At 60.9% G+C, this 115343-nt stretch carries 104 protein-coding genes and 1 pseudogene (1 of these 105 cut by a window edge); 31 read left to right on the top strand and 74 right to left on the bottom strand.

From position 1 onward, the window contains the following. Together HMPREF3104_RS10690 and dxr are read right to left on the bottom strand one after the other, a co-directional pair. Positions 1 to 840, bottom strand: the 5' portion of a protein-coding gene (locus HMPREF3104_RS10690) for a M50 family metallopeptidase (protein ID WP_070495826.1). It extends 369 nt beyond the left edge of the window; only the first 840 of its 1209 coding nucleotides appear in the window; the start codon lies at positions 838 to 840; its stop codon lies off the left edge, out of view. Continuing rightward, positions 841 to 2037 (bottom strand): 1-deoxy-D-xylulose-5-phosphate reductoisomerase, encoded by a 1197-nt coding sequence (dxr, locus tag HMPREF3104_RS10685; protein WP_070495824.1) that lies wholly within the window; start codon positions 2035 to 2037, stop codon positions 841 to 843. 150 nt (positions 2038 to 2187) lie between these two features. Here dxr and HMPREF3104_RS10680 point away from each other — a divergent pair, with 150 nt between their 5' ends. Then, on the top strand, positions 2188 to 2613 hold the full coding sequence (locus tag HMPREF3104_RS10680) for a DUF2631 domain-containing protein (protein ID WP_070495821.1): 426 nt from the start codon (positions 2188 to 2190) through the stop codon (positions 2611 to 2613). Positions 2614 to 2686: 73 nt separating this feature from the next. Here HMPREF3104_RS10680 and rlmN read toward each other — a convergent pair whose 3' ends face one another. The 3 genes from rlmN to frr form a co-directional block, all read right to left on the bottom strand. Continuing rightward, a complete protein-coding gene (gene rlmN, locus HMPREF3104_RS10675; RefSeq protein WP_101734432.1) occupies positions 2687 to 3790 on the bottom strand; it encodes a dual-specificity RNA methyltransferase RlmN in 1104 nt (367 codons plus the stop codon). An 81-nt stretch (positions 3791 to 3871) separates the two neighbouring features. Then, positions 3872 to 4777: a phosphatidate cytidylyltransferase gene (locus HMPREF3104_RS10670; RefSeq protein ID WP_052203818.1), complete on the bottom strand. Its 906-nt coding sequence runs from the start codon at positions 4775 to 4777 to the stop codon at positions 3872 to 3874. A gap of 13 nt (positions 4778 to 4790) precedes the next feature. After that, a complete protein-coding gene (gene frr / locus HMPREF3104_RS10665; RefSeq protein WP_070495819.1) occupies positions 4791 to 5348 on the bottom strand; it encodes a ribosome recycling factor in 558 nt (185 codons plus the stop codon). A gap of 84 nt (positions 5349 to 5432) precedes the next feature. Between frr and HMPREF3104_RS10660 the strand changes: the two genes are divergently transcribed. After that, complete coding sequence (locus HMPREF3104_RS10660; RefSeq protein ID WP_070495817.1) at positions 5433 to 6500, top strand: amidase family protein; 1068 nt, start codon at positions 5433 to 5435, stop codon at positions 6498 to 6500. Here the strand turns inward: HMPREF3104_RS10660 and pyrH are convergent. Continuing rightward, positions 6489 to 7172 carry a UMP kinase gene (gene pyrH, locus HMPREF3104_RS10655; RefSeq protein WP_052206331.1) on the bottom strand — a complete coding sequence of 228 codons (684 nt, stop codon included), beginning with the start codon at positions 7170 to 7172 and terminating at the stop codon, positions 6489 to 6491. The two genes, HMPREF3104_RS10660 and pyrH, sit on opposite strands and share 12 nt — an antisense overlap. 120 nt (positions 7173 to 7292) lie before the next feature. Here pyrH and HMPREF3104_RS10650 point away from each other — a divergent pair, with 120 nt between their 5' ends. Then, complete coding sequence (locus HMPREF3104_RS10650; protein ID WP_070495815.1) at positions 7293 to 7712, top strand: hypothetical protein; 420 nt, start codon at positions 7293 to 7295, stop codon at positions 7710 to 7712. A gap of 179 nt (positions 7713 to 7891) precedes the next feature. Here the strand turns inward: HMPREF3104_RS10650 and tsf are convergent, their stop codons facing one another. Next, positions 7892 to 8710 (bottom strand): translation elongation factor Ts, encoded by an 819-nt coding sequence (gene tsf / locus HMPREF3104_RS10645; RefSeq protein ID WP_052203809.1) that lies wholly within the window; start codon positions 8708 to 8710, stop codon positions 7892 to 7894. A 210-nt stretch (positions 8711 to 8920) separates the two neighbouring features. Further along, positions 8921 to 9838, bottom strand: coding sequence for a 30S ribosomal protein S2 (rpsB, locus tag HMPREF3104_RS10640; protein WP_070495813.1), 918 nt, complete (start codon positions 9836 to 9838; stop codon positions 8921 to 8923). A gap of 310 nt (positions 9839 to 10148) precedes the next feature. Here rpsB and HMPREF3104_RS10635 point away from each other — a divergent pair, with 310 nt between their 5' ends. Continuing rightward, positions 10149 to 10721, top strand: a complete 573-nt coding sequence (locus tag HMPREF3104_RS10635) for a M23 family metallopeptidase (RefSeq protein WP_083279084.1) — start codon at positions 10149 to 10151, stop codon at positions 10719 to 10721. Here HMPREF3104_RS10635 and HMPREF3104_RS10630 read toward each other — a convergent pair. The 12 genes from HMPREF3104_RS10630 to rpsP form a co-directional block, all read right to left on the bottom strand. Then, positions 10718 to 11656: a tyrosine recombinase XerC gene (locus HMPREF3104_RS10630; protein ID WP_070495811.1), complete on the bottom strand. Its 939-nt coding sequence runs from the start codon at positions 11654 to 11656 to the stop codon at positions 10718 to 10720. The two genes, HMPREF3104_RS10635 and HMPREF3104_RS10630, sit on opposite strands and share 4 nt — an antisense overlap. Before the next feature lie 30 nt (positions 11657 to 11686). Next, positions 11687 to 12844, bottom strand: a complete 1158-nt coding sequence (locus tag HMPREF3104_RS10625) for a DNA-processing protein DprA (protein ID WP_070495809.1) — start codon at positions 12842 to 12844, stop codon at positions 11687 to 11689. After that, positions 12841 to 14403 (bottom strand): YifB family Mg chelatase-like AAA ATPase, encoded by a 1563-nt coding sequence (locus HMPREF3104_RS10620; protein ID WP_070495807.1) that lies wholly within the window; start codon positions 14401 to 14403, stop codon positions 12841 to 12843. The genes HMPREF3104_RS10625 and HMPREF3104_RS10620 overlap by 4 nt, the downstream gene beginning before the upstream one ends. After that, positions 14390 to 14848 (bottom strand): YraN family protein, encoded by a 459-nt coding sequence (locus tag HMPREF3104_RS10615; RefSeq protein ID WP_083279082.1) that lies wholly within the window; start codon positions 14846 to 14848, stop codon positions 14390 to 14392. The genes HMPREF3104_RS10620 and HMPREF3104_RS10615 overlap by 14 nt, the downstream gene beginning before the upstream one ends. A gap of 105 nt (positions 14849 to 14953) precedes the next feature. Beyond that, entirely contained in the window at positions 14954 to 15262 is a 309-nt protein-coding gene (locus HMPREF3104_RS10610; protein ID WP_052203799.1) for a DUF2469 domain-containing protein, read from the bottom strand. Next, entirely contained in the window at positions 15263 to 15907 is a 645-nt protein-coding gene (locus tag HMPREF3104_RS10605; protein WP_070496041.1) for a ribonuclease HII, read from the bottom strand. It abuts the gene before it with no gap. Between the two features lie 4 nt (positions 15908 to 15911). Continuing rightward, positions 15912 to 16736 (bottom strand): signal peptidase I, encoded by an 825-nt coding sequence (lepB, locus tag HMPREF3104_RS10600; protein ID WP_083279081.1) that lies wholly within the window; start codon positions 16734 to 16736, stop codon positions 15912 to 15914. 248 nt (positions 16737 to 16984) lie between these two features. Beyond that, positions 16985 to 17332 (bottom strand): 50S ribosomal protein L19, encoded by a 348-nt coding sequence (rplS, locus tag HMPREF3104_RS10595; RefSeq protein WP_052203798.1) that lies wholly within the window; start codon positions 17330 to 17332, stop codon positions 16985 to 16987. 104 nt (positions 17333 to 17436) lie between these two features. Next, the gene (locus HMPREF3104_RS10590) at positions 17437 to 19761 is read right to left on the bottom strand and encodes a Tex family protein (RefSeq protein WP_070495805.1); all 2325 of its coding nucleotides are present in this window, start codon (positions 19759 to 19761) and stop codon (positions 17437 to 17439) included. A gap of 101 nt (positions 19762 to 19862) precedes the next feature. Then, the gene (gene trmD / locus HMPREF3104_RS10585; protein WP_052203795.1) at positions 19863 to 21038 is read right to left on the bottom strand and encodes a tRNA (guanosine(37)-N1)-methyltransferase TrmD; all 1176 of its coding nucleotides are present in this window, start codon (positions 21036 to 21038) and stop codon (positions 19863 to 19865) included. Continuing rightward, a complete protein-coding gene (gene rimM / locus HMPREF3104_RS10580; protein ID WP_083279079.1) occupies positions 21031 to 21531 on the bottom strand; it encodes a ribosome maturation factor RimM in 501 nt (166 codons plus the stop codon). The genes trmD and rimM overlap by 8 nt, the downstream gene beginning before the upstream one ends. A gap of 900 nt (positions 21532 to 22431) precedes the next feature. Continuing rightward, positions 22432 to 22944 (bottom strand): 30S ribosomal protein S16, encoded by a 513-nt coding sequence (gene rpsP, locus HMPREF3104_RS10575; protein WP_070495802.1) that lies wholly within the window; start codon positions 22942 to 22944, stop codon positions 22432 to 22434. Positions 22945 to 23183: 239 nt separating this feature from the next. Here rpsP and HMPREF3104_RS10570 point away from each other — a divergent pair, with 239 nt between their 5' ends. Further along, complete coding sequence (locus HMPREF3104_RS10570) at positions 23184 to 25331, top strand: acyltransferase family protein (RefSeq protein WP_070495800.1); 2148 nt, start codon at positions 23184 to 23186, stop codon at positions 25329 to 25331. A 35-nt stretch (positions 25332 to 25366) separates the two neighbouring features. Here HMPREF3104_RS10570 and ffh read toward each other — a convergent pair whose 3' ends face one another. From ffh to smc, 4 genes are all read right to left on the bottom strand, one after another. Next, entirely contained in the window at positions 25367 to 27013 is a 1647-nt protein-coding gene (ffh, locus tag HMPREF3104_RS10565) for a signal recognition particle protein (RefSeq protein WP_070495799.1), read from the bottom strand. Positions 27014 to 27114: 101 nt separating this feature from the next. Beyond that, positions 27115 to 28767, bottom strand: a complete 1653-nt coding sequence (ftsY, locus tag HMPREF3104_RS10560; RefSeq protein WP_083279078.1) for a signal recognition particle-docking protein FtsY — start codon at positions 28765 to 28767, stop codon at positions 27115 to 27117. Between the two features lie 47 nt (positions 28768 to 28814). Then, entirely contained in the window at positions 28815 to 29174 is a 360-nt protein-coding gene (locus tag HMPREF3104_RS10555; protein WP_141738231.1) for a hypothetical protein, read from the bottom strand. 18 nt (positions 29175 to 29192) lie between these two features. Then, entirely contained in the window at positions 29193 to 32630 is a 3438-nt protein-coding gene (smc, locus tag HMPREF3104_RS10550; RefSeq protein WP_070495798.1) for a chromosome segregation protein SMC, read from the bottom strand. Positions 32631 to 32740: 110 nt separating this feature from the next. Between smc and HMPREF3104_RS12980 the strand changes: the two genes are divergently transcribed. Both HMPREF3104_RS12980 and HMPREF3104_RS10545 read left to right on the top strand, forming a co-directional pair. Next, a complete protein-coding gene (locus HMPREF3104_RS12980) occupies positions 32741 to 33013 on the top strand; it encodes a type II toxin-antitoxin system RelE/ParE family toxin (protein ID WP_141738230.1) in 273 nt (90 codons plus the stop codon). 162 nt (positions 33014 to 33175) lie between these two features. Beyond that, on the top strand, positions 33176 to 33523 hold the full coding sequence (locus HMPREF3104_RS10545) for a helix-turn-helix domain-containing protein (RefSeq protein WP_052203780.1): 348 nt from the start codon (positions 33176 to 33178) through the stop codon (positions 33521 to 33523). A 21-nt stretch (positions 33524 to 33544) separates the two neighbouring features. Here the strand turns inward: HMPREF3104_RS10545 and HMPREF3104_RS10540 are convergent, their stop codons facing one another. From HMPREF3104_RS10540 to gdhA, 8 genes are all read right to left on the bottom strand, one after another. Continuing rightward, positions 33545 to 34048: a flavin reductase family protein gene (locus HMPREF3104_RS10540; protein WP_052203779.1), complete on the bottom strand. Its 504-nt coding sequence runs from the start codon at positions 34046 to 34048 to the stop codon at positions 33545 to 33547. Next, positions 34048 to 34332: an acylphosphatase gene (locus tag HMPREF3104_RS10535; protein WP_070495796.1), complete on the bottom strand. Its 285-nt coding sequence runs from the start codon at positions 34330 to 34332 to the stop codon at positions 34048 to 34050. The genes HMPREF3104_RS10540 and HMPREF3104_RS10535 overlap by 1 nt, the downstream gene beginning before the upstream one ends. After that, on the bottom strand, positions 34325 to 35833 hold the full coding sequence (locus HMPREF3104_RS10530) for an alanine/glycine:cation symporter family protein (protein WP_070495794.1): 1509 nt from the start codon (positions 35831 to 35833) through the stop codon (positions 34325 to 34327). Before HMPREF3104_RS10530 ends, HMPREF3104_RS10535 begins: the two co-directional genes overlap by 8 nt. 22 nt (positions 35834 to 35855) lie before the next feature. After that, positions 35856 to 36692: a bifunctional DNA-formamidopyrimidine glycosylase/DNA-(apurinic or apyrimidinic site) lyase gene (gene mutM / locus HMPREF3104_RS10525; protein ID WP_070495792.1), complete on the bottom strand. Its 837-nt coding sequence runs from the start codon at positions 36690 to 36692 to the stop codon at positions 35856 to 35858. 1 nt (position 36693) lies between these two features. Then, positions 36694 to 37446: a ribonuclease III gene (rnc, locus tag HMPREF3104_RS10520; RefSeq protein WP_070495790.1), complete on the bottom strand. Its 753-nt coding sequence runs from the start codon at positions 37444 to 37446 to the stop codon at positions 36694 to 36696. Further along, entirely contained in the window at positions 37443 to 37979 is a 537-nt protein-coding gene (locus HMPREF3104_RS10515) for a YceD family protein (protein WP_070495788.1), read from the bottom strand. The genes rnc and HMPREF3104_RS10515 overlap by 4 nt, the downstream gene beginning before the upstream one ends. Positions 37980 to 37992: 13 nt before the next feature. Beyond that, positions 37993 to 38763, bottom strand: a complete 771-nt coding sequence (locus HMPREF3104_RS10510) for a DivIVA domain-containing protein (RefSeq protein ID WP_070495786.1) — start codon at positions 38761 to 38763, stop codon at positions 37993 to 37995. Positions 38764 to 38842: 79 nt separating this feature from the next. Next, complete coding sequence (gene gdhA, locus HMPREF3104_RS10505) at positions 38843 to 40189, bottom strand: NADP-specific glutamate dehydrogenase (RefSeq protein WP_070495785.1); 1347 nt, start codon at positions 40187 to 40189, stop codon at positions 38843 to 38845. A gap of 161 nt (positions 40190 to 40350) precedes the next feature. Here gdhA and HMPREF3104_RS10500 point away from each other — a divergent pair, with 161 nt between their 5' ends. Next, positions 40351 to 41523 carry a glycerate kinase family protein gene (locus tag HMPREF3104_RS10500; RefSeq protein ID WP_070495783.1) on the top strand — a complete coding sequence of 391 codons (1173 nt, stop codon included), beginning with the start codon at positions 40351 to 40353 and terminating at the stop codon, positions 41521 to 41523. Here HMPREF3104_RS10500 and HMPREF3104_RS10495 read toward each other — a convergent pair. Next, positions 41493 to 41891 carry a hypothetical protein gene (locus HMPREF3104_RS10495; RefSeq protein WP_070496037.1) on the bottom strand — a complete coding sequence of 133 codons (399 nt, stop codon included), beginning with the start codon at positions 41889 to 41891 and terminating at the stop codon, positions 41493 to 41495. The genes HMPREF3104_RS10500 and HMPREF3104_RS10495 overlap by 31 nt on opposite strands. Before the next feature lie 33 nt (positions 41892 to 41924). Between HMPREF3104_RS10495 and HMPREF3104_RS10490 the strand changes: the two genes are divergently transcribed. From HMPREF3104_RS10490 to HMPREF3104_RS10470, 5 genes are all read left to right on the top strand, one after another. Next, a complete protein-coding gene (locus HMPREF3104_RS10490) occupies positions 41925 to 43259 on the top strand; it encodes a DUF4921 family protein (protein ID WP_070495781.1) in 1335 nt (444 codons plus the stop codon). 3 nt (positions 43260 to 43262) lie between these two features. After that, complete coding sequence (locus HMPREF3104_RS10485) at positions 43263 to 44489, top strand: amidohydrolase (protein ID WP_070495780.1); 1227 nt, start codon at positions 43263 to 43265, stop codon at positions 44487 to 44489. A 33-nt stretch (positions 44490 to 44522) separates the two neighbouring features. After that, positions 44523 to 46928, top strand: coding sequence for a glycogen/starch/alpha-glucan phosphorylase (locus HMPREF3104_RS10480; RefSeq protein ID WP_070496036.1), 2406 nt, complete (start codon positions 44523 to 44525; stop codon positions 46926 to 46928). 105 nt (positions 46929 to 47033) lie between these two features. After that, the gene (locus HMPREF3104_RS10475) at positions 47034 to 48905 is read left to right on the top strand and encodes a chorismate-binding protein (protein ID WP_070495778.1); all 1872 of its coding nucleotides are present in this window, start codon (positions 47034 to 47036) and stop codon (positions 48903 to 48905) included. Continuing rightward, entirely contained in the window at positions 48898 to 49632 is a 735-nt protein-coding gene (locus HMPREF3104_RS10470) for an aminotransferase class IV (RefSeq protein WP_070495776.1), read from the top strand. The genes HMPREF3104_RS10475 and HMPREF3104_RS10470 overlap by 8 nt, the downstream gene beginning before the upstream one ends. Here the strand turns inward: HMPREF3104_RS10470 and HMPREF3104_RS10465 are convergent. The 17 genes from HMPREF3104_RS10465 to hisD form a co-directional block, all read right to left on the bottom strand. Then, positions 49629 to 51617, bottom strand: coding sequence for a TRAP transporter permease (locus HMPREF3104_RS10465; RefSeq protein ID WP_052203747.1), 1989 nt, complete (start codon positions 51615 to 51617; stop codon positions 49629 to 49631). The genes HMPREF3104_RS10470 and HMPREF3104_RS10465 overlap by 4 nt on opposite strands. A 23-nt stretch (positions 51618 to 51640) precedes the next feature. Next, complete coding sequence (locus HMPREF3104_RS10460; RefSeq protein WP_052203745.1) at positions 51641 to 52132, bottom strand: DUF1850 domain-containing protein; 492 nt, start codon at positions 52130 to 52132, stop codon at positions 51641 to 51643. A 16-nt stretch (positions 52133 to 52148) separates the two neighbouring features. After that, positions 52149 to 53144, bottom strand: a complete 996-nt coding sequence (locus HMPREF3104_RS10455) for a TAXI family TRAP transporter solute-binding subunit (RefSeq protein WP_070495774.1) — start codon at positions 53142 to 53144, stop codon at positions 52149 to 52151. Between the two features lie 92 nt (positions 53145 to 53236). Next, positions 53237 to 55660, bottom strand: coding sequence for an excinuclease ABC subunit UvrA (locus HMPREF3104_RS10450; protein WP_070495772.1), 2424 nt, complete (start codon positions 55658 to 55660; stop codon positions 53237 to 53239). A gap of 18 nt (positions 55661 to 55678) precedes the next feature. After that, a complete protein-coding gene (gene pyk, locus HMPREF3104_RS10445; RefSeq protein ID WP_070495770.1) occupies positions 55679 to 57103 on the bottom strand; it encodes a pyruvate kinase in 1425 nt (474 codons plus the stop codon). Between the two features lie 14 nt (positions 57104 to 57117). Continuing rightward, positions 57118 to 57999 carry a prolipoprotein diacylglyceryl transferase gene (gene lgt, locus HMPREF3104_RS10440; RefSeq protein WP_070496034.1) on the bottom strand — a complete coding sequence of 294 codons (882 nt, stop codon included), beginning with the start codon at positions 57997 to 57999 and terminating at the stop codon, positions 57118 to 57120. Between the two features lie 10 nt (positions 58000 to 58009). After that, positions 58010 to 58825, bottom strand: coding sequence for an indole-3-glycerol phosphate synthase TrpC (locus HMPREF3104_RS10435; RefSeq protein WP_052206324.1), 816 nt, complete (start codon positions 58823 to 58825; stop codon positions 58010 to 58012). A gap of 19 nt (positions 58826 to 58844) precedes the next feature. Continuing rightward, complete coding sequence (locus tag HMPREF3104_RS10430; protein WP_070495768.1) at positions 58845 to 59489, bottom strand: TIGR02234 family membrane protein; 645 nt, start codon at positions 59487 to 59489, stop codon at positions 58845 to 58847. Continuing rightward, on the bottom strand, positions 59489 to 59866 hold the full coding sequence (hisI, locus tag HMPREF3104_RS10425) for a phosphoribosyl-AMP cyclohydrolase (RefSeq protein WP_052203734.1): 378 nt from the start codon (positions 59864 to 59866) through the stop codon (positions 59489 to 59491). The genes HMPREF3104_RS10430 and hisI overlap by 1 nt, the downstream gene beginning before the upstream one ends. Then, on the bottom strand, positions 59867 to 60646 hold the full coding sequence (hisF, locus tag HMPREF3104_RS10420; protein WP_070495766.1) for an imidazole glycerol phosphate synthase subunit HisF: 780 nt from the start codon (positions 60644 to 60646) through the stop codon (positions 59867 to 59869). A gap of 25 nt (positions 60647 to 60671) precedes the next feature. Next, a complete protein-coding gene (locus HMPREF3104_RS10415) occupies positions 60672 to 61475 on the bottom strand; it encodes an inositol monophosphatase family protein (protein WP_246816423.1) in 804 nt (267 codons plus the stop codon). Positions 61476 to 61477: 2 nt separating this feature from the next. Beyond that, positions 61478 to 62215 carry a bifunctional 1-(5-phosphoribosyl)-5-((5-phosphoribosylamino)methylideneamino)imidazole-4-carboxamide isomerase/phosphoribosylanthranilate isomerase PriA gene (gene priA, locus HMPREF3104_RS10410; RefSeq protein WP_070495764.1) on the bottom strand — a complete coding sequence of 246 codons (738 nt, stop codon included), beginning with the start codon at positions 62213 to 62215 and terminating at the stop codon, positions 61478 to 61480. A 10-nt stretch (positions 62216 to 62225) separates the two neighbouring features. Next, the gene (hisH, locus tag HMPREF3104_RS10405) at positions 62226 to 62873 is read right to left on the bottom strand and encodes an imidazole glycerol phosphate synthase subunit HisH (protein ID WP_052203728.1); all 648 of its coding nucleotides are present in this window, start codon (positions 62871 to 62873) and stop codon (positions 62226 to 62228) included. A 35-nt stretch (positions 62874 to 62908) separates the two neighbouring features. Continuing rightward, the gene (locus tag HMPREF3104_RS10400; protein ID WP_246816422.1) at positions 62909 to 64132 is read right to left on the bottom strand and encodes an MFS transporter; all 1224 of its coding nucleotides are present in this window, start codon (positions 64130 to 64132) and stop codon (positions 62909 to 62911) included. Positions 64133 to 64295: 163 nt separating this feature from the next. Beyond that, positions 64296 to 64916, bottom strand: coding sequence for an imidazoleglycerol-phosphate dehydratase HisB (gene hisB / locus HMPREF3104_RS10395; protein ID WP_070495762.1), 621 nt, complete (start codon positions 64914 to 64916; stop codon positions 64296 to 64298). Beyond that, positions 64909 to 65997 (bottom strand): histidinol-phosphate transaminase, encoded by a 1089-nt coding sequence (locus HMPREF3104_RS10390; RefSeq protein ID WP_070495760.1) that lies wholly within the window; start codon positions 65995 to 65997, stop codon positions 64909 to 64911. Before HMPREF3104_RS10390 ends, hisB begins: the two co-directional genes overlap by 8 nt. Before the next feature lie 5 nt (positions 65998 to 66002). After that, the gene (gene hisD, locus HMPREF3104_RS10385; RefSeq protein WP_070495759.1) at positions 66003 to 67310 is read right to left on the bottom strand and encodes a histidinol dehydrogenase; all 1308 of its coding nucleotides are present in this window, start codon (positions 67308 to 67310) and stop codon (positions 66003 to 66005) included. Between the two features lie 50 nt (positions 67311 to 67360). Between hisD and HMPREF3104_RS10380 the strand changes: the two genes are divergently transcribed. Beyond that, positions 67361 to 68275 carry a YbjN domain-containing protein gene (locus HMPREF3104_RS10380; RefSeq protein WP_083279077.1) on the top strand — a complete coding sequence of 305 codons (915 nt, stop codon included), beginning with the start codon at positions 67361 to 67363 and terminating at the stop codon, positions 68273 to 68275. 102 nt (positions 68276 to 68377) lie between these two features. Here HMPREF3104_RS10380 and HMPREF3104_RS10375 read toward each other — a convergent pair whose 3' ends face one another. Together HMPREF3104_RS10375 and HMPREF3104_RS10370 are read right to left on the bottom strand one after the other, a co-directional pair. After that, complete coding sequence (locus tag HMPREF3104_RS10375) at positions 68378 to 68896, bottom strand: hypothetical protein (RefSeq protein ID WP_141738229.1); 519 nt, start codon at positions 68894 to 68896, stop codon at positions 68378 to 68380. Beyond that, a complete protein-coding gene (locus tag HMPREF3104_RS10370) occupies positions 68875 to 69603 on the bottom strand; it encodes a nuclear transport factor 2 family protein (protein ID WP_141738228.1) in 729 nt (242 codons plus the stop codon). Before HMPREF3104_RS10370 ends, HMPREF3104_RS10375 begins: the two co-directional genes overlap by 22 nt. Before the next feature lie 136 nt (positions 69604 to 69739). Between HMPREF3104_RS10370 and HMPREF3104_RS10365 the strand changes: the two genes are divergently transcribed. From HMPREF3104_RS10365 to HMPREF3104_RS10340, 6 genes are read left to right on the top strand one after another with little or no spacing between them, the layout of a single operon-like run. Then, positions 69740 to 70288, top strand: coding sequence for a TetR family transcriptional regulator (locus HMPREF3104_RS10365; protein WP_070495752.1), 549 nt, complete (start codon positions 69740 to 69742; stop codon positions 70286 to 70288). Between the two features lie 9 nt (positions 70289 to 70297). Next, a complete protein-coding gene (gene glgX / locus HMPREF3104_RS10360; RefSeq protein WP_052203712.1) occupies positions 70298 to 72475 on the top strand; it encodes a glycogen debranching protein GlgX in 2178 nt (725 codons plus the stop codon). A 7-nt stretch (positions 72476 to 72482) separates the two neighbouring features. After that, positions 72483 to 73856 carry a 3'-5' exonuclease gene (locus tag HMPREF3104_RS10355; RefSeq protein WP_070495750.1) on the top strand — a complete coding sequence of 458 codons (1374 nt, stop codon included), beginning with the start codon at positions 72483 to 72485 and terminating at the stop codon, positions 73854 to 73856. A gap of 56 nt (positions 73857 to 73912) precedes the next feature. Then, complete coding sequence (locus tag HMPREF3104_RS10350) at positions 73913 to 74518, top strand: hypothetical protein (protein WP_141738227.1); 606 nt, start codon at positions 73913 to 73915, stop codon at positions 74516 to 74518. Positions 74519 to 74550: 32 nt separating this feature from the next. Further along, entirely contained in the window at positions 74551 to 77052 is a 2502-nt protein-coding gene (treY, locus tag HMPREF3104_RS10345; protein WP_070495749.1) for a malto-oligosyltrehalose synthase, read from the top strand. Between the two features lie 2 nt (positions 77053 to 77054). Beyond that, a complete protein-coding gene (locus tag HMPREF3104_RS10340) occupies positions 77055 to 78065 on the top strand; it encodes a GTP pyrophosphokinase (RefSeq protein ID WP_070495748.1) in 1011 nt (336 codons plus the stop codon). Between the two features lie 9 nt (positions 78066 to 78074). Here the strand turns inward: HMPREF3104_RS10340 and HMPREF3104_RS10335 are convergent, their stop codons facing one another. From HMPREF3104_RS10335 to HMPREF3104_RS10325, 3 genes are read right to left on the bottom strand one after another with little or no spacing between them, the layout of a single operon-like run. Then, positions 78075 to 78458 (bottom strand): RNA-binding S4 domain-containing protein, encoded by a 384-nt coding sequence (locus HMPREF3104_RS10335; protein WP_052203702.1) that lies wholly within the window; start codon positions 78456 to 78458, stop codon positions 78075 to 78077. Positions 78459 to 78461: 3 nt separating this feature from the next. Further along, complete coding sequence (locus HMPREF3104_RS10330) at positions 78462 to 78695, bottom strand: hypothetical protein (RefSeq protein WP_052203701.1); 234 nt, start codon at positions 78693 to 78695, stop codon at positions 78462 to 78464. A 17-nt stretch (positions 78696 to 78712) separates the two neighbouring features. Then, entirely contained in the window at positions 78713 to 79348 is a 636-nt protein-coding gene (locus tag HMPREF3104_RS10325) for an IMPACT family protein (RefSeq protein WP_070495747.1), read from the bottom strand. Between the two features lie 28 nt (positions 79349 to 79376). Between HMPREF3104_RS10325 and treZ the strand changes: the two genes are divergently transcribed. Beyond that, positions 79377 to 81098, top strand: coding sequence for a malto-oligosyltrehalose trehalohydrolase (gene treZ, locus HMPREF3104_RS10320; protein WP_141738226.1), 1722 nt, complete (start codon positions 79377 to 79379; stop codon positions 81096 to 81098). Positions 81099 to 81109: 11 nt separating this feature from the next. On the opposite strand, the gene ilvA is transcribed toward treZ, so the two are convergent. Then, positions 81110 to 82384: a threonine ammonia-lyase IlvA gene (gene ilvA / locus HMPREF3104_RS10315; RefSeq protein ID WP_052203695.1), complete on the bottom strand. Its 1275-nt coding sequence runs from the start codon at positions 82382 to 82384 to the stop codon at positions 81110 to 81112. 114 nt (positions 82385 to 82498) lie between these two features. Here ilvA and HMPREF3104_RS10310 point away from each other — a divergent pair, with 114 nt between their 5' ends. The 3 genes from HMPREF3104_RS10310 to HMPREF3104_RS10300 all read left to right on the top strand — a co-directional run bounded on the left by HMPREF3104_RS10310 (position 82499) and on the right by HMPREF3104_RS10300 (position 85358). Continuing rightward, positions 82499 to 84346, top strand: a complete 1848-nt coding sequence (locus HMPREF3104_RS10310) for a choice-of-anchor I family protein (RefSeq protein WP_210386502.1) — start codon at positions 82499 to 82501, stop codon at positions 84344 to 84346. Positions 84347 to 84466: 120 nt separating this feature from the next. Further along, positions 84467 to 84859 (top strand): hypothetical protein, encoded by a 393-nt coding sequence (locus HMPREF3104_RS10305; RefSeq protein ID WP_070495746.1) that lies wholly within the window; start codon positions 84467 to 84469, stop codon positions 84857 to 84859. A gap of 31 nt (positions 84860 to 84890) precedes the next feature. Continuing rightward, the gene (locus tag HMPREF3104_RS10300; RefSeq protein ID WP_070495745.1) at positions 84891 to 85358 is read left to right on the top strand and encodes a hypothetical protein; all 468 of its coding nucleotides are present in this window, start codon (positions 84891 to 84893) and stop codon (positions 85356 to 85358) included. Between the two features lie 76 nt (positions 85359 to 85434). Here the strand turns inward: HMPREF3104_RS10300 and HMPREF3104_RS10295 are convergent, their stop codons facing one another. The 8 genes from HMPREF3104_RS10295 to lspA all read right to left on the bottom strand — a co-directional run bounded on the left by HMPREF3104_RS10295 (position 85435) and on the right by lspA (position 96030). Continuing rightward, positions 85435 to 86640: a cobalamin-independent methionine synthase II family protein gene (locus HMPREF3104_RS10295; RefSeq protein WP_070495743.1), complete on the bottom strand. Its 1206-nt coding sequence runs from the start codon at positions 86638 to 86640 to the stop codon at positions 85435 to 85437. Between the two features lie 135 nt (positions 86641 to 86775). After that, on the bottom strand, positions 86776 to 90336 hold the full coding sequence (dnaE, locus tag HMPREF3104_RS10290) for a DNA polymerase III subunit alpha (RefSeq protein WP_070496024.1): 3561 nt from the start codon (positions 90334 to 90336) through the stop codon (positions 86776 to 86778). 33 nt (positions 90337 to 90369) lie between these two features. Then, the gene (locus HMPREF3104_RS10285) at positions 90370 to 91635 is read right to left on the bottom strand and encodes an ABC transporter permease (RefSeq protein ID WP_246816421.1); all 1266 of its coding nucleotides are present in this window, start codon (positions 91633 to 91635) and stop codon (positions 90370 to 90372) included. A 9-nt stretch (positions 91636 to 91644) separates the two neighbouring features. Beyond that, a complete protein-coding gene (locus HMPREF3104_RS10280) occupies positions 91645 to 92340 on the bottom strand; it encodes an ABC transporter ATP-binding protein (protein ID WP_070496022.1) in 696 nt (231 codons plus the stop codon). A gap of 155 nt (positions 92341 to 92495) precedes the next feature. Beyond that, on the bottom strand, positions 92496 to 94082 hold the full coding sequence (locus HMPREF3104_RS10275; RefSeq protein ID WP_070495741.1) for an efflux RND transporter periplasmic adaptor subunit: 1587 nt from the start codon (positions 94080 to 94082) through the stop codon (positions 92496 to 92498). Positions 94083 to 94122: 40 nt separating this feature from the next. Beyond that, on the bottom strand, positions 94123 to 94638 hold the full coding sequence (locus HMPREF3104_RS10270) for a hypothetical protein (protein ID WP_083279076.1): 516 nt from the start codon (positions 94636 to 94638) through the stop codon (positions 94123 to 94125). Next, a complete protein-coding gene (locus HMPREF3104_RS10265; RefSeq protein WP_070495739.1) occupies positions 94610 to 95539 on the bottom strand; it encodes an RluA family pseudouridine synthase in 930 nt (309 codons plus the stop codon). The genes HMPREF3104_RS10270 and HMPREF3104_RS10265 overlap by 29 nt, the downstream gene beginning before the upstream one ends. Further along, positions 95536 to 96030 (bottom strand): signal peptidase II, encoded by a 495-nt coding sequence (gene lspA, locus HMPREF3104_RS10260; RefSeq protein WP_083279074.1) that lies wholly within the window; start codon positions 96028 to 96030, stop codon positions 95536 to 95538. The genes HMPREF3104_RS10265 and lspA overlap by 4 nt, the downstream gene beginning before the upstream one ends. A gap of 54 nt (positions 96031 to 96084) precedes the next feature. On the opposite strand from lspA, the gene HMPREF3104_RS10255 reads away from it, so the two are divergent. The 3 genes from HMPREF3104_RS10255 (at position 96085) to HMPREF3104_RS10245 (ending at position 99923) form a co-directional block, all read left to right on the top strand. Then, positions 96085 to 97035: a DUF6263 family protein gene (locus tag HMPREF3104_RS10255; RefSeq protein ID WP_083279073.1), complete on the top strand. Its 951-nt coding sequence runs from the start codon at positions 96085 to 96087 to the stop codon at positions 97033 to 97035. Between the two features lie 9 nt (positions 97036 to 97044). After that, on the top strand, positions 97045 to 98742 hold the full coding sequence (locus HMPREF3104_RS10250) for an ABC-F family ATP-binding cassette domain-containing protein (protein ID WP_070495738.1): 1698 nt from the start codon (positions 97045 to 97047) through the stop codon (positions 98740 to 98742). 62 nt (positions 98743 to 98804) lie between these two features. After that, complete coding sequence (locus tag HMPREF3104_RS10245; RefSeq protein WP_070495736.1) at positions 98805 to 99923, top strand: chymotrypsin family serine protease; 1119 nt, start codon at positions 98805 to 98807, stop codon at positions 99921 to 99923. On the opposite strand, the gene HMPREF3104_RS10240 is transcribed toward HMPREF3104_RS10245, so the two are convergent. Beyond that, on the bottom strand, positions 99920 to 100477 hold the full coding sequence (locus HMPREF3104_RS10240) for a WKL family lipoprotein (protein WP_052206320.1): 558 nt from the start codon (positions 100475 to 100477) through the stop codon (positions 99920 to 99922). The two genes, HMPREF3104_RS10245 and HMPREF3104_RS10240, sit on opposite strands and share 4 nt — an antisense overlap. Before the next feature lie 43 nt (positions 100478 to 100520). On the opposite strand from HMPREF3104_RS10240, the gene HMPREF3104_RS10235 reads away from it, so the two are divergent. Beyond that, positions 100521 to 101414: an asparaginase domain-containing protein gene (locus HMPREF3104_RS10235; RefSeq protein WP_070495734.1), complete on the top strand. Its 894-nt coding sequence runs from the start codon at positions 100521 to 100523 to the stop codon at positions 101412 to 101414. A gap of 11 nt (positions 101415 to 101425) precedes the next feature. On the opposite strand, the gene HMPREF3104_RS10230 is transcribed toward HMPREF3104_RS10235, so the two are convergent. Further along, positions 101426 to 102808 (bottom strand): DNA polymerase IV, encoded by a 1383-nt coding sequence (locus HMPREF3104_RS10230; protein WP_070495732.1) that lies wholly within the window; start codon positions 102806 to 102808, stop codon positions 101426 to 101428. A 64-nt stretch (positions 102809 to 102872) separates the two neighbouring features. Here HMPREF3104_RS10230 and HMPREF3104_RS10225 point away from each other — a divergent pair, with 64 nt between their 5' ends. Further along, positions 102873 to 103343 carry a carboxymuconolactone decarboxylase family protein gene (locus HMPREF3104_RS10225; RefSeq protein WP_070495730.1) on the top strand — a complete coding sequence of 157 codons (471 nt, stop codon included), beginning with the start codon at positions 102873 to 102875 and terminating at the stop codon, positions 103341 to 103343. Positions 103344 to 103383: 40 nt separating this feature from the next. On the opposite strand, the gene HMPREF3104_RS10220 is transcribed toward HMPREF3104_RS10225, so the two are convergent. The 8 genes from HMPREF3104_RS10220 to ftsZ form a co-directional block, all read right to left on the bottom strand. Continuing rightward, entirely contained in the window at positions 103384 to 104640 is a 1257-nt protein-coding gene (locus HMPREF3104_RS10220; protein ID WP_070495728.1) for an HNH endonuclease signature motif containing protein, read from the bottom strand. A 56-nt stretch (positions 104641 to 104696) separates the two neighbouring features. Next, positions 104697 to 107879, bottom strand: coding sequence for an isoleucine--tRNA ligase (ileS, locus tag HMPREF3104_RS10215; protein WP_070495726.1), 3183 nt, complete (start codon positions 107877 to 107879; stop codon positions 104697 to 104699). 231 nt (positions 107880 to 108110) lie between these two features. Then, complete coding sequence (locus HMPREF3104_RS10210; protein WP_070495725.1) at positions 108111 to 109082, bottom strand: DivIVA domain-containing protein; 972 nt, start codon at positions 109080 to 109082, stop codon at positions 108111 to 108113. Between the two features lie 60 nt (positions 109083 to 109142). Beyond that, the gene (locus HMPREF3104_RS10205) at positions 109143 to 109454 is read right to left on the bottom strand and encodes a YggT family protein (protein WP_219619651.1); all 312 of its coding nucleotides are present in this window, start codon (positions 109452 to 109454) and stop codon (positions 109143 to 109145) included. Between the two features lie 14 nt (positions 109455 to 109468). Then, complete coding sequence (locus HMPREF3104_RS10200) at positions 109469 to 109924, bottom strand: cell division protein SepF (protein ID WP_070495723.1); 456 nt, start codon at positions 109922 to 109924, stop codon at positions 109469 to 109471. A 46-nt stretch (positions 109925 to 109970) separates the two neighbouring features. Further along, positions 109971 to 110666, bottom strand: coding sequence for a YggS family pyridoxal phosphate-dependent enzyme (locus HMPREF3104_RS10195; RefSeq protein WP_070495721.1), 696 nt, complete (start codon positions 110664 to 110666; stop codon positions 109971 to 109973). Between the two features lie 3 nt (positions 110667 to 110669). Beyond that, on the bottom strand, positions 110670 to 111395 hold the full coding sequence (gene pgeF / locus HMPREF3104_RS10190) for a peptidoglycan editing factor PgeF (protein ID WP_070495719.1): 726 nt from the start codon (positions 111393 to 111395) through the stop codon (positions 110670 to 110672). Positions 111396 to 111404: 9 nt separating this feature from the next. Continuing rightward, on the bottom strand, positions 111405 to 112631 hold the full coding sequence (gene ftsZ, locus HMPREF3104_RS10185; RefSeq protein WP_070495717.1) for a cell division protein FtsZ: 1227 nt from the start codon (positions 112629 to 112631) through the stop codon (positions 111405 to 111407). A 283-nt stretch (positions 112632 to 112914) separates the two neighbouring features. Here ftsZ and HMPREF3104_RS10180 point away from each other — a divergent pair, with 283 nt between their 5' ends. After that, on the top strand, positions 112915 to 113580 hold the full coding sequence (locus tag HMPREF3104_RS10180; protein ID WP_070495715.1) for a DUF3558 domain-containing protein: 666 nt from the start codon (positions 112915 to 112917) through the stop codon (positions 113578 to 113580). Positions 113581 to 113845: 265 nt separating this feature from the next. Next, positions 113846 to 115343, top strand: a pseudogene (locus HMPREF3104_RS10175) (hypothetical protein); the annotation flags it as partial.

Genomic DNA, 115343 nt, shown 5'->3' with positions numbered 1-115343 from the left:
CACAACACCCGGGATCTTGCCCGGAAACGCAATCAAACCATCAACGGTGGCGCCCAACATCTCACCGGTGAACTTCGCGGTAGCCGGGACTGCCTCAACCGGTCCGAAGCGCTTCATCGCATCCGGCACCGGTGCCAGGCCCACACCGATTGCGCCAGCTTCTACCTCCTGGCCAGTCTGCGGGTTTAAGCGCTTGACCGCCTGGACCTCCACTGCGAAGTCCTTGTGCTCACCATTTCGCTCAACTGTGACGTCCACGGTCTCACCTGGGCGAGTCATCACGTAATCACGCAACTGCGTAAACGCTGTGATCGCTTCACCGTCTACCGCAACCAACGCATCGCCTGAGCGCAACCCCGCCTCGTACGCAGGGCCGCGCCCAGTACACGGCGCAAGCGTTTGCTCATCCACCTGATCGGATGTACACGTCAGCTCACCCACCCTTGGTGTGCGGTCCGCGTACGGGTTAGGAATCCCCGACATCGTGGCCACCATGTAGATGATCACCACGCCGATCAGCAGGTTCATCACAATCCCGCCAATCATGACGATTACCCGCTGCCACCACGGCTTATTCACCATGGCGTGCGGCGCTTCATCCTCCGTCACCGGATCCAGCGCCGTCATGCCCGCGATGTCACAAAAGCCACCAAACGGCAGTGCAGCAATGCCGTACTCAGTGTGCCCGCGTTTTGTCGACCACACCGTCGGGCCAAACCCAATGAAATACCGGCGCACCCGCATGCCAAAGGCACGCGCCGTAAACATGTGCCCCGCCTCATGCAGCGCAATCGACACCGCAATACCCAGCGCGAACAGCACTATGCCAAGCGCGCCCACCTACTTAGCCACCTTCGCGCCAGCGGCGATTGTTGCAATCACCTCGGCAGCCAAACTGCGCGCACGCGCGTCCGCCTCCAAAACGGCTTCGACGGTGGTTGGGGGTTGGGGGTGGTTGCCGTCGGCGTCGAAAAGCGAAAGCACCTGCGCCACCACATCAACAATGTGCGGAAACGCGATGCGTCCGGCGAAGAACGCATCCACCGCCACCTCATTCGCCGCGTTGTACACCGCCGGGTACGGCTCGCCGCGCTTCACCGACTCGCGTGCAAGCTCCACCGCCGGGAACGCCTCGGCATCCAAGGGTTCGAAGGTCCACGTGTGCGCCTGGGCGAAATCGAGTGCGGGCTGAGCTTTTGCTACACGACGCGGCCACGCCAACGCATGCGCAATCGGCATCTTCATCGACGGCGGGGAGGCCTGCGCGATCGATGCACCATCCACAAACGTCACCATGGAGTGGATGACGGACTGGGGGTGCACGGTGACATCAATAATGTCCGGATCGATCCCGAACAACATCGCCGCCTCAATCAGCTCCAGGCCTTTGTTGACCATGGTTGCTGAGTTGATCGTGTTCATCGTGCCCATGGACCACGTCGGGTGTGTCACAGCCTCCTGCGGGGTCACCCCCATCATCTGCTCACGCGTGCGGCCACGGAAGGGCCCACCAGAAGCCGTGAGTACGAAACGAGCAACATCCTCCGGGTGGCCTGCTCGCAGGCACTGCGCCATCGCCGAGTGCTCCGAATCCACCGGCACCAGCTGTCCCTCGCGTGACTTGTCCAGCACCAGCGAGCCACCGGCAACGAGAGATTCCTTGTTAGCCAACGCCAACACCGCGCCGGTCTCCAGCGCCGCAAGCGTTGAGCTCAGCCCCGCCGCGCCCACAAGCGCGTTGAGCACCACGTCTGCTTCGTGCTTCTTAATAAGTTCGCGTGCAGCTTCCTTGCCCGAGATCACTTCCCCGCCAAGCGCCTCACTGACCTGTTGCGCAGCGTCCTCTCGCTGCACGGCAACCTGATCGGGCTTCAGGCCATGCGTACGTGCCTGGTCAATGATCGCCTGCGGTTGACTTCCCGCAGCCGCGATACCCGCGACTACGAAATCAGCAGGGTTAGCCTCAATAACCTCAAGCGCCTGCGTACCAATAGAGCCTGTTGAACCCAGAATCAGAATGCGTCTCACACCCGCCATTGTTCCAGTCTGCTCCACAAGCGGTAAAACTTTCGGACGTTTAGGGGGTATTCACTCGCAAACTGGCAAGCCCATGTGAAAGAATGGTGCCAATACTGTTGCAAATAGTTCCAATTGTTTTCCAATTGTTCAGCACGAAGGAGTTTGGCTGTGGCCAACCACGCTCTCGACAACGCACCTCAGGTGTACAACGGCGTATCTGAGGCAGATGTCCCATCCGCCCGCTTTGGCTGGAGCGAAGCCGGCAACGGCATCATCCAGGTCGCAGGCTGGATTTCCGTCATCGCCCTGGTTGGGTTCAACTTTGGTAACCACGAGGGTCACGTAGAGACCATCTGGCTTGTCACCCTCGCAGTGGTCATCGCACTTGGTTTGATTCTTCTGGCAACCCAGCCGAAGCTGAACCAGGTACGCACCGTCACCGCGCACAACAAGCCGGTTGGCCACCAGGAGCCGGACTGGGCATACGACCAGAAGACGCTCTCCGGTGTCTACGCCGATCTTGGTGAGCGTGAGCTGCGCGCCCTCAACATCGACCCGGCTCGCGTTGCACACCTGCGTGCACCGCAGAACTAGTTCCCAGCACTAGTACGAAGCTAGATATAAAAAAACCCGGCCTTACGTGGCCGGGTTTTGTCGTTGCTGGTGCTTAACCCGCCTTCTCGTCTGCTGCCAACTGGCCACAGGCCGCGGCAATCTCCTGGCCCTTGGTGTCGCGCACCGTACACGTCACGCCCTGGGCAATCACGCGGCGCACAAACTCTTCTTGGCGGTCCTTCGGGGACGCATCCCACTTCGATCCCGGCGTCGGGTTCAACGGAATCAAATTCACGTGCACCTTGGGGCCGAGTGCCTTGTGCAGCTTCTGCCCCAACATGTCAGCGCGGAAGTTGTGGTCATTGATGTCACGGATCAGCGCGTACTCGATGGACACGCGGCGACCCGACTTATCGGCGTAGTAACGCGCGGCGTCCAACACCTCGGACACAGGCCAGCGGTTGTTCATCGGCACCAACTCATCGCGCAGCTCATCATCCGGCGTGTGCAGGGAGACGGCGAGGGTGCAGGACAACCCTTCGTCTGCAAGCATGCGGATCTGCGGCGCCAACCCCACCGTGGATACCGTGACGTTGCGCTGCGAAATACCAAAGCCCTCAGGCGACGGCTGCGTGATCTGACGTACCGCAGACACCACACGCTTGTAGTTGGCCAGCGGCTCCCCCATCCCCATAAACACAATGTTGGACAGGCGCGAGCCTTCCTCCTGCATCATTGCTGCCGCAACGCGCACCTGATCCACAATTTCTGCGGTAGACAGGTTACGGTCCAACCCACCCTGGCCCGTGGCACAGAACGGGCAGGCCATGCCGCAGCCCGCCTGGGAAGAAATACACAGCGTGGCGCGGTCCGGGTAGCGCATGAGGACGGACTCCAGCAGGATGCCGTCGTGCAGGCGCCACAGTGTTTTCGTGGTGTCCCCGTTGTCGGTTTCCACCTTGCGCACTGGGGTTAGCAGCGTTGGAAACAGCGCGTCTTTCACCGCCTGGCGCTGCGCTTCCGGCAGGTCCGTCATAGTCAACGGATCAGCTTCGAACTTGCCGTAGTAGTGGCGCGCGATCTGATCGGCGCGGAACTTGGGCAGGCCAAGCTCCTTCAGCGCATCAATGCGCTCTTCTTTATTCAGGTCCGCGAAGTGCTTCGGCGGCATGCCGCGCTTGGGCGCCAGCAGGTTGATCTGGGGAACATCGCTCATAATGCGCCCCATTGTTGCACGTCAAGCCAACATCAGGCGAATTAGAGCGATTCCTTGCGCAGAACTCCTTGCCCAGAAAAGCTAGAACGGGTTGAGCAGTACCGCAGCGTTGAGCAAAGCGTAGGTGGCGCACGCGGCTGGCAGCATGCCGTCCAAACGGTCCATCAGGCCACCGTGGCCGGGCAGCAGGTTGGACATGTCTTTAATGCCAAGCTCACGCTTGAACTGGCTTTCCACCAAGTCACCCATGGTTGCGCACACCACCAGGGCCGCACCCATGACAAGACCCAGCCACCACGGGCCGTGGATCAAGAAATGCACAACTAGCAAGCCAGTGATCATGCCGAAGACCATGGAGCCGGCAAAGCCTTCCCAGCTCTTGTTCGGGCTGACCGCCGGGGCCATCGGGTGGGTGCCAAACATCACGCCGGCGGCGTAGCCACCAACGTCAGACGCCACCACGCACAACATGAACGCGATGATGAAGCGGGATCCCGGAATGCCGCCCTCATCAATCAACGAGATCATCGCAGCGAAAGAACCAAACAGCGGGATCCACGTCAGCACAAAAATGCCAACGGAAGTATCGCGCAGGTAGTTTTCCGGGTTGGCGCTGCGGCTCAAGCGCCCTGTGGCATCAGTGCTAGGCCCACTGGTGTGGAAAAACAGGCGCCAGAACATCAAAAACAGCACAGAGATGGCAAACGCCGCCACAAGGCCGCCACTGGCGTAGAACGCCGAGGACCACAGCATGATCTGGCCCAAAATGATCAGCAGCGTGCGCGGCTGCTGGTAGCCCGCCTCACGCAGCCGCGTAAGCACCTCCCACATGGCGAAGGCAACAGCCACCGCCACCAGTGGGTACCACGCCATAGGGCCAACCAACACCGCTGCAATGACCACCGCGCCCAGGATCACGCCTGTGGTGATCGCAGCGCCCAGGTTGCGCCCCGCCTTATTCTTCGGCTTGGGGGCGTGGATGTGCATAGACACTTGAGGTTTAGACCTCCATCAACTCGGTTTCCTTCTTGGAAACCAAATCATCAATCTGTGCAACGTAGCCCTGGGTGGTCTTGTCCAGCGCCTTCTCAGCGGTCTGCACGTCGTCCTCGCCCGCGTCGCCGTCCTTCTGAATCTTCTTCAGTGCTTCCATGCCCGTACGGCGCACGTTACGGATGGCTACCTTGCCCTCCTCGCCCTTCTGCTTAGCCTGCTTCACCAGGTCCTTACGGCGCTCCTCCGTCAGCTGCGGGATGGTCACGCGGATCACGTGGCCGTCATCCGTCGGATTGACGCCCAGGTCGGAGTTACGGATCGCGTCCTCAATCTCGCGCATAGTGGACGGGTCGAACGGCTTGATGATGAGCATGCGCGGCTCCGGCACCGAAACCGTTGCCATCTGGTTGATCGGCGTCGGCGCGCCGTAGAAGTCCGCCATAACGCCGTTGAACATGGCCGGGTTCGCACGTCCGGTGCGGATGGAAGCCAGCTCGCCGCGGGTGTGCTCCACCGAAGCGGTCATTTTCTCTTCGGCGTTTAGCAGCACGTCATCAATCATGGGTCAGTTCCTACCTTCATCGTCGTTTGAAAAACGTAACGCCCCCAAATCTACCAGCGCACCCCCGGCCTACACTTGCACACCATGCACCACCCAGCGTTTGCGTCCATCGCCAACACCCCAATCCGTGGCACCCACGGCGCTCGATTGGACGGATGGTCCATCCCCATCAAGTCATCCACCCCGGTTGTGGGGCTTCCTACTATCGACGGCTCACCGCACCGCACCTCCACCCCAACCGACCACGACCCGTTTGTTGCTTGGCTGTTGCGCCAGGGTGCGAGCGTGCCGGCAACCACACTGAGCTCAGAGTTGGGCGCAACGTGCTACGCGGAGCGTCCCGATATGCCCGTGTTGGAATCTCCGGCGTATCCCGGCTGCACCCCCGGTGGGTCTTCTACGGGTGCAGGTGTGGCGGTGGCGCTGGGTTTAAGCCGGGCAGCGCACGGCACGGATGCGGGTGGTTCGATTCGCGTTCCCGCCGCGGCATGCAACGTGGTCGGCTTCAAACTGGGTGGCAAATCGCTGTCGGCGCACGGGATGCTGACCACCACGGTGCAAGACCAGATGGAGATCTTCGGGTGGACGCCTCCCCCGCCACGGCGCTTACGCATCGGTGTGCTGACCCGCGGCGTCTTCGCTGACCCGCAGGTGCAATCCTGGCGTTTGGATGCCGTGGATGAGGCCGCAGGTGTGCTCGACCGCTACCACGAAGTGGTGGCAATTGATCCGTACCCCGAGTCACGCGAAACCTACAGGCATTTCGGCACCATCATTAAGTCCTCATTCACCAACGCCGAGCCACTAGACAGCGACTACATTAGCTGGCTGCACGAGGAAGCACTTGCCCTAAGCCCTGAAGCCCGCGCCAACGCCTCCACCCATGTAGGCGTATTGCCGGAGCTGCTCGCACGCACTTGGGACGTAGACGTCGTGCTCTGCCCCACCCTTGCATTCGACCCGCCAAAACTCGGCACGTTTTCCGACATGAGCCCTGAAGACAGCTTCGAAGCCCAAACCGGCTGGTCCCCCTGGTGCTCGGTGTTCAACATGCTCAAAACCCCCGCGATCGCCTTGGGGCCCGTCCACTTGGGCGCCCTCAACGTCACGGGGGCTGAGCTGCTTGAGCTCGCGGCGTTATTACGCGACTAGCGTGCCTACCTGCTCACCGGCAACCGCACGTGCAATGTTGCCTTCCTGCAGCAGGTTGAACACCAGGATCGGCATGTTGTTGTCCATGCACAGGCTAAACGCCGTAGCGTCTGCAACCTTCAGACCCTGCTCAATGACCTCGCGCGGGGTGATCTCAGAAAACAACTGCGCGTTCGGGTTCTCCCGCGGATCAGCGTCATACACACCATCCACAGCCTTGGCCATCAGCAGCACCTCGCAGCCGATCTCCAGCGCGCGCTGTGCTGCAGTGGTGTCCGTGGAGAAGTACGGCATACCCATACCAGCGCCGAAGATGACCACGCGGCCCTTCTCCAGGTGGCGGGATGCACGCAGCGGCAGGTACGGCTCAGCCACCTGCGCCATGTTGATGGCAGTCTGCACACGGCAGTCCACGCCCTCCTGCTGCAAGAAGTCCTGCAACGCCAGGCAGTTCATCACCGTGCCCAGCATGCCCATGTAGTCCGAACGTGCACGGTCCATGCCACGCTGCTGCAGCTGCGCGCCGCGGAAGAAGTTACCGCCACCAATCACAACCGCAACCTCAGTGCCACCACGGGCAACCTCTGCAATCTGCTTGGCCACACTTTCAACCACGTCAGGGTCAATACCAACCTTGCCGCCGCCGAACATTTCACCACCCAGCTTCAGCATCACTCGCTTGTAGCCTGTGCGCACAGGTGCCGTGGCTTCGGTCACGTTTGTCAACTCCTTTGAAAAGGGGGTCAGATACACTCGGCGACAATCTTACGCTGCCAGATCAAAAGGACCCAGATGCGCGCCAAACTCACCGCTACCGCACTCTCCTGTTTGCTGCTAACAGCCTGCGGCACACATGATTACCAACACGCGCTGCAGGACGCACTGTCAAAACACGGGGGTGACGCTTCTGTCACGCTGCACATCAGCGACGTTTATCCCAACGCAACGCAAGTCCTCCTTGTTTGCCCGTACGCGGGCCAGACGGCAAATGACATGCTTGGCCGTCACGTGTTTCGCAACTATGAGGACGCCAACGACGCCACCAATTGGGTGCTCGTCCAAAAACCCAACGGCAAAGTGTCAAAAATTGCCATGGAACGATCCCAGGTTGACCTGTGTGCAGGCGACGCCGAGGCAGTGTTAGCGCTGAACCCGGATGGACAGCTGGTGTTTGAGGCCCGGGATGGGGTGTGGGCGCTGAGACGTCGATAAGCAAAAAGCCCCAAGCGAGCCTAGGACGCTTACGGCTGCAGCAATTCCCAAATTGCTGCATTCCAGACCCCATACCCCCAGGTGGCGACATCATCTCCCCGGATTGCCTCATTGCGCAACGCCCCCACACAAGCAAAAAGCCCCAGGCGAACCTGGGGCACATGCTGGAATGTTAAGGCTTAAGCCTGGCCAACCTCGAAGCGAACGAAGTCGGTGATCTCAATGCCAGCCTCATCAGCGATCTGCTTGACGGTCTTCTTGGAGTCAACCAGGGACGGCTGATCCAGCAGGACAACGTCCTTGAAGAAGCCACCCATGCGGCCCTCAACGATCTTGGCAATAGCAGCCTCCGGCTTGCCCTCGTTGCGGGTGATCTCCTCCTGAACCGCACGCTCCTTCTCAATCACGTCAGCCGGGACGGACTCCTGGTTGAGGTAACGAGCCTTCATAGCAGCGATCTGCAGCGCAACCTGGTGAGCAGCCTCAGCGTTGTCACCGGTGTAAGCAACCAGCACACCAACAGCCGGCGGCAGGTCCGCAGCCTTCTGGTGCAGGTACTTCGCAACGTTGTCACCCTCAACGGTGGCAGCGCGGCGCAGCTCCAGCTTCTCGCCGATCTTGGCGGACATGCGCTCGAGCACCTCGTGCGCGGTCTCACCGTTGACGTCAGCCTTAGCCAGCTCCTCCTGGGAGTTAGCCTTCACCGCAGCGGCAGCCTCAGCGATCTGATCAGCCAGGTCCTTGAACTCCTGGTTCTTAGCCACGAAGTCGGTCTCAGAGTTGATCTCAACGATGGTGTTGCCGGAAACAGCAACCAGGCCCTCGAGAGCGTTGCGCTCAGCGCGCTTGCCCACGTCCTTCGCACCCTTGATGCGCAGGGCCTCAACGGCCTTCTCAAAGTCGCCGCCAGCCTCTTCCAGGGCCTTCTTGCAGTCCAGCATGCCGGAGCCAGTGGTCTCACGAAGCTTCTTTACGTCTGCAGCAGTGTAGTTCGCCATGTGGCGATTCCTCCTCTAAATCGGGGAAAGGTGTTTAACGTTAGAAAGATTAGCCGAACTGTGTTTGTTCGGCAGCGAAGGGTCCGGAGGGGCAAGGCGCGCGCCGCACCCAACCGGAATTGACACCCGTCACTTACGCACGAAATCCCCGCGCACAATGCGTACGCGGGGATCCCTCATGCGGCACACGCGGTGTGCGTCACGGCAAATTTATGCCTTGTCAGCTTCAGCCTGCTCAGCAGCGCGGACAGCTGCCGGCTGCTCAACCTCTGCAACTTCCTGCGGAGCAGCGGTCTCTGCGGCAACAGCGGCCTTAGCGGCATCAGCTGCGGAAACCTCGTCAGATGCAGCAGCCTGTGCGGCAGCCTCAGCAGCCTCAGCCTGCATCTTCGCATCGGTGTCGCCTGCAGCATCACGTGCGGCAGCCAGCTGGCGCTCCTCGCGCTGCTTCTTGCCCTCGATGACAGCCTCGCCCACAACGTGGGTGAGCAGCTTCACAGCGCCGATAGCGTCGTCGTTGCCCGGGATCGGGAAGTCAACCTCGTCCGGATCGCAGTTGGTGTCCAGGATGGCAACAACCGGGATGCGCAGCTTCTTCGCCTCGGAGATGGCGATGTGCTCCTTGTTGGTGTCCACAATCCACAGTGCGGACGGAGCCTTGGTCATCTCGGAGATGCCGCCGAGGACGCGCTCCAGCTTGGTGCGCTCACGGTTAAGCATCAGGACTTCCTTCTTGCCGCGGCCTGCGTAGCCGTTCTCGGCTGCGTCCATTGCCTGCAGTTCCTTCATGCGGGCAATACGCTTGGACACGGTCTGGAAGTTGGTGAGCATGCCACCGAGCCAACGGTGGGTGACGTACGGCATGCCAACGCGCTCAGCCTCTTCGCGGATCGGCTCCTGCGCCTGCTTCTTGGTGCCAACGAACAGGATGGTGCCGCCGTGTGCGACGGTCTCCTTCACAAACTCGTAAGCCTCATCGATGTAGGTCAGCGACTGCTGCAGATCGATGATGTAGATGCCGTTGCGGTCGGTGAAGATGAAGCGACGCATCTTCGGGTTCCAGCGACGAGTCTGGTGGCCAAAGTGCACACCAGCGTCGAGGAGTTCGCGCATGGTTACAACTGCCATGGGAATGATCTCCTTCGGAGAAAAGTAGTTTCGGTTTACGTACGTGGTCAGCGTTGTGCGGGTTTTTATCCCGCACCCTGGCACCGGACTAGCCCTGCACCCCTTGACGAGGGACCGTTGCTGAGCTGGCCTTATTCGGCGCGCGAAGTCAATCTTGTTACAGACTGCCCGCATAACAATACTCACGTGCTGCGCAATTACCTAATTGAGCTGCAGCATCCGGTGGCATCGACCCCCTCGCCGAGTGCCCCGTCCATAAAGTCTTAAGAAACCACTAGCGCGCCCGGCAGTTTTGTGGTGAGGTATCTGCATGGGGATTACGGGGATTTCTTTCAAGCTTTCTGGTCACATTTCTACGCGTGCAACACTCACCGCATGGGCGGTCGCACTCGCTTGCATATGCAGCCAGCCGTATGCCACAGCCTGGGTGGATCCGACAACCGGCAAGGACTACGCCACCCGCGTGACACGTCCGGCGGATATTCCGAAGCGCAATTGGCTGCCCGGCCACCGCGGTGTTGACCTGTACTTGCAGCCCGGCGCGCCGGTGTTGGCGGCGGAGGCTGGCACGGTGGCGTTTGTGGGCAGTGTGGCGGGCACACCGATCGTGTCGGTGGATCATGCGCCGTCGGCGAGGTTTCCGGAGGGGATTCGCACGACGTATCAGCCGGTGCGTGCCAGTGTTGCGGTTGGTGATGAGGTTGCTGAGGGCCAACTCATTGGGGTTTTGGCGCGTGCAACGAGCCGCTTTGCCGGTGAGCACGATGGGTTGCATTGGGGTGCGAAGACGGGGCCGGATACCTACATTGATCCGTTGACGTTGTTGGAGCCGCCGAAGATTCGGCTTAAGCCGGTGGAGCGCACAGCACGGGTTAGGCGTTAGGCGCGTGGGTGGGCTTGGTCGTAGACGTTTTTGAGCCGCTGTGCGGATACGTGTGTGTAGATCTGGGTGGTTTGCAGGCTGGCGTGCCCGAGGAGTTCTTGCACCACGCGTAGGTCTGCCCCGCCTTCAAGCAGGTGTGTGGCAGCGGAGTGGCGTAGGGAGTGCGGCGTGATGTCACTTGCACCTGCGTTGTCTGCGGCGCGTTCCACCACGCGACGTACCTGCCGCTGGTCGATGCGTTTGCCTCGGCTGCCCACGAACAAGGCGTCGCCGGCATCCTCATGTGCTAGTTCGGCGCGCCCGTGGTTGAGCCAGTCACGCACTGCCCGGCTTGCTTGTTCCCCGAACGGCACCATGCGTTGCTTGTTGCCCTTGCCTGTGACTTTGGCCAGGCCCTTATTTAGGTCCACATCGCCTACGTCCAGCCCGGTGAGCTCGCCGACACGCATGCCGGTGGCATAGAGCAGCTCCAGCATCGCCGCATCTCTCAGCGCTTCAGGGGCTTTTTGCTTATCGACGCCCCCGCCATCGCCCCCAACGCCCTCCCCCCGATCCTGCTGTTCCACCTGTTCCACCTGTTCCAGCATGGTCGCTGCTGTCTCTGCGCGCAGTACAGCCGGCAGCGGGCGTGTGATCTTCGGCGTGACCAGGCGCGCCGCCACATCCGTGTCGATGTGGCCTTGTTTATACGCCCATGTGGAGAACGCCCGTACGGCTGCAGTGCGCCGGGCCAGGGTGGAGCGGGCTTTGCCTTGCGCGACGGCGTCCGCAAGCCACAAGCGCAGATTGTCCAGCGTGAACTGCGCAAACGTGTCAATCCGGCCCTGCAGCAGCGCTAAGTCTGCGCGGTAGCCGCGGACGGTGTTTGCGGAGCGGCCCTGCACAAGCGTGGCGTATTCCGCGAAATCCTCTACCGCGGCTTGGAGTTGACTCATGTAACGGCAGTGTAGTCGCTTAGTGCCTCGTCACTTCTTGTCAAGCTCAACCCGGCGCCACAGGCGGCGTTCCCTGCGAACAAGGTTGCGGCTTTCCAGCTCCATGAGCAGGTGCACCGTCAGCCCCACCGCCATGCCGGCTACTTCGGCCACTTGCTCGGCGGTTCTCGCACCAACGGACGGCAACGGCAGCGAGTCATAGACCTGCAACTCATTGCGCGACAGGCGCTGGATGGGTGTTGGCTCATAGAGATCGTCCAACTTCAGCTGCATGTCTTCTTCACCAACCGTGCTGAGCAGCTCATGGATGTGGTCGGCGCTTAAGACCATGGTGGCTTGCTCCTTCGCAATGGCCAGGTTGGTGCCTAGGCAGGCTTTCTCCATGATGGAGCCCGGCACTGCCATCGCCTGCCGGTTAAAGGTGTGAAGCCAGTTCAAGGTGTTTAATGCCCCGGAGCGATAGCCCGCCTCCACCACCACGCTGCCTTGCGACAACGCTGCGATCAGCCGGTTTCGCGTCAGGAACCGATGCCTATCAGGGGTAACACCCGGTGGGTATTCGCTGATCATGGCGCCGCCCTGGCTGGTCACGCGCTGAAACAGGCGCTCGTTTGGCCGCGGGTAGGTCACCCCGGCGCCAAAGGCCGTAATCACCACGGTTGGCGTCGCATTCGCAAGGGCCGTGTCATGCGCCACCGTATCCACGCCTGCGGCCCCGCCAGAGACAATCGTGTACTGGTGTTTCGCAAGACCGGCTACCAGGTTCGCGGTTGCCTTTTGTCCCTCGTGGCTCGGCGCGCGCGTACCAACCACACCAACGGACTGCGCAAACAACGCTGGCAGGTTCTGCTGCCCTTTCACCCACAACGCGTGCGGCGGGCACGCGCCTTTCTCAAGCGCCGTCAGCGTGTCAAAGCTTGCTGAAATCGCCGCGCTTGGCCAGTTCGGCGAATCGGGCGTGATCAGGCTAAAGCCGAGATCCGCAGCCTTGGCCAGGTCCTCTTCGGGTACTGCCCGCGCGTACCTGGCTTCCGTGGCGCCTGCCAAGCCTCCTAGCCAGCTCGCCCGTGTGCGCACACCGTTGGCAATTTCATCGGCGTCCCGCCCGGCGCGCAACAGGGCCTGGAGGTGCTGGTTGGGCCCCTCAATTACGCGTGAGAGGTACGCCCATGAGGTCAACGCGCTCATGCCGCCACCTCCTCACGCTGGGTCTTGCGCAGCGCCACCGCCCGGTAGATGTGGTCGATGTGTGGGCACGGCTCGTGTTCAAGATCGGCCATGGTCCAGGCGAGCTTGAGCACCCGATCCACGCCTCGTTGGGTCAGCTCGTCGTTCCTGAGCATGTGTTCAATCGTTGCTGCGGAGGATTCATCTGGCGGGAAATGTCGGCGGATCACGGTAGCGTCCATCGCCGCGTTAGTCGTGGCCTGATAGCCCGCCTTGGTCCAGCGGTGCGCTGCACGTTCACGTGCTTCCATCACCCGCGCCAGGATTGCGGACGACGGCTCCGCCCCTTCCGGACTCAACACCGCCGACTGCGCAGTTGTGGTCAAGAAAATGTCCAACCTGTCCCGCAACGGCCCTGAGATATTGGACAGGTGGTTCCTGCGTTGCAGCGGCGTGCACCCACATTTTTGAATATCCATCCCGCAAGGGCACGGGTTGGCAGCCAGGATCAGCTGGAAATCCGCCGGATACTCCACGTTTCGGCGCTCACGCCTGTGCACCACCTTGCGTTTTTCCAGCGGGATGCGCAGCGAATCCAGCACGTGCGCCGAAATCTCCGACGCCTCATCCAAAAACAGCACCCCGTTGTGCGCCTGGCTCACCGCCCCCGGCGCCGGCACGCCCGATCCCCCACCGATGAGCCCAAATCTGCTTATCGACGGATGCGGTGCCACAAACGGCCGCCTCCCCACAATCTCCCCGCGACTGACCCCTGCCGCCGAATGCAGAGCCGTGGTCTCAATCTGCTCATCAATACTCAACGGCGGCAGAATCGATGGCAGCCGCTCCGCCAGCATCGACTTGCCTGAACCCGGCGGGCCAACCATCAGTATGTGGTGCCCGCCAGCAGCGGCGATCTCCATCGCTTCGCGCTCCAGAAGCTGACCCGCCACATCCGCAAAATCCGGCACGTGGGTGGTCTGTGGGTCAGCTGGCGCTGACGCTGCAGCGCGATCGGCAGCGTCGATAGCGGTGTCTAAGAACTCCTCCGCGCACAGCCAACGCCACACCTGCGTGAGGTTGTCCGCCACCAACACATGCTTGCGTTTGAGCAGCGCCGCCTCTCGCGCATTGGCACGCGGCACCACCACAACGTCGAAGTCATTGCCGGTACCTTCCGCACGCGAGCGCTGCGCGTGCAGCAACATCGGCAAGATGCCCTCCACCCGACGCAGCGTGCCGTCGAGCGCAAGCTCGCCCATAAACACCGTGCGCGCCAGCACCGGATGCAGCTCCGGCTCTCCACTTGCCGCAACCCCAAGCGCAATCGGCAAATCAAAATGGCTGCCCGCTTTACGCAGGTGCGCTGGTGACAGCGACACCATGATCTTTGAGCGTGGCCACGGCAACCCAGAATTCGCAATAGCCGTACGGATACGGTCACGCGACTCACGCACCGCCGCATCCCCCAGGCCCACCATGTACATCCCGGGCAGGCCCGGCCCCACGTTGGCCTCCACCGTCACCATGTGCGCACGAAGACCCTCCACGGTAGCCGTCAGCGTTCTAGCAAGCGCCATCATCAACCCCCTCGAAGCGGCACACCACATAGGAGTTGCCGTTGAAAAGGACCTCGCAGACGTCGAAACGCACCTGCGAACCACCGCCATTCGGGGAACGATCCAGCCACTCGGCTGCGCACCTGCGCATCGTGGCCAGCTTTTTGGCAGTCACCGCCTCCGCCCCGCCGTACTCACCGCTACGCCGAGACTTCACCTCCAAAAACACAATCGTGCCGTCAGGCGCACGCAACACCGCGTCCAACTCCCCAGCACGACACCGCACCCGCTTGTTGTACAGCGAGTACCCATACTGCTCATATAGGCCAACCGCCACATTCTCACCGGCGACACCCAGCGCGTAACGGTCGGCCACCTCGCTATCCGGGTGCCCCGTCACCTGCGTAGTCTCACCACGCAACGTCAACGGAAAATGCGAAAGCGTGGCGGATCGATGGTTAGACATAAACGTCCCCCCTTATGGTTTCAGTTCTGAAGTAGGTATTCACACGAAGCAACGCGAAACGTTGCCCCTACCCACTTAGACTGACCAAACCCCCCTTCGGTTCCCTTAACGGTCCGGGAACGTCAAATCCGGCTTATCCAGCTCCTCAATATTGACATCCTTATACGTAATCACACGCACATAACGCACAAACCGCACCGCACGGTACATATCCCACACCCAGCAGTCAGACATACGCACCTCGTAGTAGACATCATTGCCCTCAGTGTGCGGGATCAGCTGCACGGCATTCGCAAGGTAAAAACGACGCTCCGTCTCCACCACATACGAAAACTGGCTCGCCACATCGCGGTACTCACGGTACAGCGACAGCTCCACCTCGGACTCATAATTGTCCAGCTCTTCGGCGCTCATCTACCGCACAACCCCTTTGTAAAACTCATCGGCTTCACGGACGTTGGCATAACTATAACGGTGCTGCGCACTCGCACCGTGGCGGCGCACCGCAGCCATATGCGCCGCAGTTGAATACCCCTTATGGCCAGCCAAGCCGTACTCCGGAAACTGCTCCGCCATCTCCACAATCAACGCGTCCCGAGACACCTTCGCCAACACACTCGCCGCCGCAATACACCTCGCCGCAGCATCCCCTCCCACCACCGGCAACTGCGGCACGCCAAGGCCCGGGATACGAAACCCGTCCATCAGCACATATTTGGGCGCAGGATCAAGGCCTGCCACCGCACGGCGAGCCCCATCCAAGTTCGCCGCCTGAATACCTCGACGGTCAATGTCCGCCGCCGGCACGTGCACGATGGAAAAGGCGGTGGCGGAGTTAACGATGGCGTCGAAAAGCATCCGGCGCCTACGCTCCGTCAACTTCTTCGAATCATCCAACCCCTCAAGCTCAGGCAACGGACGCGTCGGCAACATACACGCCGCAATAGTCACCGGGCCGAAACACGCACCGCGCCCCGCCTCATCAACACCAGCGACCGGGCCGAACCCAACCTTGTCCAGCGCCACCTCATAGGTGCGCAACTGCTTCAGGCGGCGCACCACACTAACGCTGGATATCCGGGTCGTCCACACCACCCAGACGACTCAACGGGAAGACCACCGCAGACACCTTGCCACGGAAGTTCTCCCGCGGAATCGTCCCCTGCAGCTCATCACCCATATGCGCACGCGAATCCAGCGAATTCGTCCGGTTATCACCCATCATGAAGTAATGGCCCTCAGGCACCGTCAGCGGGCCGAAAAAATCACCACCGCAAGCTTCCGAACCCGTCGTAGTGTCCACCGGATACGTCGGCGGATTAAGCACATACGACTGATCAATCGGCGAACCATCCACCATCACCGCCGGATCCCCCGCCTGGCAGCTCACCGTCTGACCACCCTCAGCAATAATACGCTTCACCAGAGTGTTCTCATCCTTGGGCACCAGACCGACCCAGCTGCCAACCTCCTGCATACCGCGGATGAACGTGTTGTTGGAACGATTCGACACAAACCCGGTATTCCAACTGTCAGTGCCCTTAAACACCACCACATCCCCCGGCTCCGGGTCACTGAAGTAGTAGCTGACTTTCTGCACCAAAATGCGATCACCCGAACCGCTCTCACCGTGCAACGTCGGCTCCATCGACGCCGACGGAATCACATACAAACGCCCCAAAAACGTCTGAATGACAAACATCAATGACAACGTCAAGATCACAACCGCGGGGATCTCGATGTACCACGGGGTCTGCTTGGGCGCTTGGGTTTCTTCTTGGGTGGTTTCTTGGGTGGTTTCTTGGGTGGTTTCCGCCTGCGCTGGCTCCCCCGGCCAGTGGGTTTCATGCTCGGTGCGGACCGGATCATTCGGTGTAGTCACCCGCATCACCCTACACGCTGTCTGGCGTTTTTCGGATGTCGCTGAAAATGATCGCGAAATCTTTCAGCGTCCTGCGGTTTTCAAGTCACATCCGTAACAAATCAATTTGTTTGCAATGAGGCGCATGTGACTGGTGGGGTTAACGCAGGTCAGCATCCCAAACACCCCAGCACCCCACCAAACGAAAAACACCCCGCCGCCAACCAACGTTGACAACGGGGTGCAAGGAAAGGGGCCAGTAAGGGCCCTGCTGCCTAGCGGCGCTCCTTGATGCGGGCAGCCTTGCCACGCAGGTCGCGCATGTAGTACAGCTTCGCGCGGCGAACCTTGCCGCGGCGAACGACCTCGATCTTCTCAATGTTCGGGGAGTGAACCGGGAAGGTACGCTCAACGCCGATGCCGAAGGAAATCTTGCGGACGGTGAAGGTCTCGCGGATGCCGCCACCCTGGCGACGCACCACAAAACCGGTGAAGACCTGGGTACGGGTTACGTTGCCCTCGATAACCTTGACGTGCACGTCAAGGGTGTCGCCGGGGCGGAAGTTCGGGATGTCGTCGCGCAGCTGACCTGCGTCGACCAGATCGATGATGCCGTTGCTCATGGCAGCATTCCTTTACTTTTACGGACAGAGGAACCTAGCGGCCACGAAGGCTCGACCGGTTCGTATCGTGTACAACAACTCGAAACATGTTACATATCGCCCGGTCAGTTACCAAATCCGGCACGCTTGAGGGCATCGGCCATCGAACCGCCTTGAGCTCCCTTTGCTTGTCGACGCCCACGTCCCCCTCCCCGACCGCCCTGACCACCCCGACCGCCCCTGCCAGAGTTCTTGCCTGCCTGCTGGCGCGGTTGCTTGCCGGGTTTGGCGGTGGAGGGGTTAGCGGGGTCGTCGTTAAGCCGAAGCGAAAGGCCGATGCGGTTGCGAGCAACGTCTACATCCATGACCTTGACTTTGACTACCTGGCCAGAGCGGACAACGTCGTGCGGGTCGGAAACGAAGCGGTCGCTCATCGCGGAGACGTGCACGAGGCCGTCTTGGTGAACGCCGACATCCACAAACGCGCCGAAGGCAGCGACGTTGGTCACGGTGCCCTCTAGGATCATGCCGGGTTTGAGGTCTTTGACTTCGTTGACGCCTTCTTTGAAGGTGGCGGTCTTGAACTCCGGGCGTGGGTCGCGGCCGGGTTTGTCCAGCTCGGCGATGATGTCGGTCACCGTTGGTACGCCGAAGGTGTCATCAGCAAAGTCCGCCGGGGCAAGCTTGGTCAGCACTGCGGTGTTGCCAATCAGCTGGGTGGTGTCCAGGCCGGTTGCAGACGCGATGCGCTCAACCACCGGGTAGGCCTCCGGGTGCACGGCGGAGGCGTCCAGAGGGTCCGTCCCGCCTTGGATGCGCAGGAAGCCCGCAGCCTGCTCAAACGCCTTCGGCCCCAGACGTGGCACCTTGCCCAGCTCCTTGCGGGTGGTGAAGCTGCCGTGCTCGTCGCGGTAGGCCACGATGTTCTTCGCCACCGTGTTAGACAAGCCCGCCACACGCTCAAGCAGCGGCACCGAGGCTGTGTTGACGTCCACGCCGACGGAGTTCACCGCATCCTCCACCACCGCGTCCAGCATTTGGGCCAGGGCGGTCTGGTTCACGTCGTGCTGGTACTGGCCAACGCCGATGGACTTCGGATCCACCTTCACCAGTTCCGCCAGCGGGTCCTGCAAGCGGCGCCCGATGGAGACCGCGGAGCGCAGCGAGACGTCCATCTCCGGGAACTCCTCTGCTGCGATCTCGCTTGCGGAGTAGACAGAGGCGCCAGACTCACTGACCACCACAGGCGTTGGGCGTGTGCCGCCGGCCTTGGCAATCATGTCCGCCACCTCGCCGGCAAGTTTCTCCGACTCACGCGAGGCGGTGCCGTTGCCCACGGCGATCAGCTCCACACCGTGCTCTGCAGCCAGGGAGGCGAGCTCTGCGCGCGAAGCATCCCAACGGTTCTGCGGCTGGTGCGGGTAGACAATCGTGGTTGCCAGTACCTTGCCGGTGCCGTCCACAACCGCGCACTTCACGCCGTTGCGGTACCCCGGGTCCAGCGCCAAGGTGACGCGCTGGCCGGCAGGAGCCGCCAGCAGTACGTCACGCAGGTTCGTCTTGAACACCTCCAGTGCGCCCTCTTCGGCTTTTTCTTTGAGACGCATACGCGCATCCACATTCGCCGAAATCTGCAACTTGGTGCGCCACCCCCAACGCACGGCCTTGGCCAACCACTCGGAGTCCTCCACCGGCAGGTTGAAACGCTGCGCGATCATGCCCTCGTAGACGGACTCATCGCCGGGGTCGAGATCCAGGGTGAGCACGCCTTCGTTCTCCCCGCGCAACAGCGCCAGAATTCGGTGGCTAGGCAGCTTGGCAAAGTCTTCAGAAAAGTCGAAGTAGTCCGCAAACTTCGCGCCTTCCTGTTCTTTGCCTTCCACAACAGTTGCGCGCATGGTGCCCTCGGCGTAGACGCGGTCACGCACCGCACCTACCAGGTCAGCGTCGGTGGCGAAGCGGTCCACCAAGATCGCACGTGCGCCGTCAAGCGCGGACTTTGCATCCGGGAAGCCTTCGCAGAGGAACCCTTCGGAGGCGGTTTCGGGGTTGGTCGTTGGGGCGTCGATAAGTAATTGTGCAAGCGGCTCAAGCCCTGCCTCGCGCGCGATGTCCGCTTTGGTCTTGCGGCGCTTCTTGTACGGCAGGTAGAGGTCCTCCACGCGCGCCTTCGTATCGGCCGCAAGGATGTCGCGCTTGAGCTCATCGGTCAGCTTGCCCTGCTCATCAATACTGGCCAGCACTGCCTCTTTGCGCTCGGCCAACTCCACCAGGTACGTGTTGCGTTCCTCGATGTGGCGCAACTGCGCATCATCCAAACCACCGGTGGCTTCCTTGCGGTAGCGCGAAATAAACGGAACCGTGTTGCCCTCTGCCAAAAGGCGAAGCGCCGCCTCCACTTGGGAGGGGCGCACGTGAATTTCTGTCGCGATTGTTGCTGCGATAGTCATTCGCCGAAGTTTAGCGTGACCCCTTTTACAGCAACGCCTGGGCCAGAAGGGAGCCCACAACACACGAGGTGAACACTGTGCTCGAACACTGCGGTCGTGATTTATACCACGCGCGTCGAGCCGTACCAGTCCGCTCCCCTGGGCAGCGCTGCTACCACAGCTTTGGTCGCCTCCACCGGCTCAAGCGCCGTGCGCCCACGAACCGTCAGTTTCACCAACGGCTCCAGACACGGCCTGCCCTCACGGCGCTCATACTCGGTCTCCAGCATGGACGGCCCGAAGCACACATCCGTACCTCGCTCCACAGCCTTAATGGATTCCACCCGGTAGCCTGCCTTCTTCAGCGCTCGGCGCATGTGCTTTTCAACGCCACGCCGCCACCCCAACACATCCAACTCCGTCACCACGTCCTGGGCGTAAAGCATGAAACGATCTTCATCGCTCAACCGCGCAGTCTCAAGCAATTCCGGGCGTACCGCACTCGTGCGTTTCAGCGACTGCTCGCGGCGCCACTGCTCCACCTTGGCGTGATCGCCTGAAGTCAACACCGCCGGCGCTTCAATGCCACGCCACACCCGCGGTTTGGTGTAGCTAGGCCCTTCCAACAAGCCGTCAGAAAAGCTGTCATCTTCATGGCTTTCGGTATTGCCCAGCACGCCGGGGATCAGGCGGGTGACCGCCTCTGCAATCACCAACACGGCCACTTCCCCGCCGATAAGTACGTAATCCCCAATAGACACTTCGCGTACGCGGTAGCGCTTCGCTGCGTCTTCAAACACGCGCTGATCAATGCCCTCATAGCGCCCGCAGGCAAACACGATATGTTTTTCGCGCGACCAGGCCTGTGCGTCCGCCTGGGTAAACGGTGTGCCGGCAGGGGTGGGAACCAAGAGCAACGGCTTCGTCGCGTCCTCTTCCGAGGCGTCTTCGGCCTTTGCGTATGGACGCGGCGCTACCTCCGCCACGTCATCATGGCGAAGCTTGTCATTTCGGTGTTGGACCGCCGTCTCCAAGTCAGCACCGACGCGGCCCTGCGCAACGCTGTCGAGTGCGGGCCCCCACACCTGCGGCTTCATCACCATGCCGGGGCCACCACCAAGTGGCGGCGAATCTACAGACTTGTGGTTTCCCGTAGCCCAGTCACGTAGATCGTGCACGCCAACAGTCAAAATCCCCTGCTCAATCGCCTTGCCCAACAGTGCATGGCGCAAAGGTTCGAGATACTCGGGGAAAATCGTGATGACGTCTAAACGCAGCTTGTGATCCTGATTAGACATCAAGCAAGCCCTCGGGCGGGGTGATCTCCAGATACCCCTCATCCAGGTCGATCACTGGCACGAACTCCATCACAAACGGCACGAGCACTTCCTTGCCTTTGTAATCAATCTCCAGAATCTTGCGATTCGGCGCATCCATCACGCCGGTAACTTCTCCGACCTCGTTGCCACCGTGTCGTACCTTCAAACCGATGAGCTCATGGTTGTAATACTCATCAGAGTCCTCGTCGCGCTCAAGCGGCTCGGCGAAAAACTTCATACCCCGCAAGCTATCTGCCACAGTACGGTCGGGGACCTCCTCGAAACTGACCAAGAGGCGCTGCTGATGCGGACGCACCGTCTTCACCGTCAGCTGTATTTCTTTGCCTGTCTGCCGGCCCGTGAGCACTTCCCCAACCACAATGTGGTCCTCGGATTCGTCTGCCAGCAACTCAACGGCAACCTCGCCACGAACCCCGTGGGATTTCACCACCCTGCCGATAAGCATTTCCATGGGGGATAAGGCTACCAGCGATAGATGCGGCTACTACCCCAGCCTGCGTCCAACTTCCAGGATGTCCCCTTGACCAACTATCTGAGGGAACTCTCTCGCGGCCCCGTCCTCTCCCACCATCATTTCGCCTACTGGGCGAATGAGCGGTTCATACCCCCTTGGTTCCAATGGTGGGCAAGATTACACTTGCCATTAAATTAGTCAATGCAATCCCCCCACCAGCTCGCAGCTGTCACATCCGACTATCGCGGAGAAGCTGATAAGTGAAGTACCCATTCAACAACTTCACTGTCTACACAAACGCTAGATCGGCATACGGGAACGGAGAATAAATTATGTCTAACAAGCTAGTTTTCGCCGCTATCTTCATCGGCGTTTTCGTTCTAACCGGCTTCCTTCTAGTTACGCTAATAGCTCTAGCCACAGCGAATGTAGGAGTTGTCGAATTCCTAATCGTCGCTACCGTATCAGGAGTTGTTGCATTTATCTCGGCTCGACACGGTAGAAATGTCAAGGCGAGAAGAGATACGCGCGATTAGTGAAGTAATAATGGCACTGTCCATGAGCCGAATTATCTTTCCAGGTTCCCGCAACTGACTAGTTCGAGGCCTGGGGGCAATTGGAAATGCGCGGCGGTTTTTCTCCAACTGCGAGCTACACCGTGGGAAACTCCCGCTGCGGTGGGTTAAAGGCCTTGCCGAATCGCAGCGCATCAGCGCCGACACTTCCGCATCGTCCCAGCCACAGTCATCCGCGCGGGAGCACGCAGCCGATGACGCGGACTTGGTCTCCGCCGTGCTGGCCGCGCGGGCGTTCGGGATAGCGTGCGGGAAGCCTTAGAAAAGCAGGAAAGCCCGCACACCACATGGGTGCACGGGCTCTTAGTGTGGAGAGATAGTTCTACTCCGCGCTCTCCTCAGCCGGAGCCTCTTCAGCGGACTCCTCAGCCTCAGCCTCAGCCTCAGCAGCCTCAGCGGCGGCGGCAGCCTCGGCCTCAGCAGCAGCCTTTGCCTCTGCGTCTTCCTTAGCCTTCTTGCGCTTCTCGGTGATGGCCTCAGCGGTCGGGCCGTTGTTGGCCTCCTCGAGAGCCTTGTTGAACAGGTCAAGCTTGGACGGCTTCTCCTCAGCAACCTTCAGGGAGCCTTCTGCACCCTCAAGGCCCTTGAACTTCTGCCAGTCACCGGTGACCTTCAGCAGCTGCAGAACCGGCTCGGTCGGCTGTGCGCCAACGCCCAGCCAGTACTGTGCACGCTCAGAGTCGATGCGGATGAGCGACGGCTCTTCCTTCGGGTGGTAGATGCCGATGTTCTCGATGTAACGGCCATCGCGGCGGGTACGTGCATCAGCGATAACAACACGGTACTGCGGGTTACGGATCTTACCCATACGCTGCAGCTTGATCTTTACAGCCATGATTCTTCCTTCAAGGTCACTGGGCAGTGCAGGCACTCGCCGCTTTTCGACGAGCCGGTTCAGCCCCTGGTTTTCCCTGCGCGTGACTGGCCGGGCGGACGTATCCGGATCACGGCTCTGACGCAGGACTTGAAAGATTGTAATAGCAGCACACCCACAATCCCAAACTGCACGTCACCCACACGCCACCCGCGGGTTGGTTTCCGTTCACCTCGCGTGACCGAGGTAGTGTTGCAGAAATGACCATACAAGGGCCAAACCGGGATACTACCAATCCCGGTACCTCCGGATCGCGCGCGTACCGCGTTGACCTCGACGGCCTGCGTGGCTACGCAATTGCCCTTGTTGTTCTCTTCCACGTTTTTGTTGGCAAGGTCTCCGGCGGCGTGGACGTCTTTTTGTTCCTGTCCGGGTACTTCTTCTTGGGTGGGCAGTTGCGTTACGCGCTGCGCCCCAACCCGAACCTGAACCCGTGGTGGCCATTCTGGCGCACAGTGCGAAGGCTTGTCCCGGCGCTGGTGGTGGTGCTACTTGCGTCCCTTGCGGGTGTGCTGCTGCTTGCACCGGAGCTGATGGGCGATGAACTTGCCGCCCAATTCACCGCCTCCCTGCTCTACTACCAAAACTGGCAGCTCACAGCGCAAGATGCGGCATACGCTGCCGCCAGTGACACTACGTCTCCCCTGCAGCATCTGTGGTCCATGTCTGTGCAGGGCCAGTTCTATATCTTCGGCATCCTTTTCGGGCCCCTGCTGGCATGGCTGGCTACAAAGACACAGTTCAACCGCGAGGCAGGACAGCGAGTAGCCATCATCGTGCTGGCTGTGGTCACCATCGCATCTTTTGCGTACGCCAGCCGCTACGGTCTTTTCGGCACGCCCGCGAACTACTACTCCACGTTCTCCCGTGCGTGGGAGCTCTCCTTAGGGGCACTCCTGTCTTTTGTGCCAGCCCGCTACTTCATCCCAGCACCCGCAAACACCTATACCGCAGGTCTTGGCGTAGTCCTGATCACCATTACGGGGCTGGTCATTCCCAGCTCGCTTGCGTTCCCTGGCCCGCTGGCGTTGCTGCCGCTGGCCGGTGCCGCACTAATCATTGTGAGCGGCAACGCCAACCCGGTGTCCAACGTGCTTGCTTCAAAGCCGATGACGTGGCTGGGCAACATCGCCTACTCGCTGTATCTCTGGCACTGGCCACTGTTGATCATTGTGACTGCCTCCGGCGGCTTTGATAGCCCGCCGCCGCTGGTTGGCGTGGCTGTCATTGTGGCTTCGCTTGCGTTGGCACACGTCACGCACGCACTGTTGGAGGCGCCGCTTCGTCAGCATCGCAAGCGTCCATTAGCAGGCGAGCACCCTGTGGCGGATGCCCGCAAGACGCTTCGCACCCCCGCCGGCGCTGGGCGCGCTGCCGGTGGTGTGCTGATCGCCGCGCTGTTCGTCGGGGCGCTGACCGTGCAGCCACTGTGGAACGCACGCGTGGATATGGAAGACCGACCGTTGGATCCCACCAGGTACCCGGGAGCGCTTGCGATCACGGGTGTGGACGTGCCCAGCATCGCCGCGAAGCCAGATCCGTCCCTGGTTGCCGGTATCTATCCGCCGATTGGCCACCAGGACTGCATGATCTTCCTGCCGGCACCTGCCGACGAAATGCCAGGACCGGACTGCGTCTGGGGTGACACCGAGGCAGACGTCACCGTTGTCATGACGGGCGGCTCACACATCGAGCCATTCGTCATCCCACTGGACATCCTGGGCAAGGAACACGGGTTCAGGGTTGTGCCTTACGTGCGCCAGGAATGCCCGCTGGTGATTGGCGGCGAGGATCGCTTAGACATCGTCTCTGAGGTCTGCGCCGAGTGGGGCGAACATGCCTTCGCGGAGATCGTGGCGCTGGACCCGGATCTTGTGATTTCCAACTCCACCCGCCCCGGCGGTCGTGCCGGTGCCGTGGATACGGCAGCAGATACCGTGCCGGACGCCTACGCCAACCTCTGGTACAACCTCGCGCAGAACGAGATCCCGTTTCTGGGGCTGCGCGATAATCCCTGGTTCTTCGACCAGTTTGGCAACCCCATGGACCCGAACTTCTGCATCGTCGCAGGCGGCACCGAGGCCGATTGCTCAATGCCTACGCGTGAGGTCTACCCAGAGCCCGACCCGGCCGCAGGCTATCTAGACGGCACGGATCACCTCTATAGCGTGGATACGTCTATCTGGTACTGCAACGAAACCACCTGCCCACCACAGATTGGCAACGTCTACATCTACCGCGACCAAAACCACATCTCGAACGCCTACGCGCGTTCACTGACCCCCCTGTTGTGGGAGGAGATGGCGCCAATCTTCGACGCCCTCAACCTCCCCCACTCCGGAAACTAGCCCGGGCAGTTAGCCCGCCCGGGCAGCTCAGGCAGTTAGAAGAACTTCCCCTTGCCCATACGCTTCATCGCTTCGTTGAAGTCAAGGTTGTTCAGGTCCATACCCTGCATCCCAGCCGGAAGCTGCTTCTGCAGTGCCTCAAGCTCCTTCGGGTCCGGCATACCGCCGCCCATACCCGGCATACCCGGGAAGCCGCCTGGCATGCCGCCGCCCATGCCCGGGAATCCACCCGGCATGCCGCCACCGGAACGCTTCACCGGCTTGCGCTTGCCATTTTTCCCCTTGCGGCCCTTCGGCTTCTTCTTCGTGGCGGAACGGCCACCCATTCCCGGTGCGCCTGGGAAGCCAAACTGACCGGCCATACGGCCCATCATCTTCTTCGCTTCAAAAAAGCGCTCTACAAGCTGATTCACGTCAGCGACGGTGACGCCGGAACCGGCGGCAATACGCTTCCGCCTTGAAGCATTAAGGATCTTCGGATCCTGACGCTCCTGCGGGGTCATGCCGCGGATGATGGCCTGGATGCGATCCAGCTGCTTCTCATCCACCATGTCCGCCATCTGGTTCATCTGCTTGCCGCCCGGCATCATCTTCAGCAGGTTGCCAATCGGGCCCATGCGGCGGATCATCAAAAGCTGATCCAGGAAGTCCTCCAGCGTCAGCTCACCGGAGGCAAGCTTGGTCGCCGCAGCTTCTGCATCCTTCTCGTTGTAGGTCTGCTCTGCCTGCTCAATCAGGGAAAGCAGGTCGCCCATGCCAAGGATTCGGCTGGACATGCGGTCCGGGTGGAAGACATCGAAGTCATCGAGCTTTTCGCCTGTCGACGCAAACAGGATCGGCTTACCCGTCACCTCACGGATAGACAGCGCAGCACCACCACGGGCGTCACCATCAAGCTTGGTCAGCACCACGCCAGTGAAGTCCACGCCGGCGGCAAACGCCTCGGCGGTGGACACCGCGTCCTGACCAATCATCGCGTCAATGACAAACAGAACCTCATCCGGGTTCACCGCATTACGAATGTTGCGGGCCTGGGTCATCAGCTCTTCATCAATACCGAGGCGACCCGCGGTATCGATGATGACCACGTCATTCTTATTCTGACGTGCGTACTCCACACCCTGGGTAGCTACTGCCACCGGGTCACCATGGGAGGTGCCCATCTCGTGTGCATACGAGTCGGTGGAGGTACCCGGGTCCGGCGCGAAGGTAGGCACGCCTGCGCGCTCACCGACAATCTGCAGCTGCTGCACCGCGCCCGGGCGCTGCAGATCACACGCCACCAACAGCGGGGTGTGCCCCTGCTTGGACAGGTGCTTTGCCAGCTTTCCGGCGAGTGTGGTCTTACCAGCACCCTGCAGACCTGCAAGCATGATCACAGTCGGCGGGTTCTTCGCCAACTGCAGACGGCGAGTTTCGCCGCCGAGGATGTTCGTCAGCTCCTCATCAACAATCTTGATTACCTGCTGTGCAGGGTTCAGCGCCGCGGATACGTCTGCGCCGAGTGCACGTTCCTTGACGCGCTTAATAAAGGTCTTGACCACAGGCAGCGAGACATCCGCCTCCAGCAGCGCGATGCGAATCTCGCGCGCGGTGGCGTTGATGTCATCCTCGGTGAGCTTTCCTTTCCCGCGCAGGCCACCAAGGGCCGATTGCAAGCGATCGGACAATGACTCAAACACGTCGCGTACTCCTGTGAACTAATCGCGGATACGTAAAAATAACTCCAACCAGCCTAGCGCCTGCGCACGTTGAGGCCGAAACCCGTCTGTTGGCCGAGCAACTAACCCAAAAGCGCGTCGACGAAGCTTTCCACCTCAAACGGCGCCAAATCATCAGCGCCCTCGCCCAGGCCGACCAGCTTCACCGGCACACCGAGCTCCTCCTGTACCTGGAAGACGATGCCGCCCTTGGCGGTGCCATCCAGCTTGGTCAGCACCACACCGGTGATGTCTACAACCTCACGGAACACGCGCGCCTGCGCGATACCGTTTTGGCCAACCGTGGCATCCAGCACCAGCAGTACCTCGTCCACGTTGGACTTCTTCTCTACTACGCGCTTGACCTTGCCCAGCTGATCCATCAGACCAGTTGCGGTGTGCAGGCGTCCTGCGGTGTCCACCACCACAACGTCTGCGCCCTGGTCCACGCCCGTAGCCACAGCGTCGAAGGCAACGGAAGCCGGGTCCGCCCCCTCCTTGCCGCGCACGGTGGATGCACCAACACGGCGACCCCAGGTCTCAAGCTGGTCTGCTGCCGCCGCACGGAACGTATCTGCCGCGCCAAGGACCACGGTGTGACCCATGGACACCAGCACACGCGCAAGCTTGCCGGTGGTGGTGGTCTTGCCTGTGCCGTTAACACCAACAACCAGGATCACGGCCGGCTTGCCCTCATTCGGCATGGCCTTAATCGAACGATCCATATCTGGACGCGCTGCCTCGATCAGGGTCTCGCGCAGCATCGCGCGGGCCTCAGCCTCGCTGGAGACACCGCGCTGTGCAATCTTCTCACGCAGCGAGTCCACGACCTTCATAGTCAGCTGCGCACCAAGATCCGCCATGATGAGCGTGTCTTCGATTTCCTCCCACGCGTCTTCATCCAAATCACCCGCGGTCAGAATGCCCAGCAGGCCCTGACCAATCGCGTTCTGGGAGCGCGACAGGCGCCCACGCAGTTTGCCAATTCGGCCAGCCGCCGGCTCAATCTGCTCAATCTGCGCCTCAGCAGCCGGCGCCGGGGTGACTACTGCATCCTCGGACACCTCGACATCCTCAGCCGCCAGGGCCTCCTCCGCACTGTCAGCCGCAACCGCCGCGGCAGCCGCAGCTTCAGCAGCGAGAGCCTCATGCTTTTCGACGTCCACCGGCTCCGGTTCCACAACCGGTTCTTCCTCAACTACCGGCTCCGGTTCCACGACCGGCTCAGGTTCGGAAACTGGCTCGGGCGCGACAACCGCCTGAGACTCCGGCTCCGGGAAGGGCTTCGGCTCTTCCTGCTCAACCGCAGCCTGTGCATCAACTACAGCCTCTTCTGGCTGATTAACCTGCTCGACCTGTTCAGCCTGCTTCTCCTGCTCGGCGGCGAGCTGCTCTTCTAGGTGCGACGCAAGGCCCGACGCTTGGGGTTCTACCGGGGGTTCTACCGGCGCCACTGGCTCGGCAGGGGCAGCAGGCGCAGCTGCGGGCTCGCGCCGTACTGGCTCCGGCTGCTTCGGTGCGGCGTCGGCCTGCGCGAAGTTAAACCCGCCCTTGGCCTGGTAGTTGCCAGACTTCTCCTCGCGGGTGAGCTGCTTCGGCTCGGCAGATTCCACCTGCTTTTCAAAGGAGACGGTCTTCGCCTTCTTGCGCTGCTTTCCGGCAATGATGATGCCCAGAATGATCAGCAGTAGTACGACTACGCCAACGACTACCCACAGAACTGTCATGTTTGTCATGCACTCTATAGTGCCAGCCTTGGCCACACCCCTGCCAAGGCTGGGGGTTATTGTTTTACTAAGAGGGTTTCTCCGTGATCCCCAAGACGGATATCGCCTCCTGCAATCTGTTCAAAAGGAACAGCCGCTTCTGCGTTACCGGCAGAAAATACAAGCGCCCCGTCCTTCACCGAACATGTCTGCACCATCGCGTCCTGGGTGTCGGGCATGGTCTCAGCGCTCAGCTCGCAATTCTCACCGTCGATAGTCAACGTAGTTATCATCGACGAGGGGTCGTTAGCGGCTGGGTTTGTCTCGGCCTGAACATAGGTGCCATCAAGTGCACCGGCAGATGCGCAGGCAGTAAGCAACACGGACAGGGCCGAACCAGCAACCATAAGCTTTATCCATCGAAAGTTTGAATCCATAGTTGGCAATAGTAGCGGCTACTTCGGCGTGGGCTGCATGCGCTGGGAGATGACGCGGGTAACACCGTCGCCACGCATGGTCACGCCATAGAGCACGTTCGCCACATCCATGGTGGGCTTTTGGTGCGTGATCACAATCAGCTGGGAATCCTCACGCAGTTCTTCGAGCAGGGCGATGAGACGGCGTAGGTTGACGTCGTCAAGGGCGGCCTCAACCTCATCGAGCACATAAAACGGGCTGGGGCGTGCGCGGAAGATAGCAACCAGAAACGCCAGTGCCGTCAAGGACTTCTCCCCGCCGGAGAGCAACGATAGGCGCTTGACCTTCTTCCCCGGTGGGCGCGCCTCAATCTCAAGGCCCGTAGTGAGCATGTCGGTGGGATCAGTCAGGATCAGGCGCGCTTCGCCACCCGGGAACAGCGTGGCAAACACGCGCGGGAACTCCGCCTCCACATCGCGCCAGGCGTCGGTGAACAGGGTGAGGATCTGCGCATCAACGTCCTCAATCACGCCCTCAAGGTCCTTGCGTGCCTGGATCACGTCCGACAGCTGCGTGGACAAGAACCCGTAGCGCTCTTCCAGTGCCTTGAACTCCTCCAGGGCCAGTGGGTTGACCTTGCCCAGCGCGCGAAGGTCCTTCTCCGCCTGGCGCAAACGCTGCTGCTCAGCATCCAGGTCAAAGTTGTCGTCTGGCGTGTAGCCCGCAACTAAGTCATCCACGGCGATGCCTAGCGAGGAGGTGGCTTGAGCCTCCGCTTCGTCCATACGCACCTGTGCCTGCGAGCGGGCAATCTCAGCCGCATGCGCCGATTCCTGGGCACGGGTTGCAGTTTGACGCGCTGCTGCGACTGCGTTTTTCGCCTCCTGCTGGCGTGCGCGAAGTGCGCTGACGTGAGCACCACGCTCGTCGCGTTGGGACGCTGCGCGGATAAGCGCTGCGTCGATACGCACAACAAGCTCCTCCGACATGGCTGCCACCGCACGGGCCAGCTCAGCCTCAGTCTGCCTGCGCTTTTGCGCCTCATCGTGGCGTGCTTTCGCCTGACGCTCATGCTCCGCCTGCTTGCGCAGTGCGGCAGAACGCCCCGCGTTCGCCTCCGCAGCCTGGCGCGCCGAGCGAAACGCCATGGTGGCCTCCATCTCAGCGGCTTTGACCTGGGTGAGTTTTGCCTGGGCTCGGTCACGCTCCGCCGTTGATGGTTCCTCAGTCTCCGGCTCCTCAACGCGGCTGAGGCGATCCCGCGTTTCCTCCAACGCCTGCTGCTGCTTACGGGCACGCAGCTCTGCCTCGTTGACGCGGCCTGCGGCCTTCGCGTGCGTCTCCTCGCTCGCGCTCGCCTGCTGCTGCAAACGAGACAGGTCGCGGCGCCACGAGGCGACCTGCGTGTCGTGCTCATTCAGCGCCGCTTTCGCCGCAGCCGCAGCGACGCGTGCGTCCTCCGCCGCAAGGGTTGCACCCTCCAAGGTGCCAGCGAGCTGTGCCAGGTTCTCACTCGCGGTTTCCAGCTCTTTCTGCGCAGCGTCAATCTGGGCGGTGACCTCAACCGTGGTGGTTTGTGCGCTGCCAGCGGCTACCCAGCCCTCGCCAACCAGCACGCCGTCAGGGGTAACTGCCCGCAGGCGCGGATCCGCATCCACAATCTCGCGTGCCTGCTCCACATTGTCCGCCAGCGCAACATCCACCAACAGACGCGTCACCGGTCCTTGTACCTCAGGAGTCAGAACCACGTGATCGAGCAACCAGTCCACCTGAACGTCCGTCTCCAAACGCCAGGACTGGCCACCAACAGCATCAATGATGATCCCGCGCGAGGCGCCACCCAAAGCCTCAATCGCACCCGGAGTCACCTCACCCACAAGAGCCTCTGCCGCCGCACCGAGGGCCGCGGCAAGCGCAACGTCATAGCCAGACTCCGCACTGACCTGCACCGCCAAGGGACCAAAGCCTTCAAGCACCTCGGCTGCTGGCGACTTCGGTGCTTGCTCATTAAGCGCCGCAATACGCGCCTCCAGCGCAAACACCGCGCGCTCACGCTCACGGCGCGCATCCTGCAACTGCGCCAACCTGGATTCGGCAGACTGGGCCTCAGCGCGAGCACGCTCATACGCCGCGTCCAACGGCCCACGCTCAGACTCAATGACCTGCAACCGCTGGGCTACCTCTGCCGCCTCATCTTGTGCGGCTCTCGCACGCGCGCGAGTTTCAGTGAGCGTTTCTTCTAAACGACGCACCTCATCTTCCGCCGACTCCACCGCCTGCACCAAGGATTCTTCCTGCGCTAGCAGGCGCACCACGCCTTCCCTACGGTCCGCGATCGCACGCAAGCGCGCCAAGTGCTCGCGCTCAGCGGCGTCAAACTCCTCCTGGGCCTCTTCGACCAGCTCGTGGACCTCAGCTAGACGCTCCGCAGCCTCCTCCGCTGCCTCAAGCGTCTCCGCCTCACGCTGGTCCGCAGCCTTCGCCCGGGCTTCAAGTTCCTCAGGATCCTGCCCCGCGTACGGCACCGGCATCGAGGCGCTTCGGGTGCGCTCTGCTGCAATACGCCCTGTGGCATTGGCTCGTTCCGCCAGCGTGGACAGGCTGAACCAAGTGCGCTGGGCAGCCTCGGCAGCAGGCTGGGCGTCCGCCTGCTCCGCCTCGATCGTCTCTTGGATGGCTACGGCTTCCTCTAGCGCTTCTGCAGCTGCCTCCGCGCCAGCTTTGCGGAGTTCCGCTTCCTCCACCGCCTGGTTATAGGCGGTGCGAAGGGTGACGATTTGGTGGCCGGCGATGCGCAGGCGTGCGTCGCGAAGCGTAGATTGCACCGTCGCCGCACGCTTGGCAGCCTCTGCCTGACGGGCCAAGGGCTTTAACTGCTTGCCCAACTCTTCCGTCAAGTCCGTCAGACGGTCCAAGTTGGCCTGCATGCCGTTGAGCTTGCGCTGCGCCTTTTCCTTCCTGCGACGGTGCTTGAGCACACCAGCGGCTTCTTCAATGAAAGCGCGGCGCTCCTCAGGGCGCGACTCCAGGATTTCCGCAAGCTTGCCCTGGCCCACAATGATGTGCATCTCGCGGCCAATACCGGAGTCGCTCAACAGCTCCTGCACGTCCATCAGACGCGCTTTCGCCCCGTTGATCTCATATTCGCTGGCGCCATCGCGGAACATTCGCCGCGTAATCGCCACCTCGGTGAAATCAATCGGCAGGCGCTTGTCACTGTTATCAAACGTCAGCGTGACTTCCGCTCGCCCCAAAGGCTTGCGCTCACCCGCGCCCGCGAAGATCACGTCCTGCATCTTTCCGCCGCGCAGATTCTTCGCGCCTTGCTCCCCCATCACCCAGGCAAGCGCGTCCACCACATTGGACTTGCCCGAACCATTCGGGCCCACCACGGCACAAATGCCAGGCTCAAACTTCATTGTGGTCGCTGAAGCGAAGGACTTAAAGCCCTTCAGCGTCAGCGATTTCAAATGCATTCTGTGGATTTTACAGGCAGGCCACCACTCGCACTCTCATGCGGACCCTGTGCACCGAATCTGCCGCCGATCCGCTAAACTCCATATCCAATTCAGGGGGTTTCACGTAGATGGCGGGGGGATTTATGTATAGAAACCAGATTCGATGGTACGCACCAGGGGGAGAAAGCGATCCTGTAAGCAAGCGTGAATTCAAAGCCTTGTCCAAAGAGGGCCAGGGTGCGCTAGGCGCCAAGCTCAAGCGCTTAGCCAAGGCAGAAATCGGTGTACAAGATCTGCGACACATTCGCGGCGAACTCTATGAAGTCAGAGTCCAGGTTGGAGGCAACCATTACCGGGCGATGCTTATTCAGGACTCTCCAGTGCACTACATCATCCTGTGATGCTTTTTCAAAAACCAAAGAAAGACACCTAAGACCGAACTCCAGAAGGCTGAGCAGCGACTTAAAAACTGGCGGAATAGAAACTAATCACGGTCAGATATCGGCCCACGCCGATCATTACTGTAATATCGGCTATGACAGATACGCTGCAAGGGGGCGACTATGAACACCACTCAATACCGCGATTCCAACTCCGAAGAATTCGACTTCGAGGAATTATTCACTGACCCAGACATCACTGAGGCAGCGGAAGACGCAGAAACTCGGATGCGCCTTGCTGACGCATTGCGAGCTGGCAGAAAACAAGCCGGCATGTCCCAGCGCGACGTCGCCGAAGTTATGGGAACAACCCAGTCAGCTATCTCTGACCTGGAGCGCGGCGAAACTGACCCGCAGCTGTCAACGCTGCAGCGCTATGCCCGAGCTACCGGCGCACATCTAAAGGTCTTCCTAAGCTTTGCACAAGCCACTCCAGCAAACACCGCCACCCAGCACAACCAACAGGCCTAAAACCCGTAGCCAAGCAGTCGGTTACGGCTCGACCGCCTGGGCGCGCACGTCTCCCGGCTCGATGGTGCCGTGCGTGCCAAACTCACGCTGCCAGTACAGCAGCGGCTGGTTGGAGTTCACTTCAGCGTTTTCCACGTCCACCACAACCAGCACGTGATCCCCGACCGCGATCAGTTGGTTAACGGTACCTGCGACCCAGGTGTGGTTGCAGGGAAGCTTCGGCGCGGCGTCCACAACCGAAAAGCTCACACCTTCAAACCTGTCCACGCTCTTGTCCGCAAAGCGGCGAGCCAGATCGCCCTGTTCCGTGGACAGGACGTTGATGCCAATCGGTGCACCCACCGTCAGCTGCTGCAACAGTGAAGAGCGTTGATCCAGGCTCACCAGCACCATCGGCGGATCCAGCGACAGCGACATAAACGCGCTCACCGTCGTACCATGCGGTGCCTCTTCGGTTCCGGTGGTCACAATGGTCACCGCCGCCGCAAGCTGGCTCATCGCATCTTTGAACTGTTGTGCTTCCATCAACGCTCCTCGAATCCGGTGGCCCCCTTCGGCTCACTGTACTGAGCCTGTACCCCATCCACGCGGCCCGGCCGGTTCGCCGAACTCGGTTGTTCCTCTAGCAGGGCTTTTAGCTTATCGACGCCCACCGCATCCCCCTCAGCCACAACCTCCACACGTCCGTCCACAAGATTCTTGGCGTAGCCAGCTAGGCCGAGCTCCAGCGCACGCGAGCGCGTCCACCAGCGAAAACCCACGCCTTGGACATGTCCGCGGACGTGGGCCGTCATGCGGGTCTTAGGCATCCTTGCCTTCCTTGCGCAAGGCAACGCGGTCCTCGGCGCTACGGCGGGTCACCGGGTCGGACCCATCCCAAAACTCAACATTTTTGATCTCCGGCAGCATGTCACGGTGGAATACCGGGTCCACACCCTTGGAGCGCTGCTCGTTGAAGTTCTTCAGCAGCTTGATGGCCACACCACCCAGCGGGATGATCGCGATGATGTTAAACAGCGCGAGCAGACCTGCCATGGTGTCGCCCAGCGCCCACACCAGCGGCACAGAGCCAAACGCACCGAAGATGACAAAGCCGATGACCACGAGACGAAACACCGTCATCGCAGTCTTGGAGGAGGTGAGGTACTCCAGGTTTGCCTGCGCAAGGTAGTAGTTTCCAATCACGGAGCTAAACGCCAGGAAGAACAGAATGAACGTGATAGCGTGCGCGCCCCACGCGCCCACGGAGTCGGCGAGTGCGGACTGTGTCAGTGCAGCACCCTGGATATCGTCCATGCCGTAGTCCACGGCTGGGCCGAGCAGCACCACAAAAGCGGTAATGGAGCAGACCAGCAGGGTGTCAAAGTACACACCGAGGGTCTGCACCAAGCCCTGCTTTACCGGGTGGGACACGGTTGCCGTTGCCGCAGCGTTCGGCGCCGACCCCATACCGGCCTCGTTAGAGAACAAACCACGGCGCATACCCTGCGTAAACGCCAACCACACGCCAGCACCAGCAACCTGGCGGATACCCAGCGCGTGGCCCACGATCATGGCAAACATGTCGGGGATCTCAGTAATGTTGACCACAAGCACCCAAACACCCATCAAGATGTAGGCACCAGCCATGAACGGCACGATGACCTGCGTCCACGACGCAATACGGGTGACACCGCCGAAAATCACCAACGCGGTCAAGACTGCGATCACGGCAGCAACGATTGCCTTTAGCTGCATCGAGTCACTGTTCAAGGAACCGCCGACAGCCTCCACGATGGAGTTGGTCTGAATCGCGTTGTAGACAAAGCCGTAGGTAAAGGCCAAGAAGACGGAGAACAACACAGCCAGTGGGCGCCAACCAAGCCCTCGCGTCATGTAATACGCCGGGCCACCGTGGTAGTTGCCGTCTGCATCCTTGGTCTTCCACAGCTGCGCCAGAGTCGACTCCACAAACGCGGTCGCGCCACCAAGCAACGCCAGCATCCACATCCAGAACACCGCACCTGGGCCACCGATCGAGATAGCCAGCGCCACACCTGCGATGTTGCCGGTGCCTACACGCGAGGCAGCAGAAATAGTGAATGCCTTGAACGCGGACAGGCCGCCGTATTCCTCATCCAGGTCACGACCTTCACGGTCTTTCCCCTTCGGGGTTTCTGCAACAGCCTTCAGCATTGCCGGGAACAGGCGGAACTGCACAAACAACGTGCGCAGACCGAAGTACACACCGGCCGCAACAAGGAACCATGGCACCAGGCTCCAGATGAAGCCGTTAAGTGTGCCGTCTACAAAAGAAAAGGCGGAATCCATAGGCGGCAGTTTAGCGAGTGATCTAGAGCACTTGGCAACTTGGGCAGAAAAAACTCGAGCGTTGCCCCACCATTACCCGCTCAATTGGGGTGCCGCAGCGCGCACACAGCTCACCTGCGCGCCCATAGGCGTGAAGGGACTGCAGGAAGTTTCCGGACTCACCGTTGACGTTCACGTACAAGGCGTCAAAGCTGGTCCCACCTCTGGCAAGCGACTGCGCCATCACATCACGCGAGGCTTCAAGCACGGCTTCTGCGTCACGCTGGCGCATGGTGCGCGCAGTGCGCCACGGTTTGATCCGTGCCGCCCACATCGCCTCATCGGCATAGATGGACCCGATGCCGCTGACCACTTCCTGGTTGAGCAGCACCGACTTCACAGGTGAATTCTTCCGCCGCACGTTGCGCGCCGCCTCACGCAGATCAAACGCGGGGTCAAACGGATCCGGCGCAACATGCAGCGCTGGGCGCGGAATTCCTTCAACTAGCTCGGCGTACTGCCAGAACCCAAACGTGCGCTGATCCACAAACGCAAGCTCCAAGGGCTCCTGGCCGGGAGCAAGCAGCTCTGCCCGGATGCGTACGTGCGGGCTTTGGGTAAACCCAGGAGCACCCACAAGCATTTGTCCACTCATGCGCAGGTGGGTGAGTAACGCGCGGCCGTTGTTAAGCAGAAGCCACAAAAATTTCCCTCGCCTGCCGGTGCCGGAAATGCTCAGCCCCGGCAAGACCTGGGTGAGATCCACAGTGTTGCCGCGCACCGCACGCGGGTGCAGCACTTCAACAGCACCAAACGTGCGGCCAACTGCAAGCTCATCTAAACCGCGGCGAACAACCTCAACCTCGGGCAGCTCTGGCACGCTACACCTCAAACACGTGGTCGCGCAGGTAGCGCACCGCCTTGTGTGCAGCCTCTTGTTCAGCCAGCTTCTTGTTCGGGCCCTTGCCAGTGCCGCGAACCTCACCGTCTATACGAACCTCAGCTGTAAACACTTGGTTGTGCTCCGGGCCGTGCGCTACCGCTGAATACTCAGCTACCGGCAGCTTCAACTCCGCCAGACGCACCTGCAGATCAGTCTTCCAATCATGGTGACGGCTCGTTGCCGTGGCGGTGCGCAGCTTCGAATCAAACAAACGCAGCACCACATCACGCGCCGGCTCAAAGCCATGCTCCAAGTACAGCGCGCCAAAGAGTGCCTCGGTGGTATCGGCCAGGATGGACTCCTTCTGCCTACCACCGGTGACCTCTTCGCCCTTGCCAATAATCACATGCGGGCCAAGGTTGATCTCACGAGCTACATCCGCAAGGCCGTAGCGCGACACAATCGCCGCACGCATCGGGGAAAGCTCAGACTCCGGACGGGTCGGGTACAGCTCAAAAAGCTTGGTGGCCACAGACAGGCCGAGAACCGCATCACCCAAAAACTCCAAACGCTCATTGTTTGGCAAGTGATCATTTTCATTAGCAAACGAACGGTGCGTCAGCGCCAACTTCAGCGCCTCATCTGACAGCGGCAAGCCAAGCGCCTCGATCAGTGGGGTGTGATCCACCGCATCATAGGCCAGCTGCCACGCTTCCTCACCACTTACCCGCTTCTTGCGAGACCGGCTCACAGGAACTTCTCCAAACCAGCCCAGCGTGGATCCACTCGCTCCTGCTCCTCGCCCGAAACACCATCCGGTGCAGGGACATCAGAGTCGTGGTCGCACTCCGGCTCACACGTCGGGTTAAACGGCCAGCTCAACCCGGCCTCATCGATAAAGGCCTGCTCCAGATCGACGTTGTCGTCCACAACAGACTTGATTTCATTGCCAGAGCCCGTGTCTTCATCCACCTCTGCGTCTCCAGTAATGAACGCATCGCTGGTAGAAAACACCTGCTCAATCCGGATGCTTTCCGTCGGGTTCAGCGTTTTCAAGCAACGCACGCACTGCCCTGTCAAGGTTGCGGTAGCGGTGGCATCAACCATCACGCCCGAGCCGAGCGGAATTACCGTGGCCTCCACCGTGACGGTTTCCCCTTCGGGGATAGCAATCATTTCCGGACCAATACGCGACGGCGACGGCCCAGTCTGGGTCACCGTAACCGGCATGCCGTCGCCATACAGGGCGTCAGCAACATTAATGATGAAGGGATTTTCAGACATAACGCCTTACACACTAGTTGGTGCGCGGGCGACGCGTCCTCTCACGCGCTGGGTAACGCTCAGGCTGCTCGTGACCAGCATCAACTCGCTGCGCACCAGACACTCCAGCGCCGCGACGCAATGCGGAACGATCCGAGCTGACCGTTCGCAGTACCGAAGACAGGGACTCTTCAAACTCCGCCAACTTCGCATCCACGTAGCTGTCGCACTCAGAGCGCAGGCGGGACGATTCCACGTTGGCCTGCTCCACTAGGCGGCGTGCCTCTTCATCTGCACGCTGCATGACCTCGGATTCTGAGACCAGACGCTGCTGCTGGGCGAGGCCTTCATCAACGCTGCGCTGGTATTCCTGGTTACCGGACTCAACCAAGCGATCGGCTTCCTCGCGCGCACGGCCGACGGTGGTATCCGCCTCCTCACGAGCCCGCCCTACCAGCGCGTTAGCGTCATTTTCCGCGTTGGACACCAGCATAGTGGCCTGCTCCTGCGCATCAGCCAGCATGGAGTCATACTTTGCATGCGCATCGTCTACAAGCCTGCGCGCCTCATCTTCTGCCCCGTATACCAGGTCATCAGCGCGCTCTTGAGCGCCGCGCAGGATCTCGTCCTGCTTGTCCAGTACGTCCTGAGCATCATCTAGCTCTTCTGGAAGCGCGTTACGCAAATCATCCAGAAGTGCCAGCATCTCGTTGCGCGGCACCATGCAGTTCGACGTCATGGGCACGCCGTAGGCTTGCTCCACCGTTTGGACAAGTTCATCGAGAGCTTCAAAAACGCGGTACATGCCTCAAACACTACGGCGCAAACGGAGCATTTTGCTTTACGACGCTCCGTTGCCCCCACAAACCGCCCTAGATCAGACGCTAGATCACGCCCTGCGCCAACATGGCGTCAGCCACCTTGGTAAAGCCCGCAATGTTGGCGCCCACAACGTAGTCGCCCTCACGGCCATATTCAGCAGCGGTGTTCTTTGTCACCTTGAAAATGTTGGACATGATCTTGTGCAGGCGCTCATCCGTGTAATCGAAGCTCCAGGAATCGCGCGATGCGTTCTGCTGCATCTCCAGTGCGGAGGTAGCCACACCACCGGCGTTGGCTGCCTTGCCCGGACCGAAGCTGATCTTTGCCTCACGGAAGACCTCAACGGCATCAGCGGTGGACGGCATGTTCGCACCTTCTGCCACGTAGCGCACACCGTTGGCAATCAGGGTGCGTGCGTGGTCAGCGTTCAGCTCGTTCTGCGTTGCACACGGCAGTGCCACATCTGCCTTGAGGTCCCAGATGGAACCGTCCTCGTGGTAGGTGGCACCCGTTGCGCCTTCAACGTAGGCGGAAACGCGCTCGCGGCGGCGTTCCTTGACGTCACGCAGCAGCTCAACGTCCACACCGTTCGGGGTTTCTACCCAACCGGAGGAGTCGGAAAAACCGACCACGGTTGCGCCCAGCTCCTGGGCCTTGGCAATGGCGTAGATAGCCACGTTGCCGGAGCCGGACACGATCACGCGCGCACCGTCGAGCGACTCGCCCTTAGCCTTGAGCATTTCGTTGGTGAAGTACACCGTGCCGTAGCCGGTTGCCTCCGTACGTGCCAGGGAACCGCCCCAGGTCAAGCCCTTGCCGGTGAGCACGCCGGACTCGTGCTGGTTGACCAGGCGGCGGTACTGGCCGAACAGGAAGCCGATCTCACGGCCGCCAACACCGATATCGCCTGCCGGTACGTCGCGGTACTCACCGATGTGGCGCCACAGCTCCGTCATAAAGGACTGGCAGAAACGCATGATTTCGCCCTCGGACTTACCCTTCGGGTCAAAGTCCGAGCCACCCTTGCCGCCGCCAATGGGCAGGCCGGTCAGGGAGTTTTTAAAGATCTGCTCGAAGCCCAGGAACTTAATCACGCCCAGGTTCACGCTTGGGTGGAAGCGAAGGCCACCCTTGTACGGGCCCAGTGCGGAGTTGAACTGGACGCGGAAACCGCGGTTGACGCGAATGTTGTTGTTGTCATCCATCCACGGCACGCGGAAGATGATCTGGCGCTCTGGCTCACACAGGCGCTCGATCAGGCCATAATCTGCGTAGTGCGGGTCCTTCTCCAGGACAATCTTCAACGAGTCCAGCACCTCTGCAACAGCCTGGTGGAACTCCGGTTCACCTGCGTTGCGCTTCAGCAGTTTGTCGTAATAGCCAGCTACCTCTTGATCAATTGCACTCATTTCGGGCAACCTCCATAATCTCAGTTCTCAACTTTGCAGCAGGCTCATACGGCGGCGGGTTGTACCTCAAGCCGGGATGTCTTTACACCGTGCCGCGATAAACTTTAGCCCTATATTGTTCACTCACACACATTTTTTTCATTTTTGAGGTTACAAGGAATATGAGCTTCACCACTTCTTCCCGCCCAAGCGCTCCTGTTGAGGAGGAACGCAGCGCCAGCGTTGTCATTGCTCCCGATGCGTTCAAAGGCACGGCTAGCGCGGAAGATGCCGCACAGTGGCTGGGCGAGGGTGTCCGCGAGATTATTCGGGACGCAGAGGTTTTGCTCGCCCCGATGGCAGACGGCGGTGAAGGCACTTCCACGTTGTTTGAAGGCGAACGCATTACCTTGCCCACCACGGATGCGGCTGGCCGCCTGACTGAGGCGACCTACACATATGACGCTGCAACAACTACTGCGTTTATCGATGTCGCTGCTGCTTCCGGCCTGCCGGCCGTGGCTGATTCCCCGGTGGTGATGACTGGAGATACCTATGGCACTGGCGTGCTGATTGCAGACGCCCAGACGCGCGGCGCGACCCGCATCGTGCTCGGACTGGGGGGATCGGCCACCGTTGATGGTGGCACGGGTATTTTGGTCGCCCTTGGCGCGAACCCGCTAAACGCCGCTGGATACCAGCTCTCCCCGGGTGGCGGACATCTGCGTGAAATCGCTGATCTGGATACTGCCAAGGTGAACATCCCCGCCGGCGCGGTGGAATGGGTGCTGCTGACAGACACGTCGGCACCCGCGTGTGGCGCCGACGGTGCGGCAGCCGTGTTCGGCCCGCAGAAGGGAGCTTCGCCTGCAGACGTCGCCGTGTTGGACGAAGGTCTTGCCACCCTGTGTGACGTTGCGGGTATTGACCCCAACACCCCGGGCCTTGGTGCAGCTGGTGGCGTGGGCATTGGCATTACCTGGCTGTCCACCCTGCTGCACGGCAATACCGAGCACGTGAGCATCCAGCCCGGCGCGCGCGTAGTTGCGCAAGCCAATGGTGTGGTGGATGCGTTGCAGGACGCTTCGTTGGTGATTACGGGCGAGGGCGCGTTTGATTCCCAGACCGCCACTGGCAAGGTGGTTGGCACGCTGTGCGATTTGGTGGCGGAGCACAATCCGCAAGCGGTTGTTGCCATTGCTGCGGGAGCATTTAACGCCGAAGTGCCGAAGATGGCGGGCGTAGATCCGATCGCGGTCACACTGTCAGACAGCACTGATGTGCGCGAGCAGCTGATCCAGGCTGGCCGTGAGATCGCCGTGGCTTACCTCAATATCTCCACCATCCAGGGGTAGACGGACGGCACTTCGAACTGATCTTGCTGTTCGAGTGCTGCCGGGTCATCCGGCAGTGTGGCTTTGGGCGTCAGGATGCGTGATAGCCCCATGGCAAGGCGGTTGTAGCTGTCGGCGCCTTCCGCATCGATGAGGTAGCGGTGGACCTCGGCGCCGTCCTCTTCGGCGCTTACGCCACGGTCGGTTTCGTAGGTGGCGGCAAGTTGGGTGTGCGACGCGGCGTCGATAAGCACGATGCCCTCTTCAACCACTGTGGCGGCGGTGAGCATCTCCCGGCGCACCAGGATGTCGAGTGCTCGGCTGAATGCTGCTCCGATTTCGGGGGCGTATGCGGGCGGAACGAGGACATCGAAACGAATCTTCGGCATGGAGCCAAGGCTAGCGCGAGTAGTGTGCAAGGCATGCCTTTCCCTCTCTCTTCAGCCAGATCCGCGTTGTCCACCATGGCTGACGGCACGGTGAAACAGTTCAGCCCGTTTACCGGCACGCAGGTGTGGACAGTGCCTGGGCGCGGCAACCGGCCGCTGAGTGCGCGTAAGACGGACCCGGAGCCGTTGGGTCCGAACGCGCATGTGGATACCTGTAATTTCTGCCAGGCGCGTCTGCTAGCTACCCCGCCGGAGAAGTCACGGATGGTACGCACGGCAGGTGGTTGGGAGATTCTTCGGGATCAGTTCCCGGATCAGCTGGAGACAACGCAGGCGGAGTTTCGCCGTGTGCCCAACCTCTTTGAGATCGTCTCCTATGACTACTGGGCACAAAACTATGGCTACGAAATGGCCGCGGATCGCCGCGCCCACATGGAGGCCTACCTGGCGGACCATGCAGGCCGTGAGCACGTGTACGCCATCGCTCGCACTCGCCTAGCTGCCTCCGGCATGAGCACCGACCCAACTGAGGAGGAGCTTCAGGCCATTGTTCCCGCCTACTTCGGCGGCGGCCATGACGTGATCATTGCCCGAAGGCACTTTATCGACGGCGCCAGCGATGACTCCCAACTCGCCAGCTCCGGAACCCTCACGCCTAAGGAGCACCACGCGTTTATCGCTTTTACTATCGACGCTTTGCGTAACCTCTTAGCATCCAACCCCTACAGCCCATACGTAGTGGTGTTCCAGAACTGGCTGGCCGCCGCCGGCGCAAGCTTTGAACACCTGCACAAGCAGCTGGTGGCAATCGATGAGCGCGGCGTGAACGCCGATCTGGAGATTGCGAAACTGCGCCAGAACCTGAACCTATACAACGAGGTTGGCGTGAACTTCGCCCAACAGCACAACTTGGTGATTGCGGAAAATGACTACGCCGTTGTTGTCGCCGGTATTGGCCACCGCTACCCCACCGCCAGCGTGTACTCCAAGTCCGCAACGTGCGAGCCGTGGCTGCAAAGCGACGAGGAGGTGCGTGGCTTTTCTGACCTTCTCCACGCAATCCACGCCGCAACCGGCCCGGATGTTGCCTGCAACGAGGAGTGGCACTACCGCCCAGTGGACCTAGATGTGCCCATGCCGTGGCGCGTGAATCTGAAATGGCGCCTGTCCACAGTGGCAGGTTTTGAGGGCGGGACAAAGATCTACGTCAACACGCTTTCACCCTTTGACGTGCGCGACCGGCTGGTGACCAACCTGTACCGCCTGCGTGATCAAGGCGCGATCGCGCCGGGCATCCGCATAGCCGCTGAGTGCGGGGTGGAGCGCAACGTGCTGAAATACAACCCAATGCTGAAAGGGAGTGAATAACAAGTGGCCGATTTTGCCCGCACCGTTTCCAACCTGATCCGTGAGTACCCCATAGACGCTGCCTGGCAGCGCGATGTCTACGAGTGGATGCACATGCACCCGGAACTTGCGATGCGGGAGGTGGAAACGCAGCGCCGAATAGTAGAGGAGCTCACGCGCTTCGACTGCCGCGTGATCACTCCCATCGGCGGCACCGGCATTTGCGCCGTGTTTGAAAACGGGCCGGGCAAGGTGGTGTTGCACCGCGCGGATTTTGATGCGCTTCCGGTTGTGGAGGAAACCGGCGTGCCGTACGCCTCCACCAACGGCGCAATGCACGCCTGCGGCCACGATATTCACACCACTGCGCTTTTGAGCATGTGCGACATGTTGGACCGGGCTCGGGAGCACTGGTCCGGCACGTTTGTGGCACTGTTCCAGCCGGCGGAGGAAACCGGTGAGGGCGCTGCGGCGATGGTGGCTGACGGACTGCGCGAGAAAATCCCTGCCCCTGACATCTGCTTTGCCCAGCACGTCATGCCAGGGTTGGCCGGCGAGGTGATGAGCAAACCCGGCCCACAGTTCGCCGCGTGTGACTCCATCCGCATCACCATCCCTGGCCGCAGCGCGCACGGCTCCATGCCGCACGAGTCGATCGACCCGACGTTTACCGCCGCGATGATCATCACCCGCCTGCAGGCCATCGTTGGCCGGGAGGTAAACCCGGCTGATTTCGCCGTGGTCACCGTCGCATCCATGCACGCCGGCAGCACGAACAACATCATCCCGGGCTCCGCGGAGCTGGTGCTGAACTGCCGCTTCTATTCCGACGAGGTCAAGGCCCGCGTCTACGCCGCAATTGAGCGCGTGGTGCGCGCCGAAGTGATTGCCTCCGGTATTGATGCACAGCCGACGATCTCCTATTTCGCCCATGGGGAGCTGTTGACTAATGACGCCACGGTGTTCTCCTCCATTCGCCCCCTCCTAGATGCCCACTTCGGACCGCGCTCTGTGACCGCGGACCCGAAGACCGTGTCGGAGGATTTCCCAGCGATCCCCGCCGCGTTTGATGTGCCTTACTTCTTCTGGCTGGTCGGCTGCACGCCTGAAGCAGACTTCCGCCGAGGCAACATTCCGGTCAATCACATGCCGACGTTTTTGCCGGATTACGAGCCAACAATCCGCTCCGCCACGGAGGCTGGTTTGGTCGCTGTGTTGAGCGTTCTGGGTACCGGCGCGGAGCAACGCTGAGTAAATCGTGTGACGCCGGTAGGCTTGGGAGCCATGAGCACTCAAGCGAATACGCACGCATCTCAGCCTGCGCTTCAAGATTCTCTCGCGGGCCACGTTAAGAGCTTCTCCGGCCGCGCGCCGGAGACCTCGACGGTGAAGAAGTTCTGGACTGGTCTTTCCGCCGCCGTGGTGGAGCAGATTGCAGAGAACTGGGAGGCCACGCGCGAAACCTACGCCGCAGGCCGTCAGGCCTCGTACTTCTCTGCAGAGTTTCTGCAGGGCCGCGCACTGCTGAACAACCTGACCAACCTGGGTCTTGTTGAGGAAGCCCAGGAACTGACTCGTTCCATGGGCCACGAGCTTTCAGACGTATTGGAGGCCGAGCACGACGCAGCACTTGGTAACGGTGGCCTGGGCCGTCTGGCAGCCTGCTTCCTAGATTCCGCCGTGACGCAGGACTACCCGCTGACCGGCTACGGCTTGCTGTACCGCTACGGCCTGTTCCGCCAGGAGTTCGTGGACGGCTTCCAGAAGGAACACCCGGATGCTTGGAAGGAGTCCTTCTACCCGTTCATCATCCAGCGCGGCACGCAGCAGCGTTTTGTGAAGTTTGATGACATGCAGGTTCGTGCCATCCCCTATGACATGCCGATCACCGGCTACGGCACGGACAACGTGGGTACCTTGCGGCTTTGGGACGCTGCACCGATGCACGAGTTCGACTACGACGCGTTTTCCTCCCAGCGCTTCACCGACGCAATTCTGGAGCGCGAGGCTGTCCATGACATCACGCGTGTGCTGTACCCGAACGACTCCTCCTACGCGGGCAAGCTGCTGCGCGTGCGCCAACAGTACTTCTTCTGCTCCGCGTCGCTGCAGGAGCTGGTGGACAATTACGTTGCCCACCACGGTGATGACCTGCGTGACTTCCACAAGTACAACTCGATTCAGCTCAATGACACTCACCCGGTGTTGGCTATCCCTGAGCTGATGCGCCTGCTTTTGGACGAGCACGATATGTCTTGGGAGGACGCCTGGGAGGTCACCACCAAGACGTTCGCCTACACCAACCACACGGTGCTGCAGGAAGCGCTGGAGACCTGGGAAGAGTCCATCTTCAAGCAGCTGTTCTGGCGCATCTGGGAGATTGTGCAGGAGATTGACCGCCGCTACCGCCTCGACATGGAGGAAAAGGGCATCGGCCCGGAGCTGGCACACCGCTACTCCCCGGTGCACGACGGCATGGTGCACATGGCGTGGATTGCCTGCTACGCCTCCTACTCTGTCAACGGCGTGGCTGCGATCCACACCGAAATTATTAAGCGCGACACCTTGGGCTACTGGCACGACCTGTATCCGGAGCGCTTCAACAACAAGACCAACGGCGTGACCCCGCGTCGCTGGCTGCGCATGTGCAACCCGCGCCTGTCCGCGCTGCTTGATCGACTGGCTGGTAATGATGACTGGGTAACCGACCTGTCCAAGCTCAAGGAGCTGCGCACTTACGCTGATAACCCGGAGGTGCTGCGCGAGCTTCGTGAGATCAAGGCTGCCAACAAGCAGGACTTCGCCGCATGGATCATGGACCGCCAGGGTGTTGAGATTGATCCGGATTCCGTCTTTGATACCCAGATCAAGCGTCTGCACGAGTACAAGCGTCAGCTGATGAACGCCCTGTACGTGCTGGACCTGTACTTCCGCATCAAGGAAGACGGTGAGCGTGACATTCCGAAGCGCACCTTCATCTTCGGCGCGAAGGCCGCACCGGGCTACGTGCTGGCCAAGGGCATTATCAAGCTCATCAACACCATCGGTGAGCTGGTGAACAATGACCCTGAGGTGTCCAAGATCATCCGCGTGGTGTTCGTGGAAAACTACAACGTTTCCCCCGCAGAGCGCATCATCCCGGCCTCGGATGTTTCCGAGCAGATCTCCATGGCTGGCAAGGAAGCTTCCGGTACGTCCAACATGAAGTTCATGATGAACGGCGCGCTCACGCTTGGCACCATGGACGGCGCCAACGTTGAGATTGTGGATGCGGTTGGTCAGGAAAACGCCTACATCTTCGGCGCTCTGGAAGAAGAGCTGCCGGAGCTCAAGCGCACCTACGACCCGCGCCAGGCAGCACAGGAGACCCCGGGGCTTATGCGCGTTCTGGACGCACTGACCAACGGCACGTTGGATGACCAGGGCACCGGCTTGTTCCACGATCTGAAGCAGTCGCTTCTGGATGGCTTCGGTTTCGACGACCCGGATGTTTACTACGTCCTCGGTGACTACGCCTCTTACCGCGAGACCCGCGACCGCATGGCTGCTGACTACTACGCAGACCCTGAGGATTGGGCACGCAAGTGCTGGATCAACATTTGTGAATCCGGCCGCTTCTCCTCGGACCGCACCATCCGCGACTACGCGGAGGAAGTCTGGGACATCACACCCACCCCGATTGCTAAGTAGCCGGGTTTCCTAACACGGGTTTCTGACCCCGGGCAGCACCACGGAGCACGACGCTTCCGGTGCTGTCCGGGGTTTGGTGTTTTGTGGGGGTAGCATTCCCTTGCGATGATTCTGCTGGTTGATAACTACGATTCCTACACGTTTAACCTCGCACACCTGATTGCGGAGGTAGCCGGGTTTGCGCCTGAGGTTGTGCCCGCTGGTGAGGCGCATGATCTGCCGGATCGTATCCGCGCGGGCGAGTTCAGCCATGTGGTTATCTCCCCGGGACCAGGTACTCCGAGCAAAGAGGAGGACTTCGGAGCTTCCCGGCGCGTCATCGAGGCCGCCGCGCACGCCAATGTCCCTCTGATCGGTGTCTGTTTGGGCCATCAGGGGCTGGCGCTGCTCGCCGGTTCTTCTGTGACCCGTGCGCCGGAGCCTCGTCATGGTTTCGTCTCCACGATTCACCACTCGGGCGAGGGCATTTTCAAAGGGATCCCGCAGGATTTCCAGGCGGTGCGGTACCACTCGCTGCATGTAGAAAACCCCCAGGGTGTCACTGTTCATGCGCGGAGTGAAGATGGCGTTGTGCAGGCGCTGAAGATTGACGGTCTTGAGCATTGGGGCGTGCAGTTTCACCCGGAGTCGGTGTTGTCGCAGCATGGCCACCAGCTCATGCGAAACTTCCTTGGTGGTTGGCGCTTGGTGCACAAAACGGTGCCCGGAAAGATTGACTGTCAGCGGGTGTTTCGGGCTCTTCGTAACTGCGGCACCCATAACGCCTTCTTCCTCGACTCCGCCGACCCACGCGGACGCTACAGCATCATTGGAGACGCCAAAGGTCCGCTCTCGCGCACCTTTACCTATTCCGTAGGCGACGCCGAAGGCCCGGACATCCTGGAGACCCTGGAGCGTGAACTGGCCACGCCGATTGTCAACGCCCCAGACCTCCCGTTTACCGGCGGCATGATCGGCTATCTGGGGTACGAGTGTGCGCAGCTGACCATGCCGATCACGCTGCGTCACCGCTCCCCGTACCCGGATGCGTTCTTTGTACGGCCGCAGTCCTTCATTGTGTACGACCACCAGGAGGAAACCGCGCACCTGTGTAGCCTTGAGGGCCCCGAGACGGACAGCCTCCTCAGCCGCCTCCACAGCGCGCTCACTGCTACACCGTCTGCTACACCTCCGGAACAAGCCCCAGCCAGCGTCAGTACCGGCACGTGGCGCACGGATGACTACGAAGCGCGCATCGCCCGAGCCCAGGAGCTTCTCCACGCCGGCGAGAGCTACGAGGTGTGCCTGACGGACACCATCACGGCGCACGCCGAAGGCGATATCTACGCAGATTTGCGGGCGCACAACCCGGCGCCCTACGCCGCGCATCTGTGCTTCGACGGCGTGGAGGTTTGCAGCGCGTCGCCTGAGCGTTTCCTCACCGTGCGCGGTAACACCGTTGAGGCCAAGCCGATCAAGGGCACGATCGCCGCCGACCAGGATCCGGCGGAGCTCACCAGGGACCCGAAGACGCGGGCTGAAAACCTCATGATCGTAGATTTGCTGCGCAATGACCTCTCGCGCGTGTGCACGCCCGGCACCGTCACTGTGCCAAAACTCATGCAGGTGGAAAGCTACGCCACCGTGCACCAGCTAGTTTCCACCATCACCGGTCAGTTGCAGCCGGGTGCTTCGCTTATCAGCGCCATACGTGCCACCTTCCCACCCGGCTCCATGACCGGTGCGCCGAAGCTGCGCACATGCGAGATCATCGACCAGCTGGAGGATGGCCCGCGCGGCGTCTACTCGGGCGTGTTGGGTTATATGGGATATGACGGACAGGCGGATCTCTCAGTGGTTATCCGCACTGCAGTTCGTCAAGGAAACGAACTGACGGTGGGCGCCGGCGGAGCGATTGTGCTGGATTCAGACCCGAAAGCCGAGCTGGCAGAGCGCAACCTGAAAGCCCAGGCTGTGTTGGGGGCGTGGAATGACTAGCTATCCTGCCAAGTACGCCTGGCACGGCGAGTTTATCCCCCGTGACTTCCCCGACGGCCCCATCGACGTTGCGGATTCTTGGCGGCATATCAACGGCCGCACCAACGGTCTGGACCTGCATCTCGTCCGCTTCAGCCGGAGCGCCGGCCCGCTACCGGCAGGGTTTGTCGACGCGATGCTGCCGCTGCTCTCCCACGGGGAGTTCTTCCCCCGCATCGCCCTTTCTCAGGGTCTTTTGCTTCTGGACGTCCGCGTTGCCCCACCCCCACGCCCCACCACGAACCTTACGTATGTGCAAGCTCCCGACCCACGCACCCAGCCTGAAGTCAAAGGCCCCGACTTCAGTGCGTTTCGCACCCACCGCAGCCGCTTTGGGGTTGCGGGGACGGATGATGTGGTGATCGTGGATACGCAAGGTGCTCTGCTTGAAACCACTACCGGCGCGTTGCTTTCCTTCGACGGAGATGCGCTGGTGGTGCCGGAGGGAACCAAACTTCCCAGCGTGACTCTGCATCAGATCACTACCCGTGCAAAGCAGCTTGGGAAGCGAGTGATCAGTCGGCCGTTGACGCTGGAGCACGCAACCACCCACCCCCTGTGGTTTTGTAATTCACTGCACGGAATCAGCCCGGTTGACCAACTATGCACCGAAACGACAACCACCACCCCACCGGCACACCCGGATGTGGCCGAGTGGCAGGCGTGGTGGTGGAATCAGTTCCGCTAAATATTCCTGATGGAAAGCATGTCCTGCTTCTTCGCAGCGACACACTGAATAGCAATGGCAACGACTGCAATGCCAAGGCCGATTGCGTCGGTCATCAGGTCGGGCGCCATCATCGTCAGCGCCGCCGCGGCGAACAAAACACGCACAATCGGGTTGGCGTTGACCATGAAATGGCCCTCAACGGCAACCGAAAGCAGAAGCACGCCAACGGTGCCGGTAATCGCAACCAGGATTGCCTGGCCAGCGGTGACGTCTTGCAGCAGCATCGCCGGGTTGAACACGAAGATGAACGGAATGATGTAGCCGGCAAGTGAAAGGCGCATGGACTGGAAACCAGTCTTGACCGGATCCGCACCCGACAGGCCTGCTGCGGCAAAGGATGCAAGCGCCACCGGCGGGGTGATGTTTGCAAACAGGCCGAAGTAGAACACGAACAGGTGCGCAACCAACGGCTCCACACCCAGCTGACCCAGAGCCGGTGCCGCCATGGTGGCGGTGATGATGTAGGTCGGAATGGACGGTAGGCCCATGCCGAGGATGATGCAGGCGATCATGGTCAGGATCAGAGAGAACAGCAGGTTGCCTGCACCAATGGTCACAATGGCGTTTGCCAGCTTCACGCCGAAGCCGGTGAGCGTCACCACACCCACGATCACGCCGACAGCCGCACAGGCGATGGACACAGACACGGAGGTCTTCGCGCCGTCTGCAAGTGCGTCAATCATGTCCTGGATGCTCATGCGGGTGGTCTTGCGCAGCTGCGCAACCACGGCCGTGACCAAGATGGTCAGCAGCGCGGACAGCAAGATAGTGCGGCCGGTGAAGAACAGCATGTAGATCAAAAACAGCAGCGGAATCATCAGGTGGCCGCGCTCTTTGAGCACCTCGCCAACGGCTGGCAGGTTCTCACGAGAAATACCTTTCAGGCCATCGCGGGTGGCGCGCAAGTGCACCTGGGCGATCACGCCGAGGTAGTACAACAGCGCTGGAATCAGTGCCGCGATAGCAATGTCGCGGTACGGCATGCCAAGGGTTTCCGCCATGATGAAGGCCGCCGCACCCATAATCGGCGGCAGGATCTGACCACCCACGGACGCAGAAGCCTCAACCGCACCGGCAAACACTGGCTTGTAGCCAACACGCTTCATCAGCGGAATGGTAAACGCACCGGTGGTCACAACGTTTGCCACCGCAGCACCGTTGATGGAGCCAAGGAAGCCGGAGGCAACAACCGCCACCTTTGCCGGGCCGCCACGAGACTGGCCTGCCAGCGCTAGCGCAATGTCGTTGAAGAACTGGCCCATGCCCGACTTCTGCAGCACCGCACCGAACAGGACGAACAGGAAGATGTAGGACGCAGCCACACCGATAGCGGTGCCGTAAATGCCCTCGGTGGTCAGGTAGAGGAAGTTAAACGTGGCATCCCAGCTGTACCCGCGGTGGCGGAACATGCCGGGGATCTCGCGGCCGAACACCGCATAGAGCACGAACAGCACGCCCAGGATCGGTAGCGCCCACCCAGAGATACGCCGTGCTGCCTCAAGCACAAGCAGCACCAACACTGCCGCCATGATGACGTCCCACATGGTGGCAACACCCGCGCGGCGCACAATGTCGTCATAGTTCAAGTACACATACACCGCGGTGGAGATAGACAGCAGGATCAAGATCACGTCATAGAACGGGATCTTGGTTCGAGATGCCTTCTTCACCGGCGGGTACATGGCGAACGCAAGCGCCAGGATCATGGCAACGTGTATTGAGCGGTGGATCAGTACCGGAGGGGTGCCAAAGTATGCCGTGTACATGTGGTACAGCGACACAACCACTGCGAAGATGGTCAGCCCGATAGCTAGCGGGCGGGACGTGAAGCTGCGCTGGCGTGACTCACGGTCAAACTCTTCCAGAATCGCCTGAGCATCCGGCTTCACATCAACAGTGTCAGTATTTTTCCCATCGTTGGGATTAGTGATCTTCGTTGACATGGAATTGCCTTTTCATTGAATTGTTAGCGTCGCTCAACCGTTGCCTTGAGAAACACCCGCTCCGGGAGGTCATCTGTAAGAACAAACGGGGCTCGTGCATCTGTGTATGACACGGTCAAGGTGTGGTGCGTTGCCTGGGAGTGCACCCAGGTCACTTCCTTGTATTGGTGGTGAAGATCAGCAATGTGAACCTCGCCGTTTTCAACAGTGGTGGTTCCACCGATATCCGTCGGGGCGCCTGCGCCGTAAGACTTCAAATACACATCTGTCAGCTGCAGACCATCGCGGCCAATCTCGTAACGTTCCCGCCACGGCGTTTTCTCAATGGAGTGGATCCACGCCAGTTCCATTGAGGAAACCTCAGCAACGGGAGCGTCGAACAACGTCGCCCCACTTTTCTGGTCAGAGACAACCAAGTGGGGCTCACGCAGTTGCGTCCCAAGGAAAGCGAGCGCCGCAATCACCACAACGAGTGCGGTAACTGCGGCAAAAACGCTACGCCGAAAACTGGCCACAAGCAGGACACACTACTTAGAGTGCGCCAACCTCCTCGAAGTAACGGCGCGCACCCGGGTGCAGCTCAGTTGCCAGACCATCCTCGACAGAGTCAAGGGTGATCTTCTTGGCAGCGTTGTGCGCACCCTGAATCTCATCGAGATTCTCAAACAGTGCCTTGGTGATCGCGTACACCTCATCATCGGACAGGTGCGGGGACACCAGCAGCTGGTTGGTAATGGCCGCGGTCATGACATCCTCTTCCTGGTCGTAGGTGCCACCAGGGATCGGTGCATTGTCAAAGAACGGATACTTTGCCTGCAGCGCCTCAAAGCCCGCGCCCTCGATCGGGATAACAACCACGTCAGCGGTGGTTGCCAAGTCCATCACGGAGGAGTTCGGCAAACCGGAGGTAACAAACGCAGCGTCAATCTGGCCGTTCTTCATCTGGTCGATGGAGTCTGCGTAGGACAGGAAGTCCTCGCTGATGTCCTCGTAGCTCATGCCATAGGCCTCAAGGATCATCTGGGCGTTGAGCTCCACACCGGAGTTCTTGTCGCCCACGCCAACGCGCTTCCCCTTCAGGTCCTCCACCGACTGGATGCCAGAGCCAGCGGTGGTCACAATCTGCACGTAGTTCGGGTACAGGGCGGTAATGGCCTTCAGGTCAGATGCGCCGCCCTTGCCCTCGAACGGGCCGGTGCCCTCAATTGCCTGACGGGTTGCGTCGCCCATGGCGAAGGCAACCTCAGCGTTGCCGTCCAACAGCAGCTGCACATTCTCTACCGACGCACCGGTGGCCTGCACGGACGAATCTGCGCCCAGCTCGCGGTTCAGAATCTGCGACATGGTCGCGCCGATCTGGTAGTACGGGCCGGAGGTGCCGCCGGTTGCGATGGTTACGAAGTCAACGTTGGCTTCGCCCGCTGCGTTCGAGTCTGCGGAACCGCCAGTGCTGCTGCCGGTGTCAGAGCAGCCAGTCAGAATGAGGGAAGTGGCCAGGAAGGTCGCGGCGAGAGTGCGAGTACGCATTCGAAGTTCCTTTGGTTGATGGGACAATAACAACTCGCACCGTACAGTGAGCTACGCAACATTTCACGTATTTCGCAGAATTTTTTACGCAACTACCCCATGCGCTGCGCAAGCACCCGCCCCGTCGCGGTGTCGCATAACGCAAGCTCAGCCGGCGTGCCGTCCGCAATCACTCGACCGCCTTCGGCACCCGCACCTGGGCCCATCTCAATCACGCGGTCTGCCTGCGCGATTACCGAAAGATCATGTTCAACCACGATCACGGTCTGCCCGGCATCAACAAGGCTGTTGAGCTCTGCCACCAGCAGTGCAACGTCGGCCGGGTGCAGGCCAGTTGTCGGCTCATCCAGCAGGTACACGGTGTGGCCGCGCCGCGAGTTTCGCGCGCGCTGCAGCTCGGTTGCCAGCTTGATGCGTTGCGCCTCGCCGCCGGAAAGCTCCGGCGCACCCTGACCCAAGCGGAGATATCCCAAGCCCACTGCCTGCAGCGTTTCTACTGCACGCAGGATCTTCGGCTCGTCTGCAAATACCTCGGCCGCCTCATCAACGGTCAGGTCCAGCACCTGGGCGATGGTCATCCCCTGCCAGGTCACTTCGAGGGTCTCGTCGTTGTAGCGAGCGCCGCCGCAGTCCGGGCACGTGGTGTAGGAACCCGGTAGGAACACCAACTCCACCTCGATCTTGCCCGCACCCCCGCAGGTTGGGCATTGGCCTTGCTTGACGTTGTAGGAAAACCGCGACACGCTCCATCCGCGTCGCTTGGCTTCGTCGGTGTCGGCGAAGAGTTTGCGTACTGCGTCGAAAAGACTGGTGTACGTGGCCAGCGTTGAGCGCGGCGTGCGCCCAATCGGCTTTTGGGTGATCTGCACGATTCGGTTGACAGCGTCGGTGCCTTCTTGCTTATCGACGCCCCATGTACCCTCATCCACCCCTTCCCCATCTTCATCCGTGGCCGAGTTTGCTGTGTTGGTCGCTGCGCGAAGCACACCTGCGAGCACGGTGGAGACCAGCGTGGACTTACCAGAGCCAGACACACCAGCTACCGCGGTGAATTGGCCCAAGCCGAATTCCACATCCAGGCCGTCAATGGAGCGTGCGCGGATCCCTTCCAGGGAGAGGGTGCCTTGCGGGTTACGTGGGGCGTCGTTAAGCAAAAGGCTCCTGTTAGCAAGAGCACGGGCGGTGGGGGCATCGCCGCTGTAGTCGCTGGTGGGACCGGAGTAGACCACCTCCCCGCCACGTTCACCGGCGAGCGGGCCGACATCGACCAACCAGTCGGTTTGGGCCACGAGGTTCATGTCGTGCTCTACAAGCAGCACCGAATTGCCAGCGGCAATGAAGCGGCGGCAAATGTTGAGCACCGCATCGCGCTCTGCAGGGTGTAGTCCCGCGGACGGCTCGTCCAATACATACGCCACACCGAACAGGCCGCTGCGCAGCTGCGCTGACAAACGAATGCGCTGTAGCTCGCCAGCAGACAACGTGCGTGCAGGCCGGTCCAGACTCAAGTGCGCAAGCCCCAAATCCAGCGCCGACTGCAACGCCGGCAGAATCTGCTTCAGCAGCAAATCCTCCGCCGAGCCTGCCTTCGGCGTTTGCGCATCCAACACCTCATAGACGCGGTCAAGCGGCAACGCGCCAAGCTGATCAATAGGCATCCCGGCATACGTCACCTTTAGCGCCTCAGGGTTTAGGCGCCGCCCGCCACAGGTCTCACACACGCGCGACTCCATGTAGGACAGCACGCGTTTGCGCAGCGTATCCGACTGCGTCTCCGCCAACGTGGTAGTCAGATAGGAGGCCACGGAACGCCACGTCCCCTTGTAATTTCGCTGAATCTGATCCGCGCCGCGAACCGGCTTCACGGTTACCACAGGGCGCTCATCAGTAAACAGGATCCAGTCCCTGTCCTTCTTCGACAGGTCCTGCCACGGGCTATCAAGGTCATAGCCTAGGGTTTGCAAAATGTCGTGAAAGTTCTTACCCGCCCAGGCACCGGGCCAGGCTTGAATTGCGCCAGCTTCAATCGACAGCGTTGGGTCCGGCACCATCGACGCCTCAGTCGGCTCATGCACCACACCCGTGCCCTGACACGTCGGACACATGCCCTCAGGCGTATTCGGCGAAAAGGAATCCGAATACAGGCCCTTCGGGTTATCGCCGGCGCGCGAATACAGCAAACGGATGCTGTTGGACAACGCGGAAACCGTCCCCACCGTCGAGCGCGCCCCACCGCCGGAGGTGGACTGCTCCAGCGCCACAGTTGGCGGAAGGCCCTCCACTGAACCCACCTGCGGGTCAACGGCAGAACCGATCAGACGACGCGCAAACGGCGCCACCGACTCCAGGTAACGCCGTTGCCCCTCCCCGTGGATAGTGCCAAAGGCCAGCGATGACTTCCCAGAGCCCGAAACCCCCGTTACCGCCACCAGCGTCCCGCGCGGGATGTCCACATCCACGTTGCGCAGATTGTGCAGGTGAGCGTCACGTACCTGGATGCCATCAGAAACAGTCATGGCATCCAGGGTAACTACTTAGGGGTTACGGGTGTCCTCGCCCAGCTGGTGCACGTGAATCGTATTCGTGGTGCCAGCAACCCCCGGTGGGATACCGGCCACAACCACCATGGTCTCGCCCTTCTTGTAGTCATCCAGCGCAAGCAAGATGTCATCTACCGTGCGGATCATGTCATCCGTGGAGTACACGTCCGGGCACAGGAAGGTCTCCACACCCCACGTGACCGCCAGCTGGGAACGAACCTGCTGCACAGGGGTGAACACCAGAAGCGGCAGCTCCGGGTGCAGGCGTGCCACGCGGCGAGCCGTGTCACCAGAAGTAGTAAACGTGACAATCGCGCGCGCGTTCAGGCGGCTAGCAATGTCATTTGCAGAATACGACACCACTCCACGCTTGGTGCGCGGAATGTGATTGAGCGGCGGCACCGTGCCCATGGTCTCAGCAGAACGCACGATCCTGCTCATGGTGCGCACCACATTGTGCGGGTCAACACCCACCGACGTCTCGCCGGAAAGCATCACCGCATCCGCACCATCCAGCACCGCGTTAGCCACATCGGAGGCCTCAGCACGCGTTGGGCGCGAGTTATCAATCATGGAATCCAGCATCTGCGTTGCCACGATCACCGGCTTGGCGTTCTCACGCGCAATCTGGATCACGCGCTTTTGCACCAACGGCACCTGCTCGAGCGGGATCTCCACACCAAGATCACCACGAGCCACCATCACGGCATCAAACGCCAAAATGATGGACTCCAACGCGTCAACCGCCTCTGGCTTCTCCAGCTTCGCAATCACCGGGACGCGGCGGCCAACCTCATCCATGATCTCGTGCACCAAGTCCACATCAGACGGCGAACGAACGAAGGAAAGCGCGATCATGTCCACGCCCATACGCAGCGCAAAACGCAGGTCTTCCTTGTCCTTCTCACTCAACGCCGGCACGGAGATAGCCATGCCAGGAAGAGACACACCCTTGTTGTTGGACACGGGGCCACCCTCGGTGACCTTGCACACCACATCGTTGCCATCAACTTCGAGGCAGACGAGGCCGACCTTGCCATCGTCTACAAGCAACCTGTCCCCCGGTTTCGCATCCAGCGCCAACTGCTTGTATGTGGTGGAAACCCTGTCGTGCGTGCCCACAACATCATCAACGGTGATGCGGACAATCTCACCGGTCTCCCAGTAGGTTTTGCCATCCCCCTCAAAGCGGCCCAGGCGAATCTTCGGGCCCTGCAAGTCAGCCAGGATGCCCACGGCGTGGCCAGTCTCATCCGTAGCCTCACGGACCCAGCGGTAATTCTGCTCATGGTCCGGGTAGTCGCCGTGGGAGAAGTTCAGGCGAGCGACATCCATGCCCTCTTTAACAAGGCCCACGATGGCATCTTTGCTTGCCACCGCGGGACCAAGAGTACAAACAATCTTCGTTCTTCTATCCACGCGCCTAACTCTACTCAGTTTTCACGCTCATGCGCGTTCGCGGGATCCACCTCCTGCGGGGTTTCGCGTCCACGCTGCGCACGCAGGAACAACACCAGCGCCACAATGAACAAGATCCCAGACACCCACGTGTTCACACGCTGGCCCAAGATCATCGTCGCCGCATCAGTACGCATCAGCTCAATGAAGAACCTGCCAAAGGTGTAGCCGGCAACGTAGAGCCACAGCACACGCCCGTGGCCAAGCTTGAACCTGCGATCCGCCCAGATCAACAGAGCGAAAATGAGCACGTTCCAGATCAGCTCGTACAAAAAAGTCGGGTGCACGCTTGCAATGACCTCACCCGTGGAGTGGCCATTGAGCGGCGAGTAGTTGCCCGCTTCATCTACGCGGTAGTAAATATCCAGCGCCCAGGGCACGTCTGTTTCCGCGCCGTAGAGCTCTTGGTTAAACCAATTACCCAAACGCCCAATGCCCTGGGCCAAGATCACGCCCGGGGCAAGCGCATCCGCGAGCGGCAAAAACGGCAGCTTTTTCACCCGCATCATCACCATCAGCGCCACAGCGCCCAGTGCCACCGCACCCCAAATGCCAAGGCCGCCGGCGGTGATATTGAATGCCTGCCAGGGATCCTTGCCGGGTCCGAAGTACTTATCGTAATCCGTAATCACGTGGTAGAGACGCCCGCCGATAATGCCGGCCGGGATGACAACAATCAGCGCGTCCCACACCGTGTCCGCGCTGCCCCCGCGCGCCTGGTAGCGGCGGATGCCAATAAACGTAGCCACGATGATGCCGGTCATAATGCACAGCGCATACGCACGGATAGGCACCGGGCCAAGGTGCCACACGCCCTGTGGCGGCGAAGGGATGTTAGCCAAGATCATGGTTTGCACCCCCAGCACACTACCGTCTCGGACAGGAGGGGTGTTGGCCAGCTGCGGCGAGCTTGCGCGTAGCGGCAAAAATATCGTCGCCGCTCATGATCGCCTCAGCCGCCAATACGGCATCCGCACCACTTGCAGCCGCATCCAACAGGTCACGCACAGACGTCACGCCACCCAGCGAAATCTTGATCACCTCACTGGGCAGGCCCGGCACGATCTCGGCGAACACGCCATGGCGCAGATCATTGGTGTCAAAGGTCCAGGAGTTCACCGCAATCACGCTCGCCCCCACCCGCAGCGCCAGATCCGCCTCCTGCGGGGTGCGCACCTCCGCCATCACCACCATGCCGAGTGACTCCGCGCGGTCTAGCAGCGCCGCCAGCCTGGCCTCCTCCAAAATCCCCACCTGCAGCGGCAGCACATCCGCACCGTAGCAGCGCGCCTCATGGATCTGATACGGATCCACAATCACGTCACGACACACCATTGGCAGACTCACCGCAGCCCGGGCGGCGGCCATGTCGTGCAGGGAACCATCAAAGCGCAGGCGCTCCGTCTGGCATGCGATCAGGTGCGCCCCACCGTCTTCAATAGCCTTCGACACATCAGCAATCGCCCGTCGATCAACCCTGGTCGGGCCGAAGACGGGCGAATTCAGCTTGATTTCTGCAATCACACTGCAGCCGGGCCGCAGAAGCGCGGCACGGGCATCACGCGTGGGTTCCATGTCGCGGGAGCGCGCCTTGATCTCCTTGAAGGGCACTTGGGCTTCCCGCTTTTCGACGTCACGCAGCACCCCATCCACCACCGGATTGACCACGCTCGACGCCAGCATGTGCATAAGGGTAGTGGCTCTAGCGCCCTGTGGAGAAATCGGTGGGATCAATATCCGCGTCCAGCGCGTCCCACATAACGCGGCCCGAATCGGGGCGCGCCTCCATGTCTTCTTCCAAATGTTTGCGCCGCACCGCTTCTTTTTCGTACTTGCTCAGCTTCGGCGCGTCCTGGCCTGGGCGCAGCGCAACAATGACCGCACCCACCACGGCAAGCGCCGCACCAAGCAGTGTGAGAAGCGGAAACGCTGTGGAGATGTCCGTGGCGGTGATCTTTGCCCACTCCGAGATCAGCTCCGTCTTCGACGCCGTGGTCTGCGCCGCATCCGCACCTGTGGTCAACAGTGCGTGCACACGCTCCGCGTCCGCCCCTCGCGCAAGCAGCATCACAGGTGACACCGCCGCACCGACGGCTGCGATAGCGGAGATGATCGCTGTGGTGCGTCTGCCTAAGCGTCGTAAAGCAAAAGCCCCCAAAGCGCCGACAAACAGCAACAGCGCAACGGCAGTAGTCTCCGTAGACCAATCCGCGCCACGGATCTGCGCAACACCACCGCCAGAGAGGGAATCCTCATAGGTGGCGGTAATCCATGGCACGCGCGAGAACACGGCCAACAACGTGGCACCGAGCACGATCAGGATCGCTCCAACTTTGTGCGGGGCCATCACAGCAACACATCCGCATCAAAACACGTGCGATCACCCGTATGGCACGCACCACCCGTTTGCTGCACGGTCACCAAAATCGTATCGCCATCACAATCCAGCGCCACCGACTCCACCGCCTGCACGTTGCCGGAAGTCAAGCCCTTAATCCAGTACTCCTTGCGCGAACGCGAGTAGTACGTACCGCGGCGCGTAGCCAGCGTGTGGGCCAAAGCGTGGTCATCCATCCACGCCATCATCAACACCTCGCGCGTGTCAGCCGCCTGCACAATCGCAGGCACCAAGCCATCCGCGTTGCGCTTCAGCCGCGCAGCAATGTCCGGGTCCAGCGCAAAATCTGCCGGATCGGTCAGCTCCTGAGACATCTCTTCAGACATCTAGCGCACCTCATAACCCGCATCAGCCAACGCCTTTTTCACCTCAGCGATAGACACCTCGCCGAAGTGGAAGATCGACGCTGCGAGCACCGCATCCGCACCCGCCTCCACCGCCGGCGGGAAGTGCGCGGCGCTACCCGCACCACCAGACGCGATCACCGGGATGTTCACCGCCGCGCGGACCTCGCGCAACAGCTCAAGGTCGAAGCCTTCCTTCGTGCCGTCACCATCCATCGAGTTCAGCAGGATTTCACCAACATCCAGCTTTTCGCCGGTGCGCGCCCACTCAATGGCGTCCAGCCCAGCGGAGCGAGTGCCGCCGTGCGTGGTCACCTCAAAACCGGAAGGCGTGGGCTCTTCGCCGGAATTGGCAGGGCAACGTCGCGCATCAACGGAAAGCACAATGCACTGGGAGCCAAACTCCTGCGCCAGCTCACGCAGTAGCTCCGGGCGCGCAATCGCTGCAGTGTTCACGCTGACCTTATCCGCGCCAGCGCGCAGAAGCTCGCGCACATCATCGGCACTGCGCACACCGCCACCCACGGTCAATGGGATAAAGACCTGGTCCGCGGTCCGGCGCACAACCTCAAGCATCGTGCCGCGGCCCTCTTTAGACGCAGTGACGTCCAAAAACGTCAACTCATCTGCACCCTCTTCGCCATAACGCTTGGCTAACTCCACCGGGTCGCCAGCATCTTTGAGGTTTTCAAAATTCACACCCTTGACCACGCGGCCGTTATCCACGTCCAGGCAGGGAATCACTCGCACAGCTACGGTCATGGCTGCTCCTTATTTATGTGCTTAGTTATGTGTTTGCGGATATGTGCAACATGCTACTGAGCACCGTCTCATGTGCTGACGGCGCACCAACGATCGCCCCTACACTCTCCGGCGTCCACGGCCCACCGTCCACGTCCGTAACTATCGCTCCTGCGCACCGCGCAAGCAGGACACCTGCGGCGTTGTCCCACACGTACGGGGAAAAACTCACTGCCGCCCGGTAAATACCAAGCGCCACGAAGGCCAGGTCCACGCCAACGGATCCGGAAATGCGTGGGCGCAACGGGCCATCTGCAAGCAAGCCAATCAAGGCGAGGCGAAGCGGCGCCGGGAAGCGTACCCGGTCATCGGAGCCAACCGAGCCCACGCCTACCTGTGCGGCACGCCCCTGCCCACCGGTGTCCTCCAGCGGCGGCAGTACTTCACCGTTACACACCACCGGGCCACCGGCGCAGGCAGAAACGTGCAAGCCCAAAAGCGGCATGTCCACCACTGCCACAACCGGCTGGCCTTCCAACACAAGGGAAACCAAAATCGCACAGTTCGGGTTGCCGGCGGAGTAGTTCGACGTGCCGTCTATAGGATCGAGCACCCAGCAGGCCTCCGGGGTGAACTCCCCGCCGTTTTCTTCCCCAAAGACGTTGATGCAGGTTTCCCTGCGCAGGTGTTCACGCAGCAGCGCCTCAATTGCCAAATCAGCCTCGGTAGCAAAATCGCCCTTCCCCTTGAACAGGGCAGGCGCCGCACCCCGGTGAGCCAGCAATACCTCACGCGCCTGGGCCACAGCCTCAAGCGCAACATCCAAATAGCGCTGCATATCCGCCGTCACGGCTAGCGGGCACCTACTGCAGTAAGCGCCTCACGCAGCGTAAAGCGCTTCTCATACAGCGCCTTGCCAATGATGACAGAGTCAATGCCCTCGTCTACGTAGGAGGCAATCTGCGTGACGTCTTCAATCGTTGCAATACCGCCAGAGGCCGTAACAAATGCGTCCGTGGCGGCAGAGACCTCACGCAGCAGCTCCACGTTCGGGCCTGCCAGCGTGCCGTCCTTGCTCACGTCAGTGACCACAAACCGGGTGCAGCCCGCAGCATCAAAACGCTCGAGCACCTCCCACAGGTCCCCACCGTCAGAGGTCCAACCATTGCCCTTGGTCTGCCACTGCCCGTTTTCCTCACGCACCGCAAGGTCAATGGCAACCTTGTCGCCGTAGCGCGCAATGACGGATTCCATCCACTCCGGATTCTGCAGCGCCGCCGTGCCAATGTTGACGCGCTTCGCGCCGGTTGCCAGGGCGCGCTCCAGACTTGCATCGTCCCGAATGCCGCCGGTCAGCTCCACATTGATATCCAACTGGCGGGTAATGTCCGCCATCAGCTCATGGTTGGAGCCGCGCCCAAAGGCCGCATCTAGGTCCACAAAGTGCAGCCAAGTCGCACCTTCTTCCTGCCACTGCTTCGCAGCAGAAAGGGGGTCCCCGTAGACTTTTTCAGTTCCGGCTTCCCCCTGGTCCAGGCGAACAGCCTGGCCATTAACCACATCAACAGCTGGCAGCAGAGTAAATGTCATAGCGGCTAGTCTAACTCAGCTGTTTCACCCAGTTGCGCAGTAGCGCAAGGCCCGCATCCCCAGACTTTTCCGGGTGGAACTGGGTTGCCCACAACGGGCCGTTTTCCACAGCTGCCACAAACCGGGACTGGGCGTGCTGCGCCCACGCCACCTTGGGGTATGCAATGAAGTCATCTTCTTGTAGTGGGAATTCCTGCGCGGCATACGAGTGCACGAAGTAGAAGCGCGCATCTGGGTCAATGCCAGCAAACATGGCGGTGTCCTCGGGCTGCTCCACAGTGTTCCACCCCATGTGAGGCAGCACTGGGGCCTCAAGCTTATCCACGCTGCCAGGCCACTCCCCCAGGCCTTTCGCCTCAACCCCGTGTTCCACACCTGTTTCAAACATGACCTGCATGCCAACGCAGATACCCAACACTGGGCGCGAACCTGCCAGGCGCTGGCCAACAATGCGCGGCCCACCTACCGCGTTCAGTCCCTGCATACAGGCCGCAAACGCACCAACGCCTGGTACGACAAGGCCCGTGGCCTCGACTGCCTCTTTGGGGTCGCGAGTGACGTTGACGCGTGCGCCGACGTGTTCAAGGGCACGCTGGGCGGAACGCAGGTTTCCGGCGCCATAATCTAGGAGCGCCACGGTGGGTTGGTGTGCAGACATGGGCGTTGATTTTAGCGCGTCGGCCCAACACAGCCTTAACTCTTCGGCCTTCTGCGCCTCGGTACCTGTACGGATTTGAGGCGAACCGCAAGGTTGTTCACTTCCACCACACGGTAGCGGCCCAGCTGCCTATCCAGCAGGGTCACAGCGAGGCCCACCAGGATCACCCCTGCAGCGATGCCAAACATCGGTGCAAAGCTCATGCCCACCAGCATCATGCCGTAGACGGTGGAGCCAATGCCTGTACCGCTGTCAAAGGAGATATTCCAGATGGCAGACGCTTGGGATGCCTTGGAGCGCGGCAGACGGTAGAACATCATGGTCAATGCCTCATTCTGGGCGGCACCGAAGCCAAGGCCGTAGAAGATCACCGCGAACGCCACCGTCCACACTGGCAGTCCCAGGACCAAGATCACCGCGGTCATAAACACGCCAAGTGCGGCACAAACCTGGAACGGGATGAGCACACTGCCGGGTTGGCCGGTACGGTCCGTAACTCGTCCGGCGTAGTAACGCGAGGCCATCGCCGCCAGATTGAGCAGACCCAGCATTACTCCGCCAAGAGCTGCGCCGCGGGCGGCGTCCAGATCACGCATTGCAGCTGGCAGGAAGTTTGTAATCGCGCCGTAGGCGGTGGTGATAAACATCAGCGCCAGGGCAGGCACCAGCACAAGGTGCCAGGTTGGCACGCGGATCACGTTGGGGGTGATGTGTTCTTCCACACTCGGCGGAATGGTTGGGATCAGTACTGCAGACAACAGTGCAACCAAACCAACGGAGGCCCCGATTGCAAACACACCGTTGTAGCCAACCACGTCCACCAGCCCCAGGCCCAGCGGCAGAGCTACCATTTGCGACGCCCCGACGAACAGCCCCAACGTTCCCGTCGCACGCCCAAGCAAGCGCAGTGGCACAAGCTCTGCAATAATCGCAGCCTCTGCCACAGACAGTGCGCCGAAGCCGACACCACGGATTGCACTGACTGTCAGCAACACGCCGGGCTCCATGCCCAGCATGTAACCAAACGCGGGGCCGCCAAGCAGGAAGGCGGAAACCACCATGACCACGCGGAACCCAAACTTCCGCAACAGCCATGGTGTGAAGATCTGCGTGATCACGGTAAAGAGCATGAACACGCCGGTACTCAACCCCGCCAGCGATTCCGCCCCACCAGCATCAAGTACTGCCGTGGGAACGACGGGCAGCAGCAGCGACCACGCGCCAAAGGCAGCGGCGACGGCAACCAGGACGGCTAGCATGCCTCGGGCTCGCCACACCGATGTCACACCACTTACTTCCTCTGGTGTTAACGGCCTGCGCGCCCTTGCGAAAGCGCCCATCAACGCCACTACCCCGCTCCCTTCTGGTTGCCCTTCTTGTTGTTCGCTTTTCAGTTACCTTTTTCGATCTTAGAGGTGGACTCTAAAGGGCACCCTTTGTGGAAGGGATACCGCTAATCTTCGGGTCCGCTTCGGCTGCTTGGCGGATTGCGCGGGCCACCGCCTTGTACTCGGCTTCCGTGATGTGGTGAGGGTCTCGCCCGTAGCGCACGTTTACATGCAGGGTGACGGCGGAGTTCAACGCCAGCGTTTCAAAAAAGTGGCGGTTGATCACGGTGGCGTAGTGGCCGCCGATGACCTGCCAGTCCATGTTTTCCGGCTCGCCGTTCATGACAAAGTAGGGCCTGCCGGAGAAATCCACAACCGCCTCGACCAGCGTCTCATCCATAGGAAGCAGCATCGAGCCGAAACGGCGAATGCCTGCCTTGTTCCCAATCGCCTCTGCAAGCGCGCGGCCCAGCACAATGGCGGTGTCTTCCACCGTGTGGTGCGCGTCAATGTGGGTGTCACCCTTCGCAGTCACGGTCAGATCAAACGCGCCGTGGGTGCCAAAGGCATTCAACATGTGGTCAAAAAACGGCAGACCAGTATCTACGTTGCACGTGCCCGTGCCGTCCAGGTTGATCTCTACCGTGATGTCCGACTCACTTGTCGTACGCGTTGCGCGCCCGATACGCGGCGCGTTCACTCCCCCATCAGCCATTGATAATCTCCTTCGCTGCCTGCAAAAATGCGTCATTTTCCGTGTCCAGACCAATGGTGACACGCAGCCGGTGCGGCACACCAACGTCTCGAATCAGCACCCCGCGGTCCAAGAACTGCTGCCACGCAGAAGCAGCGTTTTCAAAGTGGCCGAAGAAAACGAAGTTCGACTCGCTCGGCACCACGTCATAGCCCATAGCAAGAAGCTCCGCCTGCACTCGCTCGCGCTCACGAGCAAGCTTCTCCACTGTTGCCAACGTGTCGTCGGCATGCTTCAGCGCCACCGTCGCCGCAGCCTGGGACAGCACCGAGAGGTGGTAGGGCAAACGCACCAGCATCACGGCCTCCACAAATGCGGGGTCCGCCACGAAGTAGCCCAGACGGCCACCAGCAAAGTCGAACGCCTTGCTCATCGTGCGGCTGACTACAAGCTTCTCCGGGTACGCAGCCAGCAGCGTGCACGCAGATGGGGAAGGCGAAAACTCCGCATACGCTTCGTCCACAATCACAATCCCCGGCGCGGCCTGAATGATGCGCTCGATGGCTGCGATGTCCGTGACGTCACCGGTCGGGTTGTTTGGGGTGGTGACAAAGACAACGTCCGGCTGGTGTTCAGCGATTGCGGCAAGCGCCACATCCATGTCAATGCGGAAATCTTCACCACGAGGCACGCCGATAAATTCCGTCTGGGTGCCAGCGCACAGGATTGGGTGCATGGAGTAGCTGGGAACAAAGCCCATGGCGCTGCGGCCCGGTCCGCCGAAGGCTTGCAGAAGTTGCTGGAGCACCTCGTTGGAGCCGTTTGCTGCCCAAACGTGCTCGCGGGTAACTGCTACCCCGGTCTGCGTGGTCACGTATGCCGCTAGTGCGTCGCGCAGCACGACCGCGTCGCGCTCCGGGTAGCGGTTGAGCCCACGTGCCACCTTTTGTACCTCTGCAACCAGATCCGCAATCAGCGCATCTGATGGCGGGTAGGGGTTCTCGTTGGTGTTGAGGGCTACGGCAACATCCAGTTGCGGTGCGCCGTAGGCATGTTTGCCACGCAGCTCCTCGCGCAGCGGGAGCTTGTCTAGAGACGCCATGTGTTTTAGTCCTCCATCCTTGCGGCGATTGCTTCGCCGTGTGCGGGCAGCTGCTCGTCTTTGGCCAGCGCAATGATGTGGTGGCCAATGTCCTGCATGGCTGCCTTGTCATACTCAATCAGGTTGACTGGGCGCAGGAAGGTGTGCGTGCTCAACCCAGCGTTGAAGCGTGCAGTACCAGAGGTTGGCAGGACGTGGTTGGAGCCTGCAGCATAGTCGCCCAGCGGTACTGGCGAGTAGGGGCCGATGAAGATTGCGCCTGCGTTGGTGATGCGCTGCGCCACCTCACGTGCGTTTGCGGTGTGAATCTCCAGGTGCTCAGCGGCGTACGCGTTGGCTACGGCAATGCCCTGCTCCATGTCGCGCACCAGCACCACGCCGGATTGCTTGCCACCAAGGGCAGAGGCTGCGCGATCCGCGTTGAGGGTCTGTGCGCTGAAGCGCTCCACCTTGTCCACAACGTCTTGTGCAAAGGTTTCGGAATCCGTGATCAGCACGCTCGCGGCGTTCTCGTCGTGCTCGGCCTGCGAGATCAGGTCGAGGGCAACGTAGGTGGAGTTCGCACCAGCGTCTGCAAGCACCGCGATCTCACTCGGGCCAGCCTCGGCATCGATACCAACAACGCCGTTGACTAGACGCTTGGCCGCCGCAACAAAGATGTTGCCCGGGCCGGTAATCATGTCTACCGGCTCAAGCTCATATGCGTCATCGCCATAGGCCATCAGGGCCACCGCCTGCGCGCCGCCGACTGCCCAGACCTCGTCTACGCCCAGCAGCTTGCAGGCAGCCAGGATCGTCGGATGCGGCCAACCACCAAAGTCTGCCTGCGGCGGGGTGCACACCACCATGGACTCCGCGCCGGCTTCCTGGGCAGGGATCACGTTCATCAACACGCTGGATGGGTAGACCGCCTTGCCACCCGGCACGTACAGGCCCACACGTGCCACCGGCAGGAACGTCTCCGTCACCGTCGCACCATCTGCAAGCGTGGTGGTGTGCGCGGCAGGCTTTTGCTCCGCGTGTACCTTGCGAATGCGCCCGATCGCTTCCTTCAAGGCGGCGCGCAGCTCAGGCGTCAGACCAGCCTCGGCCGCGTCGATGACATCGGCCGGCACCCGCACGGATGTTGGGCGCACATGGTCAAACTGCTCGCCATAGGCAAGCGCGCGCTCAGCGCCTTCTTCACGAACGGCCTCAACAATCGGCGCCACCGTTGGCAGCACAGAGGCAACATCAACGCCACCGCGCGGCATGAGGCGGCGCAGCTGAGAAGTAGTTGGAGTTTGGTCCCGGAGATCGGTCACATGCAGCATTTGTCTAAGTCTATCCCTGTCAGCAGCGCCGCGGGCCTAAACTCACCCACATGGGTAGGCATAGGCGAGCGCGAGGGCGATTAGAGGACGGCCGAATTGATGAGCCGCTGGCAGAAGTCACCCTCGAACGCGTCGCCGAAGCGTTTTCCAGTCTGGGGTTGGAAGCGCTGTCTCGCCCCGATCGGGCGGTGGTCGGTCTACCCGCAGCAACAATAACGGTGTGGATCTCCTATCAGCGGCCGCAGACGCTGGTGGTTGATGCGGTAGATCGCATTCCTACAGCTTTTGAGGCTGCACCTGCCCTTTCCCGGTGGTGTAACCAGTGGAACCGCGATCAGTTGGGGCCCGTTGCGTCGTGCCGGCTCACAGATGCTGGTGATTTCCGGGTCCGCCTGCGCAGCGCGATCCCCATCCGCCACGGGCTGAGTGATTCGCAGTTACTGACCTTCCTCGCCCATTACTACGGCCAGCTGCAGTCGTTTTCCACGCAACTGCGTGCGCAGACCTTGCCCATCGGTTTTGATACCCCCTTGCCGCCGGCACTGATGCGTGCGCAGGATCACCAGGCGTTGGTCAAGGAGCCTTTGCTTATCGACGCCCCATTGCACGCCCCCGACATCTACACCGCCACCCCCACACCCGTGTTTGCCCAGCCTGTGGACTTGGTGGCGCTCAAAGAATCGCTGGAGGCGCTTGATTTTTCTTATGCGGTGACCGACGGAGTGATCGCAACCGGGGTGAACGGGGTGACATTTGCGCTGATGGTGGACGCGGGCACACACATCCGCGTGGCGTCCATGTGGGATACCGGGCTGAGTGAGGATTCTGCCTTCTTCAGCACGTGGCTTGCCTGCAACGATGTCGCCGAGCGAGCATTGGGCATCAGCGTGTACCTGTGGGCATCAGCGTGTACCTGCACGAAGATTTGGAAACGCTCCACGTGCAGGCGGAGGCATCTTTGTTAATAGAAGACGGTGTAAGTGATCAGCAGCGCGACAACTTTGTCATTACCGCGATTTTGTCCTGCCTGGGCGCAATCGATCGGGCGAGCGTGATGATTTCTGGGGCTACGCATGTTCAGTGGCCGCCAAGTACGCAATAACGCCACGCAGCCAGTAGATGATTGCCGCAACAGCCGGCGCGACAACCCACACCGCAGGCGTAGTCAGCGGCGGCGCAATACGGGTGGCATCACTGCGATGCTGCATCATGGACATCACGTCACCCACAGCGATCACCGCAAACGTCGCCGCCACGGCAACTACGATCAGCCACACCAGGTAGCCGACGCGTTTGTGCTGGTGCCACGCAAGCGTAGACAGCAATACGCCAATGACGGCGGTGATGACGCTGAGCCAGCCAACCGTGCCAAAGAAAGCGTTCGGATCACTGGCAACCTGATCAACCACCCCCGAAGCGTCAATCACCAAGGCGGGGCGCAGCAGCCCCCACGCCACCCCACCGGCAATGCCAAACCCCAGCCCGGCAAGTAACAACCCGGCGGCACTACCAATGGCTGGGGAAATACGCGGCATACTGCTGCTACTGCGGCGCTGCGGCTTGCTTAGTTCTTGCACACCTTCCACTTGCCGTCTTCCTTAGCAAAGAGCTGCACGCTCTCGTTCTCACCGGCGTTGGACTTGCTGTGCACGGTGGCGGAAGCGCGGTCACCATCGACGCGGACGTCAGAGACGGTGATTTCAGAGCGCGGAATATCAAAGGCGCCGCCCTGGGCTTCCTGCTGCTCCATGATCTGCTCAACCATCTCCAGCGTCAGACCCTGGCTTTCAAACTGCTCCATCGCAGGCTCACGAACGTCAGCGCAAGAGTTGTCCAAGATCACGCGAGTCCACTTGGCAAAGGACTCAGGGTTGCTGATCTTGGTCACAACCTCTTCCATTTCCTTGCGCTCCGCCTCGGTGCCCTCACGGCCACCTGCCAGCGGTTCAAATTCTGGTGACTCCAGCCCGTCCTCAAGCGGGTTGATCAGGGTTGGAATCGCCTGATCTTCCTGCTTGCCTTCGTCCTTCTTCTCTCCCCCGTTGTTCTTCTTCTCCGCGCTGGTGGTCGGCTTCGACTCAGACGCCTTCGACTCTCCGGCTTCGGCGGAAGGTTCTTCAGCGACAGTGTTCTCCCCCGCCTCATTGGCAGCGCCCTGCGCAGTCGCCGCAGTGGAAAGACCGCCACCAGCGGTGGTTTCAGAATCAGAGCCGCACGCGGTGAGCGTGCAGGACATTACGACTGCTGCGGCGGCCACTGCGACAGACTTCTTCGAAGCAAAGGGAAGCGTCACGGAACTAATCTCTCCTCAAATTTGGACTACATCCAGTTGAAAATACTTCGGACTATTCTAACAGCGTCAAGCTGGGCTTATTGTCCAACAGCCTTGTAAGCCCTCTGAGTCCTTTCTGTGAGTACAGTGGACAACTATGCAACTCACCGGCGCATCAATCACCGAGGCGGCGCTTGACATTCTGCGCCAATACGGGCTGGCGGATGTCACCATGCGCCGCGTTGCCACCTCTCTCGGCGTCGCCCCTGGCGCGTTGTACTGGCACATTGCCAACAAACAGGCGCTCATCGCATCCTTGGCAGAAGCGATTGTTGCCCCAGTTTTGGCCCCCGGAACGGACGATCCTGAAGCATTGTGCGCCCTACTTTATTCATGCGCGCTGGATATTCGGGACGGTGCTGAGGTTGTTGTCACTGCCCTCGGTTACCCGGATGCTTCCCTTGGCACAGCACTGACACAGCGCTTTGAAGAGGTGGTTGAGGCGAGGGTGGGCAACGTGGCGTCGATAAGCAACAAGCGCGCTGCAGCGAGCGGACTGCTGCACATGACTCTGGGGGCAGCCGCCGTGGAACAGGCAGGGGCCCAGCTTGCACAGCTAACGGGTGAGTCAGCCACACGCAGCGAGCACGATCATGCAACGGCTGTTCGACTGCTGCTCAACGGCTTGTGTACGCCGCGCGTATGATCGACCGACATGACTGAAACCATCAACCAGCCCTCCGGCACCCCCGAGACACCGGAGACCTGGCCAGGGTCCGCTTACCCGCTGGGCTCGACGTATGACGGGGCGGGCACCAACTTTGCACTTTTCTCCAGTGTTGCCACCAAGGTTGAGCTTTGTCTGATTGACCAGGACATGCAGGAAACCCGGGTCCCGCTGGAAGAGGTAGATAACCACGTCTGGCACGCCTATCTCCCCGGCGTTTCCCCGGGCCAGCGCTACGGCTACCGCGTCCACGGCCCATGGGACCCGGAAAACGGCAAACGCTGCGACCCGAACAAGCTGTTGGTCGACCCGTATGCGCGCGCGTTTGACGGGGAGTTTGACCAGCACTCCGCCCTGTTTTCCTACGACGTACACGCAGACAACCCGGGCACTGGCCGCAACGAGGAAGACTCGCTCGGCCACACCATGCTTTCTGTGGTGATCAACCCATTTTTTGATTGGGGCGATGACCGCTCCCCCAACATCCCGGATGAGGAAAGCGTGATTTATGAGTGCCATGTCAAGGGCATGACACAGCTGCACCCGGAGATTCCGGAAAACCTGCGCGGCACCTATGCCGGCATGGCACACCCGGCGATGGTGGAATACCTCACGGACCTTGGCGTAACCGCCATCGAGTTGCTGCCAGTGCACCAGTTTCTTCAGGACGATCGCTTGCGCGACCTGGGACTGCGCAACTACTGGGGCTACAACACGTTTGGCTTCTTCGCGCCTGAAAACCATTACGCCTCCTCCGACAAGCCGGGCGATGCGGTAGCTGAGTTCAAGCAGATGGTGCGTGCCTACCACGAGGCGGGCATTGAGGTGATCCTGGATGTGGTGTACAACCACACCGCTGAGGGCAACCACATGGGCCCGACCATCGCGTTTCGCGGCATTGATAATGAGGCCTACTACCGCCTGGTGGACGGGGATCGCTTCCACTACATGGACTACACCGGCACCGGTAACTCGCTGAATGTGCGCGACCCGCACTCGCTGCAGCTGATCATGGATTCGCTGCGCTACTGGGTCACTGAGATGCATGTGGACGGGTTCCGCTTTGACCTGGCTTCCACCCTGGCGCGTGAGTTTTCTGACGTGGACCGCCTAGCCACGTTTTTTGACCTTGTGCAGCAGGATCCGATTGTCAGCCAGGTCAAGCTGATCGCAGAACCCTGGGATGTGGGTGAAAACGGCTACCAGGTTGGCAACTTCCCCGCGTTGTGGAGCGAGTGGAACGGCAAATACCGCGACACTATGCGTGACTTCTGGCGCGGTGAGGCATCCACGTTGGGCGAGTTCGCTTCCCGCCTGACTGGTTCGTCTGACCTGTACCAGCACAACGGGCGCCGCCCAACGCACTCCATTAACTTCATCACCGCACACGACGGCTTCACGCTCAATGACTTGGTCAGCTACAACGAGAAGCACAACGCGGCCAACGGTGAGGACAACCGTGATGGTGAAAGCCACAACCGCTCCTGGAACTGTGGTGTTGAGGGCCCCACGGATGACCCGGAGGTGCTGCAGCTGCGTGCACAGCAGCGCCGTAATTTCCTAACCACGCTGCTGTTATCCCAAGGCACGCCGATGATTGCGCACGGCGATGAGTTCGCGCGCACTCAGAACGGCAACAACAACGTCTACTGCCAGGACAATGAGATTGCGTGGATGAACTGGGAGCTGCTGGAGGAATCCAAGGAGCTGCACGATTTCACCAAACGCCTCATTGCCATCCGTAAGGCCCACCCGGTGTTTCGCCGTCGCCGCTTCCTCAGCGGTGGCGCCTTGGGCGAGGACGTGCCGGATCGTGAGATTGCCTGGCTGACCCCGGATGGTCAGCTGATGGAGCAAAGCGACTGGGACTTCGCATTTGGCAAGGCGCTGATGGTCTACCTCAACGGTGATGCCATTACTGAGGCGGATCGTCGCGGCCGCAAGGTAAACGATGATTCGTTTGCCCTGCTGTTTAATGCCCACTTTGAGGACATTGAGTTCACGGTGCCGCCGCAGCAGTTCGGCGCCAAGTGGGAGATGTTGATTGATACCACTGAGCCGCTTGGGTATCCCGAGGAGAAAACGGTGGTTGCGGCAGGCGATACGGTAGTGGTTCCGGCGCGTGCCACGCTGGTGCTTAAACAGGTCGAATCCCCGGTGAGGTAGATACAACATGTTTGCAGTCCACGGTGCTCGGGTGACGGTAACTAACCGTGAGGTGGTAATTTCGCCGACGGTGCTTGAGGCGTCCCTGCGCGGTAACTCCGCGGATCGTGTGATCCCGCTTGCAGAGATCACTGGCATGACCGCGTTTGAAGGCGATGCGTGGTCGCCTAGCTCTTTGGAGCTTTTGCTTGGTAGCGGCGCGCTGACCCTTCACTTCTACCCCACCGAGCCTGACGGCCCGAAGGCTTTGGTTGCGCTGATTGAGGCTGCTCGTCGCGGCGAGGCGCCAGAGGCTGCGGCAGTTGATGGCGCAGCTGGCATCCCGGGCCTAAGTTTTGTGGCCCTGGATGTGGAAACCGCGAACCAGCAATGGGGTTCCATCTGCCAGATCGGCATGGTGAAGGTCATTGACGGTGAGGAAGTTGACCGCGTGTCGTGGAAGTGCTGCCCGCCCAAAGGCCTTGACACGTTTGACCCGTTCAACGTGTCCATCCACGGCATTACGGCTGAAGATGTCGCTGACTGCCCGGCTGTTGGGGACATGATGGAAGATGTCGCCGCGTTTATTGGGGAGCTTCCCATGGTGGCGCACAACGCCCAGTTTGACGCCTCGGCGCTGCGCTACGCCTGCTTGGCCTCGGATGTGCCGGTGCCGCGGGTGATGTTTGCCTGCACGCTGGCGCTTGCGCGCGCCACCAAGCTTGATGTGCAAAACCACCGCCTGCCAACCCTGGCAGAGCATTTCAACGTTGCGCTGGACAATCACCACGACGCGGCAGCTGACGCCGCCGCCTGCGCGGGCATTCTGAACGGGCTTGCCCGGGGTGCTGGATACGAGGGCAGTCTCATGGGCTTTGTCCACGGCGCTGGGTTTGCGTTGGGTTCGATTGATCAGGACCGGGTGACCCCGGTGCTCAGGGACCGCTCTGGGGCAACGAGGGCGCTTCAGGCTAAGGCTGCCGAGGAAGGTTCGATGGCCGCGGTGGTGGATGCTGTAGTTGAGCCTGAGGGCAACAACCAGAATGTGGATGATGCCCCGAAGCGTAAGCGTCGGCCTGCACCATGGGATGCGGTGGCTACCCCGGATACGATCCCGGAGCCGGATGCGAAGGCGGACCCGAACTCCCCGCTCTATGGGGAGAACGTCACCCTGACGGGCGACTTTGAGCCCTTTGACAAGGGTGAGTTGTGGGCCGGCATCGCCGCGCACGGCGGCCAGGTGGGCAAGAACGTGACCAAGAAGACCACGATCTTGGTTGCTGGCGAGTGGGCGACGATGACGTCGAAGGAAAAGCGTGCCCGTGAGCTGCAGAAAAAGGGCCAGGAGATCCAGATCTGGACGGCAGCTCAGCTGTTGGAAGCGCTTGGCTACGACGAGTAGCAAAAGTTTTTCTCGGCGTAAGGGAACCGGGGCGGGTGTTTCGCGGTCTAATACATATGCAGACAACACTTCTAGGCCACCGCTCCGTATCCCCTATCAACCACCAACTCTTTCCCCGCCTTGCCCGGCGCGACCCGCATGAGACAAGTAGCGCCAAGGCGTGGATGACGCCCGGCTTTGGCGCATCGACCGCGTTTGTGAGCCTGTCGCCTGGCCTGGTGTGCGCCTTCGAGGGGCCCAATGGTGATGTACTCACCCACCAGGAGGTCGGTGAGCTGGGTTTCAGCCCGCACCAGGCGTGGAATGCTGCGGCCCAGTCGTTGCGGGCAACGGCGATTACGGCTTCCGGTGTGCAGTTTTTCTCCCGCCCTGCGTCCGTCACGCTTGGTGCGCATGCCCCGCGCGGCGTGGAGGTCCGCGGTGATCTGCACACCGCGGCTGCCTGGTGTGCGCACCCGTTGACGTTTGGCATGTTGCACGCGCATTTTTCTTCGGTATTGAGCCCAACGCGGGATCTGGTGTTCTTCTCCCGGGATCAGCGTGAGCTGTTTGTCTTTGATGCGGACCAGTTTGATGTCGCCCGCGCCTTGGGGCACGAGGGTGTGCTGTTGTTCTCGCTCGGGTTTCCGCTGCTTGCCCGCACTCGCGTTTCGTTGGCGTAGCCGATGGGCTGTGCGGCGCTAGGGTTGTCTGCATGCGCCGGCCTATTACTTCTACGTACCGTTTGCAGCTTCGTGGTCCCCATGCGGACCCGGATGGCAGGGCGTTTGGTTTTGCCGAAGCCGCCCGTGAGGTGCCATATCTTCGTGACCTTGGGGTGTCGCACCTCTACCTGTCGCCCATTTTCACCGCGGTGCCCGACTCCAACCACAACTACGACGTGGTTGACCCCACCACGGTCAACCCGGAGCTTGGTGGCATTGAGGGGTTACGTGAACTGGCTCGCGTCGCCCACGAGAGCGGCCTGGGTCTGATCCTGGACATCGTGCCGAACCACCTGGGTGTGGAAAACCCGCGGATGAACCGGTGGTTCTGGGATGTGCTGAAGCACGGCCGGGATTCTGAGTTTGAGTGCTACTTCGACATTGATTGGCATGAGGACAACGGCGCCGGCGGCAAGATGGGCATGCCGGTTCTGGCCAAGGAGGGCGATGAGGACAAGCTTGAGCTGGTCCACCTGTCCGCCGAGGCGTTTCCCGAAGGTGCCGCGCCCGATGGCGAGGTGGTGCTGAAGTACTACGACTCCTACTTCCCCGTTATGCCAGGGAGCTTTGCTTCGCTTGACGACGATGTGTGGGACGTCTACCAGCGCCAACCCTACAAACTCATGTACTGGCGCGACGGCGTGATCTCGTACCGCCGCTTCTTTTCCGTCAACGGCCTGGCGGGTGTGCGCCAGGAGGACCCGCTGGTCTTTGAGCGAACGCACCGTTTACTTCGCCAGCTGATCGCGGAAGACCTCATCGACGGCGTGCGCGTGGACCACCCGGATGGTCTTGCAGATCCCTTTGATTACCTCACCCGCCTGCGTGATTTGATCGGCCCGGACCGCTGGCTGGTGGTGGAGAAAATCCTGGAGGTCACCGAACCGCTAGATCCCCGTCTGCAGGTGGACGGCACCACGGGTTATGACGCCATGCGTGAGCTCGACGGCGTGTTTGTGAACCAGTCCGCCGAGGACGCACTTTCCGTCTTGGCCATGCAGCACACCGGGTCCACGTGGGATGAGGCAGCCCTGCACGCCGCGGAGCCACAACTCAAGCGCAGGGTGGCCACCTACGAGCTTGCCGCAGAGGTACTCAGGCTGGCGCGCGCGATCCGCCGTGACAACTTCTCCACCGCCGGCAATGACGTCAGCGACGAGGACCTCATAGACACCGTGGTGGAACTGATGTCCGCCATCCCTGTCTACCGCGCGGACTACCGCTCCTTGTCGCGCATCCTGTCCACCGTGATCGCAGAGATGGCTGTAGCCCAGCCTGACCGCGTGGACGCACTGAACTTGATCTCTGCCGCCATGCTGGCCAGAGGTGAGGCAGAAACCCGCTTCGCCCAAGTCAGCGGCGCCGTGATGGCCAAGGGCGTGGAAGACACCTTGTACTACCGCGCAAGCCGCCTTGTAGCCCTCCAAGAGGTCGGCGGCGCACCGGGGCGTTTCGGGGTGGGCGCGGCGGAGTTCCACCTGCTGCAGCAGGAGCGCGCACACTTGTGGCCGAAGGCGATGACCTCGCTGACCACGCACGACACCAAACGCAGCGAGGACACCCGCGCCCGCATGCTGGAGATTTCGGAGGTTGACGCAGCCTTTGGCGAGCTCACCCGAAGCGTGTTTGCGCTGGTGCCCCCGCCGGATACGTTCACCGGTCATTTCTTGCTGCAGAACGTGTTGGGCATCTGGCCGGCAGACGGCAACTTCAGCGATTCCTTGCGCTCACGTCTGCATGAGTACGCACTGAAGGCGGTACGTGAGGCCGGGGTCAACACCACCTGGCTGGATCGTGAGGATGATTATGAGAGCGCCATCGTCGCCTGGATCGATGCGCTGATTGATGGTCCTGCGACTGCAGACATCGCACGCGTTGCTCGCGATCTCCACCGCGGTGGTGTGGTGGTCTCGCTTGGCCGCAAGGCGCTGCAGCTAGCAGGCGCCGGCGTGGCCGATACGTACCAGGGCCAGGAGCTCTTCGACTACTCCCTGGTTGATCCGGATAACAGGCGGTTTGTGGATTACAGCGAACGGGCGCACATACTGGCTAGCTACCGCGAAGCCCGCGCAGACGATGACTTTGATGCAGCAGCGTTTATCGGTGATGTGACCAGCCCCGAAGGTGCCGACCGCGCGAAATTGCTCACCACCACCGAAGGCCTGCACCTGCGACTGGAGTACCCGGCGCTGTTTACGGCAGGTGACCACCAGGCAGTTTTTGCAGTCGGTGAGGCCCACGATTGCCTGATCGGCCTTGCGCGTGGGGACGCCGCTGGCCCAAGTGTCATCGCCCTTGCCACCCGCACCCCGCTTGGCCTTGAGGCTCGCGGCGGCTGGGGTAATACCACGGTTCGGCTGCCTGAAGGCGAGTGGACGGATCGTTTCACCGGCAAGGTCTATACGGGCTGCACGGACGTGGCTGATCTGTTTGAAGTCTTGCCTACTGCCCTGCTGGTCTCTTCCCAGCTCACCCAGACGGGACGTGTATAGCCGTGCCTAAACAAGACAACACCATTGCCCGGCTTGGCTCCACATACGCGGAGTGGGTCAAGGCCAACCCGGAGATTGCCACCCACTTTCGCGACGCGCTGCATGAGCTCATGTCTGATGCCGGCATCACCTTTGACCGGGTGGACGTGCGGGTGAAAACGTGGCCGTCGCTCAAAGAAAAAGCCCGCAAGAAAAACGACAAGGGCGAGTTTGTCTACCCGGACCCGTGGAATGACATCAAGGACATCATCGGGGCGCGCGTGACAGTCCTGCACTCAACTGAGATCCCGGCTGTGCAGCGCCTGTTGGCCGACCAGTTTGAGGTCTTACGCAGCGTAAACAAGGCGGAGGAAACGCGCGTCTCTGGCGGCTTCGGCTACGGTTCGCACCACCTGCAGGTGCGCGTTACGGAAGCCTCGGAAGGCCTTGAGGATTACATCGGCACCGTCTTTGAGGTTCAGATCCGCACCGTGCTGCAGCACGCTTGGGCGGAGTTTGAGCATGACATTCGCTACAAGCGCGCGGCGGAGGCACGCGCGGATCCACAGGTGGACCGCGCCTTTACCCTTGCTGCGGGGCTTATTGAGCTGGCTGATCAGCAGTTTGACCAGATCGCCAGCATCTCCGGCAACCAGGAGCAATCAACACCGGCAGATGCATCCGACACCACTGCAGAACTCACCCCGGAAACCCTGCCCGGCATTCTCACGATCTACCTGGGCTCGCAGTACCCGCTCTCACGCGCCAACACGTACCGCTTCCTCAATGAGCTACTGCGCACCCACGGTATTGAGCGTGCTGACCAGCTGGCGGAGCTGCTCAACCCCGCTGACGTTGAGGCGGTCTTGCACTCCATCAAAAGCCCGTTTACCCCGGGCCAGGTGCGCATTGTGGATGACGTGTTGCTCAACCGCTTCGGTACCGAGCACATCGAGCGCACGTGGGATGCTGGCAACCGCCCGCGGGAGCGCAAGCTTCGACTCACCCGGCGTCTGGCCAAGCTGCGCAGCTAGCGGCCACAGTTAGCGGCCACGGCCAAGCAGCCTGTCGGTTTCGCGGCGTTCCTTCTTGGTTGGCCTCCCCGCGCCACGGTCGCGCTTTGGCATGGAGGCAAAAATGTCCATCGGCGGTGGCGGCGGGGACACGTCCACGTAGCATTGGCGCGCAATCGGTGCGCCAACGCGTTTTCGCACGGTGGCAGTGACGTCAAACTCCATGTAGCGGTGGTCTTTCCACACGCGCACATGATCTCCCGGCACTACTTGTGCTGCGGCTTTCACCGCCTCCCCGTTGAGTTTCACGTGCCCGGCGCGCACCGCCTCGGCTGCTTGGCTGCGGGTTTTGAAGATGCGTACGGCCCACAGCCAGACGTCGATACGCACGGCGGAGCTTGCAGGCTGAGTCACTGCTTAGTAGTGATCCTTTGTGTTAACAATCTGCTGGACCTTGTTCCAGTTCACGTAGCCGCCAACAACGGCAACGACGAAGCCGAGCACAAGCACGGTCCAGCTTCCTGCAAGCAGGCCAAGCACAATGCCGCCTGCGACACCGCCGCCGGCCCAGAGGACTGCGTTGCGGGAGTAGGTACGCACGGCTTGCTTGCGTGCTTCGATGGGGTTGTTCGGTCGTGGCTGCAGCGTCATGGCGGTGATTGTACCTCTTAGCGTTCCACCCATTGGTGCCCGCCGGAGCGCGTCGTGGCGTTGCCTTGGGTGAGTGCGGCAATGTGGGCGTCGATCACCTCGCGCTCACCTGGTTCGTAGGCCAGGGTGTAGCAGGCGAGCCTGTCGTATTCCACACCGATCACGTCCACGCCGCGCACGCGCAGCTCCGCTTCGATGCGCCCGGCATCCGCGTGCGGCAGGTCAACGGTGACCAGTTCTTTCATCGCGCGGGTAACGCGTGTGGTTTTTGCCAGCGCCTCACTCACCGCGTCGGTATAGGCGCTGACCAGGCCGCCTGTGCCAAGTTTGATGCCGCCGAAGTAGCGGATCACCACGGCTGCCACGTCCAGCATGTCGGATCCTTTAAGCACCTCCAGCATGGGTTTGCCGGCGGTACCAGAGGGCTCCCCGTCATCAGAGGAGCGCTCGATCGGCAGCGCGCCGTCCACGTGCACGATGAATGCTGAGCAGTGGTGCCTCGCGTCAGGGAACGCCTCGCGGGCACGGTGGATCAAGTCGCGCGCCTCTTCTTCGGTGGTCGCGCGGTCCACCCAGGTGATAAAACGGGAGCGTTTAATCTCCAGCTCATGGGTGACAAGCTGGGCGGCGGGGCGTTGATAGGAAGTGAGCATTGCTCTCAGACTAGTACGGTGGGTTTTTGTGACTACACCGCGATTCAACATTTGGGCACCGGTGGCGCATAGCGCCCGCATCATCATCGACGGCACGGAGCACGACATGCGTGCCACCAACGGTGGGTGGTTTACCTGCGACGAGGTCCCGTCCCCCGGCCAGCGATACGCTTTTTTGCTTTTCGACGGCACGTCCTGGTCCACACCACTGCCCGACCCGCGCACCCGCTACCAACCTGAGGGCGTCCACGGCCCTTCCGAGGTCGTTGCCACGGACTTTGCCTGGACAGATGAGGCGTGGGGCGGCATTGAGCTCAAAGACCAGGTGCTCTACGAGCTGCATGTGGGCACGTTTAGTCCCGAGGGCACGTTTGATGGCGTGATTGGGAAGCTGGATTACCTGGCTGACCTTGGCGTCAACGCGATTGAGTTGTTGCCGGTGCAGCCGTTTGCTGGTGAACGCAACTGGGGCTATGACGGCGTGGATTGGTTCGCCGTGCAGCATTCCTACGGCGGCCCGGAGGGGCTCAAGCGCCTGGTGGATGCGGCGCACGCGCGCGGCATCGCCGTGATTATGGACGTGGTATATAACCACTTCGGCCCCGAAGGCAACTACAAGGGACTTTTCGGCCCCTACACCACCGCAGGGCACACGGCTTGGGGTGATGTGGTCAACATTTCCGGCCCTGGATCGGATGAGGTGCGCGCCTACATCCTGGATGCGGTGCGTCAGTGGCTGGACGAGTTCCACGTGGACGGCCTTCGCCTGGATGCGGTCCAAGCCTACGATGACCGCCGCGCATACTCGATTATGGAGGAGATCCGCCAGGTTGCAGATGCCACCGCCGAAGCCACCGGCGTGCCCCGCACCATCATCGGCGAAACGGACCAGAATGACCCGCGCATTGTCAACGACGAGTCCCGCGGCGGCTACGGCCTTTCCGCCCAGTGGTGTGACGACGTGCACCACGCCTTCCACTCCCTGATCGCCGACGAGCGCCAGGGCTACTACTGCGACTACGGCACGATCGAAGTGCTGGCAGAGACCATGGCGAATGCGTACCGCTTCCGCGACACGTGGTCCGCCTACCGCGGCCGCACCCACGGCCGTGCCTTGGATCTGTCGCATGTTGCGCCGTGTCGCATGGTGACCTACACCACGAATCATGATCAGGTGGGTAATCGTGCGGGGGGCGATAGGCCGTCGCAAAGCGAAAGCCCTGAGCAACTCATGCTGCGGGCCGCAACGGTGCTGCTCTCCCCCTTTACCCCCATGCTGTTTATGGGTGAGGAGTTTGGTGCGCGCACGCCGTTTCCGTTCTTTGTCTCGCACACCGACCCGGAGCTGGTGCGACTGACGCGCGAGGGCCGCCGCCACGATTTCGCTCGCGAAGGCTGGAACGAGGCGGACGTGCCCGACCCGGCGGATCCGGCAACCTTCGATTCCGCCAAGCTGGACTGGGAGTTTGATGAGCAGCAGCAGAAGCTTCTTAACGCCTACCGTACCCTCATCCGCCTGCGCCACTCCCACGGGTTCAACCGCGATGACCTGCGCACGCTGGAGGTTTCCCACGATGAGGGCGGCTGGCTGTGCCTGCGCGAAGGCAACACGGCGTTTGTAGGCAACTACTCCCCCAACACAGTCACCGTGCCCGTGGGCGGCGAATTGGTGTATTCCTTCAGCAACCCGCAGGTGGGCCCAAGCGAAACCGTGCTGGGCCCGTGGGAATTCGCGCTGATTGAGGGCTAACTAGCCGGAGACTAGCCGGAGACGATGTACTCGTACTCCGGGGTACCGGGCTCGAGGCGCCGACACTCAATTGGGGACGCCGCCATGCGCTCAAGCAGCGGGTCTAAGTCACTTGCGCGGCTCAGCTCCAAGCCTGCGAGCGCGGCGCCGGTTTCGCGGTTGTTCTTCTTCAGGTACTCAAACAGCACGATGTCATCGTCCGGGCCCAGAATGTCCGTAAGGAAGGAGCGCAGCTGGCCCGGCTCCTGCGGGAAGTTCACCAGGAAGTAGTGGCGCAGGCCGCGGTGCACCAGGGAGCGCTCCATGACCTCGGCGTAGCGCAGCACGTCATTGTTGCCGCCGGAGATGATGCACACCACGGTGGATCCGGGCTGGATCTTCAGGTTTGCCAGGCCAGTCACGGCCAGCGCGCCCGCGGGTTCGGCGATGATGCCCTCGTTTTGGTACAGGGCGAGCATTTCAGTACACACCGCGCCCTCGTCCGCGATCATCAGGTGGGTACGCCCCTGGTTTTCCTCGATGACTTGGTACGGGAAGTCACCGATGCGTTTGACTGCCGCGCCGTCTACAAACGGGTCAATATCGGCCAAGGTGACTGGCTCCCCCGCCTCCATCGCGGCATGCAGCGAGGCCGCACCGCGCGGCTCCACGCCAACAATTGCGGTGCGCGGGGACATGTCCGCCAAATACGAAGTCACGCCTGCCAAAAGACCGCCGCCACCAACAGGTACGACGATGGTGTCAAGCTCGCTGCCCTGGCCTGTCAGCTGCGCAAGGATCTCCGCAGCCACCGTGCCCTGGCCCACCACGGTGTCGCGCGAGTCGAATGGCTCGATCATGGTTGCGCCGCGCGCCTCAGCGTCCTCACGCGCGGCCTGGGCTGCCTCATCAAACGTGTTACCGGTCACTACCAGCTCGATGTTGTCCCCGCCGTGGACCAGGATGCGGTCACGCTTCTGCTTCGGCGTGGGCTTAGGCACGAAAATCTTGCCCTGGATCCCCAGCGCGCGACACGCATAGGCCACGCCTTGGGCATGGTTGCCTGCCGACGCCGCGACCACCCCCGCCGCGCGGTCCTGCTCACTCAACCGGGAAATGCCGTAGTACGCACCGCGAATCTTGTAGGAGCGCACATCCTGCAAGTCCTCACGTTTGAGGTAAATGTTTGCGCCGTACTGCTCCGAAAGGCGTGGGCAGTACTGCAAGGGTGTCGGTTCAATTACCGATGAGATGCGCGCCTGCGCCGCTTGAATGTCCGCTGCGTGCACTGGCTGGAACGAAGTCATGGTGGGTAATAGTAACCCCTTGTCACTCAATGTTCAGATTGAAGCAACCTGTAAGCAACGTGGACGGGATACATCTAGGTAGGTCTTGTCCTGTTATCCCTAGAAAGTTGCCACATGTTTGCTCCTCGTACCGCACTTGCTTTGTCCACCGCCGCCGCGCTCAGCGTCGGCATGATCACCCCGGCACACGCCGTTGTTGTGGAGCAGCCGGTCTATGACCAGGACCCGAACTCCGGCGTGAAGGTGTCCACGCTCGGTTCCTACGGTGCGGGCGTGTTTGATAAGTCCGCCGCTGAGATCGTTGCCTTCCACGCAGCTAGCAAGCGCATCCTGACGGTGAACGCGACAAGCGGCAAGATCGACGTGTTGGACGCGTCTGATCTGAGCAACCCGACGAAGATCGGTGAGGTCTCCGGCGGCGAGAACACCACCATCAACTCTGTAGCCGTGCGTGCCGACGGCTTGGCCGTAGCCACCGTCGAGCCGGAGAATAAGACCGACACCGGTGAGCTGATCTTCTTCGACGCCGGCGCCGAGACGCCTGGCGAGGTCCTTGGCCGCGTCGGCGTTGGCGCCCTGCCGGACATGGTGGCCATGACGCCTGCTGGCGACTACGCGCTGGTAGCCAACGAGGGCGAGCCTGCCGAGGACTACTCCGTGGATCCGGAGGGCACGGTCTCCGTGATCGCTTTGCCGGCTGGTGTTGCCGCCGCTACGCAGGCAGACGTGCGCACCGCCGACTTCCGCGCGTTTGAGGGCACCTTGGCCGCCAAGGGCGTACACATCTTCGGCCAGGTAGGCGCGTCCACCACCGAGGCGCAGAACCTTGAGCCGGAATACATCGCGGTTGACGGGGCCAAGGCGTACGTCACGCTGCAGGAGAACAACGCCATCGCCGTAGTAGATATCGCCTCCGCCAAGGTTGAGGACGTCTGGCCGCTCGGCTACATCGACCGCCGCGAGGTGCCTTTCGACGCCTCCGATAAGGACAAAACGATCAACATCACCACCTGGCCGGTCAAGTCCATCCTGCAGCCGGATGCCATCGCCGCCTACAACGTTGGCGGCACGACCTACCTGGTACTTGCTAACGAGGGCGACGCCCGCGACTGGGACGGCTACTCCGAAGAAGCCCGCCTGAAGAACTTTGGCAAGAAGGGCATCGCCCCGATCTGCGAGGGCTACGCGGGCCTTTCCGCCGATCAGCTCAAAGAACTGCAGTCCGACGAGCAGCTGGGCCGACTGAACATGACCACCGCGTTTGGCCTGAATGAGGAGAAGGGCTGCTACGACGACCTGTACAATTTCGGCGGCCGTGGCTTCTCCATCTTTACTGCCGACGGCACTCGCGTTTTCGACTCCGGCGCCGACTTCGAGCAGATCACCGCACGCATCCTGCCAGAGAACTTTAACTCCAACCACACCGAGACCTCATTTGAAACCCGCTCTGATGACAAAGGCCCGGAGCCGGAGGGTGTGACCCTGGGTGAGATCAACGGCCGCACCTACGCCTTCATCGGCCTTGAGCGTCTTGGCGGCGTGATGGTCTACGACGTCACCGACCCGACCAAGGCGAGCTACCAGGCATACATCAACAACCGTGACTTCTCCGTCAATATGAAGGAGCTAGAGGGTGACGAGGCGGTTGCCCAGGGCCTCTCCAAGGTCGGCGACCTTGGCGCCGAAGGCCTGACCTTCGTAACTGCGAAGGACTCCCCCAACGGTGAAAACCTGTTGATTGTTGGCAACGAGGTCTCCGGCACCACCACGATCTTCCAGGTGGATTCGCTGCTGCCAACCTCTGACGCTGATCCAGCCCCTGCCCCACAGCCGGCGGGGTCAAGCAAGGGCAACGCTCTGGCTGTAGCGTTGAGCGCGATTATTGGTGGAATCTTTGTCATTAGCGGTTTGGCAGCACTGTTTCCAGGTTTGAATAACCTGCTTGGCCAGCTTGGTAGGTAGACATTTGTAAGCCAAGGCTGTGTTTTGGCTCCAAACCTGATAGATTTCTACCCGTCCGAATTGCGAGGGCTGTGAATCATGCCCCATTGCAATCAATCCATTCTTTTGAGGAGAACTGCTATGAAGCGCATTTCCACTGCTCTTGTTGCTGCCGCTGTTGCAACCGGCCTGGCTATCACCCCGGCTGTTGCCGAGGATGCTCCGGTTAAGGACGAGAACACCACCGCTCCGGCTGAGGGCGCCGAAACCCCGCGCAACGGCAAGGAGAACCCGGAGCAGCCGGGCAACGGCAAGGAGAACCCGGAGCAGCCGGGCAAGGACGACCAGACGCCGGGCAACAACAAGAAGAAGAGCGGCGTAACCACCGGTTCCGCTGTTGGCTCCGTTGTGGGCATCCTGTCCGCAATCCTGACCGCTGCGATCGTGATCTTCTCTAACCCGAAGGGCATTGACAAGGCTATTGACCTGCTCAACGCTAACTTCGGCCTGGGTCTGCAGAAGTTCGGTTTCTAATTAACTCCTCCGAAGGGTTTCAGGCACGCTGATGAATTCCCGTACCGCGCTCGCACTTATTACTGCTGCAGGGCTGGCTCTGACTGGTGTGGCTACCGCTAACGCTTCGATCAGCTCGAGCAATGGTTCTTCCGGTACCCAGACGAAGTCGACGGTGACCGCGACGACCACCGCCACCGCTACCCCGACCACCACGGTCTCGTACCCGGTCACTACGACCACGACGGTGACTGGCACGGATGGGGTTACCACTGTGGTGGAGTCTGTCATCGAGGAGCCGACGACGGTGACGTTTACGCCGCCGAAGCCGACGGATGCAAGTTCCCGTCTGATGGAGGCCAGCAGCCTGTCTGAGGAAGCTGAGGTAGCCTTCGCCGTGATCGGCGCAATTATTACCTCGCTGGGTATTCTGACCCAGGTGGCAACATTTGTACTAGCCACCAATCCGGAGTTGCTTGCCCAGGTACGCCACGCCCTTGGCGTCGTGCCTGAGGACTAGAACTAACCACAAAAAACCACCATCCCCGTTGTGTTGGGGGTGGTGGTTTTTTGGTTCTACGTAGGCGTCGATAAGCCTAGAAAAGCTCCTTGGAAGCGATGGCCGCACCCTCAACCAGGGACTCGAGCTTGGCCCAAGCGATCTGGTGGTGCAGACGGCCGCCCAGGCCGCAGTCAGAGGAGGCAACCACACGCTCCGGACCGACAACCTCAGCGAACTGGATGATACGGTCCGCAACCAGGCGGGGGTGCTCAACCGCATTCGTGCTGTGGGAGATCACACCCGGGTAGATCAGGGTGTTCTCCGGCAGCTCACGGTTTTGCCACACGCGCCACTCATGAGCGTGGCGCGGGGAAGCGCCCTCGAAGGAGTAACCGCCAACCTCAACGCGCAGGATCTCATCAACGATGTCCTCGAACGGAATGTCGGTCACGTGCGGGCCGTGCCAGGAACCCCAGCAAATGTGCAGACGGGTCTGCTCCTTCGGCAGGCCCTTGAGTGCAGCGTTGATCGCGTCCACACGGATGCGCAACCACGCAAGGTAGTCCTCCAGGCTCGGCTCCGGGTTGATCTGATCCCAAGACTCAGCCAGGTCAGGAGCATCCAACTGGACGGTAAAACCAGCGTCAGTGATCGCCTTGTACTCGTGGTGCATCGCGTCAGCACACGCCTGGACCAGCTCAGCGTCATTGCCGTAGTACTCATCCGTCAGACGTGCCGCAGAACCCGGCGACAGAGCTGCAACGAAGCCCTCCGTTGCACCGGCCTTGTCCATGGCGGCGCGCATGAGCTTGACGTCCGTCTCAACTTGGTCCTGGCCGATGTAGGTGACCGGACCGGTGAACTTCGGATTGCCCACCTTTGCACGGCCAGTGAAAATACCCGAGGTCGGATCCTCGTATGCTTCCGAGAACATCGCACGGTCACGACGATCCGGGAAACTGGTCAGCTGAATGTTACCCGGGGTGGAACGCTTGATTGCCTGGTTCGCCCAACGGTCCTCATCAGTCATGGTCAGGCCACCAAGGCGGGTGAACGAGTAGTTCCACCAGGCGCCGTAGTCCACGGCACCAGAGGTGATGTGGCCGTACTCGCCCTCATTGATGATGTCGATGCCCAGATCAACCTGCTTCTGCACCACCTGATCAATGGAGGTCTGCAGAATTTCAAAGAACTCATTGTCCTCGATGGTGCCTTCGGCGCGGCGGGCATTCGCCTCAAGCAGTTCCTGCGTGCGCGGCAACGAACCTACGTGGGTTGTCCGGATCTTGTTAGTAGCCAATGAACGCTCCTTTGCGGGTACTCAGAATTTTTAAAATTACCTGAACCAGAGCGTACGCCAGCCCGCTTGTTTATCCACCTCAGACGATGTCTTCACTGCGCGGGTCAGCATAGGTTTCCGCGCCGCGGAACACTACTACCCCAAAATGCCCGGTCCCATCGAGGCTTTCAGGTCCCCCATCAGCGATGCGGAGCGGTCCACCCGCAGGTGGTCTCCCAACACGAGCAGCTGGGAGTGCTCACCATTGACAAGGTTCAGGTACACGTCCGTGTCACCCGGATTATTCAGCAGCACCGACTTCAGCCTGCTGATGTTGTCCACCGTGCATTGGTCGGTGCGCATAGTCAGGCGCAGCGGCAGGCCAGCGCCGCCGCCGGGGCCGAGCTCCGGCACCTTGACGTCGTCACCAAACAGGCTCATGCGCTCATCACGGATGGAAACGTGTGCCTTGACCAGGATGATGTTGTCTTCAACAATCTGCGGTGCCACAAGCGCGTAGACCTTGTTAAACAGCAGCACCTCAACCTGGGCACCGTGGTGGTCTTCAATCGTGACAATGGCCCACGGGGAGCCGTCCTTCTTGGAAAACCTGCGGTCCACCGAGGAAATCAACCCGCCGATGGTCACCTCGGCGCCGTGGCGCAACTCGCCCGCCAAGATGGTGGTCAGCTGCGTATCAGTCTGGGCATCAATGGCCTCTTCAAAGCCATCCAGCGGGTGGCCCGAAACGTACAGGCCCAACATTTCACGCTCCAAGGCTAGGGCGTGCTTCTTTTCCCACTCATCATCAGGAACCTCGATGGCAAACGCGTTGGCCGTGGCCTCATCGTCCCCGCCGAATGAGGCGAACAGGTCAAACTGCCCCTTATCCGCGGCCTTCTTCGTGGCAAGCACGGAATCCACGGCGTCTTCTTGGATCAGCATCAGGCCCTTGCGCGGGTGCCCAAGTGAGTCAAACGCGCCGGCCTTAATCAAGGATTCTGTGATTCGCTTGTTGCACGGCAGCAGATCAATCTTGTCCAGGTAATCAGAGAAGCTTGTAAACGCGCCCTTAGCGTGGCGAGTCTCCTTGATAGATTCCACCACTTCCGCACCAACGTTGCGGATAGCGGCAAGGCCGTAGCGGACGTCTTTGCCCACAGCCATGAAGTTTTCTTCAGACTCATTAATATCTGGCTGCAGCACCGAGATACCCATGTGGCGACAATCTGCAAGGTAGATGGCTGACTTGTCCTTCTTGTCACCCACAGAGGTCAAAAGTGCCGCCATGTACTCGGCGGTGTAGTTCGCCTTCATGTAGGCAGTCCAGTATGACACCAGCGCATAGCCCGCAGCGTGCGACTTGTTAAACGCGTAGGAAGCGAACGGCTCAATCGTGCCCCACAGCGCGTCCACCGCCGCCTTGGAGTAGCCGTTATCAAACATGCCCTGGGAGAACGTCTCATACTCCTTGGCCAGCACCTCAGGCTTCTTCTTGCCCATGGCTTTACGGAAGCCATCTGCTTGGCCAGCGGTGTAGTTGGCCACCTTCTGGGAGATGTTCATGATCTGCTCTTGGTAGACGATCAGGCCGTAGGTCTCATCCAGAATCTCCCGCAGCGGCTCTTCCAGCTCCGGGTGAATCGGGGTGATCGGCTTGCGCCCATTCTTACGGTCCGCGTAATCCCAGTGTGCGTTCACACCCATCGGGCCCGGACGGTACAGCGCCAAAGATGCCACAATATCGTTAAAGCCTGTCGGCTTCATGCGCTTGAGCAGCTCCTGCATGCCGCCGGAGTCCAGCTGGAACACACCGAGGGTGTCACCGCGGCCGAGTAGCTCGTACACCGCCTCGTTGTCAGTATCCAGGCCCTCAAGGTCGATGGTTTCGCCACGGTTCTTTTCGACGTTTTCCAGCGCATCACCCAGCACCGTCAAATTTCGAAGACCCAGGAAATCCATCTTCAGAAGGCCAATGGCCTCACACGCCGGGTAGTCCCAGCCGGTGATAATCGCACCGTCCGCCGGACGCTTCCACATCGGAATGTGCTCCATCAGCGGCACAGACGCCATAATCACCGCACAGGCGTGCACACCAGCCTGACGCACCACGCCTTCAAGACCGCGGGCCGTCTCATAGATCTTCGCCACATCCGGGTCGGTTTCAATAAGCGAGCGCACCTCAGCAGCCTCTGCGAAACGCGGGTGGTCCGGGTCCGTAATACCGGCCAGCGGAATGTCCTTCGCCATGATCGCCGGCGGCAGCGCCGCGTTAATACGGTCCGCCATTTGGAAGCCGGGCTGGCCGAAGTTCACCTTCGCCGCGTCCTTAATAGCCTGCTTGGTCTTCACCGTGCCAAAGGTGATCACTTGGGCAATCTTGTCTTCGCCCCAACGCTCAGCGGCGTAGGTGATCATCTCTCCACGGCGGCGGTCATCAAAGTCAATATCAATATCCGGTGCGGACGGACGCTCCGGGTTCAAGAATCGCTCAAAGAGCAGGCCATGCTCCATGGGGTCAATGTTGGTAATGGTCAGCGCGTACGCCACCAGCGCACCAGCAGCCGAACCACGGCCGGGACCTACGCGAATACCAATCTCGCGGGCGTGCTTAATCAGCTCCGCAACGATGAGGAAGTAGGACGGGTAGCCCTTCATATCAATAACTTCCACTTCGTAGCGCGCACGCTCGATGTAGCTTTGCGGTACCTCCTCGCCTGGGAAGCGGGCCTGCAAACCGCGCATGACTTCTTCCATCAGCCAGGACGTCGGCGTGTGGCCCTCCGGCACGTCTGCAATCGGCATGCGGTCATGCGGGTGCTCCTCCCACAGCTCCGAGTAATCCCCCACGCGCTCTGCAATCCACAGCGTATTGTCGCAGCCGTCCGGCACATCCGTGTCCCAGAGCTCACGCATCTGCTCGGCGGACTTGATGTAGTAGCCCGTGCCGTCAAACTTGAAACGGTCCGGGTCCATCAGCGTCTTACCGGTTTGCACGCACAGCATCGCCTCGTGCGCCGGTGCCTGGGACTCCAGCACGTAGTGACAGTCATTGGTTACCAGCGGCGGCAGGTCCAACGCTTGGCCAATGCGCAGCAGGTCTTCCCTCACGCGACGCTCAATGTGCAGCCCGTGATCCATCAGCTCAAGGAAGTAGTTGTCCTTGCCGTAGATGTCCTGCCACATCGCAGCAGCTTCCAGCGCCGCGTCATACTGGCCCAGGCGCAGACGCGTCTGCACGTCACCGGACGGGCAGCCCGTGGTGGCGATAATGCCGTCGGCATGTTCGGCGATCAGCTCTGCGTCCATACGCGGCCACTTACCAAGCTGCCCCTCATAGGACGCCAGCGAGGACAACTTGAACAGGTTGCGCAGACCAGTCGCATTCTCCGCCAGCATGGTCTGGTGCAGGTACGCGCCAGAGGCGGAAACGTCATCCGACTTCTGGTCGGGAGTGCCCCACAGCACACGCTTCTTGTTAAAGCGGGACTCCGGCGCCATGTAGGCCTCAATGCCAATGATCGGCTTGATGCCAGCGTCCACCATGCGACGGTAGAACGCGTTCGACCCAAACATGTTTCCGTGGTCGGTCATACCTACCGCGGGCATTCCCTGGCGGGCAACTTCGTCTGCCAACAGATCCACCTTTGCCATGCCGTCAAGCATGGAAAACTCCGTGTGGTTATGCAGGTGAACGAAGGAAGATTGCTTGGCCATGCGGACCATCATATCCGCGCCATGACACAGGTGTTATTCGTAACGCAACGCGTCAATAGGCTGCATCTTTGCCGCCTTCGCCGCCGGATACGCGCCGAAGAACACACCCGTTCCCAAAGAGAACAACAGCGCGAACACCACCGCACTAACGGGCGGCCACGTAAACGCATCAAACGCGGCGGTGGCAATCATGCCAATCGCGCCACCAAAGACCACGCCAATGATGCCGCCGATCAAGCAGACCATCATCGCTTCCACAATGAACTGCACGCGGATGTCATTTTGGGTAGCGCCCAGCGCCTTACGTACACCAATCTCGCGGGTGCGCTCGGTGACGGTGATCAACATAATGTTCATCACGCCGATGCCACCAACCAGAAGCGAGATACCACCAATGGCGGACAGCACCGAGGACATAATGCGGAAGATACCGGTGAGCTCCTCCAGTGAGGACGACAAGTCCACCACCTCGGCCTCATAGTTCTCGTTCTTGGCGTAGATACGGTCCAAGTACTGCTGCAGGTCTGCCTGGAACACAGCACTGTCCTCATCCGGGGAAGACTGCACGCTAAAGGAAGACACCCAGCTTGCGTCCACGCCAACGCGGTCCATCGCGGTAGCCGGAACGAAGATCGACGCATAGGACTGCGGACCCGCCAGCATGCCGCCAGAGTTAAACGGCTCAAGTACACCGACCACAGTGAAGACTGCGGTAGTGGAACCCACCGTAACGTCAAAACGCTTGCCCAGAGCTTCCTTCGGATCACCCTTGAACAGCGCTTCAACGAACTCAGAGGACACAACCGCAACTGGGCGCTGGCTATCCAAATCCGCACTGGTGATTCCGCGGCCGTACTGCACAGTTTGCCCACGCATGTCCAATGACCCCGGCAGCACCGCGGTAACGCTGGAGCTGGCGGTGACATCACCGTTAGCCACTTCGCCCTCGCTGCCGACTTCAATGTCCACGGCACGCACCCGGTCACCAAAGCTGGCCTGAAGATCCGCGAGCTGATCCAGGGTCACACCGTCACGCTCTTCGGTCGGCGGCATGTACGACAGTGCAGCAAACGGATCATCATCCGCCGCTTCCTCATCTGGCCGCTCGTGCACGACCACTGGGTGCGTGGTGGTGCCCACGCCCTCCAGGCCGCGCAACACCTGGTTTTCAAGACCACGGCCAAGCGTCATGATGATGATCACGGCCATGATGCCGATGATGATGCCCAAAAGCGTCAGCAGCGAGCGCAGCTTGTTGGTATTCAGACTCGATGCGGCAAGCCTGATGGACTCCCTCACATCCACGGCTTATCCCGCACTTCCCTGCACACCGGCTGGGGTGCGTTCGCCGGAGATGCGGCCGTCTTTAATCTCCACAATGCGCTGCGTTTCTTCCGCAAGCTCCGGGTTGTGGGTAATGAACACAATCGCTTTACCCATTTCTTGGTTCAGCTTGTGGAACAAGTCCATTACCAACCGGCCGGTCTTAGAGTCCAGGGCGCCCGTCGGCTCGTCTGCAAGCAGCAAGTCCGGGTCATTGGCCAGTGCACGCGCAATAGCCACGCGCTGCTTCTGACCACCGGAAAGCTCGTTCGGGTTGTGGTGGATACGATCCCCCATACCCATCATGGCCAGTAGCTCTTCCGCACGTGCCTCGCGCGTCTTACGGTCTACGCCCGCGTACATCATGGGCATAGCCACGTTTTGCAACGCGTCGATGCGGCCAATCAAGTTGAAGTTCTGGAAGATAAAGCCAATGTTTTTGCTGCGGTAGCTGGCCAGATCCTTATCGCTTTTCGCGTACACCGGCTCCCCGTTAAACGCGTACGCGCCGCTGGTTGGCCGGTCAAGCATGCCGATGATGTTCATCAGCGTCGACTTGCCGCCACCGGAGGGACCCACAATAGAGACGAACTCATGCTGCTTGGCGTGGAAATCCACCCCGTGCAGCACAGTCAGCTCACTTGGCTCACCCACGTTGTAGGTTTTGACCACACTGCGCATGTCAATGAGCAGGCCAGTATCCGCAAGAGCTTCAGGCTTATCGACGTCAGCGTCAACCCCTTCAGCCTCTACAACCTGTTCAACGTCTTCAGTCTCTTCGGCTTCTTCCCCAAAGAAGAACGGATCTTTTTCCTCTGCGTCCATGGGCGCCTCCCTTAGTTCGCTGCTGCGTCGGCCTTGTCAGCTTCTTCGGCCTTGTCAGCTTCTTCGGCCTTGCTGCTACCGTCACGAGCGGCAGCAACGTCGGCAGGATCAAAACCGTCGTCGGTGATTTCTACAGTCTCGCCGACGCGGTCCTTGTAGTCTTCCGGCCAGTTGATCACGATGTCGCCAGCCTTGAGCTCGCCGCCGGTGATGGCAATGTCGATGTCGTTGGAGGCGCCGGTTTCAACGGTGCGGACTTCGACCTTGCCTGAGCGGGCATCCTCAGAGTCGGTGGCAAGGACAAGAATTTGCTTCTTGCCGTCTTCTTCAAACACGGCGTCCGCAGGCACGTTCAGCGCATTGTCGGATTCCGCGGTGATGATCTCAGCGCGTGCCGTGCCGCCCAAGAGCAGGCCCTCGGTATCACCGGTGACCTCGATTTCCACTGGGAAGACCACTGCGGCATCGCCGCCGCCCTGCATGGCGTTCTTCGGGTCGCTCGGGGTAGCTGCCGCCGGGGAGATGCGGGTGACGCGACCTGCGAACTCCTTCTTGCCCGTGGCCGTGGAGGTGAACACCACGCGGTTCCCCTTTGCCACGTTAGGCACGTCCGCTTCGCGCAGCTCGGCGCGAATCAGCAGACGCGAGTCATCTGCAAGGCTGAGTACGCGCCCCTGTGGGATGTCGCCTTCCTGGACGTCCACGCTGGTGACTACGCCGTTAATCGGCGAGTAGATGGTGGCTTCCTTCACCTGGTACTCCAGGGTGCCGTCACCGGCCTCCAGCTGTGCCATCTCTGCCTGGCGGGAGGCGGAGTTGACCTGCGCCTGGAGCTGGCTGCGCTCTTGCTCGACCTGCGCACGCGCCGCAGCCAGGTTCGCCTTTGCATCCTGCAGTGCGGCGTAGGCTTCTTCAACGCCCACTGCTGCACCTACGGCAGGTACGTTTGGCGCGGCCGGTGCCGGCGCGGGTGCCGGTGCTGGCGCGGATTCAACGCCCGGCAGCTGGAATGGTGGCGGCACTTGCTCTGGGTAGAGGTAGGCGCCAAACATGTCGCCGATGCGCGAGGAGATGCGCACAAGGCGCGGGCCACCGTTGGCGGCTACGGCTGCGTCATATGCAGCCTGCGCCTGGTCCACCTGTGCTTGGGCTTGGCGGATGGTGGGATTTGTACCGTCGTTAAGACTCTGGTTCAGCGCGTTGAGCTGGGCCTGCGCCTGTTCAACGCCCGCCTGGGCTTCAGCCTGTGCGTTCGCCTGCTGGCGTTCCTGGACTGCCAGCTGGCGCTCCAGCTGCTCGGTGTCCATGGCGGCCAGGAACTGTTCCACCTGTACGCGGTCACCCGGCGCGACGGCGATGGTGCGCACCTCAGACTGCAGTGGTGTGGTGATGGACACGGCGCGCACAGGCGCGATCGTGCCGTTGACTACCACACTGTCGGTTACGCCTTCTGCGCTGGCGATGGTGTAGTCACCTGGGGCAAGGCCATCTCCGCCTGCCCCGTTTTCGCCACCGCTCACACCGCAGGAGGCAGCAAGGAGGCTTCCTGCCACGATGATTGCTGCGGTGGTGCGCTTAATGTGTTGCCGCTTCGCCAAGGTGTCTCCTCACAAACAGGCTGCATTCAACTCTGGGAGACTATACACCGGTGGCGGGGTGATCCCCATGCCAAGGAATAATCGTAAAGCTGCCCCACACGGCATCGGGCGGCAGTATTTCCACAGCAGCCACATCAGTCCCATCCGCCACGTTTTTGAAGGTATCTGGTGTGTCATACGCCACTACTGCCCCGATGCGTTGGTCCGTGATTCGCGCAAACACATCGGCTCGGGTTTGGCCCGGTGGGGGTTCGGGGGTGGGGGTCAACGGGGCGTCGATAAGCAAAAGCCCATTGACGCGCTGCAAGCTTTCCACAGCCGCCGCGGCCTCACTTGGGCTCAGCGGTCGGGCAAAAGTGACCAGCCCGAAGGAAGGTTCGGAGCCTTGGCTTATCGACGCCCCCGCGCGCCCCTCATACTCCGACCAACTCTCCCCCGGCTCAATGCCAAGCGTGTCGCCTTGGATGGTGGGTGGTGTGGCGGGGGTGGCAAGGCCAACGGCGTAGATGCCGGCGGCGACAAGCGCGCTACAAATCGCGAATGGTATCCAGCGCATGCTGCAGATCATCCGGGTACGGGGACTCAACCACCATGTAATCGCCAGTACGCGGGTGGGTGAAACCAAGCTTTGTGGCGTGCAACCACTGGCGCTTCAGCCCCAGGGTTTTGGCCAGATTCGGGTCGCAGCCGTACATCGGATCGCCTGCGCAGGGATGTCCAACGGCGGACATGTGGACGCGGATCTGGTGCGTACGGCCGGTTTCCAGGTGGACTTCCAACAGGCTTGCGTGGCGGAAGGCCTCGATGACTTCGTAGTGGGTCACGCTCGGGCGGCCGTCATCAACCACCGCGAACTTCCAGCCGGAGGACGGGTGGCGGCCAATCGGCGCGTCGATGGTGCCCACAATCGGATCCGGCAAGCCTTGGACAAGCGCGTGGTAGGTCTTGTCCACCGTGCGCTCTTTAAAGGCGCGCTTGAGCACCGAATAGCCGGAAATGCTGTTGGCCACCACCATCACGCCCGAAGTACCCACATCCAGGCGCTGGACGATGCCTTTGCGCTCCGGCGGGCCAGCGTCTGGAAGCGTAAAGCCCATCGCCTGCAGACCACCGACAACAGTCGGGCCCTCCCAGCCCAACGTGGGGTGCGCGGCCACACCAACCGGCTTGTCCACCGCAATTACGTCATCATCCTGGTACAAGATGGTCAGCCCATCGACGGGCTCTGCCTTCGGCATGGGGGTGGTTTTCGGCTCTGGCAGGGTCGCCTCCAGCATCACACCGGCATCAACGCGGTGGGATTTGGCAACCGGGCGCGAGTCAATAAGCACGTCGCCCGCTTCCACCATTTCCGCAGCCACGGTGCGAGAGAGGCCGAAGAGTTTGCTCAGCGCGGCGTCTACACGCATGCCGCTTAAGCCTTCAGGCACGGGCAGCGAACGAAAATCTCCGCTCATTTCGTGCGCTCCTTGCTCGAGGCACGGAACTCCGTGACAAACATGGCCACAACAAACACCACCACGCCGACGGTAATGCAGGCATCTGCAATGTTGAACACGGCGAAACTGCCCACAGAGATGTAGTCCACCACGTGCCCAAACCAGAAGCCGGGCTCACGAAACAGGCGGTCGCACAGGTTACCTAGCGCGCCACCGGCGATCAGGCCGATGCCAATGGCTTCCCACTTGTTGGTCAGCTTCGGCGCGTACAGTAGGGCGCCAACCACGAAGACAAGCTGAATGGCGGTAAACAGCCACGTCATATTCTCCCCCATGGAGAACGCGGCACCCGGGTTAAACAGCAGGTAGAAGCGGAACCAATCCCCAATAATGTTGACAGCTTGCCCCGGCTCCAGCCAGGACAGCATCACCTGTTTGACCACTTGATCTATAGCGGCAGCCACGACCATGATCACCGCGACCAGCCCGAGGAAGTTACGTCCTTTCATCACCGACACACTGTAGCCGCAAGATCTATAGGTGGTGTGGGGTAGGTTCAGAATGTGCTGAAAAACCGTCTTCGCGCTTGCGCCGCCGCTGTCCTTGCTCTTGCTCTCACCGCCTGTGGGGGTACGACCGACCTGTTGGAGGGTGTTCCGTCCTTCCCTGTTGATGCCCCGCAGGTGGCTCTGGTGAGCCCGGGTGACAACCCGCAGGTGTTGGCATACCAGGATGCCGAGGTGCCGTGGGAGGCCAACGTGGTTGTCTCCGGCGGCGTGGCGCAGGCTGCCGCGCCGAAGGATGATGCAAACTTTGACGCCACCGCGCCTGCAGGCGGCGACGTGATGGAAACGGATCTCACTCTGACGGTGACGTCGGGGCCAGCTCGCGCGCCGCAGGATGGTGAGGAAGACGCCGCGCGCGAGGTGGAACTGATCACCCGCGGCGGCGGCCACACTGATCTGGATCTTGGGCTGCAAGTGGCGGGCAATGACGGCTTCACCATGCGTTGGCGCGCAGCGGAATCCGGTGCGGTGCAGTCGGTGAAGATGCTGCCGCCGGTGGATTCGCCGGAGGCTGGCCGCGAGGTGGTAGAGCGCGCGCTGCTGAGCGTGATGAATTCCACCGTGGTCTTCCCTGAAGAGCCCGTTGGTGTTGGCGGCCAGTGGACGGTGACCACGCGCGTGACGGGTGATGCCGCGATGGTGCGCACCACCACCTACACCGTTCGTGAGATCAACGGCAGCGACGTCCACCTGGATGTGGATATTGAAGAGTCCCCCACCCAGAAGGAACTGCGCATTGACAATGAGGTTGCCGGTGATTTGGACGGCGCAATGCTCAGCGTGGAGTCCACCTCTACTACCTCTACCGGCGAGCTGACGGTGGACCTGACCAAGCCACTGCCCACAGGCGGCCGGATCGCCGCCACCACGCGTTTGGTGTACGCCGGTGAGGACACGCAGTTCCGCATTGTCCAAGACGTCACGAACGCTGTGACGTACGGAAAGTAGGATTTCCCCATGGTTGCCCCTCTACACATTGGCCTTGATGGCATTTCCTTTTCCTACCCCGGTGGCCACCGGGTACTCACGGACATTTCCTTTGCCGTGCCGTCCGGCTCTGTCACGGGATTGATTGGTGAAAACGGCGCGGGCAAATCCACCCTGCTTGGGGTGATCTCCGGCGAGCTGACTCCGGATGCGGGGGTGCTGATCACCCCTGAGGTGACCGGGTTCATTGCCCAGGAGACGTCGCTGCCGTTTTCCGAGCCAGCACAGATGCTTATCGACGCTGCCGTGGCCGAACTCCGCGCCATCGAATCCGAGATCACCACCTTGAGCGAGCGTATGGCCACCGAGCCGGAGAACACCGAGGTGGCCGAGGAGTTTGACCGCGCGTTGGCGCGCGCGGAGAACTCGGGCCTGTGGGAGCTGGATGCGCGTATTGCCACGGTGCTCGCTGGTTTAGGGTTGGCGAACGTTCCGCTTTCCACCCCGCTGGGCGAGATGAGCGGTGGCCAGCGCCGTCGCTTCGCGCTGGCGACGCTGCTGCTGCGCCCGGTGGACGCCATGGTGCTCGATGAGCCGACGAACCACCTTGATGATGAGGCGGTGGACTTCCTCATCGGCGAGCTGGAGGCGTTTAAGGGCCCGGTGCTCGCCGCGTCGCATGACCGCTACTTCCTGGACACGGCGTGTGATGGCATTGTGGATCTGGATCCTGGTCTGGGCCCGGAGGGCGGTTATGGCGAGGAGACTCGCCAGGGCGCGCGCTTTACGGGTGCGTTTAGTGATTATCTGAAAGCGCGTGAGGCTCGCCGCGCGCGCTGGGAAACTGACTACGCCGCCCAGGAACATGAGCGCGAGCGTTTAGAGAAAGCCAGCAACCAGACCGCCGAGGATGTTTTTCACTCACACGAAAACAAGACGGAGACCCGCAAGGCGGCGAAGTTCTACGCGGACCGCGCGGCGAAGACGGTGACCGGGCGGCGTCGTGCGGCGGAGCAGCGTTTGGAGGCACTGGAGCGCGAGGCCATTCCGGCCCCGCCGACCGCACTGAAGTTCCGTGGGCTTCCGCCGCATGCCGCAACGTCTATTGGTGTGCCCGCTATTCACGCCATCAACCTGCGTGTGCCTGAGCGCCTCTCGCCGCTATCTATCAAGGTGCAGCCGGGCCAGCAGTTGCTTGTGGAGGGCCCGAACGGCTCGGGCAAGTCCACACTTTTGAAGATTTTGGACGGCTCTTTGAGCCATTACGAGGGCGAGCTGATCATCCCCGAGGAGCTCACCGTCGCGCGCCTGGCGCAGGACGATGACTGGGAGAACCTCGAACTGACTGCCGCGGAAATGTTTGCTGCGAACACGCCCGCCGGCTCCCCCGACCTGGTGGAGATGGGGTTGATGAATGAGGAGCAGGCGGCGAAGAAGCTTGAGGATTTGTCGCTTGGCCAGCGCCGCCGCGTCTCCCTTGGCATCATCTTGGCCTCCCCACCGGACTTGTTGCTTCTCGACGAGCCAACGAACCACCTCTCCCTCGCCCTAGCCGAGGAACTCGAAGCTGCCTTGGTGGACTTCGCTGGCACCGTCGTGTTCACCAGCCATGACCGTTGGGTGCGCCGCCAGTGGCGCCGCCGGAGCGAGCAGGGCGACTCCCGCGCACGCGTGCTGGCGTTGGCCACGATGTGGACGCAGGAGCTGTGGCGTGAGGACCGCGACTAAATGGCATACTGTTTGCTGTGAATTCCTGCAAGGCCCTCGTCAGTATTCTGACAGTTTCAACATTGGCTCTTACTGGCTGCAGCAACTCTGGTGACACAGACATTGTGTACGAGACCAGTACGCAGTGGGTGGAGCCCACCGATGAGCAGAGCGCTGGCGCTCTGAAGCGCAACGAGATTGCGTTGGCTTGCGAGGACGAGCTGGCCTACTTCTTGGACACCACAGGCTACGAGTTTGATTACCTCTCTGCAGACCCGTTGTCGCTGCCGATGTCTGTAGTGAACTCCTCAAGCTATGACGGCCCAGTGAGCGCCTCCATCGACAGCCCGGCGTACACGGGCACGTTCGATTTCGAGTGTTCCACCGATGGCTACACCACCGAAGTGGGCAGTATTGAACTTCCGGATCCGCGTAAAGGCGTCCAGACCACGACCAACGCTGCACCACCACCGACGCAGACTGCGGTGCCCGTCGCGCCAAAGCAGATTGACCCGCAGAACTACGACTCGGGCCGCAGCGCGCGCGATAACGACGGCGGCATTAGATACCACAACTCTGTGGACTGGGAGTTTCTCAAAGCTCCGGGCAAAATTACGCCGGGTGCTCGCATTTACAAGGTTGGCACTTCGAGTTTCTGCTCCACGGGCTTCATTGCGTCGCTGGGTGACCGCGCGTTCATCGTTACCGCTGGTCACTGCGGTGATGTGGGTGATCAATTCCTCGTCGAAGACCGTCAGGGCAACACGCTTGTGATCGGCGAGATGGTGGAGTCCTTCGTTGACTATGAAAGTGATGGCAGCATTCTTGGCGCCGATATCGGGCTGATTGAGATTTATGATGAGGCGAAGCAATACGTCGACTCGTCGCTGCCTCCTGGGCAGCAGCTGAAGGGCTACATCACTCCCCAGTACGCGCAGCAGCAGGGCATGTTGATCTGCCGTATTGGTTCCACCACCGGATACGCATGCGGCGTTTTTGAAGATATCGGAAGCGACGGTCAGTTCTACTTCCGCAACATCGTGGACCGTGGTGATTCCGGCGGTGCCATTTTCGCATTGGACGACGACGGCGCCTACGCACTTGGCGTGACCTCAAATGTGAGCGACTTTAACAAGACGCTCGCTGGCGGTATGGAAATCGCCAGCGCCATGGAGTACTGGGGTTTAACCCTCCACGGTTAGCTCGGGTCGACCGGCGCCGGTGCTACAGGTGCGCCAGCGGCGCACATTTCAGGCACCTGGTCTGGCGATAGCGTCGAGGAGATCAGGTTGCAGGCCCACTGCTGGGACAGCTTCCAGTGGCCGTCTTCGTGGACAAACATCACGTCATTAATCAGCGTCGGCTCCGTGTCCGGCGCGGTGAGGTTGACCGGTGCGAGCACCTGGTTCGGCTCAAAGTCCGCCAGCACCGGGTCGACTACCTGGAACTGAGCACCGGATTCGAGCTGGGACTGCGACATCACGTCGAACAGTTCCGGCACGGTTTCGCCGCCCTGGACGGTGAGCATGCGCTCTTCAATCGGCAGGTTCGGGTCAGCTGCGCGCTGGAGTACGCCGTTGAGTTCCTCAGCACTCGGCAGTTCCGCAGCCGGTGCCGCGGGTGCGGCTTCCTGCGAGGTTTCCTGTTCCGCAGTGGTGGTCGGGGTCGTGTCCGTCTCCGCGTCGCCCGAGCAGGCGGCAAGCGAAAAGCTCAGTGTTACAGCCGCGATGGTGGCGGCAATCTTCGGTGCATGCATAGTTTCTAGCGTAACCCACTTCCCATCTGGCACCATCATTCACATGAGCAACTCCGTTCTCGTCATTGCCACCGGCGGCACCATCGCATGCACCACCAACGCCGACGGCGCGCGCGTGCCCACCCTCACCGCCGCCGACCTGATCGCCCGCTCCGGCCGCAGCGCCGAGCCCTACGATGCAATCAGCCTTGACTCCTCAGCTATCTCGTTTGCTGATTTGGACCTGCTTTTAGAGCTTTTGCTTGCCGACGCCACGTCCACCTCCCCCATCGTGCTCACCCACGGCACCGATTCTCTCGCCGAGACCGCACTCGCCATCGACCTCGTCTTGCCTGCCGGCCGTACCGTGGTACTCACCGGCGCCCAGCTGCCTGACGACCACCCGAATGCCGACGGCCCCGCTAACCTCCGCGGCGCCATCGATATTGCCGCCAATCCCCCTGGCCCCGGCGTATTTGTGCACTTCGGCGGCGACACCTTGCCTGCGCGCGGGCTGTACAAGTGCTCCACCCAGTCACTTCGTGCTTTCGCTTTGACCACGGATACGCCTGCTGCGCGCCCTGCGCCTGTTCCCCGCGCTCCACTCGCTGACGTGAAGGTACCCATCCTGCGCGCGTGGCCCGGCGCGGACGCCTCTCTTGTGGACCACGTGGCCGACTCGGGCGTCGACGGCATCGTGATCGAAGCTCTCGGCTCCGGCAACGTGTCCGACCCAATGGGCGCAGCGATCGCCCGCGCCTGCGAGCGCGGCATCCCCGTAGTCATTGCAACCTCTGTCCCCCACGGTGGCGTGGAGTTTGCCTACGGCGGTGCCGGCGGTGGTGCCACGCTGGGGACCGTCGGCGCCCTTCCCGCTGGTCCCTTAAGCGCCGGCCAGGCACGGATCTCCTTGGCTACCGCCCTGGCCAGCGGCACAGACCCGCGCCGAGTTCTCTAGCGCCGAGTTCTCTAGGTCTGCGCTAGCCAGTCGCCCCAGTCCAGGGAGTCCAGGGGGTCGGCTGGGGTGAGCAACGGGTCGTCCACACGCAAACTGCGCATCCTGCCCGGGCCGGTCGCACGGGTTTCAAAGCGAACCGTCACCCAGCCCTTACCTGTGCCCTGCACCCAGCCGTGGCCGTACTCGGCGTGGCGTACGTCTTGGGTGGCCTGCCACTGCCCCGCCTTCGGCGCAGTTTCGCTGACTACCTCCACGTGCGGTGTGCCAACGTGGTCGCTCACGCCGCTTTCGTAATCACTGGACGTCCGCGACGGCTGCACGATCACCTGGTCAAGCTCCGGGAACAGCACGTCTTGGAGCGTGTCCTCCAAACCGGAGTAAGACACGCCCACCAGCCTGATTGGGCCCACCTCGTCCGGGTAGCGCACGATCTTGAACGCGGTGGCCAACAGCGTGTCAGCGTCATCGGTGGCGTACGGCAGCGTTGCAGAGCGTGACTCAATCCGAAAGTCCGCCATCTTCAGCTTCACGGTGACTGTGCGGGCGCCGCGGCCGTCCTTCAGTAACCGGCGATGGGACTCTGCAGCGGCTCGTCGCAACGCTGCATCGACCTCGGGCACAGTAGTCAGATCCTGCGGGTAGGTGTGTTCCGAGGAAATCTGCTTCGACTCCGCGCGCGGCGCAACCGGGCGATCATCTACCCCTCGCGCCAACTGCCACAGCTGTTGCCCCACCACCCCACCAAGGGCGATCTCCACTTCCTTTTCGCTCAACGCGGCCAAGTCACCGATCGTTTCAATCCCCGCCGCTGACAGCTTCGCGGCCGTCACCGGCCCCACACCCCACAACTCGTCTACAGGCAGCGGGTGCAAAATCTCCAGCTGCTCGGCGTGCGGGATGAGAAACACCCCGTCCGGCTTCGCCAGCCCGGAGCCGATTTTCGCGTACTGCTTGCCAGAGCCAGCGCCGATAGAACTTGGAAGGCCCGTTTCGCGTTTAATCTCAGCTCGGAGATTGTTGGCCCAGGTGAGGACGTCGTTCGGTGTGGCGTCGATAAGCTGCTTGGGCTCCATAAACGCCTCATCAATAGACAGTTGCTCCACCACCTCCGCGTGCCTGCCGATGATCTCAAACACGCGCCGTGATGCCGCCTGGTACACCGCCCTGCGCGGGGCGACGAGCACCGCTTGATTGCCCACCAGCCGCGCCGCCCGGTGCGTAGGCATGGCGGAACGAGCACCATACTTGCGCGCCTCATAGCTCGCGCCCGCGACCACGCCGCGACCACTTACGCCCGCCACCAACACGGGCCTGCCCTTCAGTGTGGGTCGGGTCAGCTGCTCGACGGAGGCATAAAACGCGTCCATATCTATGTGCAGCACCCAGCGAGGCATAACCCCTACCGTACCGCCCGTGATTTTCCGCGCCGCGGAATATCAGGCGGGTAGGGTCGTCCTCATGAGCAATCGCAAACCACTTCCGAAAGTTGCCTATGCACCCATGCTTGGTCTCGAAGCATTCGTCCGAGCACGAGTAAATAAGGATTACTCACATCTCGTGCAACTGCGTGCTTCAGCGTTAAACCAGTGCGTCTACTGCCTGGCTATGCATCGTCGCGACGCTCGCAAGGATGGATGGTCTAAAGAGCGCATTGCCCATGTTGAAGATTGGACAGAACACCGTGAAGCATTTAGTGACGCTGAAATTGCGGCACTTGAACTCACCGACGCAGTAACCCGCATCAACGGCGAAGAATCCGTGCCGGACCAGCTTTGGAACCGCGTTGAGACTCTGCACGGTGAAAAAGATGCACGCAACTTGCTCATGGCAATTGTCACCATCAACGCTTGGAACCGAATCGGCATCACCACCCGCCTCGATCCAGGAAGTCTCTCCGGCGTAGATGCCTTCGATCTAGGCGAGGCATAGCCCCTACCGTACCGCCCGCGATTTTCCGCGCCGCGGAATATCAGGCGAAACTCGTACCGGTTCGCACCTCCTCAACACCTCCCGCACGCACCGGCAAACCACGGCTCCTCGAGATGAACTTGGAGCCGTCCCTAAAACGGAACTCCACATTCGGACCGTGCGTCACTACTTCGGCAACACCGTGGCTGACTAGCGAGTGGCAGCTCGAACACAGCGGGATCAGATTGCCAATGTCGGTTGTGCCACCGTCGGACCAATCCGTGATGTGGTGGATTTCAATAAACCGCGAGTGGGTACACCCCGGCATGGCGCACTGGTGGCCCCACACATCAAGCAAAGCTTCCACTTGGCCGTCGCTTGCTAGCCTGCGCTTCCTGCCGAAATGCATGGTCAACCCCTTCGAATCCAACATATGCACCCGCGTCACCGCGTCTACAACGTAATGACGCAGCGTGCTCGACGGCGCCTGCGGGTTTGTGGGCATCCACGCCTTGCCGTCCTCAGTCAACATGATCGTGACCTGGGCGCCCGGTGCGCGCACCGGGGCCTGCGGGTTGCTTCGCACCATCTGCACCATGGCCACCAGCGCGGCGTACAAATCCGCTTTCACCGGCGGGCCGTAGCGCGAGGGCACACCCAGAATGCTGTCCGCAGTCATGCGGCGCTCCGGTTTTGCGTCCTCCACCTGCTCAGCGGGGCACGCTTCCGCGGCGTCCTCACCACCGTCGCCAGCAGCGGCAAGCTGCGCGATCTTCAGCGCCGCCATCAGCTCCTGGCCTTCTACCGGAGGCAGCAGGAACTCCCCCACCACCATCCCATCTTCGCGCACCCACGTTTTGAAGAACGGCGCCTCGGGCTTCTCCTGATCCTGCTCGCCGCCGGCAAGTGCTTTTTCCAGCTCGGAATAACACATGCCGCGTGCCAATTCGAGCAGCTCAAGCTCATTTTCTAACGTCATGTACCGCAGCAACAATCTGACTACGGTGTAGTCCACTTCGCCGTTGAGGAAGGAGAGCATTAAAGCGTCGAAAAGCAAGAGTTTCCGGCCAACCGCAACGTACTCATACGCCGTTGACGTTTTCATGCCAAGGTTGCGCACAAGCCACGCGCCGGTGCTGGCCGCGCCGAGCTCTTGAGCGCGGCCAAATGCGTCGAACTGCGCGATTTCATAAATCAGCCGCGCGCGCGAGGTGTTGGAATGGTGGCTAACCAGATAGATACGTAACGCGTGCTCATACGCCGCATCTTCACCGGTGTTTAGGCTGGTAGCGAGGGTATTTTCTAAGGTCATCGTCATGCAACAACCCTATAACACACACCCCACACACCAGCCTCAGCACTCGAACGTTTGAGCTATTGCTTCACGACGCTCGCACGCACCCCATCAACCACCTCAACACCCGACTCAAGCGCCTCGGTAGTCACCTCAAAGCTGGTGGCCAGGGTCTCGGCGGCGATGTGCTCAGCGTGGCGCTGTGCCCACTCTTCACGTTCCGCAGGCACGGACAGCGTAACCGCGATACGGTCAGAGACCGCCAGGCCAGCGTGCTTACGCGCGTCCTGCAGGCCACGGATCACGTCCGCAGCCCAGCCCTCAGCCTCAAGCTCCTCGGTGACCTCGGTGTCAAGAACGACCAGGCCAACGGTGCCGTCGGTGGACTCAACGCGGGTGGTGGAATCCGGATCCTCAGCAACCAGGCGCTCCGTGTAGAGCTCCGGGGTCAGCACAATGTCACCGTCAACCACCACGTTGTCGCCCTCGCGCACGTAGTTGCCCGCCTTGACGTTCTTGATCGCGCGCTGCACGTCCTTGCCCAGCGTCGGACCAGCGACCTTGGCGTTGACCACGACTTCGAAGGTGCCGGCGGCATCCACATCGTCGCTAAGCACAAGCTCCTTGACATTGACCTCATCGCGGATCACACCCGCAAACGGCTCAAGCACCTGCGCATTCGTCATAGCCACCGTCAGCTTCGGCAGCGGCAGACGGTTGCGCAGCTTACGGGCCTTGCGTACCGACGACGCCGCGGAGCACACCGCACGCGTTGCATCCATCGAAGCCACCAGGTCAGCATCCGCCGGGAATTGCTCAGCCTTCGGGTAATCCGTCAGGTGCACCGAACGCTCACCGGTCAGACCACGCCAGATCACCTCAGTGATGTACGGCAACAGCGGCGCGGCAGCACGGCACGTAGCCTCCAGCACCGTGTACAGCGTGTTAAACGCCTCCGGGTGCTCTTCCTGGCCAGCCCAGAAACGATCACGGGAACGACGCACGTACCAGTTGGTCAACGTGTCCGCGAAGCGACGCAGCTCATCACACGCGTCCGCAATCCGGGTGTCTTCCAACGCGGCGCCAACGGCCGCAACCATGTCATGCGTCTTAGCCAAGATGTAGCGATCCAGCACATCCGTGGAATCCACCGACCACTTGGGGTCCTCAGAGGAGTACAGCTGCAGGAAGGTGTACGCGTTCCAGATGGGCAGGATGGCCTGGCGCACGCCCTCGCGAATGCCCTGCTCGGTGACGATCAGGTTTCCGCCGCGCAGAATCGGGCTGGACATAAGGAACCAACGCATCGCGTCAGAACCATCACGGTCAAACACCTCGTTGACGTCTGGGTAGTTGCCCTTCGACTTGGACATCTTCAGCCCGTCATTGCCCAGCACAATGCCGTGGGCGACAACCTTCTTAAACGCCGGCCGGTCAAACAGTGCCGTGGATAGCACGTGCTGCACGTAGAACCAGCCACGGGACTGACCCGAGTACTCCACAATGAAGTCTGCCGGCTGGCGAACATCGTGCTCTTCAACGTTCTCGAATGGGTAGTGGTACTGCGCAAACGGCATAGAGCCCGACTCGAACCAGCAGTCCAGGACGTCCGGCACGCGGCGCATCATGGACTTACCAGTCGGGTCATCCGGGTTCGGACGCACCAGCTCATCAATGTGCGGCCGGTGCAGCGACTTCGGACGCGTACCAAAGTCACGCTCCAGCTCGTCCAGGGAACCATAAACGTCTACACGCGGGTACTCCGGATTATCCGAAACCCATGCCGGCACCGGCGAACCCCAGTAGCGAGTACGCGAGATGTTCCAATCACGCGCGCCCTCCAGCCACTTGCCAAACTGGCCATCACGCATGTGCGACGGGATCCAGTCAATCTGCTGGTTGAGCTCCACCATGCGATCACGGATGTCCGTCACCTTCACAAACCATGCCGGCAGCGCCATGTAGATCAGCGGCTCACCCGAGCGCCAGGAGTGCGGGTAGGAGTGCATGATCGTCTGATCACGCACAACACGGCCCTTGGCGCGCAGGTCACGGATGATGTCACGGTTCGCGTCAAAGACCAGCTGGCCCTGGTAGTCCGGAACCAGCGAGGTGAACTTGCCGTCCGCATCCACCGGGATGACCAAGCCGATGCCGTAGTCCTCACAGGTGAACATATCGTCCTCACCAAAGGCCGGAGCCTGGTGGACAACGCCGGTGCCGTCCTCAGTGGTGACGTAGTCAGCGTTAAGCACCAGAAACGCGTTTTCCTGGTCACGGAAGTAGTCAAAGACCGGCTCGTACTCCAAGCCTTCCAGCTGTGCGCCGGTGAAGGTGGCAACGGTGGTGAACTCGCCCAGCTCCTTCGCGTACGCACCGGTCAGGCCAGAGGCCAACAACAGCTTGCTGCCAGCAAAGCCCTCAACCCCATCCTGGCCAACCTCAACCAGGCTGTACTCCACCTCCGGGTGTACGGCAAGCGCCAGGTTGGACGGCAGGGTCCACGGCGTCGTGGTCCAGGCGATCGCAGCTGCGTCATGCAGCTCCGGGTGCTCCGCCCAGGTCTTCTCCGCGGCAAAGCCAGCGCGCGCACCGGTAAACGGCATGGTCACCGTCACTGTCGGGTCCTGGCGCTCACGGTAGGAGTCATCCAGACGAGTTTCCTGGTTAGACAGCGGGGTGTGCTCCGCCCAGGAGTACGGCAAAACGCGGAAGCCCTGGTAGATCAAGCCCTTGTCATAGAGCTCTTTAAACGCCCACATGACGGACTCCATGTACTCCGGATCCATCGTCTTGTAGCCGTTCTCAAAGTCCACCCAACGCGCCTGGCGGGTGACGTAGTCCTCCCACTCACCCGCGTAGTGCATCACAGACTTCGCGCAGTACTCATTGAAAGCCTCAAGGCCCATGTCCTCGATCTGAGCCTTATCAGTGATGCCAAGCTGCTTCTCCGCTTCAAGCTCCGCGGGCAGGCCATGGCAGTCCCAGCCGAACACGCGGGGGACGTGGAAGCCAGCCTGCGTGCGGTAACGCGGCACGATGTCCTTGACATAGCCAGTAAGCAGGTGGCCATAGTGCGGCAGGCCGTTAGCAAACGGCGGGCCGTCATTGAACACGTATTCTTCGCAGCCTTCGCGGTTCTTCAGCGAGGCCTGGAAGGTGTCATCCTTCTTCCAATAATCCAGCACCTCGCGTTCCATATCAGGGAACTTGGTGCTGCCAGCCGTCATGTCGGCCTTGGGGTAAACGCCGCCAACTGTCATGAGTTGTTCTCCTCCACTACGTTTCATTCACCGCAGGGACGCAGCCACAAAGGCCACGCGGTACCACCCTGCTTGAGCCCCAGTTTCCTGGGACCCCGCTTCGTTGTGGAGGAAGTGACGCCTTCCATGTACGTCCGGTTCTACTGAGCCTAAACGGGCCGTTCTTCCGGAACGCTCCCCGGTGATTGCCGGATCAATGCGTATGTGGGCTACATACTAGCCCACGTTGAGTTACTTGTCGCCGTTCGGTGCGAAGCTGCCGCGAGACTCCAGCTCTTCCAGCTGGGACGTCAGCAACGTCTTCAGGCGAGTGCGGTACTCACGCTCGAAGGTGCGCAGCTCAGCAATGCGAGCCTCCAGAGCGGACTGCTGCTGCTTCACCGTGTTCATAATCTCGGTGTGCTTACGCTCAGCGTCAGCCTGCAGCTGCTTCGCCTTCTCCTCAGCCTGGCGAACCTGTGCCTCTGCACGCGAGGTTGCGTCAGCGGTGGTCTCCTTGGCCTTCTTCTCAGCCTCAGCGACAAGCTGCGTTGCCTGCTGCTCAGCGTCACGGGTCGTACGCTCAGCCTTTGCCTGCGCTTCCTGCACCTGCTTCTTGGAGGAAGCATCTGCGTCTGCCAGCTGGCGCTGTGCAGCGGTCTTTGCCTCCTGGAGCATGGTCTGTGCCTCGTTCTGTGCGTCCGAGGTCAGGCGCTCTGCCATCTCCTGTGCCAGGCCAAGCACCTTGGCTGCCTGCACGTGGGTGTCAGCGGTTGCCACACCAGCCGGCGCCTTCTGCTCTGCCGGGCGGGCCGGTGCCGCCGCAGCCGGGGCGGATGCGTTCTTCGCAGCCTTCTCAGCGTCCTCGCGCGCCTTCTTCGCTTCCTCGCGAGCAGCGGCCAGCTCAGCCTGCGCCTTCTCCTGAGCCTCGGTTGCCTTGTTCAGGCGCTCCTCATACTCATCACGCAGCTTCGCCTCTACTTGACGACGCACCGCCGCCTCATCAACGTCACCGCCCTTCGCAACAGGAGCTGCCGGGGCACTCTGGCCACTGGAAAGCTCCTCAACGCGTGCACGCAGGTCATCGTTTTCATCCTGCAGCTGGGCGAGTGTGTCCTCGACGAGGTCAAGGAACTGATCAACCTCGTCCTCGTTGTAGCCCCGCTTGCCAATCGGTGGCTTGCTAAAGGCTACGTTGTGCACGTCTGCTGGTGTCAGCGGCATGAGCGGTCCCTTCGATGTTGGAAAGAGTTAAACACGGATAGTTTAACCCAACGTTAAACGTTAGACATGCAAAGCCGGTCGAATGAGCACTCCCTGAATCAGCGACTGCACAATTGCAAGCGCAAAAAACAGGACCAAAACGCTTACATCAAGGCCCACGCCACCGCCCATGCGCAGCGGTGGAATCAGCTTGCGCAGGGCTTTGACCGGCGGATCCGTAACCACGAACACCGGCTCCGCCGCCAGGGTGAACCACGTTGGCGGATCGAAGTGCTTGGAGAACGCCTGCACCATCTCAATGATGATGCGGATGATCACCGCAAGCATGTACAGCCCAACGAGGGCGTAGAGAATTGCGCCGAAATAAACCACGAAGCAATCCCCCGCTACAGGCGGGCGACGCGCTTGAGCTCATCGGTGGAGATGCGCGCGTTTTCCGGAACGATGGCAAACACGCGACGACGAGAGCCCGTGTTGCGAGCCAAGTTCAGCATGCTGCCACGAAGGGCAAAGCACAGGCCAGCGGCAAAATCCACAACACGCTTTGCGTCCGCTGCGTCCAGATCGGTCAGGTCCATAATCACGGCGTCACCGTCACGGAATGGCTCGCCGATCTCCTTCGCGTCGTTGTAGGAACGCGGGGCGGTGGAGATGATCTCCGGAGTAAACGAGCGCGCGATCGGCTCACGCGGGGTGCGCTCAACATGCTGGGCGCGCTGCGGTGCGGCGTGCTCGCGAGATTCGCGCGTTTCGCGGTACTGCTGATCGTCGTAGTAGGCGTCCTCGGCGTCGTCGTACGGGCCGAAACCGAAGAATTCTTTGGCGGTGCCGATAAAGGACATTAGTGCTGCTCCTCGCATGTTTGCGGGTGGTGGGAAGATATGGGAATTAGCCTACGGGTCGCGGGCCAAACACTGCGGTTCCGACACGCACGATGTCCGAACCACAGGCAATCGCCTGCTCAAAATCTCCACTCATACCAGCAGAGAGTTTCAGAGGGCGGTGGAGTTGGTTGGCGTAGGCGTCGGTAAGCAAACGAAGCTCCGCAAACACCTTGGTCGGATCAGCGTCGAGCGGCGGCACAACCATGAAACCCTTGAGCGCCAAGTGCTCATGCTTTTCGACGACCTCCGTCAACTCCCCCACCCCATCCAGGGCAACCCCGCCACGGGCCGTGTCGCCATCGAAGGACACCTGGATCATGCACGGCAGGATCTCGCTTGTGCGATCACCACGCTCAAGGGCAAGCGCCATCCCGCGGTTCAAACCGTCAGCCAGCCTGACCGAGTCCAGCGAATGCACTTCCGCAGCCCAGCGCGCCACCGCGTTGGCTTTCTTTGTCTGGATCTGACCGATCATGGCGATGCCGCATTCGTCTCCCAGCTCAGCGGCCTTATCGCGCGCCTCCTGCTCGCGGTTCTCCCCGACAAGCGTGATACCGCAGGCTGCGACCTCGCAGATTGCGGACGCCGGGTGGAACTTGCTCACCGGAAGCAACTGCACACTGCCAGACTCACGGCCAGCGGCCTGCTCAGCGGCGCGAATACGTTCCTGTACAGCCTTGATATTTTCTGCAATAGTCATGGTTTACGCTCCCGTCAGCCAAATCACGCCCGCCTGCCGGCCCGTCGTGCCCTCGCGGCGGTACGAGAAAAAGTCAGTATCAGTCACCGTATCGCGCGGATCCGCATCCACATGGGTTACGCCAAGGGAGAGCAGTTGGCGCACCAGACCTGCGCGGATGTCCAAGCCGGTGGTTCCCTTGGACGTCTTCGTCATCGACCCCGGCAGCCGCGACTCAACATCCCGCGCCATCTCAAGCGGCACCTCGTAGGAAGCACCCGCCGCAGCAGGGCCCAGAAGTACCTGAATATTCGCGGGGTTTGCGCCGAGCTCCACCATTTTTTCCACGGTCTTTTTCACAATGCCGTTACGTGCACCGAGACGACCCGCGTGTGCTGCGGCAATGACGCCCGCATTGTGGTCTGAAAGCAGCACCGGCACGCAGTCTGCAACCAGCACGCACAATGCCAGGCCAGGCTGGGTAGTGACCACCGCGTCGGTCGCCTCCACCGGTTCGGATTGTGGGCCGTCAACCACGGTCACGGTGTTGGTGTGCAGCTGCTCCATCCATACAAACTGCTCGGGTGCAAGCCCCAAGACGTCGGCGAGGCGCTGGCGGTTGCTCGCCACATCCTCCGGCGCGTCACCTACGTGATCGCCCAGGTTAAAAGAGTCATACGGCGACGAAGACACCCCGCCCGCTTTGGCGGTAAACACCATGCGGACGGGGCGTGAAGCAAGATCAGTCATGCGCACAAACTAGCGCATGAAGTCCGGAACGTCGACGTCGAAGTCATCATCAAAGCCGCCACGACGATCCTGATCCGAGTTCGTGAACAGGCCAGAGCGCGGGGACTCGTAGCGGTGACGGGCCTGGTAGTCGTCGGTGGTGGCCGCGCGATCGTCGAAAAGCGAACCGCGCGCAGGCGCCGGCTCGACCGGCTCAGACGGCTGAACCTCAGCCTGCGTCTCCTGCGTCTCGCCCGGGATAACCGGCTGGTGCAGCTCCGGGTTCTGCTCAGCGTGCTGCAGCTTGTTCGCAACCTCATCGAAACCGGTAGCGATGATGGTCACGCGGACCTCATCACCCAAGTTGTCATCAATGATGGTGCCGAAGATGATGTTCGCATCATCGTCCGCCTTCTCCTCCACGATAGTGGCGGCGGCGTGCACCTCCTGCAGCCCCAGGTCAGAACCACCAGCGATGGAGATAAGCACACCCTTCGCGCCCTCCATCGTGGTCTCCAACAGCGGCGAGTTAATGGCCTGTTCGGTCGCCGTCATCACGCGGTTGTCACCACGTGCGGAGCCAACGCCCATGAGTGCGGAACCAGCGTCAGCCATAACGGAGCGCACGTCCGCGAAGTCCACGTTGATCATGCCCGGGATGGTGATCAGGTTCGTAATACCCTGCACACCGTTGTAGAGCACCTCGTCCGCTGCGCGGAAAGCGTCCATCATGGACAGCTCAGCGTCGCCAAGCTGCAGCAAGCGATCGTTCGGGATCACAATGACGGTGTCGCAGACCTCCTTGAGGTTCTCAATGCCCTCAAGAGCCTGGCGAGTACGACGCTTCCCCTCAAACGAGAACGGGCGAGTCACAACACCAATGGTCAGCGCACCCATCTTCTTGGCAATGCCCGCCACAACCGGCGCAGCACCAGTACCGGTGCCACCGCCCTCACCTGCGGTAACGAAGACCATGTCGGAGCCCTTCAGAGACTCCTCAATCTCCTGCTTGTGGTCCTCAGCGGAAGTGCGGCCCACCTCCGGGTTAGCGCCAGCACCAAGGCCACGGGTTGCCTCACGGCCAATGTCCAGCTTGGTGTCCGCATCAGTAAACAGCAGCGCCTGGGAGTCAGTGTTGATGGCGACGAATTCGACGCCCTTCAAGCCTTCCTCGATCATGCGGTTCACAGCGTTAACACCGCCGCCGCCGACACCGACGACGCGGATCATGGCGAGGTAGTTCGCGGGAGAGGTCATATGGGGTTCTCGCCTTTCCAAAGTTGAAGATGGGAAGCAATTCAGTGGTTCCCATAATCGGCGAAAACGGTGAAGTTTTTGTGTTCTCAGTCGGCGTGTCACAACCCTAAACCTCAACTTTAAGGTTCTGACCTGGGGTTTTGTTGCGGATGTTACTGCTGTGACTACTGTTCTGAAGTGGCGGGTAGACAACGGGGGTGGCGGATTCTTCAGAATATGTCTTGGTTGCGTCCGACTTCAGCAATACTTTGCATACAAAGAACTAACCGAAGGGGGAAATACCGTGTTGAAAAAGTCTTTTGTTGCGCTTTCGGGGGCTGCGCTTGCACTGTTGGGGTCTGCGCTGACGTTGAGCGCCTGTGTGCCGAGCGCGAAGATTGAATCGCTTGGTGTTGATGCTGAGGCTGGTGCTTCTTCGGTTGCTGAGACTGAGGATGCTGCTGAGGATCTTGTGGGACCTCGCGGCTTCGCCTTCGAATCCGGCTTCCTCGAATTCGGAGACTTCGACCCCTACGCGCTTGGCGACGATATTTTTAACCCCTGCACCGAAATCACTTTGGAAGAATACGCGGCGGCGGGGTTTCAGCTGGAAGATGAGGGCTGGTTGTATAACGGCCTAGTTTCCTGCGCAATTCCCAGCACTAATGATCAGTTAGCTCGTGTCATCACAACCTCATTTGATAACGGAAATACAAACCGGGAAATGATTGAGAATCAAGGGTTACTGCTCCCCCAGTACACCTCTGATCTGATTCCTGAGCTATTCGCTTTTGCTGCTACCAACCACGACCCCGATTTTTGTTACGCCCAAATCGACACTCTTCGCGGTGGCCTTGGTGCTTCAGCTGTAGGACTTGCAGATGATGTGACCCAAGCCGAGATGTGCGAGCTCTCGATTCACATCGTCGAGCAACTCTTCTTGAAATTCGGTACCGGCAATGTCCACTAAAGTGTGCACGCAAAAGGTTCCAATCTTCGCTGGTCCCCTTTAGACTTCTCCCCAAACACGTTGTTCATAAATCAATTGGGGGGTTATTTTGACGCAGCAAGTGCGCCTTGACACCGTATCTTTGCTGACAGGCATCGGGATGTTGAGAAAGGAAGCGACTTCGATTTCGCATCCAACGAAATTAACTGTCAGATCAGGCCTTGCAACATTTTCCAACGTCACCGGCTACCGCGAAGCGGGACAAGCATTGGGGCTGATCTCATCCATGAGCGCGCCCGAATCATTCAAGGTGTTGGCTTCTCACCTGATGGACGCCGCGAACGTTTCAGAGATCAATCTGAAGAATATGAAGCGCTCCGATGATTCGCTTGCGGGAATGTTCAAAGGTATTGACCTAGCTACATTGAATCCGCTCATGGCGGAATTCGGGCAGATGGAAGCGTCGCTGAACGTTGTCAACGCGAAGGCAACCGCATTCCACCCGCAAGCCCCGGTAGCAGCCCCGCCGATGACGTTGCGCATGCTTGAGCAGCTCCTAATGGCCACCAACATCGCTGCCGCGGAAGCCGAAGCAGCGAACTGGACGCTTATGGCACGGGCCATTGATGAATCCGTCACGGCACTCTTCGGTGTGAAGAACTCGTTCGCCACCTCACTCGAAACAAGGTGGGTGCAGCGCGGCGATGAGCGCATTAACAAGATCCAGCATGCTGGCAACGCGTACGCACGGCGTGCCGACGCCATGTCTATGCACACCAGCGCACTCGCCAAGTCAGCGGCGGCCGAGACAGCGATGGCTGCAGCTGCTGCTGCCGTGGCGGTTGGCCTACCGCCTACGATCCGTCCCGCTTACGAAGCGACCTACCTCGCCGCCTTCGGCCCGCGCGCCAGCTCGCAGCTGGTGGCAACGATCCCGACGTTTGCGAAACTCCTGCCAGACCTAGACCAGGTCCCGGGCAATCCTTTCGATATCCGCGAAGCGAAACAACCCACTGCCCCGTCGTTTGATCGCTCGCCGCTGCCAAAGATTATCCGCGATTCTTTCATGGCACTCGGCCACGGAGATCTAGCTCGTGCGACTACGCCTGATGACGTTATTAATGCTTACGGCAAGGTCAACCCGGATGTTGTCGAGGCGATTAAGGCAGGCGCAACCCAAACCCAGGCTGCTTCCCTGTCGGCACCTTCCATGCCGCCGACGCTCAACCCGGGTGCCGGTATGCCAGCCGGCGCACCGGGCAGCCTCGGCTCTGCCGCAGGTATGAATACGATTTCCCCAGGTGCGATTGGCAGCAACGCGGCTGGCGTCAACTCCGGTACAGGTGCGAACACCGGCGGTGGTCTTGCCGGTAGCGGCATGGGTGCATTCGGTGGTGCAAACGGCAATCGCGGCGGTCGCAACGGACTCGGTGCGCCGTCGTCCCGTAGCAACGCGGGCCGTGGCGCTGCTCATGCGCAAGGTCTTGCCGGCGGTATCGGTATGGGCGGCATGGCTGGTGGCCTTGCCGCAGGTATCGGCGCAAGTGGCATGGGTATGGGTACCGGCATGGGAGCTGGCATGGGCATGGGCATGGGTTCTGGCGGTGCCCCACTTAACGGCGCGGGTGCACCCGGCACAGGAGCTGCTCCAGGCGCAAACGCTTACGGTGCAAGCAGCGCAAACTCTGGTGCACAGGCTCGTTCGACAACGGTCGCTGGCGGCCCTATGGCCATGGGTGCCGGCGGCGGGGCTGGAGGCCAAGGCAAGCAGCGTAAGGCCGCGA

The sequence above is a fragment of the Corynebacterium sp. HMSC30G07 genome (genome assembly GCF_001806945.1).
Lineage (GTDB): Bacteria > Actinomycetota > Actinomycetes > Mycobacteriales > Mycobacteriaceae > Corynebacterium > Corynebacterium riegelii.
Note: the sequence above shows the minus strand (reverse complement) of the source record. Positions and strands in the feature narration are given on the sequence as shown.

Coding starts and splice junctions, on each gene's coding strand:
- dxr (WP_070495824.1), bottom strand. CDS start 2,037: ATGGCGGGTGTGAGACGCATTCTGATTCTGGGTTCAACAGGCTCTATT.
- rlmN (WP_101734432.1), bottom strand. CDS start 3,790: ATGAGCGATGTTCCCCAGATCAACCTGCTGGCGCCCAAGCGCGGCATG.
- HMPREF3104_RS10670 (WP_052203818.1), bottom strand. CDS start 4,777: ATGCACATCCACGCCCCCAAGCCGAAGAATAAGGCGGGGCGCAACCTG.
- frr (WP_070495819.1), bottom strand. CDS start 5,348: ATGATTGATGACGTGCTGCTAAACGCCGAAGAGAAAATGACCGCTTCG.
- HMPREF3104_RS10660 (WP_070495817.1), top strand. CDS start 5,433: ATGCACCACCCAGCGTTTGCGTCCATCGCCAACACCCCAATCCGTGGC.
- pyrH (WP_052206331.1), bottom strand. CDS start 7,172: ATGCTGAAGCTGGGTGGTGAAATGTTCGGCGGCGGCAAGGTTGGTATT.
- HMPREF3104_RS10650 (WP_070495815.1), top strand. CDS start 7,293: ATGCGCGCCAAACTCACCGCTACCGCACTCTCCTGTTTGCTGCTAACA.
- tsf (WP_052203809.1), bottom strand. CDS start 8,710: ATGGCGAACTACACTGCTGCAGACGTAAAGAAGCTTCGTGAGACCACT.
- rpsB (WP_070495813.1), bottom strand. CDS start 9,838: ATGGCAGTTGTAACCATGCGCGAACTCCTCGACGCTGGTGTGCACTTT.
- HMPREF3104_RS10635 (WP_083279084.1), top strand. CDS start 10,149: ATGGGGATTACGGGGATTTCTTTCAAGCTTTCTGGTCACATTTCTACG.
- HMPREF3104_RS10630 (WP_070495811.1), bottom strand. CDS start 11,656: ATGAGTCAACTCCAAGCCGCGGTAGAGGATTTCGCGGAATACGCCACG.
- HMPREF3104_RS10625 (WP_070495809.1), bottom strand. CDS start 12,844: ATGAGCGCGTTGACCTCATGGGCGTACCTCTCACGCGTAATTGAGGGG.
- HMPREF3104_RS10620 (WP_070495807.1), bottom strand. CDS start 14,403: ATGGCGCTTGCTAGAACGCTGACGGCTACCGTGGAGGGTCTTCGTGCG.
- HMPREF3104_RS10615 (WP_083279082.1), bottom strand. CDS start 14,848: ATGTCTAACCATCGATCCGCCACGCTTTCGCATTTTCCGTTGACGTTG.
- HMPREF3104_RS10610 (WP_052203799.1), bottom strand. CDS start 15,262: ATGAGCGCCGAAGAGCTGGACAATTATGAGTCCGAGGTGGAGCTGTCG.
- lepB (WP_083279081.1), bottom strand. CDS start 16,736: ATGCGGGTGACTACACCGAATGATCCGGTCCGCACCGAGCATGAAACC.
- rplS (WP_052203798.1), bottom strand. CDS start 17,332: ATGAGCAACGGCATCATCGATCTGGTCGACGCAGGTCAGCTGCGCGAC.
- HMPREF3104_RS10590 (WP_070495805.1), bottom strand. CDS start 19,761: ATGACTATCGCAGCAACAATCGCGACAGAAATTCACGTGCGCCCCTCC.
- trmD (WP_052203795.1), bottom strand. CDS start 21,038: ATGTCTAATCAGGATCACAAGCTGCGTTTAGACGTCATCACGATTTTC.
- rimM (WP_083279079.1), bottom strand. CDS start 21,531: ATGGAAATGCTTATCGGCAGGGTGGTGAAATCCCACGGGGTTCGTGGC.
- rpsP (WP_070495802.1), bottom strand. CDS start 22,944: ATGGCTGTAAAGATCAAGCTGCAGCGTATGGGTAAGATCCGTAACCCG.
- HMPREF3104_RS10570 (WP_070495800.1), top strand. CDS start 23,184: ATGACCATACAAGGGCCAAACCGGGATACTACCAATCCCGGTACCTCC.
- ftsY (WP_083279078.1), bottom strand. CDS start 28,767: ATGACAAACATGACAGTTCTGTGGGTAGTCGTTGGCGTAGTCGTACTA.
- HMPREF3104_RS10555 (WP_141738231.1), bottom strand. CDS start 29,174: ATGGATTCAAACTTTCGATGGATAAAGCTTATGGTTGCTGGTTCGGCC.
- smc (WP_070495798.1), bottom strand. CDS start 32,630: ATGCATTTGAAATCGCTGACGCTGAAGGGCTTTAAGTCCTTCGCTTCA.
- HMPREF3104_RS12980 (WP_141738230.1), top strand. CDS start 32,741: ATGGCGGGGGGATTTATGTATAGAAACCAGATTCGATGGTACGCACCA.
- HMPREF3104_RS10545 (WP_052203780.1), top strand. CDS start 33,176: ATGAACACCACTCAATACCGCGATTCCAACTCCGAAGAATTCGACTTC.
- HMPREF3104_RS10540 (WP_052203779.1), bottom strand. CDS start 34,048: ATGGAAGCACAACAGTTCAAAGATGCGATGAGCCAGCTTGCGGCGGCG.
- HMPREF3104_RS10535 (WP_070495796.1), bottom strand. CDS start 34,332: ATGCCTAAGACCCGCATGACGGCCCACGTCCGCGGACATGTCCAAGGC.
- HMPREF3104_RS10530 (WP_070495794.1), bottom strand. CDS start 35,833: ATGGATTCCGCCTTTTCTTTTGTAGACGGCACACTTAACGGCTTCATC.
- HMPREF3104_RS10515 (WP_070495788.1), bottom strand. CDS start 37,979: ATGTCTGAAAATCCCTTCATCATTAATGTTGCTGACGCCCTGTATGGC.
- HMPREF3104_RS10510 (WP_070495786.1), bottom strand. CDS start 38,763: ATGTACCGCGTTTTTGAAGCTCTCGATGAACTTGTCCAAACGGTGGAG.
- gdhA (WP_070495785.1), bottom strand. CDS start 40,189: ATGAGTGCAATTGATCAAGAGGTAGCTGGCTATTACGACAAACTGCTG.
- HMPREF3104_RS10500 (WP_070495783.1), top strand. CDS start 40,351: ATGAGCTTCACCACTTCTTCCCGCCCAAGCGCTCCTGTTGAGGAGGAA.
- HMPREF3104_RS10495 (WP_070496037.1), bottom strand. CDS start 41,891: ATGCCGAAGATTCGTTTCGATGTCCTCGTTCCGCCCGCATACGCCCCC.
- HMPREF3104_RS10490 (WP_070495781.1), top strand. CDS start 41,925: ATGCCTTTCCCTCTCTCTTCAGCCAGATCCGCGTTGTCCACCATGGCT.
- HMPREF3104_RS10480 (WP_070496036.1), top strand. CDS start 44,523: ATGAGCACTCAAGCGAATACGCACGCATCTCAGCCTGCGCTTCAAGAT.
- HMPREF3104_RS10475 (WP_070495778.1), top strand. CDS start 47,034: ATGATTCTGCTGGTTGATAACTACGATTCCTACACGTTTAACCTCGCA.
- HMPREF3104_RS10470 (WP_070495776.1), top strand. CDS start 48,898: ATGACTAGCTATCCTGCCAAGTACGCCTGGCACGGCGAGTTTATCCCC.
- HMPREF3104_RS10465 (WP_052203747.1), bottom strand. CDS start 51,617: ATGTCAACGAAGATCACTAATCCCAACGATGGGAAAAATACTGACACT.
- HMPREF3104_RS10455 (WP_070495774.1), bottom strand. CDS start 53,144: ATGCGTACTCGCACTCTCGCCGCGACCTTCCTGGCCACTTCCCTCATT.
- HMPREF3104_RS10450 (WP_070495772.1), bottom strand. CDS start 55,660: ATGACTGTTTCTGATGGCATCCAGGTACGTGACGCTCACCTGCACAAT.
- HMPREF3104_RS10435 (WP_052206324.1), bottom strand. CDS start 58,825: ATGCTGGCGTCGAGCGTGGTCAATCCGGTGGTGGATGGGGTGCTGCGT.
- HMPREF3104_RS10430 (WP_070495768.1), bottom strand. CDS start 59,489: ATGGCCCCGCACAAAGTTGGAGCGATCCTGATCGTGCTCGGTGCCACG.
- hisI (WP_052203734.1), bottom strand. CDS start 59,866: ATGTCTGAAGAGATGTCTCAGGAGCTGACCGATCCGGCAGATTTTGCG.
- hisF (WP_070495766.1), bottom strand. CDS start 60,646: ATGACCGTAGCTGTGCGAGTGATTCCCTGCCTGGACGTGGATAACGGC.
- priA (WP_070495764.1), bottom strand. CDS start 62,215: ATGACATTTACTCTGCTGCCAGCTGTTGATGTGGTTAATGGCCAGGCT.
- hisH (WP_052203728.1), bottom strand. CDS start 62,873: ATGTCTGCACACCAACCCACCGTGGCGCTCCTAGATTATGGCGCCGGA.
- HMPREF3104_RS10400 (WP_246816422.1), bottom strand. CDS start 64,132: ATGCTAGCCGTCCTGGTTGCCGTCGCCGCTGCCTTTGGCGCGTGGTCG.
- hisB (WP_070495762.1), bottom strand. CDS start 64,916: ATGGCTGATGGGGGAGTGAACGCGCCGCGTATCGGGCGCGCAACGCGT.
- HMPREF3104_RS10390 (WP_070495760.1), bottom strand. CDS start 65,997: ATGGCGTCTCTAGACAAGCTCCCGCTGCGCGAGGAGCTGCGTGGCAAA.
- hisD (WP_070495759.1), bottom strand. CDS start 67,310: ATGCTGCATGTGACCGATCTCCGGGACCAAACTCCAACTACTTCTCAG.
- HMPREF3104_RS10380 (WP_083279077.1), top strand. CDS start 67,361: ATGGGTAGGCATAGGCGAGCGCGAGGGCGATTAGAGGACGGCCGAATT.
- HMPREF3104_RS10365 (WP_070495752.1), top strand. CDS start 69,740: ATGCAACTCACCGGCGCATCAATCACCGAGGCGGCGCTTGACATTCTG.
- glgX (WP_052203712.1), top strand. CDS start 70,298: ATGACTGAAACCATCAACCAGCCCTCCGGCACCCCCGAGACACCGGAG.
- HMPREF3104_RS10355 (WP_070495750.1), top strand. CDS start 72,483: ATGTTTGCAGTCCACGGTGCTCGGGTGACGGTAACTAACCGTGAGGTG.
- HMPREF3104_RS10350 (WP_141738227.1), top strand. CDS start 73,913: ATGCAGACAACACTTCTAGGCCACCGCTCCGTATCCCCTATCAACCAC.
- treY (WP_070495749.1), top strand. CDS start 74,551: ATGCGCCGGCCTATTACTTCTACGTACCGTTTGCAGCTTCGTGGTCCC.
- HMPREF3104_RS10330 (WP_052203701.1), bottom strand. CDS start 78,695: ATGACGCTGCAGCCACGACCGAACAACCCCATCGAAGCACGCAAGCAA.
- HMPREF3104_RS10325 (WP_070495747.1), bottom strand. CDS start 79,348: ATGCTCACTTCCTATCAACGCCCCGCCGCCCAGCTTGTCACCCATGAG.
- ilvA (WP_052203695.1), bottom strand. CDS start 82,384: ATGACTTCGTTCCAGCCAGTGCACGCAGCGGACATTCAAGCGGCGCAG.
- HMPREF3104_RS10310 (WP_210386502.1), top strand. CDS start 82,499: ATGTTTGCTCCTCGTACCGCACTTGCTTTGTCCACCGCCGCCGCGCTC.
- HMPREF3104_RS10305 (WP_070495746.1), top strand. CDS start 84,467: ATGAAGCGCATTTCCACTGCTCTTGTTGCTGCCGCTGTTGCAACCGGC.
- HMPREF3104_RS10300 (WP_070495745.1), top strand. CDS start 84,891: ATGAATTCCCGTACCGCGCTCGCACTTATTACTGCTGCAGGGCTGGCT.
- dnaE (WP_070496024.1), bottom strand. CDS start 90,336: ATGGCCAAGCAATCTTCCTTCGTTCACCTGCATAACCACACGGAGTTT.
- HMPREF3104_RS10280 (WP_070496022.1), bottom strand. CDS start 92,340: ATGCGCAGTGTGGTCAAAACCTACAACGTGGGTGAGCCAAGTGAGCTG.
- HMPREF3104_RS10270 (WP_083279076.1), bottom strand. CDS start 94,638: ATGCGCTGGATACCATTCGCGATTTGTAGCGCGCTTGTCGCCGCCGGC.
- HMPREF3104_RS10265 (WP_070495739.1), bottom strand. CDS start 95,539: ATGAGCGGAGATTTTCGTTCGCTGCCCGTGCCTGAAGGCTTAAGCGGC.
- lspA (WP_083279074.1), bottom strand. CDS start 96,030: ATGAAAGGACGTAACTTCCTCGGGCTGGTCGCGGTGATCATGGTCGTG.
- HMPREF3104_RS10250 (WP_070495738.1), top strand. CDS start 97,045: ATGGTTGCCCCTCTACACATTGGCCTTGATGGCATTTCCTTTTCCTAC.
- HMPREF3104_RS10240 (WP_052206320.1), bottom strand. CDS start 100,477: ATGCATGCACCGAAGATTGCCGCCACCATCGCGGCTGTAACACTGAGC.
- HMPREF3104_RS10235 (WP_070495734.1), top strand. CDS start 100,521: ATGAGCAACTCCGTTCTCGTCATTGCCACCGGCGGCACCATCGCATGC.
- HMPREF3104_RS10230 (WP_070495732.1), bottom strand. CDS start 102,808: ATGCCTCGCTGGGTGCTGCACATAGATATGGACGCGTTTTATGCCTCC.
- HMPREF3104_RS10225 (WP_070495730.1), top strand. CDS start 102,873: ATGAGCAATCGCAAACCACTTCCGAAAGTTGCCTATGCACCCATGCTT.
- HMPREF3104_RS10220 (WP_070495728.1), bottom strand. CDS start 104,640: ATGACGATGACCTTAGAAAATACCCTCGCTACCAGCCTAAACACCGGT.
- ileS (WP_070495726.1), bottom strand. CDS start 107,879: ATGACAGTTGGCGGCGTTTACCCCAAGGCCGACATGACGGCTGGCAGC.
- HMPREF3104_RS10210 (WP_070495725.1), bottom strand. CDS start 109,082: ATGCCGCTGACACCAGCAGACGTGCACAACGTAGCCTTTAGCAAGCCA.
- HMPREF3104_RS10200 (WP_070495723.1), bottom strand. CDS start 109,924: ATGTCCTTTATCGGCACCGCCAAAGAATTCTTCGGTTTCGGCCCGTAC.
- HMPREF3104_RS10195 (WP_070495721.1), bottom strand. CDS start 110,666: ATGACTATTGCAGAAAATATCAAGGCTGTACAGGAACGTATTCGCGCC.
- pgeF (WP_070495719.1), bottom strand. CDS start 111,395: ATGACTGATCTTGCTTCACGCCCCGTCCGCATGGTGTTTACCGCCAAA.
- ftsZ (WP_070495717.1), bottom strand. CDS start 112,631: ATGACCTCTCCCGCGAACTACCTCGCCATGATCCGCGTCGTCGGTGTC.